The following is a 115,343-nucleotide window of genomic DNA, read 5'->3' on the forward strand; positions in this document are numbered from 1 at the left end:
TGTTTGGTATTGTTGGCCTGCTGCTGGCGCTGATCCCACTGCCGGCTATCCTGCCAATTCTTCTCTATATCGGCCTTCTGATCGGCTCCCAGGCGTTTCAGGTCTGCCCGGCCCGTCATGCACCGGCGATCATTCTGGCCTTTATTCCCAGTATTGCGGAGTGGTCCAAGACCATGATCGATTCAGCGCTGAACGCCGCAGGTACGAGTGCCGCTCAGCTGGGAACCGAGGCGCTGGCAGCCAGCAATGTGCTTTATGTGGGACTGGAGAGACTCGGTTCAGGTTCGATCTTATCCGGCATGCTGCTTTGCTCAATGGCCGTCTTTGCCATAGAAAAACAGTGTAAAAACGCCGCGGTCGCTGCCCTGCTGGCTGCGTTTTCCAGTGCCGTTGGCCTTATTCATGCCGGTACCCTGGCCATTCTGCCTAATATGGAAATCACGGTCGGATACGTGATGATGGCCGCAACCTTCCTCTGGTTCTCGCGCCAGGAAGAACCTGTGGCTCAGGCAGCCTCTCAGACACTGGAAGAGAGTGAACAAACCAGTTAAAAAAACAAAGGCCTGCCAAACGGCAGGCCATTATCAGCTTACGCTTTACTCAACAGCTTTTTGATCTCAGGAATCACCGCTTTGGTGGCCTGATAGCCCGCTTCAATGGCCGCATCGCGGGAATCAAAGCTGACGTCACTCTCCGGTTCAAACTCAGGGCGGATAAGCACATCGGCCCGCTGCAGCTCGGGCTCACTGATTATGCACGACTGCAGACGCTGCACCGCATAAAGTGATTCAATCGCTTTCTCTTTCGCCTGCTTTGGCTGATTAGCGCAGAAGATATCCACCCCAATCACCACCTGAGCACCCAGCGCATGAGCGGAGTCTACCGGCACCATACTCAGCACGCCGCCATCCACCAGCAGTTCTTCTTTGGCGTGAACCGGCACGAAGGTGCCCGGAATGCTGCACGATGCCTGCACCGACTCACCCGGATTGCCGGAAGTAAACACCACCAGCTGCTGGCTCGACATATTGGTTGCCGTCACCCCAACCGGAATGGTCATCTTCGCCAGGTCCTGCTGCGGCACCGCCTCATTCACCCACTGCGCCAGCTTGCGACCATTGATCACCCCGTAGCCGGACATCACCAGATCTGCGACTTCTGACGCCTCGACGGCCTTCGCCTGGCGCTCGATTTCGTCATACGACATACCCGACGCATACAGGGTCGCGGCGATTGAGCCTGCAGACGTCCCGGTCACCACATCGGCTTTAATCCCTTCCTCTTCCAGCGCCTTAATCACTCCAAGGTGCATAAAACCACGCACACCGCCGCCGCCAAAGGCGATCCCCAGCCGGGCCTCAGGCTGCGCATCAGAAGCAACATCACTCACCGATTTCATCTCAAGATCATCATACTTATTTGGGGTTGCACACCCTCCCAGCAACACTGCCAGTGCCGCAACACCCAGCCAACGTGACATCATATATTTCCCCATTAGAGTTATTACTCAAATAATACCTTTTCCACAGTAAAAAAGGAAAAGATCATCGCCGTTTTTGTGCCTGCTGAAAGGGAGGCGGAACAGCCCCTCAAACCACGCACCGAGAACCGCGCACCACCTACCCACACAACCAAAAAAAGCCGGGACATCCCGTCCCGGCTTTGATTATGTTTGTATTCGGTGCTCAGGGCACTATTCGAATCACGACGCTGCAGCTTGCTCCTGCAGTTTCTCCTGATGATGCTTACGCTCACCCAGGTGGGCGTAGAACAGGAACAGCACAGACAGAACACACGAGCCGGTCAGTACGATGAAGCCACCGTCCCAGCCAAAGTGGTCAACGGTGTAACCCAGGACCGCGTTCGCCGCTACTGCGCCACCCAGGTAACCGAACAGACCGGTCAGACCCGCAGCCGTACCCGCTGCTTTCTTCGGTGCCAGCTCAAGTGCATACAGGCCAATCAGCATTACCGGACCGTAAATCAGGAAGCCGATTGCCACCAGCGCAGCCATATCCACACCAGGGTTACCTGCCGGGTTAAACCAGTAAACCAGCACAGCCACTGTCACCAGCACCATGAACAGGATACCGGCAGGTGCACGGCGGCCCTTGAACAGACGGTCAGAAATCCAGCCACACAGCAGAGTACCAGGAATACCGGCCCACTCATACAGGAAGTAAGCCCACGAAGATTTATCTACCGTAAAGTGCTTGGCTTCTTTCAGGTATACCGGAGCCCAGTCCAGCACGCCGTAACGGATCAGGTATACGAATGCATTCGCGATCGCGATAGACCACAGCAGCTTGTTAGAGAACACATACTTGAAGAAAATGTCCTTCGCGGTCATCTCTTTCTCGTGCTCTTCTTTGTAGTCATCCGGGTAGTCGTCTTTGTACTCTTCGATAGAAGGCAGACCACAGGACTGAGGCGTATCACGCAGGGTAAACCAGATGAAGATTGCCACAATGGTAGCGCCGGCTGCCGGCACATAGAAAGCGGTACGCCAGTCATCGTTAAACATCCACAGACCGAACAGGAACAGAGGACCAATCAGACCACCACCCACGTTGTGCGCCACGTTCCACACGGAGACTATCTCACCGCGCTCTTTACGTGACCACCAGTGCACCATGGTTCGTCCACAGGCGGGCCAGCCCATACCCTGGAACCAGCCGTTCAGGAACAGCAGAATAAACATCGCGGTGATGCTGCCGGTTGCCCATGGCATAAAGCCAAAGCAGAACATCACCAGGGCAGACATCAGCAGACCCGCAGAAAGGAAGTAACGGGGATTAGAGCGGTCAGAAACGCTGCCCATTAAAAACTTGGATAAACCATAAGCGATAGAAACCGCGGCCAGGGCAACACCCAGGTCACCACGGCTGAAGCCCTGCTCAATAAGATAAGGCATCGCCAGACTGAAGTTTTTCCGCACCAGATAGTAGCCGGCATAACCGACAAAGATACTGATAAACAGCTGCCAGCGCAGTCGGGTATAAGTTGCACCTATCTGCCCTTCCGGCAGACGTTCGATATGGGGTTTGGGTTTGAAAATGCCAAACATAGCAGACCTCGTTATTGTGATGATTATGCCTGAATGCGATACAACCTGTCCGTGGTGCCAACCGCCGGCTTTATAAAGCGATTCTTCGTCGCCATTGGGTTTCGTTCGAAACATCTGGCACGTATTCTTGCTCGATAACGAAATAAATTCTGTGAGGAAATCGATGAAATATTAAAGTTTTATTACATATTTATGTTCGAATGCTTTCCTTTTCTGTTGAATATACGAGCAATGACGCACAAAGGGGTAAAAAGTGAGCGTTTTCGAAACCAGGCAAACGATGAACCACTTTTGCCTCCATGGACGTTCCTCATACATTTTGTTTTCAAAAAATAAACACTTATACGTTTAGCTGATGCAATCCGCTTCCGATATTGTTAAGGTAACGACATCATACTAATAAAATTCAGTGCTCAGCTTGCTATGGTGAATGCCATCAAATTCAAACAGGTCGACAAATGGTACGGCCGTTTCCAGGCCCTCAAACAGATAGACCTGGAAGTCAAAAAAGGGGAAATCGTGGTGGTGTGCGGCCCGTCCGGCTCCGGCAAATCCACCCTGATCCGTTGCGTTAACGGTCTGGAGCAGTTTACCTCCGGGGAGCTCAGCGTGCTGGGCGAAAAGGCCGGGAGCAAAGCCATTGCTCCCGGCGCGGTCGGCATGGTATTTCAGCACTTCCACCTGTTCCCGCACCTCACCGTGCTCGAAAACCTCACCCTGGCGCCAATGCGTACCCTGGGACTTTCCCGCCAGCAGGCCAACGCAGAGGCGCTTGAACTGCTGGAGCGGGTAAAAATCACCGACCAGGCAAACAAATACCCGGCAGCGCTTTCCGGCGGACAGCAGCAACGGGTCGCGATTGCCCGTTCACTGTGCATGAAACCGGAAGTCCTGCTGTTCGATGAACCGACTTCAGCGCTCGACCCGGAAATGATCAGCGAAGTGCTCGACGTCATGTCCGAGCTGGCAGAGGAAGGCATGACCATGATGTGCGTGACTCACGAAATGGGCTTTGCCCGCAAAGTTGCTGACCGGGTCATCTTTATGGATGAAGGACGAATCATCGAAAGCGCGCCTCCGCAAACCCTGTTTAACGCTCCCACTCATCCCAGGACCCGCCAGTTCCTGGAGCAGATCCTGAGTCACTGATGGTTTTCCGGATTATTAAACCCGCGCTGTCTGCCATTATCCAGATACTGGTACTGATGGCCGCGCTGGTGTGGCTGCTCGATACCGGCGCCCGGGCCATGGACTACCGCTGGCAGTGGGACCGGGTGTGGGACTATATCGCCTTTTTTGAGGACGGCCAGTGGTGGCCGGCAGAACTGCTTGAAGGTCTGGTGGTTACCCTGCAGATCTCAGCACTCAGCCTGATCCTGACCCTGGTGTTCGGTCTCACCACCGCACTGCTTCGCCTGTCGGATTCCGTCGTCGGCAGGGCACTGGCCCGCGGCTATATCGAACTTATCCGCAATACGCCGCTGCTGGTGCAGATCTATCTGCTCTACTTTATCTTCGGCCCCATGCTGGGGCTGGAGCGTTTTTCCACCACGGTACTGGCACTGGCACTGTTTCAGGGCGCCTATACCGCGGAAGTGTTTCGTGCCGGCCTTGCCGGGATCCCCAAAGGCCAGTTTGAAGCGGCGACCTCGCTCGGTCTGCCGGTTTTCTCAGTTTATAAAGATGTGATCCTGCCGCAGATGCTGCAGCGCATCCTTCCCCCACTGACCAACGAAGTGGTCTCGCTAATTAAAAACTCGTCTATAGTCAGTGTGATGGCGATTTTTGACCTGACCACTCAGGGACGAAACATTGTCTCTGAAACCGCTATGCCATTTGAAATCTGGTTTACCGTAGCAGCGATTTATCTGCTGCTTACCCTGTCACTTTCCGCACTGGCAGCCTGGCTGGAACGCCACCTGGGTGCCCGCTGGCGGACTGAGTAAAAAGGAGAGTTACTGTATGACGCTGTTTAAACGAGCCATCACCACCCTGCTCGGTGTGGCCCTTTCCCTGCCGGCTCTGGCTGAGAAAACTCCGGCTCTGGATAAAATCAACGAACGCGGCACCCTGCGGGTAGGGATGTCAACTTTTGTTCCCTGGGCCATGCGCAACAAACAGGGTGAGCTGATCGGCTTTGAAATTGATGTAGCCAAACGCCTTGCCGCCGATTCAGGCTGGAAAGTCGAATTTGTTCCCACCGCATGGGACGGCATTATCCCGGCCCTGCTGGCAAAAAAATTCGATGTGATCATCGGCGGAATGTCTGTCACACCGGAACGCTCCAAAAGCGTACTGTTCAGTGTGCCTTACTCACATTCCGGTGTGCAGATGGCTGCCAACAAACAACTGGCTGACGGTTTCAGCGAGTTCAGCGACTTTAACTCCCGCCGGGTGAAAATCGCCGCCCGCCGTGGTGCCTTTACAGTTCAGGTTGCGCGGGAAACCTTCCCCAAAGCGCGTATCCTGCAGTTTGACGATGACGCCCAGGCATTTCAGGAAGTCCTCAACGGCAACGCTCACGCGGTGATCGCTTCCAGCCCAAAACCTGAGCACGAGACCATTCGTCACAGCAACACCCTGTTTCTGCCGTTTGATGAGCGCCTCTCCAAAGGTAACGAGGCATTCGCCGTTCGCCTGGGTGAAACAGGCAAGAAAGCGTATTTTGACCAGTGGATTCAGGACAGAACCGAAGATGGCTGGCTGAAAGAGCGCTATGAGTACTGGTTTGCAACGCTGGACTGGCAGGAGCAGATTGCTTCAGGGCAGTAGACTCCCGGTACGCGGTTCGTGGTGGGCGGGCCGCGGGAAAGGGGTGCTGGGTGCTGGGTGCTGCAAGCAGGCTCACTATGCAGTTCTTACTGTCAAACCAAAGCCTTCACTTATAGCGCAACAGCCGCAGCGAACTCCCCCAGAACCCAGAACCCAGAACCCAGGACCTATAACCCCAGAACCCAATTAACAAAGAGAACAAACGTGGATTCATCAAAACTACTCACAACTCCCCCAACTACCAGGGTTCGGTGGCGGCTTAACCGGCTGGATTACGTCCTGCTGGTACTGCTTGCGCTGTCCGGAGTGTGGCTCTGGTCTCGTTTGTCGGTTGGAGTGCAGTATCACTGGAACTGGGCGAAAGCGATTGACCTCATTTTTACCCCACGCAGCGATGGCGGGCTGCCTTACTTCTTTGAAGGGTTGCTCTCTACACTGCGGCTGAGTGTGTGGGGCCTGCTGCTGGCAACTGTAACAGGTACCCTGCTCGGCCTGGCACGTTTCTCGTCACTGGCGGTGTTTCGCATGCCGGCCAATGCGTTTGTTCAGTTGGTGCGTAATATCCCGCCACTGGTATTCGTGTTTATCTTTTATTTCTTTATCTCCAATCAACTAATCCCCCTGCTCGGGCTGGAAACCCTGCTGCGCGACCATTCCGGTGACATCGCCACCTGGCAGCACTTTCTGTTTGGCCCGGCCAGCCTGTGGGAAAACCTGCTCTCCGGCGTGCTGTGCATCGGCCTGCTCTCTTCTGCTTATGTGGCAGAGGTGATCCGGGCCGGACTGGCGGGTATTCCTCAGGGACAATGGGAAGCCTCCGACGCGCTGGGGCTCGGCTGGTGGGATAAGTACCGCTGCGTGATTGCGCCTCAGGTACTGACCGCAGTCACCCCGGCACTGGCCGGTCAGGCGATTTCGCTGGTCAAAGACTCCTCGGTGGTCGCGCTGATCTCCATTCAGGAAATGACCTTTGTCGGCACTGAAATGGCTAACTCCTCCGGGCTTATATTTGAGATCTGGCTGATCGTCGGCCTGGTTTATCTTGTTCTGTGCCTTGGGCTGTCGCTGCTGTTCGGCTATCTGGAGAAAAGAGCCAACCGGCACAAAAACCTCAACGCTGACAGCTAACCGCCTTCCCAGCCTCATCAGGCAGTTGTTTTTTGGACTATATTTGAAATACTGACCCGTTTGACAGCAAGGAATGCCATGCCCCGTTCGATGCTGGCGCAAGCCCTGGCGAGCAACCCGGAACTGATGCATCTGGTGTTTGAGAGCATGCCGGAGCCTACCTTTATGCTCAACCGGGAAGGCATCTACGTCGAAGCCTGGGGTGGAACCGACACCAGGCGTCACCACAACCCCGCAACCATTATCGGACTTGACCAGTATCAGGTGTTGCCAGAGGACAAGGCCCGCTGGTTCACAAAGGTTATTCAGCAAGTGATCGATACCGGCAAGCCCACTGAACTCGAATACGAACTGGATCCAAAACAGCTGCCGGCCTTTAAGGGCATCGAAGGCCCGACGCAGCTCCAGTACTTCAGTGCGTTTGTTATCCCCCTCACCGGCCACCAGCTGGTACTCTGGACGGTTCGCAACATCACCGAATACAAAAATGCCCTCTCCAGGCTGGAAACCCAACAGAGCGAACTCGAGCGCCTGACTTATACCGACCACCTCACCCAACTGAATAACCGTTACGCGCTGGAGAGCATGCTGCCGCCAGCCATTTCAGTCGCCAAACATGCCCATAAAAGTGCCGCGCTGTTTATGATCGATATCGACCACTTCAAAGAACTCAACGATGAATATGGTCACCTCAAAGGCGACCAGGCACTGAAATCCATAGCAGAAGAAATCAGCCTGTGGTGCAAAGGCAGAGGCATTGCTTTTCGATATGGCGGGGATGAGTTTTTGGTGTTTATGCGCGAAGCCGGCAAACACAACTGCACAGAGATCGCAGCTGAGCTCTCAGAACGTATCCGTGCCCTGGCGATCCCCAATACCGGCTCTGAAGTAGCTGACGTGCTGACGGTAACCATAGGGATCAAAGTCTGCCAACTGGACAAAGAGCTGCGCCATATCGAGTACTACATCAACATGGCCGACAAAGCTCTGTTCAGTGCGAAAAAGCTCGAAAGAGGCAGCATTCACCTGCTTGAATGACGCGTGCACCCGTTCACGCCTGATCCGCTAATCCTGGCTGTTGCCTGCCCTGAACCTGGCCCCGTAATCCTCAATCGCCCTGCGCAATCTTTCCTGCTGCAGGGGCTTGGTCAAAACCAGATCAGCCCCTGCTTCGATAAAATCATCATGGGGCTGCTGGAGCACATCGGCGGTACAGCCAAAAATCACCGTATCCAGTCCCCGGTCCTGGCGGATCACCCGGGTTGTCTCAATCCCGCTCATTCCCGGCATGTGGTTATCCATCAGGATCATGTCAAAGTTTTCACCGTCAAGCCGCTCAAGGGCTTCAGCCCCCGACTCACACAGCTGCGCGTTATGGCCGATCTTTTCACACAGTTTCACCGCGACAAATCCATTTACCCGGTTGTCTTCTACCACCAGTACATTCAGCACCCGCTCACTGTCTTGCTCCTCCGCGTAGTCATCTTCGTGCGCCCGGGCTTTTTTCTCAGTCAGACGAACTCTTAACTGACAGGTAAATTCACTGCCAATACCAGGCACACTTTTCACGCTTACCCCGCCGCCCATTGCCTGCGAAAGCTTTTTCACGATTGCCAGTCCAAGCCCGGTACCACCAAACTGGCGGGTGGTGGACAGATCGGCCTGCTCAAACGGGTTAAAAATGCTGGCCCGGCGGCTTTCTTCTATGCCGACGCCACTGTCTTTCACCGTCATCGTCAGAACACCATCCTGACCGGATTGATCAAGTGATGCCTGAAGCTCAACATAGCCCTGATGAGTAAATTTGACGGCATTCCCAACCAAATTAAACAAGATCTGGCGAATACGGGCGCAGTCGCCGGTCATACTGATATCAGGCGGCACATTGTTGTTCAGGCTGATCACCAGTTTTTTTTCAGCCGCGGTCTGCATAAATGCACTCATAACCGGATCAATCACCTGGCCAATGGTAAATACCTTATCTTCAAGACGGATTTTGCCCTGTTCCGCTTTGGAGAAATCAAGAATGTCATTCAGCACTTCCAGCAGATGAGAACCGGACTCCAGGATGATATTGACATACTTTTTGTGATCCGGCTGAGTCACTTCCGACTCCAGCAACTGGGCTATGCCAAGCACACCGTTCATCGGGGTTCTCAGCTCATGGCTCATGGTCGCCAGAAACATAGATTTGGCCTCGCTGGCCTCTTCAGCCTGACGAACCAGATTGGTCAGTATTTCATTATTCTCACGCGAGTGACGCAGGCGAAGTTGCATCACGATGAACAGGATCACAAGCAACTCGACCAACAGCAGCGCCTGCCAGAATGAGGAGAGCGACGTCACTCCCTGAGCAACGGATTGCCATTGCTGACGGTTCATTTCAATAAAACGCACCTTCTCCTGAAGTACCTCCAGCGTGAGTTTATTTAGTTCTGAACTCAACCGGCGGTGCGACTCAATAAACTCCGGGATATCCGACAGCCCGTTTGCCGGGCCTTCTCCGCTGGCTGACAACACATTCGCCAGTAATGAAATCTCGGCAAATCCGGCGGGGTTATCCAGCTCCAGCCGCTCTTTGAAAAGACGCTGCACCGCCGAAGATGCATAATCGAGTGCCACATAATAGCGCACCATATCTTCCAGCGACTGAAGCAGTCCCAGCACCTGTTGATTAAACATCTGCTGAGTCTGCTCAATCTGACTGACCGGAATACCAAGCAACTCAAGGCCAGGTTCAAAGTGGGTACGGGCATACAACTCCTGCTCTGCCAGTTCGATATCCACCAGCCTGGCGGTGATCTCAAACGCCCGGACACGCTTACCCCGATTGAATGAAATAACCTGATCCCTGAGCGAAAGAGCCTGGTGCCCAAGCTCACTGTACTCAGTAGCGACGCGGCTGATCCGGCCGTACTGCTGGCTCAGAAACACCAGATACCCCACCTGCAAACCGAGGCAAACCAGCACCAGCCACCAAAACGGATTAACGCGCCTCATCAGCCAGCACCTCCAGAATGACCGGCGGAGGCGCAGTCAGTGACTCAAGAAACGCAACCAGATGCGCGGAAGTTTCCTCGTCCACCTGTATCCCCAACTGCAGCGTCGCCATCAAACGCATCACTTCATGAAGATCATTTACCTGGCCATCATGAAAGTAAGGAGCCGTTTTCGCCACATTGCGCAGTGCCGGTACCCGAAACACCAGATCATCCTGCTCCCGCCCGGTGATTTCATAACGACCACGATCCTGCGGCTGGTCACTCAATCTGCCGTAATACCCCACCCGCTGCATCAGCTGACCGCCGATATTGCGCCCCTGATGGCAATACACGCACCCCAGCTCCTGAAAAGCCTGCCAGCCTTTTTTGGCATCTTCAGAGATCGCCTGCTCATCCCCCAGCAGATAGCGGTCAAAAGGCGCGCCCGGGGTTTGCAGCTGAGACATGAAATAGACCAGCGCATACTTAATGGTATCGGTATTAATCGCTTTCAGGCCTGCACTGCGAAACATATCCGGATACAGAGCAGACGCACGCAGATAACTGCCCACTTTCTCCCAGTCCGTATTCATTTCATCAGGGTGATGTACCGGCCCGTCAACCTGACTCTTCAGCGAGTTCGCCCTGCCATCCCAAAAAAAACGGTAATTCAGGCTGGTATTAAACACGGTTGGGGAATTTCTCCTGCCTGCAGCCCCGCCCACACCATACGAAACCGGCGTTACATCCGCACCGTAAGAAGCAAACCGGTGACAGGAGTGACAACTGATAGTGCCGTCCGATGAAAGCCCGGGATCGTTAAACAACATCCAGCCCAGACGAGCCAGCGGCAGGTCCGGCTCCGGCAGCGGCTCAAGCGGCAGTACCAGCTTGTCCTGAGCAGAGACCGGAAGCACAAGACACACCATAATACAGACACCCGCCAGCAGGCGCGAAAACAGCATCCGTCAGACTCCTCAAAAACACTTTGTTATATAAAAGGTTTAGCAATGAAAGGTCTGTATCTCAACCCGCTGCACACTGCCACTCATGCCATCACACAGGGGGGAGCAGGGAGGAAAGATAATTCGTACTCTAATCAAATTAACCGGATAACATACACGAAAAATCTGTTTATCCCCTGCGCGCGTCAGGAAAATCAAAATCTAACAGCAAATTCCACCATAACTCTCAAATTTGATTTCCATGCCAATCATTAGTACCCTAAATAAAGGTTTGGACAAAAACCCATCAAACTGAGAAAGGATACTCTCAATGAAACTGAAAATGACTCTTGTCATGGCAGGCCTTGCCATGGCTTCATCAACCCACGCCAGCGAATGCGGCAGTGTCACTATCGCGGAAATGAACTGGAACTCTGCCAGCCTTATCGCCAATATCGACCAGTTTATTCTTGAACACGGCTACGGCTGTGATGCTGAACTGGTTCCCGGCGACACCATGCCAACCGGCACCTCAATGATTGAAAAAGGCCAGCCGGATATTGCTCCTGAGCTTTGGAGTAACAGCCTCAAAGACGCTCTGGACAAAGGTGTTGAAGAAGGCCGCCTGCGTTACGCGGGTAAGGCTTTGTCTGACGGCGGTGAAGAAGGCTTCTGGGTACCAAAGTATCTTGTCGCCAAATACCCGGAAATGGCCACCATCCAGGGCGTCGTAAAACACGCAGCCATGTTCAAACACCCGGAAGACCCGGATGTCTCTGCATTTTACTCCTGCCCGGCAGGCTGGAACTGTCAGATTTCGGCAGGCAACCTGTTTGAGGCGCTGGACCTGGAAGAGTCCGGTTTTGAAGTGGTCGACCCGGGTTCGGGCGCAGGCCTTGCCGGCTCCATCGCAAAAGCGTATGAACGTGAACAGCCATGGTTTGGTTACTACTGGGCACCAACGGCAATCCTGGGTAAATACGAGATGGTCAAAGTCGACTTTGGCAGCGGCGTGGATAAGCAGGAGTTCATCAGCTGTACCAGCAAGGCCGACTGTGACTCACCTAAAGTGACCATGTATCCGCCATCACCGGTACACACGGTGACCACCGAAAGCTTCGCCAAACGCTCACCGGAAGCATTCAAATACATCAGCAGCCGAAGCTTCACCAACGCGCAGCTCAACAAACTGCTGGCGTGGATGGAAGAAAACCAGGCTGATGGCGAAGAAACCATGCACTACTTCTTTGAAAGCCAAGCCGACGTCTGGAAAGGCTGGGTTTCTCCGGACGTAGCGAAAAAGGTACAAAGCGAGCTGTAACCCCAGCCCGCTTTTACCCGATAACCGGCAGCAGGACGCTGCCGGAATACTCCTGACAAATAAGCTGTAATAAGGACAAACCATGGCTGACTCTGGCTGGTTTAGCGAATTTCCCGAGATGGAACGCTCGGACTTACGCGCAATCCGTAAAACTCTCGATGGTGCCTACCGCGATTTTTCCCGCGAGTACGGTGACCTGATTGAATCCCTTTTTGATCCCCTGCTCTCTTTCCTGGTCTGGTTTGAGAAGCTGCTGCTCAGTACCCCCTGGATTATCACCCTCGCGGTGTGTACCGGTCTGGTCTGGCTTGCAAGCCGCTCCTGGAAACTGGCTCTGGGCTGTGTGGGCTCCCTGCTGCTGATCGGTTACTTCGGTATGTGGGAAGACACCATGCGTACCCTGAGCATTATTACCGTCTGTACCATGCTTGCTATTGTGCTCGGCATTCCTATCGGCATCGCAATGGCGCGCTCAAACCGGGTACAGTCCATCGTCACACCCATGCTCGATATCATGCAGACCATGCCTGCGTTTGTTTACCTGATCCCTGTGGTGATGCTGCTCGGTATCGGTAAGATCCCGGGACTGATTGCCGTTGTGATCTACGCTATCCCGCCGGTGATCCGCCTGACCAACCTGGGTATTCGCCTGGTTGATAAAGAAGTACTCGAAGCCGCTACCGCCTTTGGTGCCAGTAAGAAACAGCGCCTGTTTGGTGTGCAGCTGCCACTGGCAATGCCAACCATCATGGCCGGTATTAACCAGACCATTATGATGGCGCTGTCTATGGTGGTAATCGCGTCTATGATTGGTGTAAAAGGTCTGGGACAACCGGTGCTGAAATCCATCACCAACCAGTACTTTACCCTTGGCCTGCTCAACGGCTTTGCCATCGTTGCGCTGGCGATTCTGTTTGACCGCGCCTCACAGGCTTACGCCAAACGCACCCAGGCACACCTTGGAGATCTGAAGCATGACTGATTCCCCCCTGATTGAAATCAGCGGCCTGTATAAAATCTTTGGCCGCGATCCAAAGTCGGTACTGCCCAGGGTGCACGCCGGTGATGACAAGGACACCATTCTGGCCGAAACCGGCCATACCGTAGGCCTGAGCGACATCAACCTGAAGATCCACAAAGGTGAGATTTTCGTGATTATGGGCCTGTCCGGTTCGGGCAAATCCACCCTGATCCGTCACTTTAACCGCCTGATTGACCCAACCCAGGGCAAAATCATGGTCGAGGGCATCGACGTGATGAGCCTCAATACCCGCGAACTGGAAGAATTCCGCCGTCACAAAATGTCGATGGTATTCCAGCGCTTTGGCCTGCTGCCTCACCGCAACGTGCTTGATAACGTGGCTTACGGGCTGGAAATCCAGGGGATGGAAAAAGAAGCCCGCCACCAGAAAGCGAAAGAGTGGCTGGAAACCGTTGGCCTTCAGGGCTATGAAAAACAATACCCGGCACAGCTTTCCGGTGGTCAGCAACAAAGGGTTGGCCTTGCCCGCGCACTGTCAACCGATGCAGAAATTCTGCTGATGGATGAAGCTTTCTCTGCGCTGGATCCGCTGATCCGAAGCGAAATGCAGGATCAGTTGATCGAACTGCAGGAGAAGCTGCACAAGACCATCATCTTCATCACCCATGACCTGGACGAAGCGCTGCGCCTTGGTGACCGCATCGCGATCCTCAAAGACGGCCTGCTGGTACAGGAAGGTACCCCGGATGAGATCCTGCTCTCTCCTGCAGACGAGTATGTAGAAGCCTTCGTCAAAGACGTTAACCGTGCCCGTGCGCTGACAGTGGAAACCGTAATGCAGCCACCGGCATCACGGATCACCGCTCAGACCATCAGTGAAGCGCTGGCGCAGATGAAGAAACTCAAAAATGATTACGCATACCACGTTACCGAGGAAGGCTATCAGGGCGTACTGACTCAGGAAGGGCTGGAGGATGCCGCAGAGCAGTCCAAACAGACTAAAATCGGCGAGGAGCTGTATGAAGAAGTTCCGGCAGTCTCACCTGACAGCGCTATTGAAGAGGTGCTGACCGATACCATGTCCTGTGATTACTCCCTGCCGGTAGTCGATGAAGACGGTAACCTGAAAGGCGAACTGGAACGCAGCGTGGTGGCCGAAATCTTCAGCGATCCACAATCTGGTGATGAAAAGCCGGAGGACAATAAAGCAAAAAAGTCTGAAATGCTGGATAAGGTGAGCTGACCCACAGCTCACCGCTTCTTTGGTTCCCGCCAACCCACAGGCGGGAACCGGCCCCTGAACTACTCTCCTTCACCCAGCATGCTGATGACCCTCTCCAGCCGAAACTTAACTTCACTGGCGAGCACTGATATTTTAGGGTTATTGACCAGTTTAAGCATGGCCTCCGGATCCACAATAGCGACCGTAATCGAGCCGTCTTCTTCTTCTCTCACCACCACATTGCATGGCAAAAGCAGACCGATATCCGGCTCCATAGTGAGAACCTGATGCGCAAAAACCGGATTACAGGCCCCGAGAATTATGTAAGGCCGGGTGTCCACATCCAGCTTCTTTTTCAGCGTCGCTTTCACATCGATTTCTGTCAGAACACCAAAACCTTCTTTTGCAAGCGCTGAAGTCACCTTATCAATGGCCTGCTGATAACTGCCGTTAAACCGCGCAGATAGTCCGTACATAGCACTCTCCTCCTCCATTAATAATCTAACTATAGACCGCTATAAAAAATGGGCAGACCCGAAAGCCTGCCCTGAAAATTAAAGAGTGATGCTTTTCATCATCCCGGCTTCATAGTGACCCGGGAGATTACAGGAAAACTCCACTTTCTTTTCACCATGGAAGTGCCACATCAGTTGCCCGGCTTTACCCGGTTTGACCGTAACGCCACTGCCGCCGTTATGTGCTTGGCCCGGCATGGTTTTCATCATCTCCCGGTGAGCGGCCTGCTCTTTGGCCGAACCAATCACAAACTCATGGTCGACTTTGCCGGTATTAAGCACCACAAACTGAACCACATCATCCGGTTCAATGGTCACCTCACGCTTAAAGGTGACTTTCATATCATCACTCAGGATCACGTGTACCACTTTGTCCGGTTTGGCACCCGGTGCCGGCATCCCGACATCCGACATTCCCGGCATGGAGGCCATCATAGCGCTGTGGTCCATGTTCCCATGATCCATCTTACTGTGATCCATATTGGCGTGGTCCATACTGGAGTGATCCATTTTGGCCGGTTCGGCTTTACCGTGATGAGCAGGGTTTGCGTATACGCCAGAACTGACGGCCAGGGCGATGACGATTAGTGACTTTTTCATTAGATTTCCTTGTTTTTTTTCTGTGCTGCGCAGCACATCACCACGCAGCCTGATAGTTATTTCTGATAACGGATTGCTATTTCTGATGGCTGATTTCGCGGCTTTTCCACAGCTTAAATATCGCTGGCAGTACCAGCAGGGTAAGCAGCAGGGCTGAGGCCATACCGCCAATCATCGGTGCGGCAATGCGCTGCATCACCTCTGAGCCAGTCCCTTCGCCGTACATGATCGGAATAAGGCCGATGATGACCGTCAGCACCGTCATCATCACCGGGCGAACCCGCAGACCAGCCCCTTCCCGGATAGCACCGGTTAAGTCAGCCGCACTCAGCGCACGCTGCTGCTCACCGGCATCCAGTTTGACCCTGTGCCAGGCCTGGTTGAGGTAAACCAGCATGATGACCCCTATCTCAACTGCCACACCGGCGAGGGCAATAAAGCCCACCCCGACCGCAATAGAGAAGTTGTAGCCCAGGTAATGCATCAGCCACAGTCCGCCCACCATCGCCAGTGGCAGGGTAGCCATGATGATCATCACTTCACCGACACGGCGGAAGCTGAAGTAAAGCAGCAACATAATGATGGCGAGCGTAATCGGTACCACTACGCTGAGGCGCGCTTTAGCCCGCTCCATATATTCATACTGCCCGGACCAGCTCAGTGAGTACCCGGCCGGAAGCGCCAGCTGCTCAGCAACGCGCTGCTGCGCCTCTGCCACATACGAGCCCAAATCCCGCCCTTCGATATCCACAAACACCCAGCCGTTCGGACGCGCGTTTTCGGTCTTGATCATCGGCGGGCCGTCTTCGTAACGGATATCCGCCACATCCGCCAGCGCGATACGCGCACCACCCGGCGTCACCAGCGGCAAGTTCTGCAGCTTGACTACGGAGTCACGGTAGCTCTGCGGATAACGTACGTTGATCGGATAACGCTCCAGCCCCTCGATGGTCTCCCCGACATTCATGCCTCCGACTGCAGTCGACACCACCTGCTGAACATCTTTGATGCTCAGACCATAGCGGGCGGCGGCGCGGCGCTTAATGTCGATGGTGACGTAACGGCCACCGGCTACCCGCTCGGCGTACACTGATGCCGTACCTTCAACCCCGCCCAGAACCGGCTCCAGCTGCGCACCGATTTTCTCGATCTGTTTAAGGTCCGGGCCGGCTATCTTGATCCCAATCGGGGTCTTAATACCGGTTGCCAGCATGTCGATACGGGTTTTGATTGGCATCACCCAGGCGTTAGTCAGTCCCGGGAACTGCACCAGTTGATCAAACTCACGCCGCAGCGATTCGGTGGTCACCCCTTCACGCCACTCTGATTTGGGTTTGAGCTGAATCACCGTCTCCAGCATGGTCAGCGGAGCCGGGTCGGTCGCCGTCTCGGCGCGGCCAATCTTGCCCCATACGGTTTTTACCTCCGGTACGGTCTTGATCAGCTTGTTGGTCTGCTGAAGCAGCTCGCGGGCCTTACCGACCGAGATCCCCGGATAGGTGGTCGGCATATACATCAAATCCCCTTCATCGAGCGGCGGAATAAATTCGCTGCCCAGTTTGCTGGTCGGGTACCAGGCCGATGCCATCAGGGCCAGAGCCAGTACGATCATTGATTTCGGGTAGTTAAGGCTCAGGTTCAGCAGTGGACGATACAACCCAACCAGCCCCCGGTTTACCGGATTCTTGTGCTCAGGCAGCACCTTTCCGCGAATGAAGTAGCCCATCAAAACAGGCACCAGGGTGATCGCCAGACCTGCAGATGCCGCCATGGCGTAAGTCTTGGTAAAGGCCAGTGGTGAGAACATCCGGCCCTCCTGCCCTTCAAGTGCAAACACCGGCACAAAGCTCAGGGTGATGATCAGCAATGAGAAGAACAGCGGCGCACCGACCTCTTCTGCCGCCCGGGTGATCACCTGCCAGCGGTTTTTATCGGTGAGCGGGGTTCGCTCAATATGCTTGTGCACGTTCTCTATCATCACGATGGCCCCGTCCACCATGGCCCCGATGGCAATTGCGATACCACCGAGCGACATGATGTTGGCGTTGATCCCCTGCCAGTGCATAACGATAAACGCCGACAAGATCCCGACCGGAAGACTCAGCGCAATCACCAGTGATGAACGGATGTGGAACAGGAACAGGGCGCAGACGATCGCCACTACCACAAACTCTTCTGCCAGTTTGCTCCACAGGTTCTCGACTGCCGCGTTGATCAGCGTTGAACGGTCATAGGTCGGGACGATCTCCACCCCATCCGGCAGACTTCGCTGCAGCTCTTCCAGCCGGGTTTTGACTTTATCGATCACCTCACTGGCGTTTTCACCAAAGCGCATCACGATCACGCCGCCGACAGCTTCCCCTTCACCATTCAGCTCAGAGATCCCGCGGCGCATCTGAGGTCCCAGGTTGATATCAGCAATATCACCAAGCAGCAGCGGTGTGCCTTTGGCAGTCACCTTAAGCGGCAGCGAGCTAATATCTTCCACACTGCTGAGATAACCGGTCGTGCGCACCATGTGCTCGGCTTCGGCTACTTCCACTACCGATGCACCGGTTTCCTGATTACCGTTCTGAATTGCGGCATTGACCTGCTGCAGCGTCAGGTCATAAGCGCGCAGCTTGGCCGGATCGATCTGGATCTGGTACTGCTTGACCATACCGCCGACCGTGGCCACTTCAGACACCCCATCAACCGTCTGCAGTTCGTATTTCAGAAACCAGTCCTGCAGGCTGCGCAGCTGCGCCAGGTCATGCTGGCCGGTCTTATCCTGCAGCACGTAGCTGAACACCCAGCCCACACCGGTCGCATCCGGCCCAAGTGTTGGTTTAGCCTGTGGCGGCAGGTTCGGCGCCACCTGGCTCAGGTACTCCAGTACCCGGGAGCGTGCCCAGTACATATCGGTATCATCGTTGAAGATGATGTAAACGTAAGAGTCGCCGAAGAACGAAAAACCCCTTACCGTTTCCGCCCCCGGTACCGCCAGCATGGCGGTGGTAAGCGGATAAGTTACCTGGTCTTCGACCACCTGTGGCGCCTGGCCCGGATAGCTGGTCTTGATGATTACCTGAACGTCAGACAGGTCCGGCAGCGCGTCCACCGGGGTGTTTTTCACGCTGTAGAGCCCTGCCAGGGTCAGAAACAGGGTCGAGATCAGAACCAGAAAGCGGTTTTGTACCGACCAGCGAATAATGGCTGCGATCATTGGCCGCCTCCCTGCTGTTCAATACTTTTCAGTTCAAACTCTGAGCCATTTTTGGCGATCAGAAACCGGATTGTCTGCCCCTCTGCGAGCCCCTCCAGGCTGATATCGTCACCGGTGGTAAAATTCATCTCACCCACCGGCCAGTCCCACTCTTTCACTTTCTGGTGGCGCAGGGTGATCATATTGAAATCCGCCATCAGCATGGTGATCTCGCCCTCCACCCAGACTTCAGCAGCTACTACTGTGTCGTCTGCTTTAAAGTCGACCACCAGGTAACCACCATCGGCGGTTTTCTCCATCGCAAATTCAATCGCCTGACCTTTGGAAAGACCTGAAATATCCAGCTCAGGGGCGGCGGTGAAGTTCATGGTCATGCCCGGCCACTGCCACTCAGGTACCGGCTGATGATTGATGGTCAGCATGCCGTGTCCTGCCATCACATCGGTGATCTCCCCTTTGGCCCAAACCTGCTCAGCCGGTGGCTCAACGCCATTGATGCGTGAAAGGTCTGCACTCTGGCTCGACTCAGAATCAAGCATAAAGTGGGCAGAGGTCACGACCCGGTCTTTGTCTGTCAGCCCTTTGAGCACTTCAATACGCTCTCCGGCTTCACGGCCCGGCTCAATCCGCACTGAGCGGTATTTACCCTCACCTTCTGCCAGCACCACCCGCGCCATCCCGCCGGAGCGGATCACCGCACTGCGGGGCACGGTCACCACTGACTCGTCACTGACCGGCTGCAGGGCAATGTTGGCAAACATATTGGGTTTAAGCTCGCCGCCCGGATTGGGAAATTTAAGCCGCAACCGCAGGGTACGGGTAGCGGGGTCCAGAATCGGGTAGACATAATCCACCTCACCCCGCCAGGCTTTGCCAGGCAGCGCGTCCAGCGTCATGGTGGCATCGCTGCCTGCCTTCATCCACTGCGCCTGGCGCTCAAACACTTCCGCATCAACCCACACCTGATCGATAGGACCGCCGCTTATCACCGGTTGTGCCGGAGAGAGGTAGCCCCCTTCACGAATGTTCATGCTGGCAATAACACCGCCACCAAGTGCCTTAATTTCTATGGTGCGCGATGCTCTGCCCTGCTTAACCACAGCACGGATCTGCTCCCGGTCAACACCGAGCGATACCAGCCGCTCAGTCGCGCCTTTAACCAGCCCGCTGCGACCGGTTTTATGCGCGTTCAGCAACTCTTCCTGTGCTTTAACCAGCTCAGGAGAATAAAGGGTAAACAGCACCTGGCCTTTGCTAACCTGTTCGCCAACCGCGTTGATATAAAGTTTTTCCACCCAGCCGGAAACACGGACGTTGGTCTGCCACAGGCGACTTTCATCAAAGGCCACATAACCGACGGTTTCAATCCGCGGAGAGAGCGGCTCGATGCGTGCCAGCTCAGACTTAACCCCAAGATTGTTTTCTACCGCCGGGTCTATCTTCACCGTCCCCGCCTTGTCCTGACTGCCCGCCAGGTCCTCAGCATAAACAGGGATCAGGTCCATCCCCATCGGGGACTTGCCCGGCTTATCACGCTTGTAATTCGGGTCCATCGGCGCAACCCAGTACAGCGGCTCACCACTGCCTCCAGCGGAAACTGCCGCCATCGCGGTCATATCGTGCCCCGGCAGCCATGCCTTTACGCCAAATCCGATAACACCACCGACTACCAGTGCGATGGTGGCTGTTTTAAAACTGCTCATTATTGTTCTTCTCCTGCCAACTTATTGCTCACTAACTCCGGACGCTCTGCCCGGTATTCAAAACCACCCACCAGCGCGGCCAAACCGCTGTTAACCAGGTTGAGATCGGTCAACAGACGCTGACGCTCAAGCTCCAGAGCAAGCTCATCAGCTGCGGCTGCGATCACATCATTAAACTCACTGGTATTATTCTGATAGCCCCGCTCTACCGCGCGGGTACGCGCCCGGGCCTGTGACAACAGGCTGGACTGATAGCGATCAAGACGCTGCTCCAGGTTGGTTTTGTCGCTGAGTAATGCATTCAGCTGAGAGTTCAGCTGAACCAGAAGAAGGTCTTTCTGAGACCTGGCCGCCCCGACCTGATACTGAGCCGCGGCGTGGTTTTTATCCTGACGATTATCGGTAAACAGGGGAATATCGACCGTCAGGTAGGCGCTGACCAGATCGGAGGCCGGTTCACCCATCATATTGTTTGCCTGACGGTGAGCGTACATCACCTCGACACCCACCTGTGGCAAATAAGCCTGCTCTGCTATCTCTACCTGAGTCTGACTGGCAGAGATTGCGGTATCGGCCATCAGCACCATGGGATGATCGGCCAGCAGAGCGTAATGCTGGCTGCCCTTGCTGCCCGACAGCTTCTGCTCCAACACCGCCCAGGTAAGCTGGTTCTGCGCGGCCAGCTGACGGTTATCCGCCAGCCAGTCTGCTCCCAACCATTCCGACAACTGAGCGATAATGCGCTGCTGCATCTGCGCATTGGACTGAATTTTTTCATCCAGCTTGCTTATCTGCAGCTGGGCATTGAGCAGGTCCTGGGCCTGATTCTTACCAATGCTGTAATTGGTGCTTATGAAACTTTCAAGCTCTTTCAGTAGCTTACTGTTTTCATCCAAAACAGAAGCGGCCTGCTGCTGGTAACCCAGCTCCAGCCACAATCTGGTGATGGCATCTGCTACCTGGCGCTCGCGCACTTTGATCTGCAGCGCCATCCCATCAGCCTGCTGACCGGCCTTCTGAGCCTGAAGCTCCAGCGTTGAGCCACGCTCAAACTGCTGCATCAGGCCTAGCGAGATGTTGCTCATCGGGTCCTGGTCGAGGCGAAAACTGTCGGTCGGCACACCGCCGAATCCGACTTTTAGTTTAGGGTCCATCAGAGTAGAGCTGGCAATACCGCTCTCTCTTGTGGCACGGGACTGGGCAAAGAACTGCTTGCGGCTGGCGTCATCAGCCAGCGCCTGCTCGATGAGCAGGGTCAGGGTTGAGCGGTTAGCAACCGAATGGGCGGCTGAAGTTTCAGCCAGCGCCACTGGTGCGTGCACCACAACCCCGGCGCTGATACACAGCGCCAGAAAATGAGGCGTGATTTTCACGTAATAATCCTGTCTGAGTGCGCCAACGTCAGGCGCAATACACATCGCCACCAGACAATACTGGTGGCATAAAAATACAGATTCGGATTTACGCTATCGGGGGTCGATAAAGAGAGCGGGGACGGTCAACACCGGCAACCTGAAGCTCAAGGGGGATAAGCGCCAGGCGGGAGGCAACGCCACCGTCATTACGGTTATGGGGGACAAAAGCCATCACACTGACGCAGGCTGCGCCGCAGCAGCTTTGCTGGTTGTGATGTTCACGCTCGCACTCTGATACAGCTGCGTGACTGGCTGAGTGAGAAGTTTGCTGATGCTCACTTGCAGCGGAGCATTCCACCGTCATTGAGCTGTACGCAGAATGGTCAGTGACAGAAAAGGAGAATGTCTGCGAACCGGCAAACGCAAAGCTGCCTGCCAACAGCATAAAAATGCCGGGCAACAGGACTCTGAAAAAGCGTAAGCAACTGGAAGACATATCAATCCACTGACAATGAAAACCTGCCAAGAATAAACCTTTCCCCTGGGGGAAGGTCAAGCCCGCAGAACGATAAACAACAAAATACAGAAGGCTATCTATAATTTACTCAGGAACTGGCGCAACTCTCTCAGCGGAGCATTTCATGGCAATATCCCCGGATAAGGACAATAAGTTTAGCCACAATACCGGCAAAAATACCGGCAGTTTTATTCTTCGCTATAAGCTCATGATCTACGGTGGTCTTTTACTGGTCCTTCTTCTCATTACAGGTAACAGCCTCTACCTGAGCAGTCAATTCAGGTCGCAGTTACTCGGCGAAGAAAACCACCGCAGCCTGCAGACATTACTCACTCTCCGCCAAACAATCTCTGTTTCGCTCAACCATATCGGCAAGATGCAGTCTGCAGTGGTCACGGCCAGGAACTACCCACAACTCTCGCCTGAGAAAAGTGCTTACCAGTATCTTCTCGATAACTCTCCGGGGGCTCCTGAGGGTGCCCCCTTGGATAACCTTCGTTCCGACCTTAGGGAGAAAGCAGGCCAGCTGCTTATTCGCTCCGGCAGCCGTAACATAGAACCGGATGTCACTGCCCTGCTGAGTATGATGCCTGAAGTCGTCGCAACTCATCAGCAACATGCTGATTTTCAATGGAGCTACTACTACGATGCCGATCAGGTTTTAACTCAGGTATACCCCTGGGTCAGCGCCGAAGATCTGATGGCCGCCACCGGAACAACGACAATGGATGAGGCAATTGAGGTCATCTATCAGGCCGGAGGCACCTACCCGTTACAGCTGGTGGGCCCGCGGAGCAACCCTGACAGAGCCCGGGTCTGGACAACACCCTATATGGACGCTGGCGGGAAAGGCATGATGGTCTCACTGCTCTCCCCTGTCTATTATCAGCAGAAGTTTACCGGAGCGGTCGGCACGGACATCACACTGAAAGTACTGGATGCCATCCTTACTGAGAAGTATGGCGGGATTGCGAGGCTGGTGTTGGTTGATAAAAATGGTCTCGTTGTCGGAGACAGCGGCGGAGCCTTACAGGGTCAGACGGAGCCCGTTACTCACTTAAATGTGCTGTCGCAAATGGCGGTAGGTGCCACGCACACCGTCAGTCCGGGTGAGCTTCAGCAAAGCGACACCGGCTTCTGGTTGTCCCACCCTCTGGAAGGCACACCCTGGAATCTTGTCATGGAGATAAGCAACCAGCAAATCACTGATTACATCTGGCGGGCACTCACTCCCAACCTGATCATGGCCGGATTCTTTGCCACTCTGCTTGTTGTCGTGGTGCTTTATCAACACCACCAGTTCAGCCACCCGGCACTAAAGCTGGCCCGCTTTGTTGAGAGCCTGCCCGGCAGCGCAGCCCCTGCACTGCCATCTGTCCCGGAAAAATGGCAACACAGGTTTGAAAATGCACTTCAGGCAGAACGGGACCGGCGCGCTTATCTGGATACTATTGAGAAACAGACGCAGCAGTTGGAGATCCGGGTAGCAGAACGAACCCGGGAGCTTGAACAGGCACTGGAGACCCTCAAAACAGCACAGGATCAGCTCGTTCAGTCAGAAAAACTGGCCGCTCTGGGTTCCCTGGTCGCCGGTGTTGCTCATGAGCTTAATACCCCAATTGGTAATGCCCTGATGGTCGCGACATCGCTGAAAAGCATGAACAAGAACATGGCATCAACTATTGAAAAGGGCCTGCGCCGCTCAGACCTGGACAACTACATGACCAGGAATGACGAATCCGCCGACAGTATCGAAAAAAACCTGAACCGCGCCGCCGAATTGATCACCAGCTTCAAGCAGGTAGCGGTAGATCAGTCCAGCTACCGGCGAAGAGACTTTAATCTCAGTGAAACCCTGCATGAACTGGAAGTAACCATGGGACCACGACTGAGAAAAAACCAGATTAAACTCAGGCTCTCCTGTGACAGTTCAGTCATCATGAACAGCTTCCCGGGACCGCTTATCCAGGTGCTGATGAACCTGGTATCCAACTCGGCCACCCACGCCTTTCCCGACCAGGAAGACAGGCAGCTTCATATTGAGTGCCTTCCGGTTGATGACGACCACATCCGGATTGAAGTCAGGGACAACGGAACCGGCGTAGCAAAAGAGCACCTATCCCGTCTGTTTGAACCCTTTTTTACCACCCGGCTGGGACAGGGTGGCTCAGGGCTGGGGCTGCATATTGTGTACAACCTGGTTACCGGGATTCTGGGTGGAGAAGTTCAGGCCGGCAGCGAGGCGGGGGCAGGTACCAAAATCACCCTGACGCTGCCACTGGAAGCGCCCCCCACTGCCACTGCATAGTCAGGAGATATTAAGAAGCTGAAAACTGAGCACATTGCTGCCCGGATACTGTAGCAGCCACCATCATCCGGGCTTTGTATCTGCTGTGAAAGAACCACGCAACTCCGGCACTGGTTAACAGCGATACCGGCCCGATAATGAATGGGGAAACTCCGGACTCCCACAAAATAACGACAACTGCAACGTACATGGTGGCTCCGGCCATACTGCAAAACCAGAGTGCCCTTTTTTTATGCGTGAGGCCGCCATCCGCTCTGCCGGTCTTAATCATAAGCAGAATCCGCCAGGCCAGCATCATACCGGCAAATACGGCATAGACTCCCGGATCCGTCAGGTCCCCTATCTCCTTCCCGCTCAACAACGCAGCCAGCATATCCGTCAGCGATGCCGCCTGTCCGGCTTCGATATATACCGGAATTCCCGGCACAGAAAATAGAAAGTTCAGGCCAAATAGAACCAAAACCACAGTGCAAAAACCCAAAAACCAGGCAGCGATGTCTCTCATATTATCTCCGGTAAGGTGAGCGAATGACCAGGCAGCAAACTAACTGAAACTCTTATCATAAGTCCGTCATCGCAGCTCATTTCCCAGTCATCATCCGGCCAACCTTCACCTGATGCACCTTATTGAGGATTATTTGCCATTAATTACCAACAGGATTAGTTAAAATAATTCAGCTTCATTTAAAAACAAAAGGTTACACCACTTAAAACTGTTCACACCATGTCCCCACCGTCCATGGTCAAACAAGTACATCAAAAAAGCTAAATCACCTGACAACAGGAATGCCCCCGGCAAATCCTGAAATATTTGATAAAGTTAACGCTGTCAGCGTCTTTTTTGCCTTACGTTTACCTTAACAACCTCTGAATAAGGCAAACTGGCCGGTAGTTTTTCTCCGGTACCACTGGCATGACCATTACAATTAACGACCGCTACGAAGTCGATTTTGAAAACAACACCATTCTTTGCCTGAAAAACGGGCGGCAAAACGTACTCGGCGGTAACGAGTCGATGTTGCTGCAGCACTTCCTGCAGCACCCGGGTATCCCCCAGTCCCACCAGGCATTACTCGATGCAGTCTGGACCTCAAGAGGACTGATAGTCGATGAAGGCAGCCTCACCCAGGGGATATTCCAGTTAAGAAAAGCATTTGGAGACTCAGATAACACGCTGTTCAAAACTATAAGAGGGCGAGGTTATGTCTTCACCGGTCAAACCAGTAACCATCAGGCAAAACAAAAAATCACTGCGTTCAAATCTTGGCCGCTGGTGCTCTATCCGGTGTTCACAATGGTCATCGCAGCCCTGACCTGGGCCTTGCTGCAGTTTTTTAGTCCGGCAGTACTGCCTGCCGATTCCCACCTGATTGCCCGTCATTCACGCTGTACCGTAACAATGCCGGGTCAGTCTGAACCGGCAGTTCTGTCTGGTGTCGACCGATATCAGGCAAAAAACACCATTCTGCTGATAGCAGATGACGGAAAATCTGTCAGCTTCCCTCTGGACTACGAGGAGGCACACTGTGAGAACTAGTTTTCGACTTCTGCTCTGCGCAGGAACTGGGATTGTAATTGGCTGCGCACTGTTTTTTTCGGGAAGATATGCGCCTCTGTATGGTCACTGGCAGAGTCAGACCCGGCACATCTTTGCGCTACAGGATCAATATGACACTCTTGAGCTGCGTATCAACCTGGAACTGCGCAAGGACAATAAGTTCGACATAGAGATGATGGCCAGTCAGGATCTCGGCTACGCAGCACTCGGTAATTATGCGCTCATGAACAGTCGCTTTTCCCTGACGGTTGATCAACACCAGATCTTTGAACCGGACAGGCCATTAACTGTCGCCGAGAAGATGCTGACCAATATTGGCCGTTTTAATAATGACAGTCTTCTGCTGCTAAAGCGGAACGACAACCAGTTTCTGGTATTCAGTTACTACAGCGGCAGCCTGTATCAGGCCACAGATAAGCCCTGATCAAAGAAAGGGGCCTTTCGGCCCCGTTTTGGTATTACTGCAGATACGCATTCAGCATCCACATCAGTTTTTCCTGCTCACGGATGTAATCTCCCATCAGCGCTGCAGTACCCTCATCGCTGGCTTCACCCGCCTGCTCCAGGATAGCGCGCTGCTTTATCAGCAGCTCACCAAATCCGTCCACCAGCCCGGCAACACACTCTTTGCCTGCGTGGGCGTTTTGGTGCTCCGCAATACGGCTGACTTCCAGATAGCGGCTGAAAGAGTGGTCCGGCGTATGGCCAAGAGTCAGGATACGCTCTGCAATCTCATCGATTTTGGTCTGCAGGTCCGTGTAGATCTCTTCAAACTTGGCGTGCAGCTCAAAAAACTCAGCCCCTTTAATGTTCCAGTGGTAGCCGCGGGTGTTCATGTACAACACCTGATAGTGCGCCAGCAGGTCATTCAGCTCAGCCGAGATGGTTTGTGATTGGTTTGCGTCCAGTCCGATAAAATTGGTGTTCATAATCAGCCTCTTAAGTACTTTATTTAAGTTAATTCGTTTCGATGAGGCTATAGTAGCGCTGGACTTTTAAAAGGTATAAGCAGTTATAGCTATAAAAACAATAGGTATCAGCTATCAAACTTGATTTAAAAAAGGGCCTGAGTGATAACACCCAGACCCATACAGGTAAAACGGCGGCAACTCAGCCAGTCAGGCTTTTCAGCTTATCCCTTTGTTCCATAATCTGATTCATGGCATCGAGGTAGTGGTAGAGGCCCTCACCATTAATGTCTTCCAGGGTTAAAGATTCCCCCTGCTCCAGGTACATGCCTTTGACTCTCTCTTCCAGGCCTGTGGCCTGCAACAGTCGCATAAAATTTCCCTGATGACTGTTTTCAGTCTCAAGGATATGCTCCCGCAGCTGATCGTTGAGCTCATACAGCTCCGCTTCCTGCTCTGGCATTGATACCTGTGGAGAAAACTTATGATGCAGAATCAGACCCAGCAGATAAGAGAGCAATAAGCCCGCGACCGTCAGTACGGTTCCCAAATCAAACACCAGGCTGGCAATTATCACCAGCGCAGAGGTGCCGCCAACCCAGCCCAGCCGGTAGCCAATCTGCTTTATGCGCTGCTTTCGCTCAGCCTTTAGCAGTACCTGATTCAGCTCCAGAAGCCTGTCGCATCCGGGTTTAAGGTAACGGTCATATAGCTCGAAAACGGCATGGAGTTCATTGTGATTAAGGGAGAGGGCTGACTGCATAGGGTTACTTCCATAAGATCTGAGCACGTGAATCCGGTTAGCAGAGCGCTTCCCATGGAAAGTTTGGTACGCGATGGACAGAAGAGTCATGGGAAGCGGTTGTGTCACCCAATATAACCTTACAGGTGACGGGATTCTTCGCTCTGCAAACCAAAAACCCACGCTTCAAATAAACTAATTGGTGTAAATGGTTTTAATCCCGCCCAAAACTATCCTGCTCTCCCACCACGCTCAAATTACTTACTATGCACATAATGCATCTAATTCTTCAGTTTTTATCATTTGAGTCATAGACCGCCCGCCCGTAGACTTCGCGCTCGCTTAACTTTGGCTGCTCCGGCCACGCTTCTGACCGGTATCTGAGAGAACTTGTTATGTTTTCACAATCTGTCTTCGCTCAACTGGTTCGTATGCTGCTGGTTCTGATCCTGGCACTGGTTGCCCTGCATCAGTTTCCGTCGGTGTTCGAACTGTTCGCCTCTCAGGCGATGAGCTCTGGCTGTCATCAGCAAACCGAAGATGGTGCGCATAGCCACCATTCATCCCACCATCACCATTGAGATCAACATGAGTATTTTTCGTTTTCCTTTTGTAGTTTGGTCAGGCATAGGGATTATGCTGATTTGCCTTGGGATCAGGCAGTCGTTTGGTATTTTCATGGCTCCGGTCAGTGAGTTTTTTCACACCGGCCGCGAGTTCTTCAGCTTCGCAATTGCACTGCAAAACCTGCTGTTTGGCCTGTTCCAGCCCTTTGTTGGCATGGCGGCCGATAAATGGGGTCCCAAACGGATCATTGTATTGGGGGCTGTGAGCTACGGGCTGGGTCTGTACCTGACTTCCATCGCTGCTGCTCCGGGAATGCTTTACCTTTCCCTCGGCGTTCTGGTTGGACTGGGCCTGAGTGGTACCAGCTATGTGATTGTGCTCGGGGCGATTGCCAAAGTGGTCCCGGCCAAACACGCCGCCAAAGCCTTTGGCCTGACTTCTGCCATGGGCTCGTTTGGCATGTTCGCCATGATCCCCGGTGCGCAGTACCTGCTGAGCCATTATGACTGGCAGTACGCCATGCAGGTATTTGCCCTGATGTGCAGCCTGATGATCGCGTTTGCAGCCTTTATGAACACCAACAGCGATGCAGGTGATACCACCAGCCAACAGCAGCAGGAAAACCAGACGCTCAGCCAGGCACTGCAGGAGGCATTTCGCCACCGTGGCTACTGGCTGATCCATGCCGGCTTCTTTGTTTGTGGCTTTCATGTGATGTTTATTGCGACCCACCTGCCAAGTTACCTGGCAGATCAGCACCTGCCTGCTTCTGCTGGTGCGATGGCGCTGGCTTATGTCGGCATCTTCAATATCTTTGGTTCTTATTTCTGGGGAGTAATGGGTGACCGGTTCAACAAACGCCATGTGATGAGCGCACTCTACCTGTTCCGCACCATCACGATTGGCGCTTTTGTTACCCTGCCGATCACAGAGCACACGGCGGCGCTGTTTGGTGGTGCGATTGGATTTTGCTGGCTGGGTACCGTTCCGCTGACCTCAGGACTGGTGCGGCAGATTTTTGGCCCGCGTTACCTGTCTACCCTTTACGGGCTGGTATTTTTCACCCACCAGGTGGGCAGCTTCCTCGGTGCCTGGGCCGGTGGCCGTATCTACGACTACTACGGCAGTTATGAGCCAATCTGGTGGTCAACCGTGGCCATGGCCTTTATCGCGGCGATTCTGCACCTGCCGATTGACGACCGGCCAGTGCTGAGACTCAGACCGGCTTAGGAATCCGTCCCAGCTGGAGAAACAGAGATAGCGGGATAGCTCCCGCTATCAACTCTCTTGCTGGCTGTTACCGGTGATTTTTGCCATCACCAACAGTGATCCAGATCACATAAACGTGCAATTAATTCAGTCACCTTAGCCCCGTAAAAGTGATCCTGAGCAGGTATTTTGTTATCAAAACTCATGATGTGCCACCTGGATTGTTAAATCAATTCAACCCGCTTCTTACTCTGCCCTGATAGCATTTCAGACACTGATACCTGTTGAATTTTCAGCCATTCCCTCAGGTCTGTACATGACGCAAACGTTTTATATAGAATCTGCGCACCTTTTATATCGACTCGTTTTGGCCGCGATAAAGCCCGAATTTGTCGTCCAATTTCAGAAAGCAGACTATGAACCAACTAACCAAAGCCATGCTGGCGACCAGCATGGCCTTCGCTATGGCTGGCTGTAACAGCAGCAACGAAGAGTCGCAGGCTGACACCTCTGTTCGTGCGATTCAGGAATGTCAGACTTTTGTCTCAGCTCCGGACGTTATCGTTAAAGGTGACGCAAACGCAGAACTTGATGAACTGACCATTACCCTGGCAGCAACCGGTGATATGCACGGTCGTATTTTTTCTCACGACTACGCAACCAACAACACGGATAACAACGCGGGTTACACCAAGATTGCGTCAATCCTGAACAGCGAGCGTAAGAAAGATCCGAACCTGATCATGATTGACCTGGGTGATGCAGTTCAGGGTAACTCTGCTGAACTGTTCAACGACCTGCCGGTACACCCGGTGGTAGAAACGCTGAACAGCATGAACTACGACGTATGGGTACCGGGTAACCACGAGTTCGACTTCGAGCGCTCGTTCCTGGACCGTAACCTGACCAACTTCAACGGCTCTGTGATCTCTTCAAACATCATTTGGGATCAGAACTCAGACGCCTGTAAGACCAACGGCAAGGAAATCCCGTTCCTGCGTGGTTTCCAGATCTTTAACGTCAATGGTGCCAAAGTTGCAGTCGTTGGCCTGACTCCTTCAATGGTAACCAGCTGGCAGGCATCTTCTCCACAGAACTTCCGTAACCTGGGCTTCAAAGAAGAGATCAGCGCGGTACGTGATGCGGTGGATGCGGCCATTGAGAAATACCAGCCGGATGTTGTAATCGGTGCCCTTCACTATGGTCGTAAAGACTTTGGTAAAGGCGTTCACATGATCGCTGAGCAACTGGGTGACCGCTTCGACGTTATCTTCAACGGCCACGAGCACTCCAAACACATCGAGCGCGTTTACGCTGACCGTGTAGACAACATCTCCCTTGAAGCTCAAAACGAGCAGGAGACCACTGACCGTGAGTTCAACCCGGTTTACAACCACGAGAACCGCGCAGACAGCGTTAAAGTGATCGAACCAGGCAACTGGGGCTGGGCACTGGCTAAAGCGGAAATCAAACTGATCAAAAACGCTGCCGGTAAGTGGCAGATCCAGGATACTGCGCTCAGCAACCTTAAAGTGGCTGACGTTGAGCAGGATGAAAACCTGTCAGACAAGATGAAGTGGGCTCACGAAGCCGCTTACAATGCTGCAGAAAGCGAGATTGGTAAAGTTGAAGGTAACTTCACGCGCAACGGTGAAGACCGTGGTGAGCTGAACGGCGGCGCAGATACTGCAACAGCGGAAGACATCGTTCAGACTAAAGACGGTGGCCGTCTTTACACCACTATTCATATCGCGAAAACCGCCGATATGCCGGTCGTTAACCTGATCAACCAGATTCAGATCATGAATGTGGAAGAGAAAGCGGTGGACGAAAACAACCAGCCCCTGAACCTGAAAGTTGACGTTTCAGCGGCCGCTCTGTTTGCGAACCACTCTAACCTGAAAGATGGTGAGACCTACCGCAGCAAAGACAGTGCGAAGCTCTACAAGTACGACAACCAGCTGGTTGCGGTTAAGATCCGCGGTGACAAACTGAAAGAGTACATGGAGTGGTCATACTCCTACCTGAACCAGTGGAAAGAAGGCGATATCACTGTTTCCTTCAACACCAATGCGCGTTCATATAACTACGACCACTTTGCCGGCGACATTCAGTACTCGGTCGATATCTCCAAACCAGCAGGTGAGCGAATTGAGATTAAACAAATCTCAGGCAAACCGTTCGACCCGATGAAGAAGTACGTGGCCGCAGTCAACGACTACCGTTATGCCTCTACCCTTCTGCCAAACCACTGGGTACTGAAAGAAGACATGCTGTGGATCTCTGCCAACGAACAGATTTACGCGGTACGCGATATGCTGACCAGGTACGTTGCTGACAACAAGGTTCTGAAAGCCAAAGATTTCTACTCTTCAAACTGGTACATCAAGCAGGTCGGTAAGATGGACAAGTCTGGTCAGTGGACTGAAAAAGGCGACATTCTGAAGGCCCGTGAAGGCGAAGGTAAAGCACTCTGGACTGCCCTGCAGAACAAAGAAGTGTGTGTCGTACGTGGCGAGAACCGTGACAAGTCAATTGATCGCGCGGTGAACTACAAAGACCAGAGCAGTTACTTTGCCAACCCAACGCAAAGCTACGAAGGCTGTTCTTACGACAACCAGCGTAAATCGCTTTAATCGCAACCGGTAAATAAAAGGGCAGCTCTGACTGCCCTTTTCAATCTGAAACTATGAAACGATTTTTTTTCCCAGGCTTAGTGTTTGTTGTCTCTACAGCGATCTTTGTAATGTCTCCGGTTTGGTCGGAAAGCTTCCGCCCGGCTAAGGTATACAACCAGGAGTTCGTTGCAGCGACAGTGACTGACGTGCCTGTACAAAACGTTCGTCCGGATCCTAAAGTCCCGTCGATACAGACAGGTACTCAAACCGTTATCGCCACCATCGATGGTGAGCCTCTGCGTTCGGTACAGGTAGAAAACAGCCTCAGCCGCCTGCACAACACCCACCTGAAGCCTGGTGATGACTTTATCCTGCTGGTGAGGGACAGTGGCAAAGAACTGCTCTACTGGGTTTACAACCATGACCGGGCCCCGGCTATCTACCTGATGCTGGCATTGCTTATCGCACTGGTGGTCATCTTTGGCGGCGCTCAGGGGGTGAACTCTCTGATTTCACTCTATTTTACAGCAGCGCTGATCATTGGCGTGTTAATCCCCGGATTGTTTGCAGGCTGGAACCCGGTCATGCTGGCGCTGGGGTTAATTTCACTGAAAGTAATCGTCAGTTTTGCGCTGATCACCGGATGGAACAAGAAGTCGCTGGTCTCCATTTTGGGCACCATTCTGGGCCTTGTTGCTGCTGGTATCAGTGCCCAGCTGTTTGGTGAGATGGCACACCTGAACGGCTTATACCTGGACAAAGGGGAAGACCTGCTGTATCTCGGTGGCGCCCACCAGATTCAGGTACGCTGGCTGCTCTTTGTTGCGATTATGATTTCGGCGCTGGGCGCGGTGATGGACGTTGCGATCTCGATTGCTTCCTCTTATCAGGAGCTGATGGAAGCGAACCCGGAACAGTGCCCTCAGGAGCGAATGGTGGCAACCATGCGAATCGGCCGGGATATTCTGGGCACGATGACCAACACCCTTATCCTGGCCTTTGTCGGCTCTTCATTAACTACCATGATGATGATCTGGGGCTTTCAGATGCCGCATGAGCAGTTTATTAATATTCCTTCCATCGGCCTCGCTGTTATTCACGGGCTGGCAGGAAGCATCGGCCTCACCCTGACGATTCCGTTAACTGCCATATTGTGTAAATGGGTATACCGGCAGCAGCCTGAGTATGAGCTGTCTGTACAGTAATTACGGAATGAACATCAGTTAATGCGGCACATGCTTCTTTCGGCAGCATGTGCCTTTTTTATCCCCCCCCGGTTCGGCCTTATAAATCTCAACCCTCCGGTCAACTCTTTCCCGAACTCTCATCCCCCCTCCCTGGAAGCATATCAATTATTTGCTACTTTGCCCTGAGTCGAAAACTGGCACGAAAAGCGGCGGGACCTTATTTGTCGTGAATCAAAAAAATAATAACAACTTTATTAAATAAGCATTATTAACAACTTACTGTTACAGCATTTTCTTATATACAACCCGAACTACCGGCTGATTGTTTTTTAAACCAGAATCACACATTCACGGAATTTATAAATATCACAATAAAAACTGAGTTAGGATTGCCGCGTAAATTAACTCAAGAGGTTGATTTACATCTAATAATAAACAAAAGGATATAACATGAACAAAGTTGCGAGTTCATTCTTCGCCTTAAGTTTGCTGGCGGCGTCCGGTTCTGCGTGTTATGCGTCTGACCTTAATCAAACCGACCCTGTGGCGGATCTGTTCCAGTCCTCTACCCCCTGGTTCCAGCAGGAATGCCACCTGTACGGCCCGCAGGAAAACGTTCCTGCGAACTGTAATTACTACGTCTTAAACCTGGCTGAAATGAGCGCTGATGAGAGAAGAGCCTTCACTTCTGAGCTGTTAGGGCTTGGTGTGGACAGTAAGTATGTACTGGTTACAAAGCCTGGCGATATTGATAAACGGGGCATCTATCTTCTTGATACCCCTGATACTGAGTACCTCCTGTCGAGCCTGGAAACTGAGCTCAATAAGCGAAGCCGGAGCAAAAGGTCGGTCTCTCAGGACAGTGGCAATGTGATGGAATTTATCGTCCACAGACGCTTCAATGTCGAAAGGCAGGGGAAAGGCAATGTCACGCTGAAATACAAAATTCGTTATTACAGCAAGTCTCCTTTCTACGCCCGATCCGGCGACAAAGACAAGTATGTGGAAATCATTCTGGCAGAAGGTTCCGGTGTCGATATGGGACTGGCTGACAGTTGGTCAGATATTTACCGCCGCTGGAATCACAACAGCAACACCAACTATGTCTATAAAGAGTACCTGGACGCTATTGATGTCGGTATTAAAATTAACGACAGCGCCAAACTCGCTTCCGGCCAGATTTATTTAAATGACCTCTACCCGAGAATGCAGGACCAGGTGGAATCCAAAATCGAGAAAGAAACCACCACCAGCATTAAAGTCGGCCTGGGCTTTTCTCCCAAGATCCCAATCAAAGATATTGAATACTCATTCAGCGATAAATACAGCATCACCAATAAAAAGCAGTTTGGACTGGTCGCAAAAACCAATAAAGACGGCTACAACATCAAATACGTGAACAACAAATATGGTTCATCTGTCGACCCTGAACACGGCTTCTGTGATTTGGGTACCGCGGATGGCTGGTGCTGGGACTACGACGAGCGTCGCGGTAACCCGTGGAACTTCGATAAACTGAAGCAAAACAACTCGCTGGCAGTCAGCGGCCTGCGGCCTGACTTTGTCGCCAAAATAGCAGCAAAAGAGGGAACCAGTGGCTCTTCTGACATCGTGGTAAAAACCACAGTGGACAGCCTGGCGCTGTTTGGTCATAACCGCTGGATCATTGGCCGCCGTTACGCCTCCGGCAGCCAGTTGTGGAACGACTCCGGCAGCAACTCAAGCTGGAAAACCGGCCGTGACTTTGAAAAGCTGACTTACTCCGATCAGTTTACCGTAACCGTCGACTGGAACAGCCCATGGTTCCTGGGCGCTGATGCGGTAACCATCAAGTCAACTTACCTGAGCCAGGACAACGCACAGTGTCTGACGGTTGTCGGCAACAGCGGACTGCAGTTTAAAGACTGTGTCGATGGTTCCAAATCTCAGTCGTTTGTTTACGACCAGGAGAAAAGATACCGCAGCGTTGCCAATATCAACCAGTGTCTGGAAACTGCAAACGGTCAGCTGACGCTGAGCTCTGACTGCAGGGACGACTTTGCGCGCAATACCCAGATCTGGTACTGGCAGGAGCCAAATGGCTTTGCCAATGATGTGCTCTATACGGTGAACTACGACCGGACCATCAATGCGATAGACGCATCCACCTCAGTGCCTGGCGTGCTTGTTCTCGGTGATTCAGAAAACAAGCCGGACAGCGTGCTCTACACCAGCCGCTTTACGGACTTCAGTACCATCAAACCTTAAAGCCCGGCAGCCGCTCACTGACCGGTGAGCGGCTTCTCCTATCTTTCTTATCTCTCTTACCTGACGATGCTTAACCTGGCACAACCTGACGATTTTGTGACAAAGCCAGCCACGCAGGCTACAGAAATACTGTTAGGCTACAAAATCCATCACCAGCTGAGAACACGCTATGATTTTAATTACCGGCGCAGGCAGTGGCCTGGGCGCAGCCCTTGCAAAACAATATGATCAGGCAGGTCAGCCTTTGACCCTGCTCGGACGCAGTCAGAATAAACTGGATAAGGTGCAGGCAAGCCTTACTCAGCAAGCAACAACTGTCAGTGTCGATATGGCCGATGCAGAGCAGGTTTCGCGCGTGTTTGATGAACTGGAACAACCACCGGCAAAAGTGATCCATTGCGCAGGCAGTGGTCTGTTTGGTGCGTTCGAAGAGCAGGACCCGCAGGCGATTGAGCAGCTTATCCGGAACAACCTTTCCACCACGGTTAACCTTCTGCAGCAACTGGTGCGTCGCTACCAGGATCAGCCCGTCCAGGTTGCAATCGTAATGTCCACCGCCGCCCAGCAGGCCAAAGCCGGAGAGACTACCTATTGTGCGGTCAAATGGGCCGTTCGCGGACTGGTGGAATCACTGCGGCTGGAACTGAAAGGCAAACCGATGAAGCTGATTTCGGTCTGCCCCGGAGGAATGGCGACCGACTTCTGGCCAACCAGTGGCAAGGCGCTGGATACTTCAAGATTTATGACAGCAGATGAAGCAGCAGCCATGATGGTGAGCGCGCTGCAAAGCACTGAACACGGCTTTGTTTCGGATATCACGATTAATCGCGGCTGATGCTCAGTTAAAGACATTCCCGGCACCAGTGAAAGGGCTGGAACCATGACCCCTTCACTGCTCGCCAGAAACCGAAAACCGGTTTCTTACAAACTCCTCATAGCCGGGGATTCCCGCAGCGATAAACCGGTTAAACTCTTCGATGATCTCCGGGTGCTTTATGGTGGAGAGATGGTATGTGCCATTTACATGCGGATGCGCCGGGTCAAACACCGCCATTCCCGGCTGACTGATGACTACTGACTGATAGTAATCGGCAACAGCAGTATTGAAGTAAATACCATCAACCCGCCCCAGGCCAAGCATACTGAAAAGCTGCTTAAGTGAATTAAGCTCGACCCGTTTTGTCTTCCCGGACAGGAAGTCAGCATCATAATCGGTGGTAATGGTGAAACCACGAAGAGTACCGAGCTTTTCAAGCTTCCCCTGCCCGGCTTCCCCGGCCCTTACCATTACGCCGTTGGTATAGCACATCACCTCGACACTGTAAGTAATATCAAAATTCACCTTCTTATCTGTATCCCACTCAGGCGTGGCGGGAAACTTAAAGTCCAGATTGCCATCCAGAAACTCGAGAATCAGCCGCTTCACAGGATACGGCTTATAGACAAACGTATGGCCCGAATGCTCTTCAAAGCGATCCATCACGTATCTGGCGTAACCTTTGTAGTCACCATCTTCATAGAAGTAGAGCGGGTAATAATCGAGCTCTTCCACGCCAATGATGTATTCCTTGCTTTGGGCAGGAGAAGAAACAAAGAATGTGCATGCCGCAGCAAATGATAAAAAAGGGATGATTTTCATGGGCATGTTCGCTTATGGATGTATCTGTTAATAACAGAATAGACCATAGCAGACAGAACGGCTTTGTGGTGCTCTGCCAGGCAGAGCCTGAGTAAAAAGTCCTCAGAGTCAGCCAGAGTTTTTGAGCCATTTACATGCGGATGCGTCGGTTCAAACACAGCCATACCCGGCACACTAACAAATTCAGCTACTGATTTGAGCTAAAAAGTATGAAGAAGATCAATATTTCGCCTGATTCCATTGCATCCATAATTGGTTCGATGTAATACTAATCACCAAGTTGATCAGGTGTCGGTGTTAATCCGATATAAAAGCGCCTGATTAGTAATTTGCCCTTAATACACGGAATTATTGTTATGACACGTAAGCAGTTTTACGTAGAGTTGAATGACAACGTACTTGATAACCCATCTCGTCGTAGTTTCTTCAAAAAAGCTGGCGGCGCGGCTGCCCTGACGATGGCAGCGAGCCCAATCGCACAAGCGGTAGGGAACACAACCCCTGGTGATGCTCGTAACGTAAAAGGCAAACTCGTGCTTTACGTTAACGGTAAGGTTTACCAGGGCGATAAGGTCAGGCAAAGCTGGGCTGAAGCATTCGCTGTTAAAGGCGACAAGTTTGTACAGATCGGTACAACTGAAGAAATCCTGAAACTACGTCAGAAAGACACGCTCGTTGTTGACCTGCGTGGCCACACGGTTGTTCCGGGTCTGATCGATGACCACATGCACCCTGAGATGTGTGCAGAGCAGCACAGCAACGTAATCATCGATGAAACAGCGACAACTTACGAAGAATTCAAAGAAATTATCGCAAAAGAGCTGCGTGAGCACCCTGAGCGCGAGTGGGTATTTGGTGCAAACCTTGACTACTTGTGGGATGACGGCAGCAACATCAAGATGTTCGGCCAACCTTCTCACAAGAAGATCATCGATGCTCTGATTCCTGACAAACCCGCATTCTTCTGGGAAGCATCTGGTCACGCAGCACTAGTTAACTCCAAAGCTCTGGAGGTTTGCGGCATTACAAAAGACAGCCCGGATCCGGTGGGTGGTCATTACGTGAAAGATGAAAATGGCGAGCCTACCGGTGTTTTACGTGAGCTGGCGGCACACGTTGTATGGGAGAAGTTCCTGCTGACATTGCCTAAACCAGAAGTTCTGGCGAACGAGCAGCTAAAACCAATCTTTAGCTACATAAACAGCTACGGCCTGACCTCAGTCACCGAACCATGGTCTCGTGAAATGTACGGCCGCGCATACAAATACATGGACGACAACAACGACCTAACGGTACGCCTGACTACTTATGCAACCGACGTGGTGGACTTTGCTACTGAAGATCTGCAAAACCTTGCGAAGCATTACATCCACAACCACAAAGACTACTCTGGCAACATGGTTCAGCTTGTGGGTGTTAAGTATATCCTTGATGGGGCAGCAGCAGGTCAAACAGCGGTTGTTGTTGAACCATATGAAGGTACGAAAGACTACCACGGTCCCTGGCGGAATACTCCTGAGCAATACCGTGAAGGCCTGCACCGCTATGACGAAATGGGGCTGGTTGTACACGCACACTGCGCAGGTGATGGCGCAGCACGCATGGTTATCGACGCCGTTGAAGAGCTGCGTAAAAAACCTGGCAACAACGCTGACAAACTACAGCACCGTATTGCGCACACTGCAATGATCCACCCTGATGACATCCACAGAATCGCAGAAAACAACATCTGGGCTGAGTTCTCGCCAGTATTCTGGTACGACATGGCAGCAACCAAAATTGCTGCACAAGACCTTGGTGAGCACCGCATTCACAAGTACTTCTTCCCTGTTAAGCCTATCGTAGACACAGGTGCATCTGTCTCTATCGGTACTGACTGGGCGGTAACGCCGGTTAACCCATGGGTTGCACTGGAAACTATCGTCACACGTCGTGGCCCGGGCCTGACTGAAGGCCCAACGCTGAACGCAGAAGAGCACGCTATTCCGCTGGAAACTGCATTCTGGATGTACACTCAAGGTGGCGCAGACAGCCAGAAGCTTGGTGACAAGATCGGCTCAATCTCTGTTGGTAAGTTTGCAGACTTCGCAGTACTGGATCAGAACATCTTTGAAGTGCCAATCACTGAGGTTCATAAAACCAAAGCTCTGAGCACAGTAGTTGGCGGTCAGGACGTTTACCTGAGCTCACGAGTTGAAGAACTGATCGATATGAGCCAGCTGGAAGGTAAATACGCAAACCAGAAAATGACGTTTGCAACTAACGGTCGTAATATCTGCTAAATCTGGCTTAGATTGACCAAATTAGCCCCTCGCATTGTCAGAGAAAGATGCGAGGGGTTCGGTGTATTTAGGGCCAACCCATTACTAACTCTTTTTCAGATTGATGCCTTCTTAACATCGCATAAAGACTCCATTGACCTAGCCGTTACTCACATTGAGTCACATCAAATCCGTCTCGCTTCACGCGTTCGATGAGATTGAAAATATTGCCCATCCCCCACTGATTGGAAATAGCGATAACTTCACCCGACTCCAATTCGATTTGATGCTCTTCTTTGATGTGAAAACGCTTGTAGCGCTTTTCAGGAATGTCAGACACCAATGCAAATACAGACTTCCTCAACACCCCATTAAAAGCTTCCTGTAGCTGCTCTAGGCTCTGCGGGTTGTACTTCTCTATCCAATCACTTAACAGCGCGTAAGATAGGTGACGCTTGTTATAAGTGTTACCGTTGTAAGAATAGACCGAGTAATCTTTATCTACGTACTTACTACTGGCTTTTTGTTCAGCTCGTTTCTCGCGAAATTTTACCTGATACTCTTCAAGCTCCGGAACTGGAATGATTTGCTCAGCATTTATCAGCACGTCTTCTTTGTAGCGGTAAGGAGCTAAACGAACGCAACTGATGTCGATACCTTTATCGCGAAGCCAGAGCACTGATGTAGTAAGCTCTTTACCAAAGTCGGCAGATGCCAGAACGATACGAACGTCATTACCGAAGTCATCTAAGCTACTTTCATCAAGATCAACAAACTCCAGCAGGCTTTCACGGGCGTCAATATCTAAGCCTTCTTTATCTATGTAGCGTTCATAGTATTCACACGCTTTTTCAAACGTCATGGTAGAGATCATGGCTGCGTAACGCAGCGCTTGAAGTTCCATATGAGCACCCACCTCATCACGCTTTAGTTCAATAACAACCAAGTTCGCATTTTTGTCGATTGCTAACAGATCAATACGACGACGACTATCTTCCCAATCGGAGAACTCTTCAGAAATCACCAAACAGTCAAGGGCGATAGCATCAATGCAACCTTTGAGGGCTTCTTGCAAATCCTGACGCTCTTGCAAGCCTTCAGCTGCAAATGTTGTTGGCTTTAAAGCGGTGAGATTTTTGTTCGCTATGTTATATAAACTCATAAGGACTCCTCATTACTCAAGCTACACATTTAGCCGCGATCCAATCAAGCATCGGGCGAAATACTTCAAAGTTCTCTTTTGGTAAGTTAGGAACCACCGTTTTTGCAAACTCCACTTTCTTTGAATCGGAAATGAACTCGACAATTCTTCCCCCACCTTTGCAAGGTGATTCTTTGAAGTACCCTTGGGTATCCTCGCCAAACAACAAGTGCTCAATTTCACATAGTGACTCACCACCATAGTGTTCTTTAGTCGCCTCATCTGAAATAACTTGGGCTCTAATAGCAGGAATATTAGGAACAGGGAGCATTACTGCATAGGAGTTCCCGCTTTCCCACTTTTTAACAATGCCAGTATCGATATCACCGTGTACAACATCACCTTTGAGACCATCCCATGATAAGTAAGCTTTATCAAAATCAAACAATGAAAATACAGGCTTACCCTGCATCTCTTCCTGAATCCTAAGGTCAGTAATCAGTTGCTTCATGTAGGTGCAGCTAAAAGCATAGAAAGGGATGAATGGCATGTCTTGCCCATCATACAATTTGTGCCACGCCTCTTTGATAATAATTGGGTCTGTATTTCCCTCTGTAAATAAGACCGGCTTGTTTTCAATTTCTATCGCATTCAAGATACTCAATAGCTGTTCTTCTTCAGCATAACGAATGACGTTAGAACACAATCGTTCTACTGCAATACGTTTAGGCAAAGCGTAAACATTGGCTTTTCCATTTCTTAAATCGAAATACTTAACTCGTGTATGAGGTGAGTTAATTAAGGTAACTGCACTGTGAGTCGTCATGACTACATGATTACTGGCTGCTGCTTCTGCAGATAAAGCTTGTACTTGCTCAGAACACTCAGCTTGCCACTCAGGGTGTAGGAATGAATCTGGTTCATCCATGATAGTAATGCAATTTGAATCCTTAAATATCTCACTAATCGCAAATAGGTATATTGCTTGAAACTGACCATCACTGAACATATTCGACGTAATTTCATGACCGTCGGAGGTTTTGAGCGTCAACGTAATTGATTCAAGCATCCCAAGAGTTTTTAAGTTGTCGAAAACCCTGAAATAGTCATGAGCAGAGTAGTCGGGAAAGTGCTCTCGTATCTTATTAAGTGAAAAGTATAACTGGTAGGTGTCAGAATCTGAGAGGTAGCCTTCCGTTCGAATACGACCTGTAGGCTCGGGATCTGAGAAACAATTTTCCAATGCACCTAAAAAAGCCAATGATGTTCCAGCCAATCTCCAATATTTCGTTGAGTCATCGCCCACTTGAACATCATATTGAGAACTTGTCGTTTTCTGAGCATACAACGGGCGCTTCAAATTCACCTTAAAATCATTCACTATTTCTTCGATACCAAGCTTGTCAGTAACGTATTGCCTTGCATTTGACGTATCGGGTAGCAAAGAAACTACGGCTAACAACAGATCATTGTATGCACTTGAGATACCGATAAAAGGGCGACTTTCATCGTGATCAGCCCTAATGATTCTTCTAGAAAACTTTTCTTCGAATGAACTCAACAACGCGCTAACAGCCGGATTATGCCCAGCATAATAGGTCAAAATATTATTGGGTTTAGGCGTTGCACCAACTGTCGCTCTGTCAATTCCGTTGACCTTTAGTTGCTCTGTAGCAAAATCAAATTCAATCTTGATCTCTTGATCATTAATTTCATAAATCAGCTCGTATGAGAAGAATAGTTCATGCCTATTATCACCCCAGTCATACTGATACATATGACGAAGAACTTCTAACAGTGCTTCAATAAAATTTGACTTTCCTGAACCGTTCTTACCAACAAACACTTCCAAAAAATGCTCTTCGGAAAACTCAAGCCTAAAGTCTTTTAAATTCTTGTATTCGCTAATGTAGATAGATTTTAAGCGCATAGTTACACCGCCTGCTCAACGATAGCATCAGTGAGATGTAACTGAGTTCCCTTAGATTCTGTTAGCCGCTCTTTGAGTTTCTCGCACACTACTAAAATCTCATTTACTTTAAGAACGATGCGCTTTTGTTCATTATTTGGAGGCAATGTAATCGCGATCGAGCTTACCTGCCCTTGGTTGATAGATGCTTGACCAATTGCTTCCTTAGCAAAAGAAGAAATAGCTTGCTGTGCAAGTGCTGTCATCATAAACAAGTTAAGGTACTCAGCAGATACGTAGTCACTAAACGGTTTAGCTCTCATATTCATACTTTCATATACAAGTGGCTCGTCAAATTCAGGAATTATGGCAGTTTTTCCAACTAGCTCTTTACTATTAACCCTGTTGATCAATAAATCGCCCTTTTCAAGCAAAAATTGATCTAATTCATGAGGTTCAACCTCAACTCGTTTAGCACCTTCAAAATCAATGTTTCCGCTTTGAATATTGTACATTCTCAAGGATATAACTCCTGAATCAGTATAAAACTTAGCTGGCTTGTACAACCCATTTGAAAATGATTTAAACAAGGCTCCGAAGCGACACCACTCCCATCCCAGTGGCAGTTCAAACGGCTTTTCATCATCAGCAATCGGCGGCAGCGCTTTCTGCTTTTTGATTTTCTTCTCTTTGATTAATTGCGCTTTTTCTTCCGCAATACGCTCAAGTAGCTTTGCAGCAGGCTCATCATTTGAATCTTGTGGGACAAGCTTACCCATTACCGCCAGTTGCAGGATGGTTTGTTTTAACTGGTCGATGGAATCGATTGTGGTGAACAGAGTATCGAAATGTTCCGCAACCATTTGCCAGTTTTGCATCAGCTCTTCTGCGTTTGCAGAGTTGGTCAGCGTATCTAACAGCGTTGTTACCAATACTTGATGTGCCGCAATGCTGGCTTCGGTTTGTTGCTCTAGTTGATCGCATAGTGTCATTAGTTCATCGACTTTAGCGACAATGCGAGCCTGCTCTTTTTCAGGCGGAAGCATAACTAAAATTGAATTCATCTTCGCCTGATTCATTTTGGGCTGAGCCATACCTGTAATGTACGGCAACAGCGAAATTGAATTAATATATAGACTCAAATAAATAAGAAATTCTTCACTAATACCATCAATTACATGAGCATGGTTATTAACCCAATACTTACCTCTAGCGATAAAAGCTATTGGAGTACTCCGATTGACCAAGTTTGCTCCATCTTCACCAATTAAAAGCAGTGGTTTGTCAAACAAGTAATCGTCTATCGAATCAATTACACCTGATGCACCATAATAATCATACTCCCCTTGTCGCCCTTTTCGTTCATTCACCGAAAGGGGAACTCTGATTGCATCAAGGTTAAAAGTTATGTCACCAAAATCAATTGCTTTCCATCCACTAGGCAAGTTGTTACCAGAGATAATTGCATCGTGAACTTTTGCTTTTTTTGTCTTTTTTAACTCACCGGAATCTAAAAGTTGTTGTTTTCTTATTGTAATTCTTTCAATAAGATCAGTTGCAGGCTCATCACTTGGATCTTGAGGTACTAACTTACCCCGCACAGCCAACTCCAAAATCAGCTCACGCAGTTTCTTAACGCCATACAGTTCCAGCTTTTTGCTGCTGCCACGCCCTGTGGTTGCTTTGGTCTTCACCGTTGAAGTCCAAACGTTGATATTTTCGGTAATCAGTTGTTCCAGGCTCATGCTTAACCCTCACCAACTGAAGATTTCAGGGCATCACCCAGAATGCCTTTCAACTTGTTACGCAGCTCCGTAATTTCCTGTTGCTGCTGCTCATAATTTGCCAGCAGCTCTTGCGGGTCATGGCTGACCACTTCTTCCTGATATGGGTTCTTGATATCCAGGTTGAAATTGCGCCCGATGATCTCCTCAATCGAGACTTTCCAGGCGTGCTTGTTCTCTTCACGAGACGCAAAACCATCTTCTTCACTGCCCCACCAATCCTGCTCCTGTTTGAACTCTTCAAACTTCATTGGCTTGGTTTTACTGTAGTTCTTCACGCCCTCCGGGTATGGGTGTTCATAGAACCATACTTCTTTGGTTGGCTTGCCTTTGGTAAAGAACAGGATGTTGGTTTTGATGCCCGTGTATGGGTTGAACACACCATTAGGCAGGCGAACGATGGTGTGCAGGTTACACTCCTCACACAGCATCTTTTTGATTTTGGTTTTTACGCCTTCACCAAACAGTGTGCCATCTGGCAGTACCACACCTGCCCGACCGTTGTTTTCATCCAGAACTTCGATAATCAGTTGTAAAAACAGATCTGCCGTTTCACGGGTCTGCATTTCTGCCGGGAAGTTTTTCTCAATGCCGTCTTCTTCCGTGCCACCAAACGGAGGGTTGGTCGCTATCACGTTGATGTTGCTGTCCCAGCTTGAAAGTGGCTTGTTCAGCGTGTTGCCGTGCTTAATCTGTACTGGTACTTCAATACCGTGCAGCATCATGTTGGTGATACACAGCAGGTGCGGAAGCTGCTTCTTCTCAACACCGTGGATCTGCTTTTGCAGCGTTTGATGATCAGAGGCTGTCTTCACATAGTTGTTTTTTACGTGATCGAATGAACAGGCAAGGAAGCCGCCCGTACCCGTTGCCGGGTCCATAATTGACTCACCCAGTTTTGGATCCAGGCGGTCAACAATAAAGCGGGTTACTGCACGCGGGGTATAGAACTCACCAGCGTTACCTGCACTTTGCAGGTCTTTAAGGATCTGCTCGTAGATATCACCGAACAGGTGGCGCTCATTCGAATCGGTGAAATCAATTTCGTTGAGTTTATTGATCACCTGGCGCAGCAGAGTGCCGTTTTTCATGTAGTTAAACGCATCGCTGAACGCTTCTTTCACCACAAAGCCGCGAGGGTTCTTATCAATTGGCGCTGTGTAGTTTTTCAGCGCCGGGAACAGGTCATCATTTACAAACTCAAGCAGCTCTTCACCGGTCATACCTTCTGCGTCCGCCGCCCAGTTACGCCACAGGTACTGCTCTGGAATCGGCTCCCGGTAATCATCCAGTTCAAGCTCCAGCTCTTCTTCCTGCGCATCGAAAACTTTAAGGAATAACAGCCATGACATCTGGCCAAGGCGCTGGGCATCACCGTCAACACCTGCGTCTTTACGCATGATGTCCTGAATGGATTTGATTACTGAACTGACAGACATAATTCACTACTTTTTAGAACCAAAATTGGACGCGATTATACCAGAACTCAATTCGAAAAACTGGAGTCAGGGCTATGAAATCATTAGCAATCCTGCAATAGATTTGTGTACTATTAACCGGCGAAATAATAAGCAAAACAAATATCTGAAACGTCATTGGCTATAACCAGAGATAATATGAAAATTGAATGCCCTCACTGCGAGACAGACAACAAAATCGAGTTCGCAGAAAACATCACCTGTAAAAAATGTGAAAAGAGCTTTAAAGGATTTAAGTTCAGCAAACGACGGCTGGTTTCAGCCTCTTCCGCATTACTTGTTGGAGTGGTTGGTGGTTACGCGGTGAATGACAAATTTGACGAAGCCAGATACCCACTGGAAGTTGAGTACGCCATTATGGATACCTGTATCAATGGTTCTCAAAATACCGTTTCGGTTAGCTGGTATGAAGACAAGCGGGAAGCCTGTCTGTGCACCCTGGCGAAGACTGAAAAAGACGTCTCTTACACTGAGTACAAGTCAGACCCCACTGCGTTTATTGAACACTTTCAGTTCAATGCTGAGGGTTGCAGCTAAAGAAAAGGCAGCTTTCGCTGCCCTTAACTGGTGATACTAACGTTTTGGTGTATTTCCGCGGCGAGGGCCAGATGGATTACCGGTCTTGCTTGGGTAGTTTGGATTTTGCTTACTCATGGCTGCTCCCTTACTTGTTTGAGTTCGAGTTTTTGGCCGCAGCACTTTCAGCCCGTGCAGGAAATGAGCCTTTCTCTGTTTTTCCATTTCCGTTTTTGGCATTACTGGATTTAATACGAGCAGCGGCTTCTGGTGTCATTGGTGTTTTTGATTTAGTCATAATTTTTTCCTTTAAATTTAATAAGTAATGTGTCTTCGCTAAGACAGGATAATCATAACTAACGGGGTTGGGACAAATGGGGACACCGGAAAAACAAAAGCAAATTCAACGCGCTCTACACGCTTTGGGCTGGAGCCACAAAAAATTTGCCGGCATTCTCTACGACGAGTTGGATACTGATGGATGCGGTGATTTTAAAGAAACAGACAGCGATGAAATTCGAAAGCTTGCAGGAAAAATCAAAAAACAACTGCAGCGCGAGTCAACGCCAGAGGAACGGCTTGATACTTACCTTCGGATACTGACGGAGCACCCCGACTATCAGGCGCTCAATCTGGGTACGGTGCTGCCCGGATACGTTGCCCATAAATGCCTGCCCAGTGAGCTGTCTGAACAATTGGCCCGGCTATCGTCTGATTTGGACCGGCTTGATGGTTAGCAGCAGGTCGAAATCATCACGACCTGCCTGCTCTCATAAAAGATCCAAATTCTACGCAGACTGGTAAATCGCGGCTTCCAGATCCTGCACAGCATCGAGATACTGAGGCTTACCGCCAAACCCTTTCTTAATGATCTCTAATGGCCGGCCCATTTCATCAAAGGGTTTTACTTTCAGTACATGGATGTTCTCGATTTCCTGAACGCCCTCATCAGCGTACTTATCCAACAGGTTATTGAGTACTTGTTGCGCTGTTTCACCATACTTAGTGAAGTAGTTACGCTTTTTCACGTTGTCAGCCCGTTCTTTACGGGTCAGTGGCGGTTGGTCATAGACGACATGACAAATCATATCGAATGGGTCCAGGTCTTTACCCACTTCGTCTTCCAGTGCCTCCCACAGGATACCTTCACGGGCCAGCTCTTCAATAATGGCTTCTTTACGATCAGCTTCATTCCAGCGTTTGGTGAACTCATCCAGAGACGCGAACTGCTTAGCCATGGTCTTGCGGGTATAATCTTTGAACGACTCCGTAACGAGTTTGCCATCAGAGTCGTAGTACTGAACACGCTCAGCGAGTGTTTTCACGGGTACGCCATTCACATGGAACTTACGAACTTTGTTCTCATCATCCCAGTCTTCTCCACCAGCGGATCTGCCACTGTCAGAGCTGCCATTTTTGTACGTTGTTTCTGGTTCCTGAACAGAGCCCGGATCAATATCATCGTCTGCAAATGGGTTGTCTGTATCGGCGTCATCGATACCATCAATGATATCTTCTAAGCTTCCTTCATCTTCAAACTCTTCCGGCTTAGTGACTTTCACCCGCTCAGGCGTACCATCGAAACGCTCATCAGCAAACAACTCTGTCGCTTTCTTAAAGTCCAGGATGGTGAACCACAGTTTGCCGTAACGATCATCAATTCGGGTACCACGGCCAATGATCTGCTTGAACTTGGTCATGGATTGAATGCTTTGATCCAGCACCACCAGCTTACAGGTTTTGGCATCTACACCGGTTGTCATCAGTTCTGACGTTGTAGCAATAACAGGATATTTCTTCTTAGGGTTGATGAAATTATCCAGCTGAGCTTTACCTATCTCGTCATCACCGGTAATTTTCATCACGTACTTGTCATTCTTTTTGACCTGATCCGGGTTGAGATTAACCAGAGCCCTGCGCATACGTTCTGCATGATCGATGTCGTTACAAAACACGATGGTTTTAGCCATTGGGTCGGTACGTTTCAGGTAGTTTGTCACGGTTTGAGCAACCAGTTCTGTTCGCTCATCGATGACCAAATTCCGATCGTAATCTTTCTGATTGTAGATGCGGTCTTCTATCACTTCTCCGTGTTTATCGACCTGCCCCTTGGTTGGCCGCCACCCCTGCACATCAACGTCAATATCGACACGCACGACTTTGTATGGGGCTAAGAAGCCATCCTCTATACCCTCTTTCAATGAATAGGTATAAACGGGATCACCGAAATACTCGATATTAGAAACCACATCGGTCTCTTTTGGTGTCGCAGTTAAACCAACCTGCGTTGCAGAGCTGAAATACTCCAGGATCTCACGCCAGGCACTGTCTTCTGCTGCACTGCCACGATGACACTCATCAATAATGATCAAGTCGAAGAAATCAGGGTCAACCTGCTTATAAGCTTTTTGTGCTTCCTCCGGACCAGTCAGAGCCTGATATAAGGCCAGATGGACTTCATAAGCCGGGTCCACATTACGGCCTGTTATTTTGGTCATTGCTGAGCCAAAAGGCTGAAAGTCATTGGTTTTGGTTTGATCGACAAGGATATTTCGGTCGGCCAGAAAAAGAATGCGCTTCCTGGCTTTCGCTTTCCACAGACGCCAAATGATCTGGAATGCGGTATAGGTTTTCCCTGTGCCTGTCGCCATCACAAGTAAGATGCGGTCTTGTCCGGAGGCTACCGCTTCTACCGTTTTGTTAATCGCCTGCAGCTGATAATAACGAGGTGACTTGCCACTGCCGTCATCGTAATAATCTTGTGTAATGATTGGTAAGTGTTCTTCTTTATAACCCTTCCAAACACAGTATTTATGCCAAAGCTGCTCAGGAGACGGGAAATCCTCCAGGTTAATTTCTGATTCCAGTTGGGCGGGATTGGTTAAATCTCTGAAGATAAAACCATCACCATTCGAAGCAAATACAAACGGAACTTCAAGCAACCCGGCATACTCCATACCTTGTTGCATGCCCTTGCCCACTTCATGTTTGTTCGCTTTCGCTTCGACAACCGCAAGCGGCATACCTGGCTTATGGTAAAGCACGATGTCAGCAGATTTCACCTTCTTACGGGCAGCAGCCTGGCCACGCACAATCACCTTTCCATCCCGAAGTTTCACTTCCTGGCGAATTTGGGTCATATCATTCCAGCCTGCATCTTTAATGGCTGGCAGAATAAACTTTGAGATAATGTCGGCTTCGGAGAGCTGCGATTTGGAGAAGGTGGTAACCATACGACTTTTCATTCCGTTCTGAACTTAGGCGATTATATAACAAAGTTCATACCAATGAAGAGGTTTGACTTGAAAACTGTGTGGTTATTATTGAATCAGTCCCAGTTTAGGGCTGATTTCATTGAAAAGATTTGCGCTATGAGTACATGCAGCATCTGTGAAGTGAAAAAGTACCGCGTTCGCAAGCTCAAGATAGCAAAAAGCCGCTAATGAAAGCGGCTTTTTTAATGGGCGGAGACCCCAGCCACATCCCGGCACACAAGTCACTCGCTGCGGCTGCTTCCTTCCGGACCTGACCGAGTTCACGAGCTATTGTTGCGGGAGGACCAGGGCCCCCATCGATTTGATTTCTGTTGGCTTGTCGCCAAAGAGTGAAAAGGATTATCAGGTATCGCCCCCGCGAATGCAAGGGCATTACCGGGATTTTTCAGTGATCCCGGTTTAAGTGCCTAACTATTATGCAGTTTGCGGGTATTCCCGGCAGATTGGGTTATCTGTCCTGCTCTTCTTCCTCATTGGCGCGCAGGATGTAATCTGTAGCCCAGGCGGTGCCGAGCAGGAAGATCCACACCACGAATACCGGGTTCGGCACTTCGGTATCGCCGGAAGCGACCACGGCAGCAAAGGCGACGGTTGGCAGGGTCCAGGTGAGCAGCGAACTCCACTTCATGCCGTTGCCGATTTTTGGCAGGGTTTCAGCAGAAGCGATAATGCCGACAATACACAGTGCAATGACTGCGGCGTGTGTCCAGCCCGCTATCCAGAGTGCCAGGATCAGCGTCAGGGTCCACCAGCTGTGTTTTGGTGATGGCCGCCAGTGACGGGCGGCAAACCAGGTGCTCATGACGGCGAGGGTTTGAACCAGGGTGACTTCCCAGTCACCGGGGATTTTTCCTTCTGCCTGGGTAACCATAATACCCAGCTGCATGGTGACGATAATCGCAGCGCTGGAGATCACCACGTACATGCTGGAACGGCGTGAGAAAGTCACCATCAGAAGCGGCCACAGGATCCATACCGCAAGGGACATGGCAATGGGCGCAGCAGGTAAGGTGAAGCCGTAGACGCCGAGTGAGACAAGCAGCAGCAGACCGGCCGCCCCGCCCTGAGGCAAAAGCCACAGCGCCGGGATAATGATCGCCAGCACCGGAATTTCCCCGCCACTCATGCTGAGTGCCCGGGCACATACAACGGCCAGAACTGCCGTTACGGAAAACTGTATCGCAGACAATACCATCGCTCTCTCCTTCGTCTTCCCTGGATGAGCTGGGGTACCAACAATCCATCACAATATTCGTTAAAAGCAGATTGCACCCGCCTGACGTTCCTGTAGGCTGGAGTACAACATTAACGGTACCCGACACTTTCAGTATGGACCAATTTCTTGCACAGATCTTTGCTGTAATTCACCAAATACCCAATGGAAAAGTAGTAACTTACGGCGAAGTCGCCAAAATGGCGGGTTATCCGGGGTATGCACGTCAGGTTGGCCGGGCGCTGGGCAATCTGCCTGAAGGCTCAGCCCTGCCCTGGTTTAGGGTGATCAATGCGAAGGGAGAGATTTCCCTGAAAGGAGAAGATCTGCAGCGGCAGAGACAACTTCTGTTAAAAGAAGGCGTGGATGTCTCCGCCGCAGGAAAGGTGTCGTTAAAGCGCTATCGCTGGCAGCCTTAGCCTCTGCCACCGACCCCGATAAGGCGCAGGTTCACCTGGTCGGTTTCATTACGGTCGGTGATCACCTGATAAACGGTATCGGTGATAAACCGCAGTTTACCGCCGACTTCAATCCGCGCACTGACAGAATAGGTGTGGCCATCGACAATCTGAGCCGGGTCATAATCAAGCTGGAACGCAAACGGCGACTGAAAGCCCTGCGATTCAAACTCAGTACGGGCAATTTCCACCGATGGTGCATCAGCCAGTGAGATGTCCTGCAGCGTAACGGTGATCTGCGCGTCATCCGGCAGTGCGATACGCTCGCGGTAAGATACCGTGCCAATAATGGTCGCCACGGCCATCTCTTCCTGGTATTGCGATGTCTGCTCTGTGGTCTGACACCCGGTCAGCGCCAGTGTTGAGGCGACAAACATTCCCAGCAGTAATTTTTTCATTCTGTTTTTACCTTGCGATGAATACCAATTAATGCCGAGTATATCGGCCGCTTGTGTTTTGTCTCCGTTCAGGCTATTTATTTGACAGAACTTTTACGGAGGTACGATGAGTCAACCACTAAACGAACTGCTGGATTTGCTGCAGCTGGAACAACTGGAACAGGGCCTTTTTCGCGGCCAGAGTGAGAACCTTGGCCTGCCTCAGGTTTATGGTGGTCAGGTGATTGGTCAGGCGCTGTCTGCATCCCGCTATACCGTGGAAAGTGACCGTGTGGTGCACTCGTTTCACAGTTACTTCCTTTACCCGGGGGATCCGGAAAAACCGATTATTTATGATGTAGAAAACCTGCGCGATGGCCGCAGTCTCTCTACCCGCCGGGTAAAGGCGATTCAGAACGGACGGCCGATTTTCTACCTCACCGCCTCTTATCATGGTGAGCAGCCTGGCTTTGAGCATCAGAACACGATGCCGGAAGTACCAGGGCCTGAAAATTACGCTTCGGAATCTGAGCTGGCCAGCCAGATAGCAGAGTTTCTGCCGGAGAAGATCCGCCAAATGTTCTGCGGAGAAAAACCGATTGAAGTGCGCCCGGTCACGGTAGTCAATCCACTGAAACCAAAAGTGGCCGAGCCAAAACAGTATCTGTGGATCAAAGCCAACGGTGAAATGCCGCAAAATCAGCTGATCCATCAGTACCTGCTGGCGTATGCCTCGGACTGGGGTTTTCTGGTAACCGCGCTGCACCCACACCAGGTGACGCTGATGACGCCAAAATTCCAGGTGGCGACCATTGACCACTCCATGTGGTTCCACCGCCCGTTTAAAATGGATGAGTGGCTGCTGTATGCGATTGAGAGCCCAACGGCGAGCAATACCCGTGGTCTGGTGCGCGGTGAGATTTTTGATAAGCAGGGCAATATGGTGGCTTCTGCGATTCAGGAAGGGATCATGCGGTTTGTTCAATAAAAGAAACAGGCGATCAAAAGATCGCCTGTTTTTACTGTTATTGGCTGATTTCGAAATTCAGCACACCCCACTCATAAAACTGGGAAGCATCCGGGGATGTATTACTGTACTCCCCACCATCCGCTGTCTGAACAAACTTACCGGTTCCATAGCGGGCAACGGTCACCGGATGAACAGACGTCCACTTACCACCCATGCCTGCCAAAATGTCGTTCTCCGGCAGGTTATAAATGGTCACAGAGCGCGTGGTTGTACCATTGTCACACAAGCCACCAGCATTCAACTCAATCGCTGATGGTGAATCACCACAGCCATCGTTACGGGTAACATAGAACACAGCAGTCGAAGCCAGACCCGGTTTATCACTGTTGTCATCATACCAGTTCATACTCACCATCAGGCGGGTACCTGGGCCATAGTTTTTCAGATCGGTTTCAGTCGGCTCAATCACTTTTGCCCCCATAAAACCAAGACGGCTTTCTTTCAGGTTTGAAGCATTACTGCCGAGCCTGCTGAGCACGACTGCTTTTTCGTCACGCTCATAGACTTTCACGTCTTCACTGAAGTCCGCTTCTGAGGCCAGTGGTGGCTTCACCTTTACATAGTAAAGCTGCGAAGCCCCGAGATAGTTCTCACTTTCTGCCTCGTATACCATGGCCGAATCAGTGGTATCCCGCATGTCCGGCGAAGCATAACGTGCAGCAGAAAAGTCTCCTGTACTGGTGTCAAATCCGCGCAGCACCTTGTATGTAACCGGCACAAAACGTCGCTCGCCATGCGCTTGTGAAACAACTGGCGTAGAGTACCTCTTGCGGGGATTATAGTGCACGACGACTTCAGAAGCTGAACCCACCTGAATCCCCGGATGTGGCGCTTTATTTATCTTTCCACTCACTGAAAAGTGCTGCGGATTATAGTTAGCTGACTCAGCTGTCACATTGAGTGTAAAGTCACCCGCCTTCTTAATCGCCACCTCACCTGTTGCCGCATTCACCATGGACACGATACTCTGGTATTGCTCCGGAATCTCAAAACGAAGAGATACCTGGTCAGGATCCCGGGTCGTCACAGGGATATCTACCGTTGGGATCATCTTTCCGTTTGGCTGATAGGTTGCATCTGCATAGTTCGCCGTCAGGCTTAGCTCACCTTTGTTTACGATAACATCGTAGCTGATACTTCCGCCCTCAAAACTGTCCGCGCCTGAGTCAGTTGCAGTTACACGGGTCTTACCCGCTTTCAGCATCTCCATCATACCTGTCGCTGTATCCAGCTCAACTACACCGGTATCATGTCCGTCAGCAATCTTATAACTGAGCGTGCCTTTCACACCGCTGATGTTCAAAGGGTTAATATGGCGCTTTACGGAATCGCCCCATTGACCTACAGCGCTTTGCGTATCAGAGGAGAACGACAAGTCGCTTGCTGCGGGTGCAATGTAAAGCATCAGCGAACGTGGCTCTGATGGCTGGAAGTTGTCATCTCCCTGCATACGGACAGAAACACTGGTTTGTCCTGCTTTAAGAACTAACAGCTTAAGAGCCGTAGCATGAAGCGCTACCGTTTTGTCTCCCACTGACAACACTTCAAGAGGACGCTCTGACGCTGGCAGGGTCTCACTTAAGTCCACAACCAGTTCTTTCGCGTATACAGCATTGACACTGGCAAACTCAGGCAATGGTGCAGGAACAGCTTTGGCAACATGAACGCTGAAGTCTTTTCTGAAAGGCCGGTAGTTGTTACCTCCGTCATCGTGAGCAGTAAGGCTGTATGAACCGGCCCGGGTAAAGTGAAACTCACTTTTGCTTTCATCCCAGTCAGCACCAGACTCAGAAGACGAAGTCAGTTTCCCCTGCAGCCCCTCAGGCTTCAGGGTGTACTTCAGATCCTTCTTATAAGTCAGATAAGCGGTTGGAATAGTCAGACCGGGGTGATCAGCCTGTCTTACAATCATATCGATTGTGCGGGTCCATGGCTTGTAATTATCACTTTCCGGGATTATCAGGTTCAGCTTCGTACTGCCCGCATTTTCAATCTTCAGTAACCCGGTTGCCTGATCAACCGAAACAATATTTTGTCCCTCTGGCACTGAGTATTGCATCCCGCCAAGATTCGCCCCGGACAAACCAGGTCTGAATACCAGGCCTGGCTCATAGATTACTTCTTCACTGCTGTCCGCCAGGAGTGCCGGATTATCTGCCTTGTTGACTGTTACCGTAAACGTTACTTTCTCATCAGCTTTACTGAATCCATCCGGGTATGTAACGGTCACGTCAACTTTGGCTTCACCGGCTTTAAGCACGGTAATAAAGCCCGTTGCCTTATTAACCTCGATCACATCCTGGGCACTGTCCGGGTTAAGAGCATAAGTTGCAGATTCGAGCTCACTACCACTGACTTTGTAAGCCTGCATGGTAAGCGTAGTGGTATAAGTTCTTTCCAGGTTGGCGTACGAAAGCGTATCCGGATCCACTGCACTGATGGTCACAGGTACTTCAATGCTTTTTTCTGCGTAACGATCATTTCCACTGTCAGTCACGCGAATTTTTGCATTACCTGCAGTTCCTTTCGATTTGACCGTCCCAAACGCATCAACCGCTATCAGTTGTTCATATCCGGCTACGACTTCAACACGGGTATCACCTTTCGCACCACGAATTACGGGACGCTTTTCAGTGGTGTAACCTCTGGTTGTAAGAAACAGACTATCAACTGACAGATCCTGATTTTGACCTTTTTTGATCGTCAGCGTAAAGGTATCTTTCGCGGTTTCATATCCGTACTTGATATCCTTAACGGTAACAGTGACAACGCCAGATTGCGTGATCAGCAAACCGTTATTTTGGGCATCACTCGCGACAGATGGAGCGTCAACGTCAAATCTGAGGTCACCGATTTGTCCATCAACACGTGGATAGTAGTACTGACCATAGCCGGTAAACACTATCTCTGCATCGTGAGCGGTAATTGGTCCGCGCTGGATAGGACCAGAAGGTGCAGGAGGCGTCACAGAAGAAGAAAGCGAAGATGAATCACCACCGCCTCCACCACCACAGGCAACAAGGGCGGCACTAACGGCAAGCAACACCCCGGAACGAACAACAGTTTGCATTAACATAGATTAATAACTCTTACATTTTGAAACAGATTGGCAGGATCGGCCGCAAGCTATCACAGCCCCGGACAGGTAAACATGCAAAGATCCCGCGAAAATGTGCCACAAATAGAGTAAACAACCTGGAGCTCTGGAATGGAGTACGGTTTGATGAGTAAAAGCTGACGCAGGCGATCCCTGTCGTCACAGGGCTGGCGGTGTGCCGGGCAAAATATCAGCGAAATGCGGGCAGCGAAGGAAAACAAATAAAGGCAGATCAGTCAGAGAGGCCGTAAGGTGAAAACCGCCTCTCCGTATCACTATTGAGACAATTGTCACTCAAGCGGCAGCACTGTACTGGACTTGAGCGACTCCATTGCAAAAGTCGAGGTAACGTTAGTCAGTCCGGCCACCCGGTTTACCAGGTGTTTATAGAAGTTATCGAACGCTTTCATGTCTTCGACCTGAACGCGCATCATATAATCGTACTCCCCTGCCATACGGTAGAAATCCATCACTTCCGGCATCTCTACCACAGCGGCGACAAAGCTTTCATACCAGCCATAAGAATGGTCACTGGTCTTCACCTGAACAAACGCGGTAAAACTCAGGCCCAGCTTTTCCGGGTCAAGCAGTGCAACCCGTTTGGTGATCACTCCTTCTTCTTCAAGACGTTTAAGGCGCTTCCAGCAGGGAGTGGTGGTCAGATTGACCGCCTCTGCCAGATCATTAAGCGACAGGGTCGCATCGCGCTGGAGCATGGTCAGTAACTGGCGGTCGGTTTTGTCGAGTTTAGCTCGCTCTTCCATCGTTTTTCCTGATAGCAATTTCTATAGCGCCGCTAGTTTGCCAAATAATTACCCAAAAGCCGCGCCATATGGAGAAATAATGTGAAGTTGATCTGCATTCTATAGGAGATATTTACCTTAACACCACTTACATTGAGTTTAAAAATGTGATCAACACCATAAACAGCCTATTTGATGACAAAATAAGAGAAAAAAATGCTACAAAACCATGACCGCAAAGAAATAATGGCAAAGAATTTCTTTTAATGATGCTTTACGATCTCTCATAAGTAAGCGGTATAGCCGCAACGCAAAATAACAGAAGGTGAGCAGAAAAATGAACAAGCATCTTTGGCCGGCATTTATTGACGTAGTTAAACGTGACGTGGTTCCGGCACTGGGTTGTACCGAGCCGGTATCTGTGGCTCTGGCAACAGCAATGGCAGTAGAGCGACTGGGTGTACAAGACAACGCACAAAACGTGACTATCTGCGCTTCTGTCTCACCAAATCTGATGAAAAATGGCATGGGCGTCGGCATTCCGGGAACAGGTATGGTCGGCTTGCCCGTTGCCGCTGCAATCGGTGCAGTGGCTGGTGACCCGCGCGCAGAGCTGGAAGTGCTGAAAAACGTCACCAAAGAAGATGTAGCGGTTGCTAAAACCATGCTGGATAACCAGCAGGTAACCGTGGGCGTGGCTGATGTCAGCCATATCCTGTATGCCAAAGCCACCGTGTTTGCTGGTGAGCGCAGCGTTTCGGTAACCATTGCAGACAGCCACACTCAGGTTGTTTCAATTGAAGAGAACGGCATGACGGTCTATCAGGCAGAAGCCAAAGACGATGCGGGCCAGACGCAAAGCACCAACCCATTTGACGGTGCGACCAGCCGCGATGTGTATGATTTCGCCACTCAGGCGCCACTTGAAGACATCCGCTTTATTGATCAGGCATCTGAGCTCAACCGCGCCCTGTCTGAAGAGGGCCTGACCGGAAAATATGGCCTGCGAATCGGTGCTACTTTCCAGCGCAATGAAGAACGCGGCCTGCTGTCCGGCGGTCTGCTTACCGAAGTACTCAAACGTACTTCAGCCGCATCTGATGCCCGTATGGACGGTGCAATGAAGCCGGCGATGAGTAACTCCGGTTCCGGTAACCAGGGCATTGCCGCTACGATGCCGGTGGTTGCGACAGCAGATTTCCTTGGTGCCAGCGAAGAAAAAACCATCCGTGCCCTGATGCTGTCACATCTGATGGCTATCTACATTAAGAGTCACCAGAACAAGCTGTCTGCCCTGTGTGGCGCAACCACAGCGGCAATGGGCTCGGCCGCGGGGATCACGTATCTTCTGGGAGGTGACTGCGAACAGGTCGGCGATGCGATTTGCAGCATGATCGGCGATGTGGCCGGGATGATCTGTGATGGCGCAAAAACTGCGTGTGCAATGAAGGTGTCCTCCTCTGCCAGTGCGGCGGTAAAAGCAGCACTTATGGCACTCGATGGTATCCGGGTAACCGGCAACGAAGGTATTGTGGCCAATGATGCCGATCAGTCGATTGCCAACCTGTCTGCACTGGCGAATGGCGCCATGACTCAGACCGATGTACAGATCCTGGACATCATGGTTAACAAATAACGTTCTTTTTCAGCGGCGGAGATCCCTTCCTCCCCTTCCGCCGCTGATTGTTTGACCTTCTGCATCCCCCGGCCAGAAGCCAAAATCATTCTACATCACACCAAGTGTTTTTTCTGTGACTGATTTTCGGTCATTTCTGCGTGTTACTGATCCTCCCACGCAACCCATTCCTTCAACCAGTTCACTAATTTACAAAAGTGTGAATTAGGCTGCACTTTTCATTCATCACACCACGCCAAACTTATTTCCTATAACATGAAGCCGATCAAATATATTTGCAGTTGCAAAGATATTTGAATTGATTTATATCAAGACAAAGAAACCACCACGCACTTTTATTAATTTGATAGCAAATTCTACTCCAAACATCGTTTTCAGAAGAAAACATTAAAAACATTTTCTCCCAAAACGCATATATGCTCCATATCAAACCTAAGCCGGAATACAAAAAAAGTTGCAGCATAACAGCAACAACAGCCGGTACGGATTAACAGATTTTTTAAAACTCTTACTCGATTTTGATGGATTAAATTATGACTGAAGCAATTAATACCACCCTGCCAAAAGGCCGCAGTACAGCGCCTTTACATGAGCAGGCAAACATGACCCTGCAGGAGTGGAAAAAGGCGATCAAGTTCGACAGCGTTGATATGGGCTGGATCGTAATGAGCATCGGTATGGCGATCGGTGCCGGTATCGTATTCCTGCCGGTTCAGGTGGGTGTGATGGGGCTGTGGGTGTTCCTGCTTTCCTCCATTATCGGTTACCCGGCGATGTATCTTTTCCAGAAACTTTTTATCAATACCCTGGCTGAATCGAAAAAATGTACTGATTACCCTGGCGTGATCGAAGGCTACCTTGGCAAAAACTGGGGCGTGGCACTCGGCGTGCTCTACTTCCTGATGCTGGTTATCTGGGTACTAGTTTACTCACTGGCCGTAACTAATGACAGCGCATCTTACCTGCACTCCTTTGGCATCACAGAAGGTCACCTGAACGAGAACGTCTTCTACGGTCTGGGGCTTATCTGTGTGCTGGCCTTTATCGGCTCAAAAGGCGAGAAACTGCTGTTCAAACTGTCTGGCTTTATGGCGGTCACCGTTCTGTCTCTGGTTGCGGTTATGGCGGTTCTGCTGATTGCCCGCTGGGATATGGCGAACATTCCGGCCATCGGTGATTTCGGCTCAATGCTGAAAGATGCCATCATCACCCTGCCGTTTACCCTGACCTCAATTCTGTTTATCCAGTCTCTGAGCCCAATGGTTATCTCTTACCGCTCTCACGAGAAATCTATCGAAGTTGCCCGCTACAAAGCCGAGCGCGCAATGAAAATCGCTTTCTCTATTCTGTTTGTGATTGTGTTCTTCTTCGCAGTATCGTTCACCTTCGCTATCAGCCAGGAGCAGGCAACCGAAGCGATGAACAAAAACATCTCGGCACTGGCTATTATCGCTCACTACTTCCCGGGCAGCTGGGCAACTGTTGCAGGTATCGTGATTAACATCTTCGCAGTAGTGACCTCTTTCTTCGGCGTATTCCTGGCGTTCCAGGAAGCGTGTCGCGGCCTGGCAATGAACGTGCTGCTGCGTAAGTTCAAAGAGTCTCAAATCAACAAGCCACTGGTAGACAAACTGGTTACCGTGTTCATCATCCTGCTGGCCTGGTCTGCAATTGCCCTGAACGCGCCTATCCTGTCGTTCACTTCAATCTGCAGCCCTATCTTCGGCATGGTTGGCTGTCTGATCCCGGCTTACCTGGTACACAAGGTGCCACACCTGCATAAGTACAAAGGCATGGCGACCAACCTGATCATCATCACCGGTATCCTGCTGTGTATCTCGCCTCTGCTGGCATTTATGTAATTCAATACGAATTATAAAACTTTATTAAGCAGCTCATGGTGAGCTGCTTTTTTTATCTTTCAAAACCCTTTATTGACAAGACTCACACTAAGAGGCCCGAGCAGTTTTTTTTACTTCAACCTTCCCTGATATAGCTACACTCTATGTATCACTGCGGCCTGATTGACCGCTTGCATGCCATGTATAAAGCAGGGACTAAGTATGAAACAGAAACAGTTGGTGATAGCCCTCGGCCTGACTTCCTCGGTAGGATTAGTCGGATGTTTTGGGGGAGGCGACGGTTCATCCGGCGGCTCATCACCTACCCCAACAACCTCGTACAGCGTTAAAGCCATCGATGGATACCTCAACGGTGCCGTTGTCTGGCTGGATATCGACAAAGACTTCGTAAAAGACCCGAATGAACCGAGCACCATTTCCACCGCTGGTGGTAACGCCGTGCTCGATGTAACCGGGATAACCAACCCAGATCAATACCCGGTGATAGTACGGGCAATCAAAGGCAAGACCATAGACGAAGATAATAATAAACCGGTCATTGCCGATTACGTCATGTCTGCGCCTGCGGGCCAGACCAATATCACGCCACTCTCCACTCTTGTTCACGTCGAGCTTGAGCGCGGGGACAGTGCTGATGAAGCAGAAGCAACCCAGAAAATTGCCACTCAGCTGGGTATCCAGGCCGATGAGGTACTGGGCGATTATATCGAAGATGATAACGATGAAGCCGCAGTCGGCGCCAAAGCACTGGTAACCTCTGGCACACTCCCTTCTACCAGTGAAGAGCTCAAAGACCAGGCAGACACCACCGATGATGGCGGACTGCAGGGCGATGCGGACAATCTGCTTGCCGATGCCGCAACCATTAACGATACAGTAAAAACTGAGATTGAAAGCATTCAGGGCCAGTCCGGCGAGGATGCTGACCTGTCCGGCATCGTTGTAAGCAGCGAAGGTGCCATTGCCACCGACTCCGATGGAGATGGCGTTGCCGACAGTGACGAAGACCCGGATATGGTCGGCGATCCTGACGAATGGTTCGATACTGACAACGATGGTACCGGTGATAACGCCGATACCGATGATGACGGTGACGGCGTTCTGGATGAGGACGACGCCTTCCCGCTCGACAAAGACGAAAGTGCCGATTACGACCTCGATGGTAAAGGTGATAACGCCGATACCGATGATGACAACGATGGCGTACAGGATGACGCTGACGATCTTCCAAACAACAGCGATGAATGGCTCGATACCGATAAAGACGGCATCGGGAACAACGCCGATACAGACGATGATGGCGATGACTACCCCGACAGTGAGGACGCCTTCCCTCTTGATGAGTCCGAATGGCTCGACAGTGACGGCGATAAAATCGGGAACAACGCCGACTCAGATGACGACAATGACGGCGTGCTGGACACCGATGATGCCTTCCCGCTCGATGACAGCGAAACCAAAGACACCGATGGTGATGGTACCGGTGACGTAGCCGATACCGATGATGACGGTGACGGCGTAGCCGATGATAATGACCTGGATCCTTATGATCCGAACATTGGCCTGTCCCAGATTGGCGAACTGATCCAGTTCATGCGCGACAGCACAACCCTGTACGTTGGCTGGACCGATGAAGAGAACGGCGTTATACGCGCAGAAATGGAAGAGTTTACCCTCAACGGGGACATCGCAACCATTACCGCCCGTTACACCATCAATAATGATGGCACCCTGACCCAGACGTACCCGGCCTCTCCGACTGCGGAAACGGGCGATTTCGACCGCCTGATCCTGACTGCAAACGGCTGGACCGCCGCCAGTGATAACTTCGAACTCAGGCTGGGCACCGATGAGATCACCGTTTATCCGTCTGATACCCCTGACTACACCTATCAGGTAGTTGGTACGGTGCAGGATCTCAATGGTCTGTCCATTGCCGACAATGCCGGTGAGCTGGAAGACATTATTGCTTCCGGCGCAAACTATCCTGAAGGTGCTAAAGCCGGGATTGTGTCACTGGGCAGTACAGATGATAAATACGAGCTCTACAGCCATAAACCGTGGTTTTTGCATGGCACCGGCGATCACACCGTTGACGGCCATAATGCCACCAGCCTGACCGAAATCCTGAGCGCACAATCTGCGGGCAGCAATCCGGTCACCACCTCAATCAAGGGCCTGTCTATCGGCTATGATGCAGCGGTGGAATTTGTCGGCGCAGCGGATGCCACCAGTGGTACAACCAACTTCTACCTGCTGAACTGGCACTCTTCTTCCGTGGCCGCCACCACTGACCCAACCTCAACCCTGGTTGGCAGTGGCAGCTGGACTAAAGTAACGGTCAACAATACCGAAATCCTCAAGTTCAGCATTCCGGATGCGGTTGAAAATGAGTGGGGTGACCGTTACGACGGCCCGGATAGTCCGGTACTCTCGGTTTATAACGGTTATGTCTATTTCGGCAGCTTTATGGCAGCCGGTACCGACGATAAGGACCATTCTGCCTTCCTGATGAACACCACTGCCAAAGATGCCCTGCTGGGCAGCGTCAGCACTGGTGACTGGAAAGATACCGATAAAGATGGCATCAGTAACATTAATGATACCGATGACGACAATGACGGCGTACTCGATGGTGACGACGCCTTCCCTGAAGATCCGAACGAGTACCTGGATACCGACGGCGATGGCATCGGCAACAATGCCGATAAAGACGACGACGGTGACGGCGTTCTGGATGACAAAGATGCCTTCCCTCTGGATAAAGACGAAACTCTGGATACAGACAACGATGGCATAGGTAACAACGCAGATACTGATGACGATGGTGATGGCGTTCTGGATGTGGATGACCTTGATCCGACCGATCCGAATATCGGCCAGTCCCAGACAGCAGCTCTTATCGAATTCATGCGCAGTGAAACCAACCTGTACATTGGCTGGGCTCATGAAGACAACGGTAAAATGAGAGCAGAGCTGCAGCGTTACACCTTAAATGGTGATATCGCGACAGTCACGGCAAGCTATCTCATCAATAAAGATGGCACGCTGACTGAACAAACCCAGCCTATGGCTGAGGGAGAGTTCAACCATATGATCCTGACCGCGAGCGGCTGGACTGCTTTCAATGAAAACTACGTCCTGAGTATCAATGGAGAGGTTCTGACGCTCTACCCTACCGATCATCCTGACTACGTGTTTAAGGTCAATGGATTCGCCAAGTCTCTCGATGGCCTGTATATCCACGACCACTCCGGTGACCTGGATGATATCGTCAGCAAGACTGCCAAATACACGGCAGGCTCTGACGCGGGTATCGTTTCACGCACCACAGATACAGATAAGTACGAACTGTACGGACATCAGCCATGGTACCTGCACGGCACCGGTGATCACACCGTTGACGGTCAGAATGCCACTAACCTGACCGAGTTCCTCGTCAGCCAGTCTGTGGGCGAAAATCCGGTCACCAGTACCATCAAAGGTCTGTCTATGGGTAAAGACACTGCGATGGAATTTGTTGATGACGGTACGGTCAACTTCTACAAAATGAACTGGGATGTCGCCACTGCACAAACCGGCAGCGAACCAACCTCTTATCTGATCGGCAGCGGCAGCTGGCAGACCGTTACGGTAAACGGCGTGGAAATCATGCGCATCTCGATCCCAGAGTCAGTCTTTGATGGCTGGGGTGAGCACTACGACGGTGAGGAAAATCCAATCCTGTCTGTATACAACGGTTTGGTATATGTAGGTGAATACCTGCCTGCTAACTGGACCGATGTAGAAGACTCGGCATACCTGCTGGATGAAACGGCGAAAACTGCGCTGCTGGCCGCAGTCGACTTCCCGCTGGTGGTTTGCTACCAGGGAGAGAAAAGCGATCCGAACCTGACCCTGACCGACTTTACCAACGCAGTGAACAATGATTGTGGCGGTATCGTCAGTGCCATTACCAGCGAAATGGTCAGTGGTAAGAACTTCCAGCGCGTGAACAGCCAGGGTGAAACCCGTGATTACACCTTCAACGCTGATGGCAGCGTGGATGTGTATAAAAACGGCAGCAGCACCGTCTCCTACAGCAACAGCTGGGTGATTGAAGGCAGTTACGTCAAACTGTTCAACAGCGACTCAAGCGAAGTCTGGTACTGGGCTATCACAGACAGCAAAGATAAAACTTGGGCACTGCTGACCTTTGAGATGAATGCCACTGAAAACTATGTGGGCTTCTGGGCGACCAAAGTCACCGAACAGGAACGCGGAACGACACCACCTTCTCCTGGCTGTAACATCACCGAAGTAGAGACAGGTGCGACCTATCAGGATTACCTGACTCAACTGAACGCCTGTACCGGTTTGCCGGACATGCTGGTCGATGAGCAGGTGAATGTCTACCGGATCAACAGCAGCTATGAAACCCGCGCCTACATCATGGCACCTGGCGGTAACATGCTTCGCTTCCGCAATGGTCAGCCGTATGAGCACAACTGGGCTATCAACAATGATGGCGTCATGGAGTGGAAATCCGGCGACACCATCGACAGTTATGTAAGACTGATTGATGATCAGCAGGAAGGCGGTAAAGTTGCTTTCTATGAACCGGATCCTGGTGCTATCTGGGTCACCACCCTGAAGGATATGACACCAATTGGTGGTGTTCAGGCCTGTACCACAGGTGATTCACAGTGGGATGAAGCGAATGACCGTCCGGTCGCGTTTACAACCTATTCTGAGTTCATCACAGCCCTGGATGGTTGTGTCAGCACTGCGGGAACGGCAAAGTTCAGTGAAGCCGATTTCTTTGACCGTCAGATTGTCATGGCTATCTCTGATGAACGCGTGACGTTCAACACCGATAAGACCGGTTTACTGGAAGAGCTGAATGAGTCTACCGGCGTAGTGGAAGGCAGCTTTAACTTTACCTGGAGCATCTCTGATGCAACCCGCGGTATCGTGAAGATTGTCGCCACTTACACCGATGACAACAGTGTGACTCAGACAGTCGAGCAGTTCATGGCCATTACCAGCACCAATGGTGTGGAGTTTGCGGTGAAGGCCTTCTGGACTAACACAGCATGGCAGGCTGAGTCTGACTTCATTACTGGTGGCGGCGAGATCTTCTCTGACGTCTACCGCCACCCGAATGCAGAAACGCTGATCAGCGGTCTGTAACCGGCACCAGAAAAATCAAAGCCAGCACCAAGGGTGCTGGCTTTTTTTATCATTCGACCTCCCGCAGGAACGGTTAAAAACCTCCTGCGTTCCCGCTATCCTCTGCAGGCGAGATCTCCCCGTGTGAACGCCGTCCCCGTGTGTCGTGCGACAGTTCCTCATTCAGCTGCGCTTCGGTGTAACCCGGAGAGTGAGTCGCCACTGAAATCAGGCGATACATCGCCGGAATAACAAACAGGGTTACCAGGGTAGCAAAAGCCATTCCGAAGAAGATCACCGTACCCACCGCTACCCGGCTCTCATAACCCGCACCAGTGGAAAGGATAAGCGGCACTGAACCGGCCAGAGTGGTAAAGGCCGTCATCAGGATTGGGCGCAGACGCCTTGCTGCCGCATCCACAATCGCCTGTTCAAACGCTACACCACGGTCACGCAGCTGGTTGGCAAATTCAACGATCAATATGCCATTTTTGGTTACCATGCCGATCAGCATGATCATGCCGATCTGACTGTAGATATTGAGCCCCTGGCCCATGATAACCAGGCCAAGAAAGCCCCCCATTACCCCCATTGGAACAGTAAACATCACCACCAGCGGGTTTACAAAGCTTTCAAACTGAGCGGCCAGCACCAGATACGCGACCAGCAGTGCCAGGCCAAACACAATCGCCACGCTGGACTGATTCTCCTTATAGTCTTTCGACTCGCCGGAGTAACTGACGGAAATATCCCCCGGCAGCTTTTCAATCGCAACTGAATCCAGATAATCCAGCGCCTCGCCGAGGGTGTAGCCCTCATTCAGGTTCGCCGTTACCGTCACCGCTTTCTTCTTGTTGTAGTGTGAAAGACGGATAGATGAGGCGACTTCTTCGATTTTAGTTACCGCATCCAGGGTCACCAGCTCACCACTGCTGGTACGCATGTAGATCTGGCTGAGATCCTGAGCATTGTTAAACTGGTTTTCATCCCCGCGCAGGTAGACGTCATACTCCTCGCCACGCTCAACAAAAGTGGTCTCGGTTTTACCGCCGAGCATCACCTCAAGGGTGGTGGAGATATCCGTCACCTTAATGCCCAGCTCTGCCGCGCGCGCTTTATCCACGCTGACCACCAGCTCAGGGGTTTTCTCAGAATAGTTGATCTCCGCACCGTTCATAAACGGGCTGTTATTGGCTTCCTGTTTAAGCAGCTCACCCCACTTTTTCAGCTCCTGGTAGTCAGAACCACCGATAACGAACTGCACCGGCTCGCTGGAGCCGCCCCGGAAGCCCGGCATCATAGGGAACACCCGCGCATCCGGAATATCCACCAGCGCCTTACGGATCATACCAAGCGCCTGCTGGGCTGAAACGCTGCGGTCTGCCCAGTCTTCCAGGATCATGATCACAAAACCGGTCTGATCCCCCGCCTGACCACCAAACGCCGGTGACTGTACACTGAATGATTTCAGAACGCCTTTGCCGAGCAGGGGCATCAGCCTGTCTTCGACGATATCGATATTGGCGTTCATCCGGTTATAACTGGTGCCATCCGCACCACGGACAAACGCAAACAGCACGCCACGGTCTTCCTGCGGTGCCAGCTGGGACGGAACCTGCTTCATCAACACATAACTGCCACCAATACAGGCAACAATAATAACCGGTGCCAGCAGGCGCCAGGCCATAGCTTTGCCCAGCAGACGGCGATAACCGCGCTCAAGTGCGCCGAACATTCTTTCAATGAAACGGTTAAATCGCCCCGGCTTAACATTGGCTTTGAGGATCTTGCTGCCCAGAACCGGCGTCAGAGTCAGCGCCACCAACGAGGAGAAGATCACCGCCATCGCCAGCAGTACCGAAAACTCGGTAAACAGAAGGCCGACCATGCCATCCATAAAGGAGATCGGCAGAAACACCATCACCAGAACCAAAGTCGTCGCCACTACGGCAAAGCCTACTTCTCTTGCCCCTTTATAAGCGGCCACCAGCGGCGACTCACCGCGTTCGACATGGTGGAAAATATTCTCGACCACCACGATGGCATCATCCACCACCAGCCCGATGGACAGGATCAGCGCCATCAGGGTAATAAGGTTGATGGAAAAACCGAAGTAATAAGCGGCAATAAAGGCGGAGATCAGCGAGACAGGCACCGTCACTGCCGGGATCAGGGTCGCCCTTGCCTGACCAATGAAAATATACAGCACCAGGATCACCAGCGCGCCGGTGATCATCAGGGTACTGTAGACCTCCGAAATAGAGCGGTCGATAAACACAGTGGAGTCATAATCGATGGCAAGTCGCGTCCCTTCCGGCAGGAACTGCTGAACCTGCTCTACTTCAGCACGCACCAGTCTGGCCACCTGCAGCGGGTTAGCATCCGACTGAGGCACAATCCCAAGGCTGACGTTCACCACACCATCACTCTTAAAAGTAGAGTTCTCGTTCTGCGCACCGATATACACATCCGCGACATCTTTCAGATACACAGGTGTACCGTCAGAGGCATATTTGATCACCAGATAGTCGAAGTCTTCCGGGGTCTGGTAAAGACGTGCAGTACGCACCGACATTACCATGGTGTCATTACGCACTTCACCGCCCGGGTTTTCCACGTTCTCACTGCGAAGCGCACTGGTAATATCAGTAGTGGTGATACCTCGCCCGGCCATCAGGGTCGGATCCAGTTTTACATACATCACCTTATACAGGCCGCCGGAAATCTGTACCGAACTGACTCCGGAAAGCAATGAGAAACGGTCAACCAGAACGCGCTCGGTGTAATCAGTCAACTGAGTACGGTCCATTTCAGACGAGCTGAGATTGATATAGACAGACGCCTCACCACTGCCGTTATCTTTGTACACCAGCGGCTCATCGGCTTCATCCGGCAACCGGCGCTGAGCACGGGCTACGGCGTCACGCACGTCACTGGCCCCCACATTCAGGTCGTAGCCCAGCTCAAAGGTGATCTTGATACGGGAAGAGCCGTTACGGGTGGTGGAAGTAATTTCATCGATGCCGCTTATACCGGAAAGCTGATCTTCAATCACCGAGGTGATCTGACTTTCGATAATAGAAGCAGAGGCACCATCATAACGGGTGCTGACCGACACCACCGGGCTTTCGATGTCCGGCATCTCCCGCACCGCCAGTTTGGAAAAAGAGACCAGGCCAAACACACACAGCAACAGGCTGAGTACAATCGCGACGATCGGCCTTTTTACCGATATATCTGATAACAACATCTTACTGCCCTTCTTCCAGCACTCTCACTTTGGCACCATCGCGCATATTCACCACGCCCTGCACCACTATCTGCTGGCCGATATCAAGGCCACTCTCTACTACTACCTCATTACCAATCCGGGCACCCAGAATGATTTCGGTACGGGTCACCTTGTTGTCTTCATTGATCACGTACACGTAACGTTTGGTTCCGGAGTATTCCAGCGCCTGAACCGGAATGACCGGCGCGCTGAACGGAGTAAAGGCTACTTCGGCTGCCATCAGCATACCAGGCTTGAGCTTTCGCTGTGGGTTATCAAAGTGAACCCGGACACGAACGTTGAGGGTTTCACGGTTAATACGTGAGTCGATACCAACAATCTCCCCGGAAAAGCGCTCCCCTTTCCACGCCTGACTGGTCGCGGTCACTTTCATGCCTCTGCTCAGCTGAGACAGGTAGCTTTCCGGCACCTGAAGGTCCAGCTCCATCAGTGAAAGGTCATCCAGGGTCAGCAGCTCTGCTCCAACGCTGACCAGCTTACCGCGGCTGAAATCGACAAAACCTATAGTGCCGGCAAATGGCGCGCGCAGGTGATGATCCATCAGGTCAGATTTGGCAGCGTCCAGCCTTGCAGCAGCAATATCAACCGAGGTTTTCTGGCCGTCGATCTCTGTCTGGGTAATCGCGCCACGTTTAAGCAGTTTTTCAAACTCTCTTAAGATGCGCTGCTGGTCCTGCAGGTAAGCCTGCGCTTCTGCCACTGCGGCTTTGGCCTTGGCATCATCAAGCTGAAGCAGCGACTGATCTTTTTTGACGTCCTGATTGGACTTCACCGCAATCCTTTCTACTTTGCCGGCAATTTCCGAAGCAATAACCACCGAGCGGCTGGCTTCGAGCTTTCCGACCAGGGATAAGTTCTGCGAAATTTGGTGAGTACCGACGGATTCTGCGACAACCGCTACATCGCGGCCTGCAGAAGCTGCCTGTCGTTTGGCATAACCAGGAGCTGAGGTGCCAACAACGGCGAGTAAAAAGACAAAGGAAAATGCGCGTTTATACATAGGTGCCACTCATGAAAAAGAGAAACTGTGGTTATTTTGATATTCTACCAACGAACGAACGCCGTAGCGTAAAGGAATGTAAAGGTAGGAAAATATTCTGAAATATGCGCCGGATAAGTCACAATTTATCCAAAGAAGCGGCTTTTTAGCCACCTCTGCCGAAAAAGCCAGCATTCAAACCAAAATTCACAGAAATCGCTTTACAGCTTTTCCGAGTTTGTTATTATGCGCTCCGCACTTGGTTACTGCGTTGGGAAAACAGCAGCTAAGTATAAAAACACCCTGGAGGGGTTCCCGAGTGGCCAAAGGGAGCAGACTGTAAATCTGCCGGCTCCGCCTTCGATGGTTCGAATCCGTCCCCCTCCACCATATTCTTCTCTGTAAAGAGAAAACGCTTGGTTGTTCGTGCTGGGAAAACAGCAGCTAAGGATAAAATACCCTGGAGGGGTTCCCGAGTGGCCAAAGGGAGCAGACTGTAAATCTGCCGGCTCCGCCTTCGATGGTTCGAATCCGTCCCCCTCCACCATATTCTCTCTGTAAAGAGAAGACGCTTGGTTGTTCGTGTTGGGAAAACAACAACTAAGGATAAAAATACCCTGGAGGGGTTCCCGAGTGGCCAAAGGGAGCAGACTGTAAATCTGCCGGCTCCGCCTTCGATGGTTCGAATCCGTCCCCCTCCACCATATTCTCTCTGTAAAGAGAAAACGCTTAGTTGTTCGTGTTGGGAAAACAACAGCTAAGGATAAAAACACCCTGGAGGGGTTCCCGAGTGGCCAAAGGGAGCAGACTGTAAATCTGCCGGCTCCGCCTTCGATGGTTCGAATCCGTCCCCCTCCACCATATTTAAAAAGCCAGCTCGTTGAGCTGGCTTTTTTGGTTTTGGGGTACTGGGTACTGGGTACTGGGTACTGGGTACTGGGTACTGGGTACTGGGTACTAAAAGCTACCAATTCATCCTGCCAGGTAAAGAGCTTTATCTCTTCTCATCGCTTATATCGTATCTCTGGCATGGGCTGATTCCAGATCCAGTTCCGGGCCTGTCGGTATTATCTGGGTTGGGTTAATACCGGTGTGGCTGAAGTAGTAGTGGCGTTTGATGTGGTAAAAATCTACCGTCTGCGCGACTCCCCTGACCTGGTACAGCTCTCTGAGATAGCCCTGAAGATTAGGATAGTCTGCAATTCGCTGCTTATTACACTTAAAGTGCCCCACATAGACCGCGTCAAAACGCACCAGGGTAGTGAACAGGCGCCAGTCTGCTTCGGTGATTCTCTCCCCGGCCAGGTAGCGGCTGGTCGCCAAATGCGCATCCAGCTTATCCAGTGCGTCAAACAGTTGATGATACGCCTCTTCGTAGGCTTCCTGTGTAGTGGCAAAGCCACAACGGTAGACGCCATTGTTTACGTTTGGGTAAACAAACCCGTTCCAGTGTTCGATCTCACTGCGAAGATCTGCCGGGTAGTAATCATCATGATTGCCGGTCAGACTGTTAAAAGCGCAGTTAAACATTCGGATGATCTCAGAGGACTCATTGCTGACGATGGTCTGCGTTTTCTTGTCCCACAGCACCGGAACCGTTACACGCCCGGTGTAGTCCGGTTTGGCTTTGGTGTAGAGCTGATGCATGAACTTCAGCCCATAGAGAGATTCTGGCTGCTCAAACTCCCAACCCTGCGAGAGCATATCCGGGCTCACTACGGTTACGCCGATATGTTCACTCAGTCCTTTCAACTCCCGGAAAATCAGCGTCCTGTGCGCCCACGGACAGGCCAGGGAAACATACAAATGGTAACGGCCAGACTCAGGCGCAAACTCCGCACCGGGCACATCTTTCACCCATTTACGAAATCCTGCGTCTTCTCTTACAAACTTGCCATCACTCGCTTTTGTGTCATACCAGACATCATGCCACTTGCCGCTGATCAGTTTGCCCATTATCGCCCCCTTATACCGCCGCTGCTTTCTGGTTGCTAGTCTCTAGTCTCTAGTCTCTAGTCTCTAGTCTCTAGTCTCTAGTCTCTAGTCTCTGAAGCCAGCTTAACCCTATGCAAAACCAGTTACCGCCCCTCCCTTTCGTTCAACTCATTCAAATATTACGAACATAAAAAAAGCGCGGTCCTTTTTGGCACCGCGCTTAAGCCTGTCACAGGCTGAATAGTGTATTAATCGACCATCAGACACGACACCGCGTGGTGGTCGTCACCTTTGATCTGAGGTTTGTGTTTGGCACACGCCTCTGTTGCGATTGGGCAGCGGGTACGGAACACACAGCCTGATGGCGGGTTCATCGGTGACGGCAGGTCACCTTCCAGCATTTCAATCTTCTTGTTGCGCTCCAGTTCCGGATCCGGGATTGGCACCGCAGACATCAGGGCGCGGGTGTACGGGTGTTTAGGGTCAGCAAAAATCGCTTCAGACTCACCCAGCTCTACCGCATTACCCAGGTACATCACCAGAACGCGGTCTGAAATGTGTTTAACCACCGACAGGTCGTGAGCGATGAACACCAGGCTCAGGCCCAGCTCTTTCTGCAATTCTTTCAGCAGGTTAACTACCTGTGCCTGAATCGATACGTCCAGCGCCGATACCGGCTCATCACAGATGATCATCTTAGGGCGCAGGATCAGGGCACGGGCGATACCGATACGCTGACACTGACCACCAGAGAACTCGTGCGGGTAACGGTTGATAACGTTAGGCAGCAGGCCTACTTTCATCATCATCTCTTTTACCCGGTCTTTCACTTCCTGCTTTGACAGCTCAGGGTAGAAAGTTTCCAGAGGCTCAGCGATGATGTCACCCACAGTCATACGCGGGTTAAGCGAAGCCAGTGGATCCTGGAAAATCATCTGGATCTCTTTACGCGTTTCGCGGCGCTTCACCTCATTCATGCGGGTCAGGTCCTGGCCCAGCCATACCACTTCGCCATCGGTCGCTTCAACCAGGCCGATCACGGCACGGGCAAAGGTCGATTTACCACAACCAGACTCACCTACCACACCCAGGGTTTCGCCTTCGTAAAGACGGATGTCTACCCCATCAACCGCTTTCAGCGGGATTGGCTTGCTCCATGGCCAGCCTGACTTAGGCGCAATGTTGAAGTGAACTTTCAGGTTCTTTACATCAAGCAGCAGATTCTTTTCGTTGATCATTTTTCCCATGCCTCCCAGTCAGAAAAACAAGCGCGCTTACGGCCCTGACCGAAGTCCAGCAGCTGTGGCGTTTGTGATTTACAGTGATCCATCACGCGATGACAACGTTCCTGATAAGGACAGCCCGGAGGCAGACGCAGCAGGTTTGGCGGGTTACCCGGGATAGTAGGCAGGATCTCGCCTTCGGTATCCAGACGCGGAATGGCTTTCAGTAGGCCTTCAGCGTAAGGATGGCTTGGGTTATAGAAAATTTCATTAACAGTACCGTACTCCATGGTACGGCCCGCGTACATCACCAGAACCTTATCACAGGAACCGGCAACCACACCCAGGTCGTGGGTGATCATAATGATAGCGGTATTAAACTCATGCTTCAGCTCGTTCAGCAGGTCCATGATCTGCGCCTGAACGGTTACGTCCAGAGCGGTCGTTGGCTCATCAGCAATCAGCAGTTTCGGACGACACAGCAGCGCCATAGCGATCATTACACGCTGACGCATACCGCCGGAAAACTCGTGCGGATACATGGTAATACGCTTACGTGCTTCCGGGATTTTTACCGCTTCCAGCATGCGTACTGACTCTTCAAACGCTTCGGCTTTACCCATGCCTTTGTGCAGCATCAGTACTTCCATCAGCTGATCGCTTACCTTCATGTAAGGGTTAAGCGAGGTCATAGGATCCTGGAAGATCATCGCGATTTGCTCGGCACGAACTTTGTTCAGCTCTTTCTCCGGCAGGTTGAGGATCTCTTTGCCCTCAAACTTAGCACTGCCTGAAATAATACCGTTCTTCGCCAGCAGACCCATCAGGGCAAATACAGTCTGAGATTTACCTGAACCAGACTCACCTACGATACCCAGGGTTTCACCCGGCTTAAGCGAGAAGTTCAGGTCGTTCACTGCGGTAACAATACCGTCCTGCGTAGTGAACTCAACACGCAGGTCTTTTACATCTAATAAACTCATGGTGCTTTCCTTCTCGTTATCTGTCTTTTGGATCCAGCGCGTCACGCAGACCGTCACCAACGTAGTTAAAGCAGAACAGGGTGATTACCATGAAGACGGCCGGGAATGCCAGCTGCCAGATAGCCACTTCCATTGTCTGCGAACCTTCCTGAAGCAGTGCGCCCCAGCTGGTCATTGGTTCCTGAACACCCAGGCCAAGGAACGAAAGGAAAGACTCAATCAGAATCATTGACGGGATCAGCAGGGTTGAGTAAACCGCTACGATACCCAGAACGTTTGGTACGATATGGCGGGTAATGATCTTCCACTTACTCACACCACACACATACGCCGCTTCGATAAACTCTTTGCTGCGCAGGCTCAGGGTCTGACCACGTACGATACGTGCCATATCCAGCCAGGCGATGGCACCGATGGCCACAAAGATAAGTACGATATTACGGCCGAAGAAGGTTACCAGTACGATAACCAGGAACATAAATGGTACAGCGTACAGAATTTCCAGAATACGCATCATGATACGGTCGGTACGGCCACCGATAAAACCAGACGCCGCGCCATAAAGGGTACCGATAATTACCGCTACCAGTGCGCCCATCACACCTACCATCAGCGAGATACGACCGCCGATCAGGGTACGAACGTACAGGTCACGGCCAAGGGAGTCGGTACCAAACCAGTGGTCTGCATTCGGACCAACGTGCATCGCACCCCAGTCTGTATCATCGTAGGCGTACTCTGCCAGCATCGGCAGGAAAATCACCGCCAGGGTCAGTACGGTCAGGATTGCCAGACTCACCATCGCCGCTTTGTTACGCATAAAGCGGATACGGGCATCCTGCCAAAGACTACGGCCTTCGATCTCCAGGTTCTTTGAGAAGTTCTCAACCGCTTCAAGGTTCTCTTTTTTCGTTAACATCTTTTCGTCCCCTTAGTAGCGAATCTTAGGATCAATAACTGCCAACAGGATATCGACGACAGCGTTGAACAGAATGAACAGGAAACCGATCAGGATGGTCACACCCATAACCAGTGAGTAGTCACGGTTAAAGGCGGCGTTAACGAACAGCTTACCGATACCCGGCAGGCCGAAAATGGTTTCGATAACCACAGAACCAGTAATGATGCCGACAAACGCCGGACCCATGTAAGAAACTACCGGCAGCATAGCAGGACGCAGTGCGTGCTTGATGATGATGTAGCGGTAGCTCAGGCCTTTGGCGCGGGCAGTACGGATAAAGTTACTGTTCAGGGTTTCGATCATAGAGCCACGGGTGATACGGGCAAAGGTCGCAACATACAGCAGCGACATACCGATCACCGGCAGGATCATGTATTGCCATGCACCACCATACCAGCCACCGGCCGGCAGCCAGTCAAGTTTGATAGCGAAGAAGTACAGCAATGCCGGCGCCAGTACGAACGACGGCAATACCACACCAATCATGGCGGTGGACATAATTAAGTAGTCTACCCAGGTGTTCTGCCTCAGCGCGGCAATGGTACCGACCGAGACCCCCATTATCACGGTGAAGATAAACGCAACTGCGCCCACCTGAGCCGATACAGGCAGAGCAACGCTTACCAGTTCGTTTACCGTGTAATCCTGGTATTTAAAGGAAGGACCAAAATCACCATGCAGGATGTTGGTCAGATAAGTGGTGTATTGCTCAAACACAGGCTTATCCAGGCCGTATTTGGCCTCGATGTTTGCCATCACTTCCGGTGGCAAAGGACGCTCGCTTGAGAATGGGTTACCTGGTGCGAAACGCATCAGGAAAAAAGATATAGTGATCAACACCAACATGGTTGGTATCGCCTCGAATATCCGTTTCATAATGAATTTAAACATAAACTCACTCTTCCAGTCTGTGACAAATAAAAGGGGCGCAAAGACACTGCATGTGAATCTCACATACAGTGTCTGTAGTTTTTTATAGTTTTATCGCGTCAGTAAATTACTGAGCTTTGATGTATAGATCTTTGGTGTAAATCTTGTCTTCTGCGTTGTTCACAGGGAAACCACCTACACGAGGGTTAACCAGACGCGATTTAACATATTGATAGATAGGCGCAATCGGCATGTCTTTGGCAAGCTGAGCTTCAGCGTCCAGGTACAGCTGACTACGTTCTTCTTCAGAGGTAGAGTGCAGTGCTTTATCGATGATTGCATCGTAAGCAGCGCTGTCGTAGTGGATACCACCAGTGGTGTTGTTGCTCACCATCAGAGTCAGGAACGAAGATGCTTCGTTGTAGTCACCACACCAGCCGGCACGTGCCACTTCGAAATCACCCTGATCTTTGGTGTCCAGGTAAGTTTTCCACTCCTGGTTTTCAAGAGTAACTTCCAGACCCAGAGTCTTCTTCCACATAGAACCCAGTGCTACTGCGATCTTCTTGTGGTTTTCTGACGTGTTGTACAGAAGAGTAAACTTCAGTGGGTTGTCGCTGCCAAAACCCGCTTCTTCCAGCAGACGTTTCGCTTCTGCATCACGCTCTGCCTGAGTCATCTTGCCGTAAGCAGGTGCTTCCGGGTTGAAGCCGGCAGTGATTTCCGGAGTCAGGAAGTAAGCTGGTTTCTGGCCCTGGCCAAGAATCGCGTCAGTCACGATGTTACGGTCGATAGCGTAAGATACCGCTTTACGAACTCGCACGTCGTCAAAAGGCTTCTTCTTGGTGTTGAAGATGTAGTAGTAAGTACACAGGTTACCCTGGATAGATACTGATTCAGGGTTCTCTTTCTTCAGACGCTTGAAGTGCTCAGTTGGCAGTTCGTTCGTGAAGTCGATTTCACCTGACAGGAAGCGGTTCATTTCCGTTACCTGGTTTTCGATCGGCAGGAAGGTTACTTTGTCGATCTTGGTGTTCGCATTATCCCAGTAGCTTGGGCTGCGCTTCAGTACCAGACGCTCGTTCACAACCCAGGTATCAGGCACGTATGCACCGTTACCTACGAAGTGATCAGGTTTGGTCCACTGGTCACCGTATTTTTCTACGGTTGCTTTGTGAACAGGCTTCACAGTGGTGTGGCCCATCATCATCACAAAGTAAGGAACTGCTGTTTCAAGCTCAACCTGCAGCGTGTTGGCATCGATCGCCTTCACACCCAGCTCGCTCTTGTCTTTCTTGCCCGCAACGATCGCTTTGGCATTCTTCATCTTGGTGTATTCCATGTACCAGGAATAAGGAGATGCAGTTGCAGGATCGACCGCACGCTGGAAACTGTATACGAAATCGTCAGCGGTAACAGGATCGCCGTTTGACCACTTAGCGTCTTTACGCAGGTGGAAAACGAAGGTCTGGTTGTCAGTGGTTTCCCAGCTCTCGGCTACACCAGGGATGGTCTTACCGTTCTCGTCCTGGTTTACCAGGCCTTCAAGCAGGTCGCGGATTACGTGAGACTCAGGCACACCCTGAGATTTATGCGGGTCGATTGTAGCGACTTCAGTACCGTTACCACGAACCAGTTCCTGAACGTCAGCCAGTTTAGTTTCTGTAGAGGAAGGTTGTGCTGCCGGTTTTTGAGCGGCTTGTTCTTCAGGCTTATCACCACAGCCTACTAAAGCAAGTGACAGGCCCGTGCCTACCAATAGCGCACGAGTGATTTTATTTTTATACATGCAGATAAACTCCAAGTTTTCTTTGATTGCATCCATGACTTCTTCATAACCATCTGAACGGACGATGCTTTTAGAAAATTTTTGTACATAATTAGTACAGCATTCACTAAAAAATAATGAAGATTGCGCAACACACTACCAATCATTGAAGCAATTTGCCATAAAAATGTAGCAAAAAGTCGGATAATTTTTCGTTATACGTCATTATTTAGCGAATAACTCTGAATATCCCGCCATTGTCTGGTTGATGTGCGATTGCAGAGAGTAGAGGCAAACAATTACTCTTTTTTGTTCTAAATCTGAACAAAAAAATGATAAATAATCCTGCCAAAAATGAATTAGTTAACATTTGATCCACTTATTACTCCCGCTCCAAACAACAATACACCATTCGTTACCTGAATAAACGTGATGAAAATCACTCTTTTTTTGCGTAGCACAAAATCTCCCCAACTCCAGTCGGGTTTTACGGCCTGTGTTGATTTTCCGAGTCACTGTCACTTTTTTTGCAACACGAATAAGGTGAGCCATCTGTTTTTATTAACTGCTTGCAAAAGCCAGAAGTCAGGTTTGTAAGCGGTTGTTTTGTGACCAACACTATTCATACAGCGCTGTAACTCAAACTGTCCTGCTTATCTGCTGTTGCAGTCTGGCAGGGGAAATTATTTGGCTGCAACCATGCAGCCTGATTCAAGGAATGAGAATAAAACAATGAAACCAATAGCATTATGTGCGTTGGCGACCAGCGTTGCCGCGGCTATGCCCGCGCTCGCCCTGCCAAGTGCACCCAGCATTGACGTGTACGGGTCCAATAACCTTCAATTCTCCAAAATCGAACTGGCGATGGAAACCACAGCTGGCTATGACCAGATGGTGACCTATCATGACCTGGCGACCGTTTCGGTGAAGTTTAACCAGTGGAGCGGCACTACCGGAGATACCTACAAAGTCTACCTGGATGGTGTTGAAGTGGCGACCGGCCCAATTACCGGAGCTCAGACGACCGCAACATTCCAGCACGCCAAAGGCGGTAAATACCAGCTTGAAATCGCAGCGTGTGATGCCAGCGGCTGTTCCAAAAGTGCACCGGCGGAAATGATCATCGCTGACACCGACGGCAGCCACCTTGATCCGCTGACCATGAACATCGACCCGAACAATAAGACTTTCAACACAGATCCAAACACTGTAGTTGGTACATACTTTGTTGAATGGGGCATCTATGGCCGCGGCTATACGGTTGACAATATGCCGGCGGACAACCTGACCCACATTCTGTATGGCTTTATCCCTATTTGTGGACCAAATGAGTCACTGAAGTCGGTAGGTGGTAACAGTTATAACGCCCTGCAAACCGCCTGTCAGGGTATGCAGGACTTTGAAGTGGTTATCCATGATCCATGGGCCGCTTATCAGAAGAGCTTCTCTCAGGCCGGTCACGCATTCAGTTCTCCTATCAAGGGTAACTACGCTATGCTGATGGCGCTTAAGCAGCGCAATCCAGATCTGAAAATCATTCCTTCCATCGGTGGCTGGACCCTATCTGATCCTTTCTTCAGCTTCACTACTAAAGCCAACCGTGACGTGTTCGTCGCCTCGGTCAAGCGCTTCCTGAAAACCTGGAAGTTCTACGACGGTGTAGATATTGACTGGGAATTCCCGGGCGGTGGCGGCCAGGCTGCAGACCTTGGTGATCCGGTAAACGATGGCCCGGCATACATTGCGCTGATGCAGGAACTGCGCGCCATGCTGGATGAACTGGAAGCAGAAACCGGCCGTACTTACGAGCTGACTTCTGCAATCGGCGTAGGCCATGACAAGCTGGAAGATGTGGATTACGCAGCAGCCGTTGCGCACATGGACTACATCTTCGCCATGACCTATGACTTCTACGGCGGCTGGAACAACGTTCCTGGCCACCAGACAGCACTGTACTGTGGCACCTTTATGCGTCCTGGCCAGTGTGATGGTACAGGCGTGGATGAAAACGGCGTACCATACAAAGGTCCGGCTTACACCTCAGACAACGCGATCCAGCTGCTGCTGGCTCAGGGCGTTCCTGCCAGCAAACTGGTTCTGGGTGCAGCGATGTACGGCCGGGGCTGGGATGGCGTAATGCCTTCTTCACTGACCGATCCTAACGATCCTATGACCGGTACCGGCAGTGGCAAACTGACCGGCACCACTGCGCAGGGCGTATGGGAAGCGGGTGTTATCGACTATAAAGGCATTAAAGCCCACATGTTGGGTGATGCAGGAACCGGCATCAACGGCTTTGAGTATGGCTATGATGAGCAGGCGGAAGCACCATGGGTATGGAACCGCTCCAACGGTAAACTGATCACCTTTGATAACCCGCGCTCAGTAAAAGCTAAAGGCGCTTACGCACGTGGTCTGGGTCTGGCTGGTCTGTTCTCCTGGGAGATCGATGCGGATAACGGCGATATCCTGAATGCGATGCACGAAGGTCTGGCAGGTGGCACACCGGTCAACCGCGCTCCGACAGCCGCTGCGGGTGCCGATCAGGCAGTAACCGGTCCGGCACTGGTGGCCCTTGACGGCAGCAAGTCTAAAGACAGCGATGGCTCCATCACTGCCTACCTGTGGGAGCAGGTTTCCGGCCCGACAGTCGCGCTAAGTGGTGCTGATACTGCTTCAGCCAGCTTTGACGCTCCTGAAGTAACCGCAGCCACCCAGTTCAGCTTTAAGCTGACCGTGACCGACAACGAAGCCGCAACCGGCAGTGACGTTGTGGTTGTAACCGTCAATCCGGCAGGTCAGCCTCCGGTGAACAATCCACCGGTAGCCGCGGTTACTGCTCCTGCACAGGTGGAAGCGGGCGTAACTGTGGTTGTTGATGCAGCAACATCGAGCGACCCGGATAACGACAACCTGACATTCAGCTGGAATGTCCCTGCGGGCATCAACGCAACAGTACAGGGTGACAAAGTTACGTTTGTTGCGGCTGAATACACTCAGAACACTACCCTGAACTTCAGCGTCACAGTCAGCGATGGCGAATACACAGATGTGGCAAGCGTTGCTGTTGTGGTTAATAAGAAGACTTCAGGCGGTGATCTTTGTACCAACCTGTGGGATTCCTCTGCCGTCTACAACGGTGGCGACATTGTGACCTGGGCTGGTAAAGAGTGGAAAGCCAAATGGTGGACCCAGGGCCAGGATCCAAGTCAGTCTGGTGAGTGGGGTGTCTGGGCAGAAGTTGGTCCGGCAAACTGTGCAACCAACTAATCTTTAGAAGCAAACGAATAAGGGATGGCAAATGCCATCCCTTTCTTTATATATATGCGGGTTACTTTTCCCAACGGGCCGCCGCTTTAGCATCGGAATCGCGGGAATCTACCCAGCGCACATCATCCGTTGTCCGCTCTTTTTTCCAGAACGGCGCTTTGGTCTTGAGAAAATCCATCACGAACTCACAGGCCTCAAATGATGCATGACGGTGGGCACTCGAAACGCCAACAAACACGATCTGGTCGCCGATATCCAGCTCCCCTACCCGGTGAATAACCCGGATCTTCTCGACTGGCCAGCGCGACTCCGCTTCGGTCACGATTTCCAGCAGGGCTTTCTCAGTCATGCCCGGATAATGCTCAAGTGCCAGGCCAACCACGTTATCGCCCTGGTTCATATCGCGCACTTTGCCGATAAAGGTCACCACTGCACCGGCGCTGCTGCCTTCAGACAAGTATGCGTACTCGTCGGCTACCGAGAAATCTTCAAACTGAACGCTGACTTTGTCCATGCTCAGCCCCCGGTGACCGGCGGGAAAAATGCCACTTCATCGCCCGGCTGAATATCGCTCTCCAGTGGCACCAGAGTCTGATTGACTGCAACCAGGGTACGGCCAGCTTCAAGCGCCAGCGCCCACTTGTCACCTTTTTCACTCAGGTGATGGCGCAGCGCTTCTGCGGTAGCGAAGTGCTCACTTACTTCAATGCTGTCTGCACCCACCAGCTCGCGGGTCTGGGCAAAAAACAGTACTTTGATCATGACTCCACCTTAAAATGTCCGGATTTACCGCCGGTTTTCTCTAACAACCGGGTCTGGCTGATCACCATATCTTTCTGCACCGCTTTACACATATCGTAGATGGTCAGGGCGGCCACAGAGGCAGCGGTCAGCGCTTCCATCTCTACGCCGGTTTTGCCCGCCAGTTTACACAGTGACTCAATACGCACCGCGTTTTGCTCAGGCAGCGCTTCCAGCTGCACTTCGACTTTCGACAAAAGCAGAGGATGACACAGCGGGATCAGTTCCCAGGTACGTTTTGCAGCCTGGATACCGGCGATACGCGCGGTAGCAAACACATCCCCTTTATGATGCTGACCAGATACGATCAGCTCCAGGGTTTCCGGCGCCATGTGCACGAAAGCTTCGGCACGCGCTTCACGGACCGTATCCGCCTTAGCAGACACATCGACCATGTTGGCTTCGCCACTGGCGTTAATATGGGTAAAACTGCTCATGGTTACTTGCTCAGGTGTGGCATGAAGTTACACGGGCGGTGAGACGCATCAAGCTGCTGCTTAATGATTTTCGTCCACGCAGTACGGCAGGCACCGGTTGAGCCTGGCATGGCAAAAATCACAGTATGGTTGGCGAAACCGGCAATCGCACGCGACTGAATCGTCGAAGTACCGATCTCTTCATAGGAAACCGTGCGGAACAGTTCACCAAAACCTTCTACCTGCTTATCAAACAAAGGAACCAGCGCTTCCGGGGTGCTGTCACGGGAAGTAAAGCCAGTGCCACCAGTGATCATGATCGCCTGAACAGACTCGTCGGCGATCCATTTGGATACGATGGCACGGATCTGATACATATCGTCAATCACAATCGCCTTATCTGCCAGATTGTGCCCGGCTTCCTGCAACTGCTCAGCCAGGTAACCACCGGAGGTATCGTTCTCTTCGGTACGGGTATCAGATACGGTCAGAACGGCGATATTAGCCGCAACAAATTTACTTTCGGCGTGACCCATTATTTTCACCTTTATATTGTCAGTTATACAGTTGGGGGTTACCCACCAATAGACGCCAGGTGTGGCGTCATTCCCGAATTTCCGTCGTGCAGGAAGTGGCTGACCGCTTTGGTCTGCAGGTGTTCGTTGATACGGCTGATCAGGGCGTCCTGCTGCTCTTCCTGTTGCAGCAGGTCACGCAGTTCCACGCCCTGCTCGCCAAACAGACACAGGTGCAGCTTACCCAGCGCCGATACGCGCAGGCGGTTACAGCTTTGGCAGAAGTCTTTCTCATACGGCATGATAAGACCGATCTCACCCTGATAATCCGGGTGAGTATAGACCTCCGCAGGACCGTCATTGATGGCTCTTGGCTTAAGCAACCAGCCGTTTGCGATCAGAACATTGCGAATACTGACCCCGGACTGATGGTGCTTTTGAAACAGCTGATCCATCTCGCCGGTCTGCATCAGCTCAATAAACCTGAGCTGGATTGGACGGTGCTTAATCCAGTTTAAAAAAGCCGGAAGCTGGGTGCTGTTAAGATCTTTAAGCAGGACTGCGTTAACTTTCACCTGTTTAAAACCGGCTTCAAACGCCCGGTCGATACCGGCCATCACCTCTGAAAACTTATTCTCACCGGTGATCTGGTAAAACTGACGCGGGTCCAGGCTGTCAACGCTGACATTCACATCGGTCAGGCCGGCATCACGCCACTCTGCAATGTGTTTTGCCATCCGGTAGCCATTGGTCGTGGTGGCGACTTTGGTGATCCCTTCCGTCCCCGCAATGGTTTCAATAATGCGGGTGAAATCTTTGCGCAGGCTGGGTTCGCCGCCGGTAATGCGGACCTTACTGGTGCCGCACGCAGCAAAAGCGTTGACCACCCGCTTGATCTCATCGAGGGATAAAAAAGACGAGTTTTTCCGCCCCGATGGATCATATCCATCAGGCAGACAATATGTGCATTTGAAGTTACAGACATCTGTAACCGACAGGCGCAGGTAATAAAACTTACGCCGGAAACTATCTTCGAATTGTTGCGCCACGGAACACCTTTCCAAACACGGGAGGCTTATCCATTTCCAGATAAACCCTTGTGACAACCTGTCACTGGCTTCCATCACCTATCCTGCGACTCTAATCCCGGGACTTAGTGAATGAAGCTCGGAGCTATGGCAAGCGAAACCGGCATGATCCGGTTCCGATGCTTTAGGGTAAAAATACTCAATAATCGCGTCTGGCGCCACCGCAAAATGCAAAAATGCCTGTTCAGATGGCTTTTTTGCTGATTATTTGCTCATCACGGAGGCAGGGGGAAGGCTCTTTGTCCTCAGAAGTGGCCGGGCACACATCCGGTGGATATAAATGCGCCAACCTGCCCCGCCCTTCGCCATTAAGGTCACTATCCGGGATATTTCTGCTCGCAGATCCGGCCTGCATGGGTTACTTTTCGATGTAACACAATAATTTCACAACAATGACTATGAAAGAGATCTATCAGAGCCGTAAAGTCGTTGCCATTGGCGGCGGACACGGGCTTGGGCGAATGTTGGCTGCCCTTAAAGATTTTGGCAATAACGCGACCGGCATTGTCGCGACCACAGACAATGGCGGCTCTACCGGGCGAATCCGTCACTGCCAGGGCGGTATTGCCTGGGGCGATACCCGGAACTGCATTAACCAACTGATCACCGAGCCTTCCATCGGCTCTATGCTGTTTGAATACCGCTTCAAAGGTGCCGGAGAGCTGAACAACCACAACCTGGGTAACCTGATGCTGACGGCGCTGGATAACCTGTCTGTACGCCCGCTTGAAGCGATCAACCTCATCCGGGACATGCTCAAGGTTGAAGTAAATATCGTGCCTATGTCAGAGCACCCGGCGGATCTGACCGCCCTGTCGGTCGACGGTGACTGGGTTCGCGGAGAAACCAGCGTCGATGAAATGGAGCAGGATCTGCAGCGTCTGTATGTTGAACCGGAAGTTCCGGCGACACGGGAGGCCCTGGAAGCGCTGGCTCAGGCCGATGCAATTGTCCTCGGCCCGGGCAGTTTCCTGACCAGTATCATGCCGCCTCTGCTGCTGCCTGAAATTGGCAAGGCGATTGCAGATAATCAGCACGCCAAACTGATCTTCGTCAACAACCTCTCTCCGGAGTTTGGTCCGGCAGGCCGAATGTCGCTGGCCGAAAAACTGCAATGGTGTGAGCGCGCCTGTCAGGGACGCCAGATTGATGTACTACTGAGTAATGATGACCACAGGGATCTGCCTGAACATATCCATGTGGTCACAGACTCACTGGCCTCTGCCAACCATGACTGGCGACACGACCGTGAGAAGCTGCAGCAGGCGGTGATCAGCCTACTGGGCTAGCTTAAGATATTCTTCGCGGGTGGTGTTGAGGAAGTTGATCATAGTCTGACGATTTTCCGGGGTACTGATGGTATCGCCAGACTTAAACTGTGAATCCAGACTGGTGGCAAACTCACACAACTGCTCAGCACCAAAACTGGCCGCGCTGCTTTTCAGCGAATGGCTGATGGATTTCAGCTGCTCTTCAGCGCGGTAGTCTTCTCTCGGTACATCGGCCAGTGCCTCAGCGTAATCGATCAGCTCACCGATAAAAATATTAAACAACATGGGCAGGTTCTCTTCCCCGATATCCCGGGCCAGCTCATCTATCTTTTCGGTATTGACGATTCTTGTCATTCTTCTTATTTCCTGTGTTTCCGTATTCTGGCTCAAACGACGGAAGGCAAAGGCCTTCCTGAAAAAATTACTTCACAGTCTCCGGTCCGGTCTCTTTCCATGTCTGGAGTTTTCGATACAGAGTTGAGGGGCTGACTTCAAGATAACCTGCTGCTTTAGGGATGTTCCCTTCACAGGCGTCTATCGCGCTTTCGATGGCCAGCTTCTCCGTCATCCACAGCGGTTTGATCTGTTCTGCATCAAGTATAGTCAGGGTCTCAGGGGTTGCTGCCAGCGGCAGCTCCGCTTTGAGAGGTGCATTCAGCGGCGGTGGTAACATCTCCAGTGAGATCTCACTCCCCTGATTGAGCACCACCACGTTACGCAGTACGTTCTGCAACTGACGAACGTTACCCGGCCACTCATAATCAACAAAACGCCGGATCACTTCCGGAGAGAAACGCACAAAGCCCTTGCCCTCTTCATTGGACATAAAGCCGAGCAGTGAGTAAGCGATTTCCACCACGTCCTCATCCCGCTCACGCAGTGGCGGCAGATGCAGTGGGATAACGTACAGACGGTAGTAAAGGTCTTCACGGAAGCGGCCTTCCTGGACTTCTGTCCACGGATCACGGTTGGTCGCACAGACAAAACGCACGTCCACGCTCTTCATTTTTGAAGAACCAACTTTCTGGAAAGTACCGGTCTGGATAAAACGCAGCAGCTTGGTCTGCAGCTCCAGGTCCATTTCACACAGTTCATCGAGGAACAGAGTACCGCCGTCGGCCAGCTCTGCCGCACCCTGGCGGTCGGTTGACGCACCGGTAAACGCGCCTTTTACGTGGCCAAACAGCTCACTTTCGATCAGATCTTTGGGGATAGCCGCACAGTTAATCGCAATAAATGGCTTATCGCCGCGCTTACTTGCCGCGTGGATCGCTTCCGCACATACTTCTTTACCGGTACCACTTTCGCCGGTGATAAAAACGGAGGCCTTACTTGGGGCTGCGGAGTCAATGGTGCGGTACACCGCCTGCATAGTCTGACTACTTCCGATAAAACCCTGATAGTTATTGTTACCTGGCTCATCCGGACGGTCTTTCAGCTTACCCGCTTTACGGATAGCATTGTTCACCGTTACACGGAGGCGGTCTGCTTCACACGGCTTGATCAGGAAATCCTGAGCGCCTTTCCGCATCGCTTCTACCGCAGTATCGATAGAGCCATGAGCGGTCATAAAGATCACCGGTACATCCGGATACTTACGTTTTACGGATTCGAGTACGTCCATACCCGTCATATCTGGCAGACGTAAATCGAGCAGGATCAAATCAGGAATACGTTCGTCGAGGCTGGTGATGGCATCGGCACCGGTGCCGACGATGGTGATATCAATCCCCAATGGCATCAGGTATGAGCGGTACAGTGCCGCCACCGATGCGGTATCTTCCACCATCAGGAGATATTTGGTTTTTGGTGATAAACTACTGTTTTGCATAACCCGGCCAATTGCAGTTTGATAATTTCATTGCATTATGATTTGCATTTTGCAATTAATGATAGCCAATATCCGCAAAAAAGCAATCTGATTCACATTTTCAGCCTGTTTTTTTTGGCACGATACCTGCAACTATGTAATTGACCCTAACGGGTCACCTAGCCAACTGACGTTGTTAGTGAACATAGTATTCACAAAATGAAGCCAACAAGCTCAATTACTTGTTGGCTATTTTTTTGCCTGAAATTCACCGCCTCAGCTGTTGGCGATAAACTGGCCGCGCAGTTTTTCTATCTCATCACGCTTCTGAGCCGCCTGTTCAAATTCCAGATTCTGGGCGTGCTGATACATCTCATTTTCCAGCTTGCTGATCAGTTTATCCAGTGCCAGCGGGCTCATGACTTCATAACTGTTCGACTCTTCGGCTACTTTGGACAACGGCACCTGCTTATTGCTCTGGCGCTTCGATTTAGCTTTGGCGATATCGCCCAGCTCCATGATGTCTTTCACGCTGGTTTGCAGCGCCTGTGGTGTCAGGCCATTCTCCTCGTTGTAAGCCTGCTGTTTTTCCCGGCGGCGGTTGGTCTCGTCCATCGCCTTTTTCATCGAGCGGGTAATGCTGTCCGCATACAGAATCGCTTTACCACTCAGGTTACGCGCGGCGCGGCCAATGGTCTGAATAAGCGAGCGCTCTGAGCGCAGGAAGCCCTCTTTATCCGCATCCAGTATCGCCACCAGCGATACTTCCGGCATATCCAGGCCCTCACGCAACAGGTTGATCCCCACCAGCACGTCGAACTCTCCAAGACGCAGATCACGAATGATTTCCACCCGTTCCACCGTATCGATATCCGAGTGCAGGTAACGCACTTTTACCCCGTGCTCGTGCAGGTATTCGGTCAGGTCTTCGGCCATACGCTTGGTCAGGGTCGTTACCAGCACGCGCTCATTTTTAGCACTGCGCAGACGCACTTCAGACAGAAGATCATCCACCTGAGTCGCCACCGGACGCACTTCCAGCTCAGGATCAAGCAGACCGGTCGGACGCACCACCTGATCTGCCACATCACCGTCGGATTTGGTCAGCTCATACTCACCCGGTGTCGCGGAGACAAAGATCGTCTGCGGCGCAAGGGATTCAAACTCATCGAACTTCAGCGGGCGGTTATCCAGCGCTGATGGCAGGCGAAAGCCGTATTCCACCAGGGTTTCCTTACGCGAGCGGTCCCCTTTAAACATGGCCCCGATCTGCGGCACGGTAACGTGCGACTCATCAATCACCAGCAGGCCATCATGCGGCAGGTAGTCAAACAACGTCGGAGGCGGCTCACCCTCGGCGCGGCCACTTAAGTAACGGGAATAGTTTTCGATCCCCGAACAGAAACCGAGTTCGGTCATCATCTCTACGTCATACTGAGTACGCTGGGAAATGCGCTGCTCTTCCAGCAGTTTGTTGTTCTCCAGCAGATACTTTTTGCGCGTTTCAAGCTCAGCTTTAATCTTCTCGATCGCATCCAGGATCCTTTCCCTTGGCGTCACATAGTGAGTTTTCGGATAGACGGTATAGCGAGGCAAATCACGCTGTTTGATGGCCCCGGTCAGGGGGTCAAAGACGGAAATGCACTCCACCTCATCGTCAAACATTTCAATCCGCACTGCATCCTGATCCGATTCCGCCGGGAAGATATCGATCACTTCCCCGCGCACCCGGAACTGGCCGCGCTCAAACCCAACGTCATTACGGGTATATTGCAGCTCTGCAAGACGGCGCAGGATGGCACGCTGGTCCACCATATCGCCCCGGCAAACGTGAAGCATCATCTGCAGGTACGCATCAGGGTCACCCAGACCGTAAATCGCCGACACCGAAGCAACGATGATCGCATCTTTACGCTCCAGCAATGCTTTGGTTGCAGACAGACGCATCTGCTCAATATGCGCGTTGACCGATGCATCTTTGTCTATAAAGGTATCGGTAGAAGGAACGTAGGCTTCCGGCTGGTAGTAGTCGTAGTAAGAGACGAAATACTCAACCGCGTTGTTCGGGAAGAAGGCCTTCATCTCGCCGTAAAGCTGCGCTGCAAGGGTTTTGTTTGGTGCCAGCAGAATGGTAGGCCGCTGCGCCTGGGCAATCACATTGGCTAAGGTGAAGGTTTTGCCTGAGCCGGTTACCCCGAGCAGGGTCTGATGCGCCAGTCCGGATTCCAGTCCGTCGAGCAGTTTGGCAATGGCTCCCGGCTGATCCCCGGAAGGCTGGTATTTGGACACAAGGTCAAAGGTCTTAGCCATCGTGATTACCTGTATATTCATTCAGGGTGTCATTGTCTCTGTACCCTGCTTCCGGGTCAACTGTTGCCCGAAAAGTAGTTGGTGTTTTTTCGCATTCCATGATGATTTATGTAGATCAATGCTGCGAAATTTGCTATTGTTCCCACCCCTCATCCGGGTTACCTCCGGAAAATTGATAAATTTCATCCACGCCTTTTCCCCAGAATGTCGGTTCAATGCGGCAGACTGACTGTTTTCAATTCAAACCATCTTTTCAGGGTTCCAGAGCTTAAGCCAGTAATATCAATGCTTTAAGCATAATTTTCCATATCCGCCTGTTTTCTGTTTTTGACTGATTTTTTCTTGTTAAGATCTAATTAACACACTTATCCACAATTTTAGTGGATAACTAATGACAGCCTTTTAACGGCGGGCGCTGGCAGAAAGTAAAGAAATATTTTTTGAATATTTAGCGAAAAAAACCAGCCCAGATTGTTGACAAGCCAGGCCGGTTTTCTTACCATGCGCAGCACTTAGCTATTCCCCCTTAGTTCAGTTGGTAGAACGGCGGACTGTTAATCCGTATGTCGCAGGTTCGAGTCCCGCAGGGGGAGCCAATTTCAGAAAAAAGCCATGTCGAAAGACGTGGCTTTTTTCGTTTTAACTGCGACTTGTTTCTGCAAAACAATGTCTCAGACCTGGGCGGCCCCGTTCGCCTCCCGCAGGGGGAGCCTAATTTCAAAAAAGCCGCAGCACTCGCTGCGGCTTTTTTCGTTTTAACTGTCTGCTTTACAGTCTGCCATTTATCAATCCATCAATTATCCGAAGGGTCTCAAAGTAATGCACTTTGGTTGCTGCTACTGTAGCCCGGATAATCAGAATAAACCGGTGGTTGTAAATGAAGTTAACCCAGCTGAATGCCTTTAAAGCCGTTGTTGAATGTCAGACCGTAACTGCGGCTGCAGAGTGTCTTAACCTCAGTCAGCCGGCAGTCAGTCGGTTATTGTCCGGCCTGGAGCAGAACATTGGATTCCGGCTGTTTATTCGCAAAGGAAACCGCCTCGAACTCAGTGACGAAGGCCAGGCCTTCTATCTCGAAGTGGCCAAAGTTTTCGACGCGGTTTCCGGTTTATCACAATCGGCCAGCTCAATACGTTCCCGTCATTTCGGCAGCCTGAACATTGCTGCTATGCCCCTGCTGTCCAATGCTTTTCTGCCACGGATCCTGGCCGCTTTTCTCAGTCATTCTGGAAAAACCAGGATCAGTTTTAAAACTTATCGCTCAGAGGAAGTGATTCACCGCGTGCAGAGCCAGACAACCGACATCGGGTTTGCGTTTGTCAGTGAACATCTGGCCGGGGTTAAAGCTCAGCGGGTTACGTGTGAATGTGTATGTCTGATACCAAAGGCATCACCATTGGCTCAAAAGCCTGTCATTGATGTTACCGATCTGGCCGGTCAGGTGCTGATCCGCCATGAACGGGACAGCATTCAGCAATATATCGACACCCTGCTGCGGCGCTATGACCTGTCAGCAATCGAACAGGTTGAAGTTTCCCTCGCCAGCACCGCTGCGGCCCTGGTTCACGAAGGCGTGGGGATTGCTGTAACAGATCCGTTTACTGCCCATATAGAATGCGAGCGCTCTGATGTCGTTATGCGGCCATTTGTGTTCAGCTGTCCTTTTGAGTTCGACATTCTTTATCCCGCCCTGAAACCCATACACCGGCATGCAGAACAGTTTATTGAGCAGTTTATGTTGCTGGCCGATCAAATGGATATCTGCCTCCGGATTGGTCCAATGCGGGATCTTCATGAGTACGCTCCGGAGCTTTCTCACACTTAAGCGTTGAACTTACGCACCGGAAAATCAAAAGATATTTTCTGAAAATACAAATGGTTACAAATCATTAAAAAGCCATCTATAACAAACTTGCATACTCCCCTGCACCTTTGTCATTGGCACCGGATGACTGCCCTTCCTTAGTCTGAACAAAACAAAAACCATAAGGAAGATAAACATGAAACCTCGTGTCTCAGTCATAGGTTCAGGCAATGCAGGCCTGACCGCCGCTTACCATTTTACCCGTGAGGGGGCTGACGTCTGTCTCTACGGCGCGCCAGGGTTTGATCAGCCACTGGATGATATTGAAACAAAAGGCGGAATCGAAGCTCTCAGCACCTTCAATGATACTGAGCTGGCTTATGCCGGCTTTGAACCCTGCCACACCATCAGCCGGAGCCTTGAAGAAACCATCAGCTACTCTGACCTTCTGGTACTTCCGGTGCCCTCTTTCGCCCAGGAGCCTCTTTTCACACAGATGCTGCCTTACCTGCGCGACGGTCAGATCATCATGCTGATGCCGGGCAACTATGGGTCACTTGTCCTCAACCGAATCAAAAATGAAAAGGGATACCGAAACCTGGACCTGACCTTTGTCGATGCGATATCTATTCCCTGGGCAACGAGGATTGTCGGCCCTGCAGAAATCGCCATTCTGGGAATGAAACAGTTCCTGCCTGTCGCGGCGTTCCCGGCCAGCCGGACCCGTCAGGCCATTGAAGCATTACAAACGGTCATGCCCCTGCCGCTTAAACCGTTGAAAAACGTAATTGAAGCTGGTCTTGAGAACATTAACTTTGGCGGACACCCGCTGCTTACAACCCTGAACATGGGATTGCTGGAAAACTTTGACGGCCAGTTTAACTACTACAAAGACTGCTGCTCGGTATCCACAGCCAAAGCCGCCGCAGCGATGGAAAAGGAACGGCAAAAAATCGGGGAAGCACTGGGGCTTGAACTTCAGCCGGAGCTGAACGCCATGAACGCCCTGTATGACATGAACTGTGAAAGCGTCTACGAAGTTAACCGGACATCCGAAACTCACGGAAAACTCAACAGCGCACCAAACTCCGCCAGCAACCGGTACATCACCGAAGATGCCGCCTACCTGCTGGTGCCCTGTTACGAGTTTGCCCGGTTACTTGGTATCGAAACACCCATCATCACGTCGTGTCTGCATATCGACAATGCTTATAACGATACGAACTACTTCGAAAATGGCAGAACCCTGCAGCTCATGGGGTTAGAAAACATGTCTGCCACTGAAATTATGGAATCAGTGAGCTAAGCAGAGAGCCAGCTATGATGCCCTTTCTTGATGCGGGGCATCAGCCAATAAGAATAAAAGGATGACCCTATGACCAAAATTAAATTTCCTTCTGCTTACACTATCCTGATGCTGCTGACGGTACTGATGGCCGTACTGACCTGGGCAATACCAGCCGGTCAGTATCAGATGGAGACAAACGAAACCCTGGGCAGAATGGTGCCTGTTGTCGGTACCTACCACACCGTTGAAGCCAATCCTCAGGGTATTGTCGACATACTCATGGCACCTATTCAGGGATTCTACAATCCTGAGAGTTATGCCGCGCGCGCCGTTGATGTCGCCTTGTTTGTTCTGGTGATCGGCGGATTTCTGTCTGTCGTCACTCAAACCGGTGCCATTGATGCCGGAATTGCAGGCACCATGAAGCACCTGACCGGACGTGAAAAGTGGATGATCCCGATACTGATGGGACTGTTTGCTCTTGGCGGCACCGTATATGGCATGGCAGAAGAGACCATTCCCTTCTATGCCCTGCTCATCCCCGTGATGATCGCCGCAGGTTATGACAGCGTAACAGGCGTCGCCATCATCATGATAGGCGCCGGGATCGGCTGCCTGGGCTCGACTATCAACCCATTTGCGACGGTTATTGCCTCAAATGCCGCCGAAATCAACTTTATGGAAGGCTTTGCCCTGCGTGCCACCATCCTTGTCCTGGGCTGGATTGCCTGTGTAACTTACGTGATGCGATATGCGGAAAAAGTCCGGAAAAATCCAGAACTGTCCATTGTCGCTCACCAGCGCGAATCTAACCTGAATCACTTTCTCCATGGCAGGCAACAACAGGCTCCCGAGCTGAATCCAACCCGCAAAGCCGTACTGGCCGTATTTGGGATTACGTTTGCGATTATGATGTGGGGCGTATCAGCAGCAGGATGGTGGATGGCAGAGCTGTCCGCCCTGTTTATCGCCTCATCTATCGTAGTCGGATTCATTGCCAAAATGCCCGAAACGGAACTGGTTGACAGCTTTGTCCAGGGCGCACGGGATTTACTTGGTGTTGCGCTGATCATCGCTATCGCAAGGGGCCTGGTTGTGGTGATGGATAATGGCAACATTACCCACACTATCCTTAACTATGCCGAAGGCCTGCTGGGAGGCCTGCATGAGGTGGCGTTCATCAATGCCATCTACTGGATAGAAGCGGTCATGTGCCTGGTTGTCCCTTCATCCTCCGGCCTGGCAGTACTGTCCATGCCGATCCTGGCACCATTGTCTGACTTTGCCGGTGTAAGCCGTGAACTGGTCGTTACTGCCTATCAGTCAGCCTCCGGCCTGCCTAACCTGGTGACACCAACATCCGGTGTTGTTATGGGCGGGCTTGCCATCGGACGCATCGCCTACCCGACATGGCTGCGCTTCATCGGTCCTCTTCTGGGCATACTGACAGTGATGGTTATGGCTCTGCTCAGCTTAGGTGTGCTGGTCAGCTAATTAGCCAGCCATCTGACCCCACCCTTGTTCATGGATGCCGTATCACCGGATATGGCATCCATAATTACAGACCAATCGTTTCCGCTTCGTGGGGTTGTCAAACTACTGCACACTGAAATCTCTTTTTTCACATTAATCGTCTAATAAATCACCAATTCCACAAAAAACCTTTCCCCCTGTCGGTTGTTAAAATCCTCTCAAACAAGGATAATATTGGGATCTGTTTCGAAACTATTGTGATGCTATGACAGAGTATCTGTTACTGCTGGTTGGGACCGTGCTGGTCAACAACTTTGTTCTTGTAAAATTTTTAGGCTTGTGTCCGTTTATGGGGGTTTCCAAAAAGCTGGAGACCGCTATTGGCATGGGCCTGGCGACCACGTTTGTGCTGACTTTGGCATCCGTCTGCGCCTACCTGGTTGAAAACTATATTCTGATGCCGTTGGGGATCAGCTACCTGCGTACTATGGCCTTTATCCTGGTGATTGCCGTCGTGGTGCAGTTCACCGAAATGGTAGTGCATAAAACCAGCCCGACGCTCTATCGTCTGCTGGGTATCTTCCTGCCGCTGATCACCACCAACTGTGCGGTACTGGGTGTGGCGCTGCTGAACATTAATGAGAACCACAACTTCATTCAGTCGATTGTATATGGCTTCGGCGCTGCAGTGGGCTTCTCACTGGTACTGATCCTGTTTGCCTCCATGCGCGAACGTATTGCCGCAGCCAACGTTCCTGCGCCATTTAAGGGAGCATCCATCGCCATGATCACCGCAGGCCTGATGTCACTGGCCTTTATGGGCTTTACCGGGTTGGTGAAATAATCATGAGTGGAATTTTAATCGCCGTTATCGCTCTGGCTGCGCTCGCCGCTCTGTTTGGCGCAGTTCTTGGCTTTGCTTCCATCCGTTTTAAAGTTGAAGCCGACCCAATCGTTGACCAGATTGACGAGATCCTGCCCCAGACCCAGTGCGGTCAGTGTGGCTACCCAGGCTGTCGCCCATACGCAGAAGCCATCGCCAATGGCGATGCGATCAACAAGTGTCCTCCGGGCGGCCAGGCTACCATTGAAAAGCTCGCAGATCTGATGGGCGTGGAAGCGGAAGCGTCTGCCCACGATCCGGAAAAAAGCATCAAAAAAGTCGCGTTTATCCATGAAGACATGTGCATCGGCTGTACCAAATGCATCCAGGCGTGTCCGGTTGACGCGATCGTGGGGGGCACCAAAGCCCTGCACACCGTAATTAAGGACGAATGTACCGGCTGTGATCTGTGTGTGGCTCCCTGCCCGACAGACTGCATCGAGATGATCCCGGTAAAAGAGACCACAGAAACCTGGAAGTGGCAGTTGAACTCAATACCTGTGGTAAATGTGACCGAATCTCAACCACAAAACGAAAACAATAAGGATTGAGCATGTTGTCATTGATTGAAAAAATTCGTTCCGGTTACCTGTGGGACTTCCACGGCGGGATTCATCCGCCGGAAAACAAGCAGCAGTCAACCCGCGTCGCACTTGAGCACGCCCCGATTCCTGACGAACTGGTGCTGCCGGTAAAACAGCACATTGGCAAACCAGGCGATATCTGCGTAAAACCAGGCGATCAGGTACTTCGCGGCCAGGCGCTGACCGAGTGTCCGCTGAGCTTTATGCTGCCTGTTCATGCCCCGACGTCCGGTACTGTCGTCGCGATTGAACCAAGAACCGCCGCTCACCCGTCCGGCCTTGAAGAACTGAGTGTGGTTATCCGCCCGGATGGTGAAGACCGCTGGGCTGAAAAGAACCCGGTCGCCGATTTCCGTAATGAAACACCGGATTATCTGATTGAAGTGATCCGCCTGGCCGGTATCTCAGGTATGGGTGGTGCAGGCTTCCCGGTTGCCAAGAAAATCCAGTCCGGCATGGCCAAAACCAAAATCCTGATCATTAACGCCGCCGAGTGTGAGCCTTACATCACCGCTGATGACATGCTGATGCGCGAGCACGCGGATGAAATCATAGAAGGCATTGAGATCATTCAGGAAATTCTAAAACCCGAGCTGACTATTATCGCGGTTGAAGACAACAAACCCGAAGCTATCCGGGCTCTGGAACTGGCTGCAACCCGGAAAGATCTGGTGATCCGGGTGATCCCGACCAAATACCCGTCAGGTGGCGAGAAACAACTTATCCGCATCCTGACCAACATGGAAGTGCCGAAAAACGGTATTCCTGCCGACATCGGTGTACTGGTTCAGAACGTAGGTTCAGTGCAGGCCGTTAAGCGGGCCGTTATCGACGGCGAACCACTCACTGAGCGCATCGTTACCCTGACCGGCGACCGCTTCGGTCAGCCGCGTAACGTCTGGGCACGCATTGGTACCCCGGTTCAGTCGTTGCTGGACAACTACGGTTACAAAGCTGAACGCAGGCAACCGCGTCTTATCATGGGCGGCCCTATGATGGGCTTTACCCTACCTGACGCCCGTGTCCCGCTGACCAAAACCAGCAACTGTATTCTGGCACCAGCCCGCAGGGAACTGCCGTCTCAGCGTTATGAGATGGACTGTATCCGCTGCAGCCAATGTGCAGAAGCCTGTCCGGCCTCCCTGCTTCCGCAGCAACTTCAGTGGTACGCCAAAGATGGTGACTACGAAAAGTGCGAAGAGCTGAACCTCAAAGACTGCATTGAATGTGGTGCCTGTGCATTTGTCTGCCCAAGTGAAATCCCACTGGTTGAGTACTACCGCAAAGCCAAAGCGGAAATCCGTACCCGCCAGCAGGAGAGCGAAGCGGCAGAACGGGCAAAAGCACGTTTTGAAGAGAAGAAAGCCCGCCTTGAGCGCGATAAAGCCGAGCGGGAAAACCGCTTTAAGAAAGCCGCTGACCAGCGCCGTCAGGAAATGGCTTCCTCAGGTGATGGTGATGCCGTCGCCGCGGCGATTCAGCGCGTTAAAGCAATGAAAGCCGACAAAGACAGCGGGCCAAAACCTGCCGTTGCCGCTGCTATCGCCCGCGCCAAAGCCAAACAGGCTGAAGCCGCTAAAGACAACAGCGCCGTGCCGGATAACAGCGAAATGGCCAAACTTCGCGAACAGCGCAAAGAAGAAGCACGCCGCCGTAAGGCAGAGCGCGCTGAACAAGCAGGTAACGCTGAAGAGAGTGCTGACGATAAAAAAGCAGCTGTCTCCGCTGCAATCGAGCGTGCAAAAGCGCGTAAAGCCGCGCAACAGCAAACGACTTCTGACTCAGACAACAGCGAACAGCCTGAAGAGAAGAAAGCAGCGGTTGCTGCGGCCATTGCCCGCGCCAAAGCGCGCAAAGCCGCTCAACAGCAATCTGAACCTGAACCAGAAGCACCTGCTGAAGCAGCAGATACACCAGAGGACGGTAAGAAAGCCGCCGTCGCAGCTGCAATAGCCCGCGCCAAAGCACGCAAGGCCGCTCAGCAACAGGCTGACTCTGAACCAGAAGCTCCTGCTGAAGCTACAGATGCGCCTGAAGACGGTAAGAAAGCCGCCGTTGCCGCTGCAATAGCCCGCGCCAAAGCGCGCAAAGCCGCTCAGCAGCCGGCTGACTCTGAACCAGAAGCACCTGCTGAAGCAGCAGATGCGCCTGAAGACGGCAAGAAAGCCGCCGTTGCCGCTGCAGTTGCCCGTGCCAAAGCACGCAAAGCTGCTCAGCAGCAGGCTGACTCTGAACCAGAAGCTCCTGCTGAAGCTACAGATGCGCCTGAAGACGGTAAGAAAGCCGCCGTTGCCGCTGCAATAGCCCGCGCCAAAGCGCGCAAAGCCGCTCAGCAGCCGGCTGACTCTGAACCAGAAGCACCTGCTGAAGCAGCAGATGCGCCTGAAGACGGCAAGAAAGCCGCCGTTGCCGCTGCAATTGCCCGCGCCAAAGCGCGCAAAGCCGCTCAGCAACAGGCTGACTCTGAACCTGAAGCACCAGCTGAAGCTGCAGATGCGCCTGAAGACGGTAAGAAAGCCGCCGTTGCCGCTGCAATTGCCCGCGCCAAAGCGCGTAAAGCCGCTCAGCAACAGGCTGACTCTGAACCTGAAGCACCAGCTGAAACACAAAGCGCGCCGCAGGACGACAAGAAAGCTGCGGTCGCAGCAGCTGTAGCCCGTGCCAAGGCGCGCAAGGCCGCTCAGCAGCAGGCGAAATCTGAGCCTGTACCTGAGTCAGAATCAACACCAGAACAACAAAACGAGCCGCAGGCCGCAGCGCAGGATGATAAAAAAGCCGCCGTCGCTGCCGCCATTGCCCGCGCCAAGGCGCGTAAAGCCGCTCAACAACAGAAACAATCGAAGGAGAACGAGTAGTGTCTTTCTTTATTGCCAGCTCTCCGCACGCCCACAGCCGTAAAAGTACACCGGATCTGATGCGCTGGGTGGCCCTGTGTGCCATCCCGGGTCTGATCGCCCAGTGCTGGTTCTTTGGCTGGGGAACCCTGATCCAGCTGATTTTTGCCCTGCTGCTTGCCGCTGTTATGGAAGCGGCGGTCATGCTGCTCAGAAAACGTAATCCAATTGGCGCCCTGCGCGATAACAGCGCCATGGTCACCGCCTGGCTGCTGGCGGTGGCGATCCCGCCGATGTCCCCATGGTGGCTGATGGTGATCGGCATGTTCTTTGCCATCGTTATCGCCAAACACCTGTACGGCGGACTGGGCCAGAACCTGTTCAATCCGGCTATGGTGGCGTACGTGGTCCTGCTGATCTCCTTCCCTGTTCAGATGACCAGCTGGATAGCTCCAGCTGAGCTGGCTCCTTCTCAGGGCAGCTTCAGCGATGCCTTTGGCCTTATCTTTACCGGCTTCAGCAGTGAAGGTTTTTCGCTGCAACAATTCCGCAGCGGTATTGACGGCGTAACCATGGCCACCCCGCTGGACACGGTAAAAACCTCGCTTCATTCAGGCAAAACCCTGTCGGAGACCATGGCTCTGCCTCAGTTCTCAGGTATCGCAGGTCTTGGCTGGGAGTGGGTCAACCTCGCTTACCTGATCGGTGGTCTGGTAATGATCAAACTGCGCATTATCCGGTGGCATATCCCGGTAGCATTTTTGGGCAGCCTGGTCTTCTGTGCCCTGCTCTTTACCCTGCTGATGCCAGGTGAAACCGCAGGCCCGCTGCTGCACCTGTTCTCCGGCGCAACCATGCTGGGCGCTTTCTTTATCGCAACCGACCCGGTTTCCGCTTCAACCACGGTGAAAGGCCGTCTGGTGTTTGGCGCGATGATCGGTGTGATCGTATTTATCATCCGCTCGTTCGGTGGTTTTCCGGATGGGGTGGCCTTCGCTGTCCTGCTGGCAAACATGTGTGTCCCGCTTATCGACCACTACACCAAACCAAGAACTTACGGTCACTAACGGGAGCCCGGAATGATTAACGCAATTAAGAAAAACGGCGCGGTACTGGCCCTGTTTGCCCTGATCTCAACCGGTGTGGTGGCGATTACCCACACCCTGACCAAAGACACCATCAAAGAGCAGCAGCAGAAGAACCTGCTGCGGGTGCTCAATGAAGTGATCCCGCCATCGACGCACGACAACAATCTGTTTGAGTACTGCACCCTGGTCACCAACAAACAGTACCTTGGCAGTAATGAAGCCATGCCGGTATATATGGCGCGCAAGAAAGGCTATCAGACCGGAATGGCGATCGAAGCAGTCGCACCGGATGGCTACAACGGCGCGATCCGGTTTATCGTTGGCTTTAACAACTGGGGCACCATTACCGGTGTGCGTATTCTGGAACACGCCGAGACTCCGGGTCTTGGCGACAAGATTGATATCAAAGTCTCAGACTGGATCGAGAGCTTCACCGGCAAGCGTCTGGAAATCACCAGTAACAGCGGCAACTCCGACGGCATGAGCGGCGCGACTTCCAAACCTGCCAATATCGATCTTAAGAGTCTGAGCATGAAGCAATGGGCAGTGCGTAAAGATGGCGGTGAGTTTGACCAGTTTACCGGTGCGACCATTACCCCGCGCGCAGTAGTTAAAGCAACGAAGAATGTGTCCCTTTACTATCAGCAGTATGCCCGGCAGATCACCAATCAGCCACTGAACTGTGGAGCGAACAGCAATGACAACTAATAAAGAACTGTTAAAAAACGGCCTGTGGGACAACAACCCGGCGCTGGTTCAGTTGCTGGGTCTCTGCCCGCTGCTGGCGGTCTCATCAACCGTGACCAACGCGCTCGGGCTGGGTATCGCTACCCTGCTGGTACTGGTTGGCTCTAACGTCACCGTCTCACTGGTTCGTGACTACGTGCCAAAAGAAGTTCGGATACCCGTGTTTGTGATGATCATCGCCGCGCTGGTAACCTGCGTGCAGCTGCTGATGAACGCCTACGCTTATGGCCTCTACCTGTCACTGGGCATCTTCATCCCGCTGATCGTGACCAACTGTATTATTATCGGCCGGGCAGAAGCGTTTGCTTCCAAAAATCCGGTAGGACCGGCAGCGCTCGACGGCCTGTGGATGGGGCTGGGTATGACCCTGGCACTAGTCGCCCTGGGGGCCCTGCGTGAGATCCTCGGTAACGGTACCCTCTTTGATGGGGCTAACCTGCTGCTTGGTGACTGGGCGTCGGTACTGCGTATCGAAGTAATGCAGCTCGACAGCAAGTTCCTGCTGGCTCTGCTGCCACCGGGCGCATTTATTGGTGTCGGCTTTATGATCGCTGCCAAAAACGTTATCGATAAACAGCTGACCACCCGTCAGCCAGAACAAAAGAAAGACGCCATTGAGCGGGCACGGGTAACCAGCTGATTTCAGTAAGTCAAAGCCTCAAAACAGATAAGAAAACAGCCTCAACATGAACAATACCAAACGCAAAGAGATCCTTGAGCGGCTGAGGGAAGACAATCCCAATCCGCAAACCGAACTCAACTGGAGCAGCCCGTTCGAACTGCTGATTGCAGTCCTGCTGTCCGCCCAGGCCACTGACGTCAGCGTCAACAAGGCGACGGATAAGCTCTACCCGGTCGCCAACACCCCACAGGCAATGCTTGATCTGAGTGTTGACGGCGTGAAGGAGTATATCAAGACCATCGGCCTGTTTAACTCCAAATCAGAGAACGTCATCAAGACGTGTAAGATCCTGCTGGAGAAACACGGCGGAGAAGTCCCGGAAAACCGGGAAGCGCTGGAGGCCCTGCCGGGCGTCGGGCGGAAAACCGCCAACGTGGTACTGAATACTGCTTTTGGCTGGCCAACCATTGCTGTCGATACCCATATATTCCGGGTTTCGAACCGCACCAAATTTGCCATGGGTAAAAATGTGGATGAGGTGGAGGCGAAACTGCTTAAAGTGGTTCCCAAAGAGTTCAAACTCGACGTCCACCACTGGCTTATACTGCACGGACGTTACACCTGTGTGGCCAGAAAACCGCGCTGTGGCAGCTGCATTATTGAAGACCTGTGTGAATTTAAAGATAAAACAGAAACTTAAGGAGACAAGGCAATGTCAAACGGACGCATTCTGCACACCATGCTTCGCGTGGGTGACCTGGACCGCTCAATTGAGTTCTACACCAAAGTGCTGGGCATGGATCTGCTGCGTACTAACGTCAACGAAGAGTACAAATATACCCTGGCGTTCCTGGGCTATGGGGATGAATCTCAGGGCGCTGTAATCGAACTGACCCACAACTGGGGAACCTCTGAATACGAACTGGGCAATGCATTTGGCCATATCGCACTGGGCTTTGACGACATCTACGTGACCTGCGAAACCATTCGCGCAGCCGGTGGCAACATCACCCGTGAACCAGGACCGGTTAAAGGTGGCTCCACCCATATCGCGTTTGTAAAAGACCCTGATGGCTACATGGTCGAGCTTATCCAGAACAAATCGGCTTCTGCCGGACTGGAAGGTTAATCCGGATTCAGAACTTAAGCGGGCTACGGCCCGCTTTTTTTGTGCCACTTGTGATACCAATCTACATAAGTATCAGGTCGCCCTTGCTGGTTAAATTCGCCGTTTTCCGCGTTGGAGATTTTGTAATTAGCGCCACTAGTTACTGCAATCTCCGCCTTGAAAACAACGAATTTTCCTGCGCAATGACTGACCAGATACTTATCCAGATTGGTATGAGTTCCCGCCCTGAAAGCTGCTCCGGTTTATAAACCCGGCACTTTACATGATAACGATTATCAATTAGATTGAGTTTGTCGATAGTTGTTGATTGTATGGAGGAAAAAATCGTGAGTATTCAGGAGTGGGAAAAACATACCCTGCTGGCCGACAGCGCTTTGGCTAACCAGGACTATCTGCGTTGCATCCTTCACTATCAGCAGGCACTGGCAATCTCCGACGGGCTTGAACCCGCTGAAGTGTCCGATCCCGATGATCTGCTGACCATCAAAGTCATCTCCTGCCATAATCTGGCAAACTTCTGGCGTGTTAACGGGGATGAAGAGTATGAGCTGAAGTATCTGCAGCTGGCGTCTGAGCGATTGCTGACTCTGGTACCACAATGCGGCAATAAAACCTGTGATTCGTACCTGGAGTCTCTGGGCTGTTGCCAAAAAGCCCTGACAGACTTTATGAAACGTCACCCCAACCCACAGGTAGCAAAACTGGTGCAACACATTGACAGCGCGACCAGCTGCAACCTGATCGCGCAGTTTAAGCTCAATTAAACCTGGGTACGTCCCAGAGAGATCACTACCCGGCGGTTCTTGTCTTTACCAATTGGAGAGCGGTTATCTGCCACAGGGCGGCGTTCGCCGTAACCCTGGATCTGAATACGATCTGCAGGCAGGCCCAGCGATTCAAAATAGTCACGCAGTACCAGTGCCCTTCTCTCCGACAGACTCTGGTTGCCTTTCTTACCACCACTGGAATCGGTGTAAGTGGCCACCAGCACAAGGTCAATGTCCTTGTTGTGCTTCACATACTCAGCGATCTTAGCCAGACGTTTCTGTGATGCCTTGTTGAGCTGATCACTGTTACGGTCATAATGCAGAATGGTAAAGGCGATGTCTTCAAAGCTGTAAGGCAAAAGCTGGCTGATGCACAAACTGAACGCACTGTATGGCTGCTGGAACAACACTGAAGAGAGCGCCACTTCTACCCGCTTATCCCTGCTCTGCCAGTCAGCATAGCTGAATGTCGGATAACGGCCTTTTTCCAGCTCAGACAAAATACCCCACGCCAGCTGGCCACCGATATAACCATCAAACTGCTTAAAAAACTTCAGGGTCGAAATACGCTCAGCATTTTCACCCGGACGCCACGCCGGCGGCATGGAGATCAGTGACACGTTGCGCGTATCCCCCATCGGACGACGCATTTTCAGCTCAAAATCCAGATTGATCTTCTTGCTGGCACGGGATGTGAATTCCGCAACACCATAGTTGGGAATGGGATGAACCAGCCGGCACTCAAGGGGCGAGTTCACCGCCATCGTCCAGGTTGACTGCTCCGGAGAGGCCGCATAACGGGTCTGCACCGAAGCCTGTGCCGCAGTAGCGGCCAGTGTCATTGCCAGGGCTGTAATTACTGCATTTTTTTTCATCGTGTCGTCCGGCTGTGCTTGCCTGATAGGCGGTAATCCCTTGCCACTTTCGCCTCAGGCAGAAAGAGATCAAAGAGTTACCACGCCATGAATTCGTCTCTGCTGTTATGGATGCAAGAATAACGCCAGAAAGCCTGAAGAAAAGCATAAATTTGCATCTGGTTACGGTTTAGCTCCTGTCCATAATCTGCAATAATGCCAGGCTTGTCACACGGATTAGAGTAACTATGACTGTAGAAAATGAAGCATTGACCCTGAAAAAACGTTTCAGAGGCTATTTTCCTGTCGTCATCGATGTGGAAACCGCCGGGTTCAATGCCCAAACCGACGCCCTTTTGGAAATTTGCGCCGTGACGCTGAAAATGGATGAAAACGGGGATTTACACCCGGCCACAACCCTTCATTTTCACGTCGAGCCGTTCGAAGGTGCCAATCTCGAAAAAGAAGCGCTGGAATTCAACGGTATCCGTGACCCCTTCAGCCCGCTGCGAGGCGCGGTTCCTGAGTCTGAAGCACTGAAAGAAATCTATAAACTGGTGCGAAAAGAGCAGAAAGCCGCCAACTGCAGCCGTGCGATTATGGTTGCCCACAATGCGACATTCGATCACAACTTTGTGATGGCAGCCAGTGAGCGCAGCAAGCTAAAACGGGTTCCGTTTCACCCGTTTGCCACCTTTGATACCGCCGCTTTGAGCGGTCTGGCATACGGACAAACGGTACTGGCCAAAGCCTGCCGCGCTGCAGGGATGGAGTTTGACAACAAGGAAGCCCATTCTGCCCTGTACGACACCGAAAAAACCGCTGAGCTGTTTTGCGGTATCGTCAACAAGTGGAAAGCCCTGGGGGGCTGGCCGCTGGCAGAAGAGCCGTCGTCACCCTCAGACCTTTAAGGCTGAGGACAAACACAACACAACGAGAAAAATATGAATCCGGTAGTCATTTCTGTATGTATTATGCTGATTCTTGCGCTTATGCGGGTCAACGTAGTCGTTGCCCTGACATTCAGTGCCATCATTGGTGGCCTGGTCGCAGGAATGGATCTTAATGATACTATCGCCGCTTTTGAAAGCGGTTTAGGTGGCGGTGCCACCATCGCACTCAGCTACGCCATGCTGGGTACCTTTGCTGTTGCGATTTCCAAATCGGGTATCACCGATCTGCTGGCCAACAAGGTCATCAAACACATTAACGACAAAAACCACCACCACGGCTCAACCGGGGTGAAGTACGCGATCCTTATCGCACTGGTACTGGTGACCATGTCGTCGCAAAACGTTATCCCGGTACACATTGCGTTTATCCCTATTCTTATCCCGCCTCTGCTGAGCGTTTTCGCCCGCCTGAAGCTGGACCGCCGTCTTATCGCCTGTGTGCTTACCTTTGGCCTGATCACACCGTACATGGTACTGCCAATTGGTTTTGGCGGGATTTTCCTGAATAACATCCTGCTGGAAAACCTGCGTAACAACGGTCTGGAAGTGAGCGCTGCTCAGGTTCCAACCGCAATGATCCTGCCGGCAGCCGGTATGATCGTCGGCCTGCTGACCGCGATTTTTGTTACTTACCGCAAGCCACGCGATTACGCAGAAACTGAAATGACCGAAGTGCATGATGAAAAAACCATCAACCCGCGTCATATCTGGGTGGCACTGGCTGGTATCGTTGCCGCGCTGACCGTACAGCTGGCCACCGGCTCAATGATCGTTGGTGCCCTGGCGGGTTTCATGGTGTTCACTTTCGGCGGCGTGATCGCATGGAAAGAGACCCACGACGTGTTCACCAAAGGCGTACACATGATGGCAATGATCGGCTTTATCATGATTTCAGCGGCGGGTTTTGCCGCGGTGATGAAACAAACCGGCGGCGTTGAGTCTCTGGTTGAAGCCCTGTCAACCAGCATTGGTGACAACAAACCACTGGCAGCACTGCTGATGCTGGTTGTTGGCCTGCTGGTGACCATGGGTATCGGTTCGTCGTTCTCGACCATTCCGATTATCGCAACCATCTATGTTCCGCTGTCACTGGCATTTGGCTTCTCCCCTATGGCAACCATCGCCCTGGTGGGTACCGCTGCTGCACTGGGTGATGCCGGCTCACCGGCTTCGGATTCAACCCTGGGTCCGACATCCGGCCTGAACGCCGATGGTCAGCACGAACACATCTGGGAAACCGTGGTTCCGACCTTTATCCACTACAACCTGCCGCTGATCGCCTTTGGCTGGATTGCGGCCATGGTGCTGTAAGCGTGATCCTGTAAACGATACACTCTTTTCAAAGCGGCCTGCATGGCCGCTTTTTTATTGTCTGTAGTTCCGGGCAGGCGTATGCTAATTCCAGTTATTTCCCGTTATTCCGGTATGTTATGAGCCTGAAAATTATTGGCCACCGCGGCGTGGCCGGGCATTACCCTGAAAACACACTTGCCAGCTTCCGGGCAGCGATTGAAATGGAAGTGAGCTGGATCGAATTTGATGTGCAGCCAAGCCAGGACGGCCACCTTGTCGTCTGCCATGACCCGACGCTGGAACGATGCAGCAACGGCCAGGGCCGGATTGATCAGCTCTCTCTGGCAGAGCTGAAGAAGCTCGATTTTGGCAGCTGGTTCAGTGAGCGTTTTGCTGATGAGAAAATCTTAACGCTGAGCGAAGTGCTCCGCCTGGCCGAAGCACACAGTATTGGCGTCAACATCGAAGTCAAAATAGACCAGCATGACCCGATCCTGGTTGCAAAACTCCTCAGAACTGAACTGGATAACTGCCGGCTCAGGCAGGATCAAATACTGCTCTCTTCATTCAGCCACGACATGCTGGAACAACTTGCCGAACAGTGCCCGGGCTATCGCCTTGCTGTACTCAGTGATGAACTCTGTGAACAGGACTGGCACTGGCTGAAAACGCTCTCCGCGTTTAGCTGTAACCTGTCTGTCGACCACATCAGTCAGGCTGATATCGATGCGCTTCATCAGCACGGCTACCAGGTATGGTGCTTTACCGTCAATCAGCCTTCACAGCTCGAACACCTCTCTGAGCTTGACGCCATCTTCAGTGACTACCCGGAGCGCTTTACCGGGCTCTGAAACGCAAAAAGCCTGGCTGTTGCCAGGCTTTTTTAACAGTCGACGCGATTACTCTGCGTCTGCAGAGCGTACTGCCGCTTCTTTGATCATTGGCTGAAGTTCGCCTTTCTGGAACATCTCGACAATGATGTCACAGCCACCGATCAGCTCGCCTTCAATCCACAGCTGCGGGAAAGTCGGCCACTGAGCGTATTTTGGCAACTCTGCACGGATATCCGGGTTTTGCAGGATATCAACGTAAGCAAACTTCTCACCACAAGCCATCAGCGCCTGAGCAGCCTGCGAAGAAAAGCCACAGCTTGGCAGCTTAGGTGAGCCTTTCATGTAAAGCAGAATTGAGTTGTCAGCAATCTGCTGTTTGATTTTGTCGATGGTTTCCATTGCTTCCTCTTAAGGGACACTTGACTGATTAAGGTTCATTTTACTGTTTTAATCGAGAATAAAAACCACAATCAGTAAAAGGTTTCTGCTTTCCTGCTACAAAAGCCAAACCATTACATATGCAACGTGCCACAGCGCGCACCTAACTCATTGTTTTTAAGGGGTATACAAAAATGACTCAAAATTTTTAATGCCATCGCTTTTAATAAAGTAAAAACTTGCTAAAATAGATTTCAGGTTGATGAGTTGTTCGTGATTCCCTCTGATTTCGAAGACCTGATCAACTTAGAAGAAAGCAAGTCAGCCGGACAGACGCTCAACACATGCTGTACCGGAATAACAAAAAACACTGGAAACCACAGAAAGGCGCCATGCGCACTTTCTTACCAACGGAGAATCGAGTAATGGCATTTGAACTACCAGCTCTTCCTTACGCAAAAGACGCACTGGAACCACACATCTCAGCTGAAACCCTGGATTTTCACCACGGTAAACACCACAACACTTACGTGGTTAAGCTGAACGGCCTGATCCCGGGCACTGAGTTCGAAGGCAAGTCTCTGGAAGAGATCATCAAAACTTCAACCGGCGGTATCTTCAACAACGCAGCTCAGATCTGGAACCACACTTTCTACTGGCACTGCCTGGCGCCAAACGCAGGCGGCGAACCAACAGGTGCGGTTGCTGACGCGATCAACGCAGCATTCGGCTCATTTGAAGAGTTCAAAGCGAAGTTCACTGACGCAGCAATCAACAACTTCGGTTCATCATGGACCTGGCTGGTGAAAAAAGCTGACGGCTCACTGGATATCGTAAACACGTCTAACGCGGCAACTCCGCTGACGGAAGAAGGCGTAACGCCTCTGCTGACTGTTGACCTGTGGGAACACGCATACTACATCGACTACCGTAACGTTCGTCCTGACTACATGAATGGTTTCTGGGCGCTGGTTAACTGGGACTTCGTTGCAGAGAACCTTGCCAAGTAAGAATAAGACTTCGCATCCCCTATACGCGATTTTCAAAAACCACGCTCCAGCGTGGTTTTTTTATTAAAGCTTTTCAGCACCCTGCCGTTAAATTCAATAACCAGCGGGGAGCATCATGCAAGTACATACATTAGACAAAGCGGGACTGATTAACGAACTCACCCTTGGCGGTGGGATTGTTAATGCCGTCAATCAGGGACGTCGTGCCGACTTCGCCCTGCTGGTGTCTATGTTCTCCAACGATGTGCGCGATAATACGCCGGTTGAGCAAATCGATGAAATTGAGGTTTCCAACCAGATCCTGCGCCGTCAGTTTGACCTGCCAGAGCCTCAGACCCTGCGTTCTGATGAAGAAAGCTACCACCGCTCAGCACGTCAGGCTGAGCTGTTTCACAACGGTTCCATCACCGGCTCAAAACTGGCTCATGGCCTGAGCCCGGACGCACTTTGCTACATGCCGGCTGATACTCACGACCTGCCGGAGGAGGTATATCACAACCTGTCCGGTCATGAACGCCGCCTGCTTGAGCAAAAAACAACCAATCCGGTTATTCCACAGGATATTTACAAGCAGATGGCCGAAGCGCGCCTGAACAATCAGATCCAGCTCCAGGCATGAAAACTAGTGTAACCAACTGAATTCTATCCCTATAAGTGAGACATCTCTCCAAAGTCTCACCTCTCAGAACTGAGATCCCCCATCGCGTTTCCTGCTCAATTTGTGAACAGCCGCAAAGATCCCGATCTTGACTATTTCGATCATTTCAAACAGTGATGATTTTCACATACGCGCCACAGATTTCCTCCATACTTGTTATTCACAGCTTACGAATTATTTACCCACTGGTTACTCATAAAAAGCTGTGAACAGAATGCAATTGATAAAAATCATAAAGATAGCATGAGGTATCCGATGGATATACGGAACTCAGTCGTATTAGTAACATCAGCAGGGACAGCTCTGGGCTGTACACTGGCTACGCATTTTTTATCACTCGGCGCACAGGTCGTTGTCGCCGATACAGACTCTCACGCACTGCTTGAAACCATCCGGCGGTGCCGTAACCTGGTGGACAAGGTGAACTACTTTCACCTCTCCAGCCATTCAGTCAGCAGCATCAACGCGCTGTTTGATTATATTGAAGAGAATTTCCGCCAGAGCCCGGATGTGCTGGTCAACTACTGGCCTTCGCAGCCGCTGCCTGCCCTGTTCTGCGAAAAAACCGGCAGTGATGAGTTTGCCAATGGTCTGGCGACCTTTGCCTCACCTCTGTACAGCTTTGGTCAGGTAAGTGCCCAGCGTATGCGCCGTCACGGCACCCAGGGCGTGATTGTCAATCTGTCGAACAGTAAAAGCGATGACACCACTGATGGACTGGAGAATGTTCACGGACTGATCACCGGTATGACCCAGAGCTGGGCCAAAGAGCTGGGGCCATTTCGAATCCGGGTTGGCGGGGTGATCCCGGTGCATTTTCATGAGCCGGATAGTGACCATGGCCACTGGGCACAGCTGCAGGATGAGCTGATCCGCAATACCGAATACATCATCACTAACGACTACTTCAACGGCCGCGTGGTTTCAGCGGAAGTCTGAACCGGCCGAAAAAACCACTTTGAAACACCTTTGCTTGCTTAAACAAAAACCCCGCCAGATGGCGGGGTTTTTTATTAATTGCTAGCGAATTCTTTTAACGAACTCTTACTTTTTCTTAGCTGGTTTCTGGTCTTCTTTCTTCTTGATTACAGTAGTACCTTCGAAAGTTTCACCTTCAACGAAAGCTTTACCGTAGTAAGAAGCAAGCAGAACTTCTTTCAGCTCAGAGATCAGTGGGTAACGTGGGTTCGCACCAGTACACTGGTCATCGAACGCGTCAACAGACAGCTCATCAACCTGTGCAAGGAAGTCAGCTTCGTTTACACCCGCTTCCTGGATAGACAGAGGAATGTCCAGGTTACCTTTCAGTTCTTCCAGCCATGCCAGCAGACGCTCAATCTTCTGAGCAGTGCGGTCGCCAGCCTGAGACAGACCCAGGTGGTCAGCAACTTCAGCGTAACGACGACGTGCCTGTGGACGGTCGTACTGAGAGAATGCAGTTTGCTTGGTTGGGTTGTCGTTCGCGTTGTAACGTACAACGTTAGAAATCAGCAGTGCGTTCGCCAGACCGTGAGGCAGGTGGAATGCATTACCAATTTTGTGAGCCATTGAGTGACACACACCCAGGAATGCGTTCGCAAATGCCACACCAGCGATAGTTGCTGCGTTGTGTACTTTCTCACGAGCGATTGGGTCGTTTGCGCCGTTCGCGTAGCTTGAAGGCAGGTATTCTTTCAGCATCTTAAGTGCCTGCAGAGCCTGACCGTCAGAGTATTCGTTCGCCAGAACAGAAACGTAAGCTTCCAGTGCGTGAGTTACTGCATCGTAACCACCAAACGCAGTCAGAGACTTAGGCATGTTCATAACCAGGTTAGCATCTACGATAGCCATGTTTGGAGTCAGCTCGTAGTCAGCCAGCGGGTATTTCGCGCCAGTCTTGTCGTCAGTTACAACTGCAAATGGAGTAACTTCAGAACCAGTACCTGAAGTGGTAGTGATACATACCAGCTCAGCTTTCTCACCCATTTTAGGGAACTTGTAGATACGCTTACGGATATCCATAAAGCGCATTGCCAGCTCTTCGAACGCTGTTTCAGGGTGCTCGTACATAACCCACATGATCTTAGCAGCATCCATTGGAGAACCACCGCCCAGAGCCAGGATTACGTCAGGCTGGAAGCTCTTCATCGCTTCTGCACCTTTCTCAACAACAGACAGAGTTGGATCCGCTTCTACGTCGAAGAAAGTCTGAACTTCCATGCCCTGTGCTTTCAGCAGGCTAACTACTTCATCAGCGTAACCATTGTTGAACAGGAAGCGGTCAGTAACCAGGAATGCACGCTTCTTACCTTCCAGGTCGCCCAGAGCAACTGGCAGGCTGCCACGACGGAAGTAGATAGATTTAGGTAGTTTATGCCACAACATGTTTTCAGCTCGCTTAGCAACAGTTTTCTTGTTGATCAGGTGCTTAGGACCTACGTTCTCAGAGATTGAGTTACCGCCCCAAGAGCCACAACCCAGAGTCAGAGACGGTGCAACGTTGAAGTTGTACAGGTCACCGATACCACCGTGAGTGGTTGGAATGTTTACAAGAATACGTGCAGTTTTCAGCTTGTCACCGAAGTAACGGATGCGGTCTGCATTTACGTCCTGGTTAGTGTACAGGCCAGATGTGTGACCGATACCACCGATTTCAACCATAGTTACTGCCTGAGCAACTGCGTCTTCGAAGTTGTCAGCGCGGAACAGACCCAGAGTCGGAGACAGTTTCTCGTGAGCGAATGCGTCGTCGTAAGATACTTTACCCAGACCTTCACCAACCAGAACTTTAGTGTCTGCAGGAACTTTAACACCAGCCATTTCTGCGATTGCAGGAGCTGGCTGACCAACGATTTTCGCGTTCAGTGCGCCGTCGATAAGAAGTACTTTACGCACTTTATCTGCTTCAGCTTTAGTCAGAACGTAAGCTTTGTGAGTTGCGAAACGCTCTTTCACTTCGTCGTATACTGCGTCAACTACGATTGCAGCCTGCTCAGAAGCACACACTACGCCGTTATCGAAAGTCTTAGACATCAGGATAGAAGCTACTGCACGCTTAACGTCAGCAGTTTCATCGATAACTACAGGAACGTTACCTGCACCTACACCGATTGCTGGCTTACCAGAAGAGTAAGCAGCTTTAACCATGCCTGGGCCACCAGTTGCAAGGATAAGTGCGATGTCATCGTGCTTCATCAGAGCGTTAGACAGCTCAACAGAAGGCTGGTCGATCCAACCGATGATGTCTTTTGGGGCGCCTGCTGCTACTGCTGCGTCCAGAACCAGTTTAGCTGCATCGTTGGTTGAGTTTTTAGCACGTGGGTGTGGCGAGAAGATGATGCCGTTACGTGTTTTCAGAGAGATCAGAGATTTGAAGATCGCTGTTGAAGTTGGGTTAGTGGTTGGTACGATGCCACAGATGATACCTACAGGCTCAGCGATAGTCATGGTGCCCATGCTGTCGTCTTCTTCAAGAATGCCACAGGTTTTCTCATCTTTGTACTTGTTGTAGATGTACTCAGATGCAAAGTGGTTCTTGATTACCTTATCTTCCACGATACCCATGCCAGATTCTGCTACCGCTTGTTGCGCCAGAGGAATACGGGCTTGGTTAGCAGCCAGAGATGCTGCGCGGAAAATTTTGTCAACTTGCTCCTGAGAGTAAGTTGCGAACTCCGCTTGTGCCGCTTTAACGCGAGCAACCATTGCATCCAGTTCAGCCACATTTGTTACAGGCATAATGAATCTCCTAAAGATTTACAGAATATTTAAAAACCATTTATTAAGTCGACCGTTTCTGCTCTTTAGCCTTTGATAACTAAGGCCCGGCGTGAATGACACACTTAGTAAATTGCTTTCAAAACTGAGTATAATCTTTCAAAGTTGTAAAAAAATTGACTCAGATCAGTTCTGGAAAATTAATTCCAGTGACGTATTTGACAGAATTATTAAAAGCAACATAACCAGCTGATATTAAAGGACATTCCCTTTATTTCACGAACTGAACAAAAAAACATCCATTAGACCAATCTAATGAAATAGTCCTTGGTCAACCTGTAAAAAAGTTTCATTTTTAACCAAAACTACAAACGCACCTTCATATAAGCACGTGCTACACAGCAGTATATACGGTGTGACACACATCACCACAACAAGGAGGCGATTTTGTTAAAAATGTGCATTTGTTAACAGAATCAACAGCAAAACTTGATCTGCCTGACTTAGCTTGTTGTTTTCCAACAAATAAGACGCAGTGAAACCCGTTTGATCACATTTATCCTTCCTCATCTGTTTAATAAATGCGTGAACCGCAAGACAGTATCTGCAGAGCAGTGAGAATTTACTCGTATTTCCCCGGCAGTTCCCTTACATTTGACCAGTTCCCCGTTCCATTCTTGCTATTGAGATGTTCCTGTCATGCAAACTATTGAAATTGCGATTTATCTACAGTTCTTTCTGGGACTGGTTGCGGCAGTAAACCCGGTTGGCATCATGCCGATCTTTGTGTCACTCACCAGCCATATGTCTCCCGAAGAGAAAATCAAAACCGCCACTACCGCCAATATCGGCGTTGCGGTAATCCTTATCGTCTCTCTGCTGGCCGGTCAGGCGCTGCTGGATATGTTCAGTATCTCGCTGGACTCATTCCGGATTGCCGGTGGTCTGCTGCTGATGAGCATCGCGTTTTCGATGATGAGCGGTAAGCTGGGTGAAGATAAGCAGAACAAACAGGAGAAATCGGAATACATCAGCCGTGAGCAGATCGGTATTGTACCGCTGGCAATGCCATTGATGGCCGGCCCGGGCGCAATCAGCTCCACTATTGTATTCGGATCGCGCTATCCGACCTTAATTGATACTGTTGCAATCGCGATTACAGTGATGGCTTTCGCGTTCTGCAGCTGGCTGCTGTTTCGCTCAGCGCCTTATATCGTGCGCTTCCTGGGGCAAACCGGCATCAACGTGATCACCCGTATCATGGGCCTGATCCTGGCGGCACTGGGTATCGAGTTTATTGCTAACGGCGTGCGTAATCTGTTCCCGGGGCTGGCCTAACTCTCTAATTTAGTTACAATGTTGCTCAGTCCGGTATTGAGATTGAGCAACATTTATGGCCAAGAAACACCCCTTCAAACATCATCTGTATGTGATCATTTTTGGCACCCACACCCCGGGTGGGCGCCGCTTTGATATTGTTCTGATTGCCGCTATCCTTGCCTCACTGACCACGCTGATCCTGGACTCAATCCCCTCGGTCAATCAGGCATACGGCACCTGGCTGCGCTACGCTGAGTATGGCTTTACCCTGCTGTTTACCATTGAGTACCTCGCCCGGATTTACTGCTCCCCCAAACCCCTGGCCTATGCCCGCAGTTTTTATGGCATCGTAGATGTGCTGGCAATCCTGCCGACTTACCTGGCATTCCTGTTCCCGGGGGCTACCTATATGGCGGTGATCCGTCTGCTGAGGGTGATGCGAATTTTCCGGATCCTGAAACTGGTTCGCTTCCTTCAGGACTCTAACCTTCTGTTACGCTCGCTGCTTATGTCACGACGCAAGGTGTTTGTCTTCTTCAGTACCGTCGCCATTCTGGTAACTATCATTGGCGCACTGATGTATGTGGTTGAGGGGCCGGAAAATGGCTTTACCAGTATTCCGCAAAGCATTTATTGGGGCATTGTCACCATCACCACCGTCGGTTACGGCGACATCGTTCCCCAGACAGTACTGGGTAAAGGCCTTGCCGCACTGACCATGTTGCTCGGTTACTCCATCCTGGCCGTCCCGACCGGTATCATCACCGCAGAACTCAGCCAGGAAATCGCCGCCCACCGCGCACTGGTCAAATGCCCAAACTGCTCCCAGAGCGGACACGAAACAGATGCGATGTACTGTAAGCATTGTGGCGGGGAACTGGCGACACCGGGGGAACGGGTGGTACCGGTGAAGCGGAGGTAGGTGCTGGGTGCTGGGTGCTGGGTGCTGGGTGCTGGGTGCTGGGTGCTGGGTGCTGGGTGCTGGGTGCTGGGTGCTGGGTGCTGGGTGCTGGGTGCTGGGTGCTGGGTGCTGCAAGATGTTTTCACTGCCCCTTAATGAAATCAATCACTGAAAATAAATTTCTCACATAACATTCAACGATCTCCCCCAGGGCCTAGAGCCCAGAACCTTAAAACAAAAACGCACCACCCTCCCAGGCAGTGCGTTTTCCAAATTCAGCTGCATAAACGAAGCGTGAGCCCCGCTTACTTCTCCGCCAAAATAATCCGCAGCGTACGGCGCAGTGGTTCGGCAGCGCCCCACAACAGCTGGTCGCCAACGGTGAAAGCATTGAGGAAGTCGTCACCCATCGACATCTTGCGCAGGCGGCCTACCGGGATGGACAGAGTGCCGGTTACTTTAGCCGGGGTCAGCTCCTGAGCGGTGATGTCGCGCTCGTTCGGGATCACTTTTACCCACTCATTGTGGGTCGCGATCATCTCTTCGATCTCATCCATTGGCACATTTTGCTTCAGTTTGATGGTCAATGCCTGAGCGTGACAGCGCATCGCACCGATACGTACACAGGTACCGTCGATTGGCACAGGTGAATCCTGAAGGCCAAGGATCTTGTTCGCTTCCACACCCGCTTTCCACTCTTCCTTGCTCTGGCCGTTGTCGCGCTTCACGTCGATCCATGGGATCAGTGAGCCCGCCAGCGGAACGCCGAACTGGTCAACAGGGAATGAAGAGGAGCGCAGGGTATCGGCCACTTTCTTGTCGATATCCAGGATAGAGCTTGAAGGATCTGCCAACTCAGAGCTGACACAATCGTTCACGACACCCATCTGAGAGATAAGCTCGCGCATATTTTTGGCACCAGCGCCGGAAGCTGCCTGATAGGTCATGGCACTCATCCACTCAACCAGACCTTTTTCATACAGGCCGCCCAGTGCCATCAACATCAGGGAAACGGTACAGTTACCGCCTACAAAAGTGTTAGTGCCAGAATGGATGCCCTGTTGGATCTGAGCAAGGTTAACCGGGTCCAGCGTAATGATGGAGTCTTCTTTCATCCGCAGGGTAGAAGCGGCGTCAATCCAGTAACCTTTCCAGCCTGCGGCGCGCAGTGCCGGGTAAACTTTTTCCGTATAGCCACCACCCTGACAGGTGATTACCGCGTCGAGCTGTTTCAGGCTGTCAATATCAAAAGCATCCTGGAGCAGACCGGCATCTTTACCATAGTTTGGTGCATCAATGCCCACCTGCGAAGTACTGTAAAATACCGGCTCAATCAGGTCGAAATCCCGCTCTTCAACCATTCGCTGCATTAGTACGGAGCCTACCATACCACGCCAGCCGACCAGACCTACTCTCATCATTCTTACGCTCCTTGTGTATAAAACAGATATCCTCCATCTATAAAAGGTTACGCGAATGAAAACAACCTTTTTCAGCGAAAAAGTGTAAA

The 115,343-nt window shown here is 51.4% G+C and carries 92 protein-coding genes, 5 tRNA genes, 1 other RNA gene and 1 riboswitch (1 of these 99 cut by a window edge); of the genes, 53 read left to right on the top strand and 45 right to left on the bottom strand.

Translation table 11 applies throughout. From position 1 onward, the window contains the following. Nucleotides 1-551, top strand: partial view of a hypothetical protein gene (locus tag ACVB80_RS05240; protein WP_481080216.1) — the 3' portion only. The gene continues 1,015 nt to the left of window position 1, outside the view; only the last 551 of its 1,566 coding nucleotides appear in the window; its start codon lies beyond the left edge, outside the window; its stop codon occupies nt 549-551. A gap of 38 nt (nt 552-589) precedes the next feature. Here ACVB80_RS05240 and ACVB80_RS05245 read toward each other — a convergent pair whose 3' ends face one another. Both ACVB80_RS05245 and glpT read right to left on the bottom strand, forming a co-directional pair. Continuing rightward, nucleotides 590-1,483: a patatin-like phospholipase family protein gene (locus ACVB80_RS05245; protein WP_481080217.1), complete on the bottom strand. Its 894-nt coding sequence runs from the start codon at nt 1,481-1,483 to the stop codon at nt 590-592. Nucleotides 1,484-1,702: 219 nt separating this feature from the next. Further along, nucleotides 1,703-3,067: a glycerol-3-phosphate transporter gene (gene glpT / locus ACVB80_RS05250; protein ID WP_481080218.1), complete on the bottom strand. Its 1,365-nt coding sequence runs from the start codon at nt 3,065-3,067 to the stop codon at nt 1,703-1,705. A 423-nt stretch (nt 3,068-3,490) separates the two neighbouring features. Here glpT and ACVB80_RS05255 point away from each other — a divergent pair, with 423 nt between their 5' ends. From ACVB80_RS05255 to ACVB80_RS05275, 5 genes are all read left to right on the top strand, one after another. After that, nucleotides 3,491-4,216 carry an amino acid ABC transporter ATP-binding protein gene (locus ACVB80_RS05255; RefSeq protein ID WP_481080219.1) on the top strand — a complete coding sequence of 242 codons (726 nt, stop codon included), beginning with the start codon at nt 3,491-3,493 and terminating at the stop codon, nt 4,214-4,216. Next, a complete protein-coding gene (locus tag ACVB80_RS05260; protein WP_481080220.1) occupies nt 4,216-5,013 on the top strand; it encodes an amino acid ABC transporter permease in 798 nt (265 codons plus the stop codon). The genes ACVB80_RS05255 and ACVB80_RS05260 overlap by 1 nt, the downstream gene beginning before the upstream one ends. A gap of 16 nt (nt 5,014-5,029) precedes the next feature. Continuing rightward, nucleotides 5,030-5,839, top strand: coding sequence for a transporter substrate-binding domain-containing protein (locus ACVB80_RS05265; protein WP_481080221.1), 810 nt, complete (start codon nt 5,030-5,032; stop codon nt 5,837-5,839). A 204-nt stretch (nt 5,840-6,043) separates the two neighbouring features. After that, on the top strand, nt 6,044-6,967 hold the full coding sequence (locus ACVB80_RS05270) for an amino acid ABC transporter permease (protein ID WP_481080222.1): 924 nt from the start codon (nt 6,044-6,046) through the stop codon (nt 6,965-6,967). A gap of 78 nt (nt 6,968-7,045) precedes the next feature. Beyond that, a complete protein-coding gene (locus ACVB80_RS05275; RefSeq protein WP_481080223.1) occupies nt 7,046-8,005 on the top strand; it encodes a sensor domain-containing diguanylate cyclase in 960 nt (319 codons plus the stop codon). Nucleotides 8,006-8,032: 27 nt separating this feature from the next. Here the strand turns inward: ACVB80_RS05275 and ACVB80_RS05280 are convergent, their stop codons facing one another. Together ACVB80_RS05280 and ACVB80_RS05285 are read right to left on the bottom strand one after the other, a co-directional pair. Then, on the bottom strand, nt 8,033-9,967 hold the full coding sequence (locus tag ACVB80_RS05280) for an ATP-binding protein (RefSeq protein WP_481080224.1): 1,935 nt from the start codon (nt 9,965-9,967) through the stop codon (nt 8,033-8,035). Next, nucleotides 9,954-10,913 carry a cytochrome-c peroxidase gene (locus ACVB80_RS05285; RefSeq protein ID WP_481080225.1) on the bottom strand — a complete coding sequence of 320 codons (960 nt, stop codon included), beginning with the start codon at nt 10,911-10,913 and terminating at the stop codon, nt 9,954-9,956. The genes ACVB80_RS05280 and ACVB80_RS05285 overlap by 14 nt, the downstream gene beginning before the upstream one ends. 310 nt (nt 10,914-11,223) lie before the next feature. Here ACVB80_RS05285 and ACVB80_RS05290 point away from each other — a divergent pair, with 310 nt between their 5' ends. The 3 genes from ACVB80_RS05290 to ACVB80_RS05300 all read left to right on the top strand — a co-directional run bounded on the left by ACVB80_RS05290 (nt 11,224) and on the right by ACVB80_RS05300 (nt 14,438). Then, complete coding sequence (locus ACVB80_RS05290; RefSeq protein WP_481080226.1) at nt 11,224-12,213, top strand: ABC transporter substrate-binding protein; 990 nt, start codon at nt 11,224-11,226, stop codon at nt 12,211-12,213. Nucleotides 12,214-12,295: 82 nt separating this feature from the next. Continuing rightward, nucleotides 12,296-13,195 carry an ABC transporter permease gene (locus ACVB80_RS05295; RefSeq protein WP_481080227.1) on the top strand — a complete coding sequence of 300 codons (900 nt, stop codon included), beginning with the start codon at nt 12,296-12,298 and terminating at the stop codon, nt 13,193-13,195. After that, nucleotides 13,188-14,438, top strand: a complete 1,251-nt coding sequence (locus ACVB80_RS05300) for a quaternary amine ABC transporter ATP-binding protein (RefSeq protein ID WP_481080228.1) — start codon at nt 13,188-13,190, stop codon at nt 14,436-14,438. The genes ACVB80_RS05295 and ACVB80_RS05300 overlap by 8 nt, the downstream gene beginning before the upstream one ends. Before the next feature lie 59 nt (nt 14,439-14,497). On the opposite strand, the gene ACVB80_RS05305 is transcribed toward ACVB80_RS05300, so the two are convergent. The 6 genes from ACVB80_RS05305 to ACVB80_RS05330 all read right to left on the bottom strand — a co-directional run bounded on the left by ACVB80_RS05305 (nt 14,498) and on the right by ACVB80_RS05330 (nt 22,240). After that, entirely contained in the window at nt 14,498-14,893 is a 396-nt protein-coding gene (locus ACVB80_RS05305; RefSeq protein WP_481080229.1) for a DUF302 domain-containing protein, read from the bottom strand. 78 nt (nt 14,894-14,971) lie between these two features. Beyond that, nucleotides 14,972-15,532 carry a copper-resistant cuproprotein CopI gene (gene copI, locus ACVB80_RS05310; protein WP_481080230.1) on the bottom strand — a complete coding sequence of 187 codons (561 nt, stop codon included), beginning with the start codon at nt 15,530-15,532 and terminating at the stop codon, nt 14,972-14,974. A 76-nt stretch (nt 15,533-15,608) separates the two neighbouring features. After that, complete coding sequence (locus ACVB80_RS05315; protein ID WP_481080231.1) at nt 15,609-18,737, bottom strand: efflux RND transporter permease subunit; 3,129 nt, start codon at nt 18,735-18,737, stop codon at nt 15,609-15,611. Next, nucleotides 18,734-20,440 carry a copper-binding protein gene (locus ACVB80_RS05320; protein ID WP_481080232.1) on the bottom strand — a complete coding sequence of 569 codons (1,707 nt, stop codon included), beginning with the start codon at nt 20,438-20,440 and terminating at the stop codon, nt 18,734-18,736. Before ACVB80_RS05320 ends, ACVB80_RS05315 begins: the two co-directional genes overlap by 4 nt. Further along, nucleotides 20,440-21,858, bottom strand: coding sequence for a TolC family protein (locus ACVB80_RS05325; RefSeq protein ID WP_481080377.1), 1,419 nt, complete (start codon nt 21,856-21,858; stop codon nt 20,440-20,442). Before ACVB80_RS05325 ends, ACVB80_RS05320 begins: the two co-directional genes overlap by 1 nt. 43 nt (nt 21,859-21,901) lie before the next feature. After that, complete coding sequence (locus ACVB80_RS05330; RefSeq protein WP_481080233.1) at nt 21,902-22,240, bottom strand: hypothetical protein; 339 nt, start codon at nt 22,238-22,240, stop codon at nt 21,902-21,904. 196 nt (nt 22,241-22,436) lie between these two features. Here ACVB80_RS05330 and ACVB80_RS05335 point away from each other — a divergent pair, with 196 nt between their 5' ends. Then, nucleotides 22,437-24,620 carry a sensor histidine kinase gene (locus ACVB80_RS05335; RefSeq protein WP_481080234.1) on the top strand — a complete coding sequence of 728 codons (2,184 nt, stop codon included), beginning with the start codon at nt 22,437-22,439 and terminating at the stop codon, nt 24,618-24,620. A 10-nt stretch (nt 24,621-24,630) separates the two neighbouring features. On the opposite strand, the gene ACVB80_RS05340 is transcribed toward ACVB80_RS05335, so the two are convergent. Then, the gene (locus ACVB80_RS05340) at nt 24,631-25,125 is read right to left on the bottom strand and encodes a hypothetical protein (protein ID WP_481080235.1); all 495 of its coding nucleotides are present in this window, start codon (nt 25,123-25,125) and stop codon (nt 24,631-24,633) included. 408 nt (nt 25,126-25,533) lie between these two features. On the opposite strand from ACVB80_RS05340, the gene ACVB80_RS05345 reads away from it, so the two are divergent. Together ACVB80_RS05345 and ACVB80_RS05350 are read left to right on the top strand one after the other, a co-directional pair. Next, a complete protein-coding gene (locus tag ACVB80_RS05345) occupies nt 25,534-26,157 on the top strand; it encodes a winged helix-turn-helix domain-containing protein (RefSeq protein ID WP_481080236.1) in 624 nt (207 codons plus the stop codon). Beyond that, nucleotides 26,147-26,602 carry a hypothetical protein gene (locus ACVB80_RS05350; protein WP_481080237.1) on the top strand — a complete coding sequence of 152 codons (456 nt, stop codon included), beginning with the start codon at nt 26,147-26,149 and terminating at the stop codon, nt 26,600-26,602. The genes ACVB80_RS05345 and ACVB80_RS05350 overlap by 11 nt, the downstream gene beginning before the upstream one ends. A 34-nt stretch (nt 26,603-26,636) precedes the next feature. Here the strand turns inward: ACVB80_RS05350 and ACVB80_RS05355 are convergent, their stop codons facing one another. After that, a complete protein-coding gene (locus ACVB80_RS05355; protein ID WP_481080238.1) occupies nt 26,637-27,107 on the bottom strand; it encodes a Dps family protein in 471 nt (156 codons plus the stop codon). A 181-nt stretch (nt 27,108-27,288) separates the two neighbouring features. Then, on the bottom strand, nt 27,289-27,849 hold the full coding sequence (locus tag ACVB80_RS05360) for a hypothetical protein (protein WP_481080239.1): 561 nt from the start codon (nt 27,847-27,849) through the stop codon (nt 27,289-27,291). Between the two features lie 374 nt (nt 27,850-28,223). On the opposite strand from ACVB80_RS05360, the gene ACVB80_RS05365 reads away from it, so the two are divergent. The 6 genes from ACVB80_RS05365 (at nt 28,224) to ACVB80_RS05390 (ending at nt 36,491) form a co-directional block, all read left to right on the top strand. Further along, nucleotides 28,224-28,409 carry a hypothetical protein gene (locus ACVB80_RS05365; protein WP_481080240.1) on the top strand — a complete coding sequence of 62 codons (186 nt, stop codon included), beginning with the start codon at nt 28,224-28,226 and terminating at the stop codon, nt 28,407-28,409. Nucleotides 28,410-28,416: 7 nt separating this feature from the next. Then, on the top strand, nt 28,417-29,625 hold the full coding sequence (locus ACVB80_RS05370; protein ID WP_481080241.1) for an MFS transporter: 1,209 nt from the start codon (nt 28,417-28,419) through the stop codon (nt 29,623-29,625). Between the two features lie 395 nt (nt 29,626-30,020). Next, nucleotides 30,021-32,240, top strand: coding sequence for a bifunctional metallophosphatase/5'-nucleotidase (locus ACVB80_RS05375; RefSeq protein WP_481080242.1), 2,220 nt, complete (start codon nt 30,021-30,023; stop codon nt 32,238-32,240). Between the two features lie 110 nt (nt 32,241-32,350). Further along, a complete protein-coding gene (locus tag ACVB80_RS05380) occupies nt 32,351-33,427 on the top strand; it encodes a YibE/F family protein (RefSeq protein WP_481080243.1) in 1,077 nt (358 codons plus the stop codon). A gap of 432 nt (nt 33,428-33,859) precedes the next feature. Further along, nucleotides 33,860-35,656, top strand: coding sequence for a hypothetical protein (locus ACVB80_RS05385; RefSeq protein WP_481080244.1), 1,797 nt, complete (start codon nt 33,860-33,862; stop codon nt 35,654-35,656). Between the two features lie 169 nt (nt 35,657-35,825). Continuing rightward, nucleotides 35,826-36,491: an SDR family NAD(P)-dependent oxidoreductase gene (locus ACVB80_RS05390; protein WP_481080245.1), complete on the top strand. Its 666-nt coding sequence runs from the start codon at nt 35,826-35,828 to the stop codon at nt 36,489-36,491. 54 nt (nt 36,492-36,545) lie between these two features. Here the strand turns inward: ACVB80_RS05390 and ACVB80_RS05395 are convergent, their stop codons facing one another. Further along, nucleotides 36,546-37,295 (bottom strand): substrate-binding periplasmic protein, encoded by a 750-nt coding sequence (locus tag ACVB80_RS05395; RefSeq protein WP_481080246.1) that lies wholly within the window; start codon nt 37,293-37,295, stop codon nt 36,546-36,548. Between the two features lie 356 nt (nt 37,296-37,651). Here ACVB80_RS05395 and ACVB80_RS05400 point away from each other — a divergent pair, with 356 nt between their 5' ends. Then, nucleotides 37,652-39,577, top strand: a complete 1,926-nt coding sequence (locus ACVB80_RS05400) for an amidohydrolase (RefSeq protein ID WP_481080247.1) — start codon at nt 37,652-37,654, stop codon at nt 39,575-39,577. A 145-nt stretch (nt 39,578-39,722) separates the two neighbouring features. Here the strand turns inward: ACVB80_RS05400 and ACVB80_RS05405 are convergent, their stop codons facing one another. The 4 genes from ACVB80_RS05405 to ACVB80_RS05420 are packed head-to-tail and all read right to left on the bottom strand — an operon-like array spanning nt 39,723 to nt 45,829. Continuing rightward, a complete protein-coding gene (locus tag ACVB80_RS05405; protein ID WP_481080248.1) occupies nt 39,723-40,718 on the bottom strand; it encodes a hypothetical protein in 996 nt (331 codons plus the stop codon). A gap of 16 nt (nt 40,719-40,734) precedes the next feature. After that, nucleotides 40,735-42,627, bottom strand: coding sequence for an ATP-dependent nuclease (locus ACVB80_RS05410; RefSeq protein ID WP_481080249.1), 1,893 nt, complete (start codon nt 42,625-42,627; stop codon nt 40,735-40,737). Nucleotides 42,628-42,629: 2 nt separating this feature from the next. After that, entirely contained in the window at nt 42,630-44,351 is a 1,722-nt protein-coding gene (locus ACVB80_RS05415; protein ID WP_481080250.1) for a restriction endonuclease subunit S, read from the bottom strand. A 2-nt stretch (nt 44,352-44,353) separates the two neighbouring features. Then, nucleotides 44,354-45,829, bottom strand: coding sequence for an N-6 DNA methylase (locus ACVB80_RS05420; protein WP_481080251.1), 1,476 nt, complete (start codon nt 45,827-45,829; stop codon nt 44,354-44,356). Between the two features lie 177 nt (nt 45,830-46,006). Here ACVB80_RS05420 and ACVB80_RS05425 point away from each other — a divergent pair, with 177 nt between their 5' ends. Next, entirely contained in the window at nt 46,007-46,405 is a 399-nt protein-coding gene (locus tag ACVB80_RS05425; protein WP_481080252.1) for a hypothetical protein, read from the top strand. 127 nt (nt 46,406-46,532) lie between these two features. Here ACVB80_RS05425 and ACVB80_RS05430 read toward each other — a convergent pair whose 3' ends face one another. Beyond that, nucleotides 46,533-46,682, bottom strand: coding sequence for a hypothetical protein (locus ACVB80_RS05430; RefSeq protein WP_481080253.1), 150 nt, complete (start codon nt 46,680-46,682; stop codon nt 46,533-46,535). Nucleotides 46,683-46,758: 76 nt separating this feature from the next. On the opposite strand from ACVB80_RS05430, the gene ACVB80_RS05435 reads away from it, so the two are divergent. Then, complete coding sequence (locus ACVB80_RS05435; protein WP_481080254.1) at nt 46,759-47,121, top strand: elongation factor Ts; 363 nt, start codon at nt 46,759-46,761, stop codon at nt 47,119-47,121. A gap of 51 nt (nt 47,122-47,172) precedes the next feature. On the opposite strand, the gene hsdR is transcribed toward ACVB80_RS05435, so the two are convergent. From hsdR to ACVB80_RS05450, 3 genes are all read right to left on the bottom strand, one after another. Then, nucleotides 47,173-49,617, bottom strand: a complete 2,445-nt coding sequence (gene hsdR, locus ACVB80_RS05440) for an EcoAI/FtnUII family type I restriction enzme subunit R (RefSeq protein ID WP_481080378.1) — start codon at nt 49,615-49,617, stop codon at nt 47,173-47,175. A 235-nt stretch (nt 49,618-49,852) separates the two neighbouring features. Further along, an RNA gene (ffs, locus tag ACVB80_RS05445) (signal recognition particle sRNA small type) lies at nt 49,853-49,949 on the bottom strand. 158 nt (nt 49,950-50,107) lie between these two features. Beyond that, nucleotides 50,108-50,854, bottom strand: coding sequence for a VP0952 family biofilm-associated protein (locus ACVB80_RS05450; RefSeq protein WP_481080255.1), 747 nt, complete (start codon nt 50,852-50,854; stop codon nt 50,108-50,110). Nucleotides 50,855-50,988: 134 nt separating this feature from the next. Between ACVB80_RS05450 and ACVB80_RS05455 the strand changes: the two genes are divergently transcribed. Then, nucleotides 50,989-51,291: an MGMT family protein gene (locus ACVB80_RS05455; protein WP_481080256.1), complete on the top strand. Its 303-nt coding sequence runs from the start codon at nt 50,989-50,991 to the stop codon at nt 51,289-51,291. Here ACVB80_RS05455 and ACVB80_RS05460 read toward each other — a convergent pair. Next, nucleotides 51,288-51,728: a YbaY family lipoprotein gene (locus ACVB80_RS05460; RefSeq protein ID WP_481080257.1), complete on the bottom strand. Its 441-nt coding sequence runs from the start codon at nt 51,726-51,728 to the stop codon at nt 51,288-51,290. The two genes, ACVB80_RS05455 and ACVB80_RS05460, sit on opposite strands and share 4 nt — an antisense overlap. Nucleotides 51,729-51,834: 106 nt before the next feature. On the opposite strand from ACVB80_RS05460, the gene tesB reads away from it, so the two are divergent. Beyond that, a complete protein-coding gene (gene tesB / locus ACVB80_RS05465) occupies nt 51,835-52,695 on the top strand; it encodes an acyl-CoA thioesterase II (RefSeq protein ID WP_481080258.1) in 861 nt (286 codons plus the stop codon). Between the two features lie 37 nt (nt 52,696-52,732). Here the strand turns inward: tesB and ACVB80_RS05470 are convergent, their stop codons facing one another. Beyond that, a complete protein-coding gene (locus tag ACVB80_RS05470; RefSeq protein ID WP_481080259.1) occupies nt 52,733-55,813 on the bottom strand; it encodes a hypothetical protein in 3,081 nt (1,026 codons plus the stop codon). Between the two features lie 311 nt (nt 55,814-56,124). Further along, nucleotides 56,125-56,598: an Lrp/AsnC family transcriptional regulator gene (locus ACVB80_RS05475; protein ID WP_481080260.1), complete on the bottom strand. Its 474-nt coding sequence runs from the start codon at nt 56,596-56,598 to the stop codon at nt 56,125-56,127. 316 nt (nt 56,599-56,914) lie between these two features. Between ACVB80_RS05475 and ACVB80_RS05480 the strand changes: the two genes are divergently transcribed. The 3 genes from ACVB80_RS05480 (at nt 56,915) to ACVB80_RS05490 (ending at nt 65,247) form a co-directional block, all read left to right on the top strand. Beyond that, nucleotides 56,915-58,213 carry an L-cysteine desulfidase family protein gene (locus ACVB80_RS05480; RefSeq protein WP_481080261.1) on the top strand — a complete coding sequence of 433 codons (1,299 nt, stop codon included), beginning with the start codon at nt 56,915-56,917 and terminating at the stop codon, nt 58,211-58,213. A gap of 602 nt (nt 58,214-58,815) precedes the next feature. Then, nucleotides 58,816-60,075 (top strand): SLC5/6 family protein, encoded by a 1,260-nt coding sequence (locus ACVB80_RS05485; RefSeq protein WP_481080379.1) that lies wholly within the window; start codon nt 58,816-58,818, stop codon nt 60,073-60,075. A gap of 201 nt (nt 60,076-60,276) precedes the next feature. Next, nucleotides 60,277-65,247 carry a hypothetical protein gene (locus ACVB80_RS05490; RefSeq protein ID WP_481080262.1) on the top strand — a complete coding sequence of 1,657 codons (4,971 nt, stop codon included), beginning with the start codon at nt 60,277-60,279 and terminating at the stop codon, nt 65,245-65,247. Between the two features lie 73 nt (nt 65,248-65,320). Here the strand turns inward: ACVB80_RS05490 and ACVB80_RS05495 are convergent, their stop codons facing one another. Beyond that, entirely contained in the window at nt 65,321-68,476 is a 3,156-nt protein-coding gene (locus ACVB80_RS05495) for a multidrug efflux RND transporter permease subunit (protein WP_481080263.1), read from the bottom strand. Between the two features lies 1 nt (nt 68,477). Then, nucleotides 68,478-69,518 carry an efflux RND transporter periplasmic adaptor subunit gene (locus tag ACVB80_RS05500; protein WP_481080264.1) on the bottom strand — a complete coding sequence of 347 codons (1,041 nt, stop codon included), beginning with the start codon at nt 69,516-69,518 and terminating at the stop codon, nt 68,478-68,480. Nucleotides 69,519-69,802: 284 nt separating this feature from the next. Between ACVB80_RS05500 and ACVB80_RS05505 the strand changes: the two genes are divergently transcribed. The 4 genes from ACVB80_RS05505 to ACVB80_RS05520 all read left to right on the top strand — a co-directional run bounded on the left by ACVB80_RS05505 (nt 69,803) and on the right by ACVB80_RS05520 (nt 70,358). Then, nucleotides 69,803-69,887: transfer RNA gene (locus tag ACVB80_RS05505), tRNA-Tyr, on the top strand. Nucleotides 69,888-69,959: 72 nt separating this feature from the next. Then, nucleotides 69,960-70,044 (top strand) — tRNA-Tyr (locus ACVB80_RS05510). A gap of 72 nt (nt 70,045-70,116) precedes the next feature. Beyond that, nucleotides 70,117-70,201 (top strand) — tRNA-Tyr (locus tag ACVB80_RS05515). A 72-nt stretch (nt 70,202-70,273) separates the two neighbouring features. Continuing rightward, a tRNA-Tyr gene (locus tag ACVB80_RS05520) sits at nt 70,274-70,358 on the top strand. A 150-nt stretch (nt 70,359-70,508) separates the two neighbouring features. Here the strand turns inward: ACVB80_RS05520 and ACVB80_RS05525 are convergent. From ACVB80_RS05525 to ACVB80_RS05550, 6 genes are all read right to left on the bottom strand, one after another. After that, entirely contained in the window at nt 70,509-71,453 is a 945-nt protein-coding gene (locus ACVB80_RS05525; RefSeq protein ID WP_481080265.1) for a glutathione S-transferase family protein, read from the bottom strand. Between the two features lie 227 nt (nt 71,454-71,680). Continuing rightward, the gene (oppF, locus tag ACVB80_RS05530) at nt 71,681-72,670 is read right to left on the bottom strand and encodes a murein tripeptide/oligopeptide ABC transporter ATP binding protein OppF (protein ID WP_481080266.1); all 990 of its coding nucleotides are present in this window, start codon (nt 72,668-72,670) and stop codon (nt 71,681-71,683) included. After that, nucleotides 72,667-73,638, bottom strand: a complete 972-nt coding sequence (gene oppD, locus ACVB80_RS05535; RefSeq protein ID WP_481080267.1) for an oligopeptide ABC transporter ATP-binding protein OppD — start codon at nt 73,636-73,638, stop codon at nt 72,667-72,669. Before oppD ends, oppF begins: the two co-directional genes overlap by 4 nt. A gap of 16 nt (nt 73,639-73,654) precedes the next feature. Beyond that, nucleotides 73,655-74,557 carry an oligopeptide ABC transporter permease OppC gene (gene oppC, locus ACVB80_RS05540; RefSeq protein WP_481080268.1) on the bottom strand — a complete coding sequence of 301 codons (903 nt, stop codon included), beginning with the start codon at nt 74,555-74,557 and terminating at the stop codon, nt 73,655-73,657. Nucleotides 74,558-74,569: 12 nt separating this feature from the next. Next, complete coding sequence (gene oppB / locus ACVB80_RS05545; RefSeq protein ID WP_481080269.1) at nt 74,570-75,490, bottom strand: oligopeptide ABC transporter permease OppB; 921 nt, start codon at nt 75,488-75,490, stop codon at nt 74,570-74,572. A 106-nt stretch (nt 75,491-75,596) separates the two neighbouring features. Beyond that, nucleotides 75,597-77,258 (bottom strand): ABC transporter substrate-binding protein, encoded by a 1,662-nt coding sequence (locus ACVB80_RS05550; protein ID WP_481080270.1) that lies wholly within the window; start codon nt 77,256-77,258, stop codon nt 75,597-75,599. A 711-nt stretch (nt 77,259-77,969) separates the two neighbouring features. Here ACVB80_RS05550 and ACVB80_RS05555 point away from each other — a divergent pair. Beyond that, nucleotides 77,970-80,507, top strand: a complete 2,538-nt coding sequence (locus ACVB80_RS05555) for a glycosyl hydrolase family 18 protein (RefSeq protein WP_481080271.1) — start codon at nt 77,970-77,972, stop codon at nt 80,505-80,507. 61 nt (nt 80,508-80,568) lie between these two features. Here the strand turns inward: ACVB80_RS05555 and moaE are convergent, their stop codons facing one another. The 5 genes from moaE to moaA form a co-directional block, all read right to left on the bottom strand. Beyond that, on the bottom strand, nt 80,569-81,021 hold the full coding sequence (gene moaE / locus ACVB80_RS05560; RefSeq protein WP_481080272.1) for a molybdopterin synthase catalytic subunit MoaE: 453 nt from the start codon (nt 81,019-81,021) through the stop codon (nt 80,569-80,571). Nucleotides 81,022-81,023: 2 nt separating this feature from the next. Further along, nucleotides 81,024-81,269, bottom strand: coding sequence for a molybdopterin synthase sulfur carrier subunit (gene moaD, locus ACVB80_RS05565; protein WP_481080273.1), 246 nt, complete (start codon nt 81,267-81,269; stop codon nt 81,024-81,026). Continuing rightward, the gene (moaC, locus tag ACVB80_RS05570) at nt 81,266-81,745 is read right to left on the bottom strand and encodes a cyclic pyranopterin monophosphate synthase MoaC (protein WP_481080274.1); all 480 of its coding nucleotides are present in this window, start codon (nt 81,743-81,745) and stop codon (nt 81,266-81,268) included. Before moaC ends, moaD begins: the two co-directional genes overlap by 4 nt. A 2-nt stretch (nt 81,746-81,747) precedes the next feature. Further along, complete coding sequence (gene moaB / locus ACVB80_RS05575; protein WP_481080275.1) at nt 81,748-82,260, bottom strand: molybdenum cofactor biosynthesis protein B; 513 nt, start codon at nt 82,258-82,260, stop codon at nt 81,748-81,750. Nucleotides 82,261-82,298: 38 nt separating this feature from the next. Beyond that, a complete protein-coding gene (gene moaA, locus ACVB80_RS05580) occupies nt 82,299-83,288 on the bottom strand; it encodes a GTP 3',8-cyclase MoaA (protein ID WP_481080276.1) in 990 nt (329 codons plus the stop codon). Then, nucleotides 83,277-83,424, bottom strand: a riboswitch (molybdenum cofactor riboswitch). Its footprint overlaps the gene before it by 12 nt. A 301-nt stretch (nt 83,425-83,725) precedes the next feature. On the opposite strand from moaA, the gene yvcK reads away from it, so the two are divergent. Next, nucleotides 83,726-84,616 carry a uridine diphosphate-N-acetylglucosamine-binding protein YvcK gene (gene yvcK / locus ACVB80_RS05585; protein WP_481080277.1) on the top strand — a complete coding sequence of 297 codons (891 nt, stop codon included), beginning with the start codon at nt 83,726-83,728 and terminating at the stop codon, nt 84,614-84,616. On the opposite strand, the gene ACVB80_RS05590 is transcribed toward yvcK, so the two are convergent. The 3 genes from ACVB80_RS05590 to uvrB form a co-directional block, all read right to left on the bottom strand. Then, on the bottom strand, nt 84,605-84,952 hold the full coding sequence (locus ACVB80_RS05590) for an Hpt domain-containing protein (protein ID WP_481080278.1): 348 nt from the start codon (nt 84,950-84,952) through the stop codon (nt 84,605-84,607). The genes yvcK and ACVB80_RS05590 overlap by 12 nt on opposite strands. A gap of 67 nt (nt 84,953-85,019) precedes the next feature. Beyond that, nucleotides 85,020-86,429, bottom strand: a complete 1,410-nt coding sequence (gene luxO, locus ACVB80_RS05595; RefSeq protein WP_481080279.1) for a quorum-sensing sigma-54 dependent transcriptional regulator LuxO — start codon at nt 86,427-86,429, stop codon at nt 85,020-85,022. Nucleotides 86,430-86,684: 255 nt separating this feature from the next. Then, a complete protein-coding gene (gene uvrB / locus ACVB80_RS05600) occupies nt 86,685-88,718 on the bottom strand; it encodes an excinuclease ABC subunit UvrB (RefSeq protein WP_481080280.1) in 2,034 nt (677 codons plus the stop codon). 520 nt (nt 88,719-89,238) lie between these two features. Between uvrB and ACVB80_RS05605 the strand changes: the two genes are divergently transcribed. From ACVB80_RS05605 to ACVB80_RS05665, 13 genes are all read left to right on the top strand, one after another. After that, nucleotides 89,239-89,314: transfer RNA gene (locus ACVB80_RS05605), tRNA-Asn, on the top strand. 281 nt (nt 89,315-89,595) lie between these two features. Then, complete coding sequence (locus ACVB80_RS05610; protein WP_481080281.1) at nt 89,596-90,543, top strand: LysR family transcriptional regulator; 948 nt, start codon at nt 89,596-89,598, stop codon at nt 90,541-90,543. 175 nt (nt 90,544-90,718) lie between these two features. Next, nucleotides 90,719-91,828 carry an NAD/NADP octopine/nopaline dehydrogenase family protein gene (locus tag ACVB80_RS05615; protein WP_481080282.1) on the top strand — a complete coding sequence of 370 codons (1,110 nt, stop codon included), beginning with the start codon at nt 90,719-90,721 and terminating at the stop codon, nt 91,826-91,828. A gap of 69 nt (nt 91,829-91,897) precedes the next feature. Continuing rightward, a complete protein-coding gene (locus ACVB80_RS05620; RefSeq protein WP_481080283.1) occupies nt 91,898-93,304 on the top strand; it encodes a YfcC family protein in 1,407 nt (468 codons plus the stop codon). 244 nt (nt 93,305-93,548) lie between these two features. Beyond that, entirely contained in the window at nt 93,549-94,127 is a 579-nt protein-coding gene (rsxA, locus tag ACVB80_RS05625) for an electron transport complex subunit RsxA (RefSeq protein ID WP_481080284.1), read from the top strand. 2 nt (nt 94,128-94,129) lie between these two features. Beyond that, nucleotides 94,130-94,717 carry an electron transport complex subunit RsxB gene (gene rsxB, locus ACVB80_RS05630; RefSeq protein WP_481080285.1) on the top strand — a complete coding sequence of 196 codons (588 nt, stop codon included), beginning with the start codon at nt 94,130-94,132 and terminating at the stop codon, nt 94,715-94,717. Nucleotides 94,718-94,719: 2 nt separating this feature from the next. After that, nucleotides 94,720-97,605: an electron transport complex subunit RsxC gene (gene rsxC, locus ACVB80_RS05635; protein WP_481080286.1), complete on the top strand. Its 2,886-nt coding sequence runs from the start codon at nt 94,720-94,722 to the stop codon at nt 97,603-97,605. Then, entirely contained in the window at nt 97,605-98,651 is a 1,047-nt protein-coding gene (gene rsxD / locus ACVB80_RS05640) for an electron transport complex subunit RsxD (protein ID WP_481080287.1), read from the top strand. Before rsxC ends, rsxD begins: the two co-directional genes overlap by 1 nt. A gap of 12 nt (nt 98,652-98,663) precedes the next feature. Next, nucleotides 98,664-99,380 (top strand): electron transport complex subunit RsxG, encoded by a 717-nt coding sequence (gene rsxG, locus ACVB80_RS05645; protein WP_481080288.1) that lies wholly within the window; start codon nt 98,664-98,666, stop codon nt 99,378-99,380. Then, entirely contained in the window at nt 99,370-100,059 is a 690-nt protein-coding gene (locus tag ACVB80_RS05650; protein WP_481080289.1) for an electron transport complex subunit E, read from the top strand. Before rsxG ends, ACVB80_RS05650 begins: the two co-directional genes overlap by 11 nt. A 46-nt stretch (nt 100,060-100,105) precedes the next feature. Continuing rightward, nucleotides 100,106-100,741 carry an endonuclease III gene (nth, locus tag ACVB80_RS05655; RefSeq protein WP_481080290.1) on the top strand — a complete coding sequence of 212 codons (636 nt, stop codon included), beginning with the start codon at nt 100,106-100,108 and terminating at the stop codon, nt 100,739-100,741. 12 nt (nt 100,742-100,753) lie between these two features. After that, entirely contained in the window at nt 100,754-101,170 is a 417-nt protein-coding gene (gloA, locus tag ACVB80_RS05660; protein ID WP_481080291.1) for a lactoylglutathione lyase, read from the top strand. 326 nt (nt 101,171-101,496) lie between these two features. Continuing rightward, nucleotides 101,497-101,934 (top strand): DUF2753 family protein, encoded by a 438-nt coding sequence (locus ACVB80_RS05665; protein ID WP_481080292.1) that lies wholly within the window; start codon nt 101,497-101,499, stop codon nt 101,932-101,934. Here the strand turns inward: ACVB80_RS05665 and motY are convergent. After that, nucleotides 101,931-102,779, bottom strand: coding sequence for a flagellar protein MotY (motY, locus tag ACVB80_RS05670; protein WP_481080380.1), 849 nt, complete (start codon nt 102,777-102,779; stop codon nt 101,931-101,933). The genes ACVB80_RS05665 and motY overlap by 4 nt on opposite strands. Nucleotides 102,780-103,039: 260 nt before the next feature. Between motY and rnt the strand changes: the two genes are divergently transcribed. The 3 genes from rnt to ACVB80_RS05685 all read left to right on the top strand — a co-directional run bounded on the left by rnt (nt 103,040) and on the right by ACVB80_RS05685 (nt 105,888). After that, nucleotides 103,040-103,702 (top strand): ribonuclease T, encoded by a 663-nt coding sequence (gene rnt, locus ACVB80_RS05675; RefSeq protein WP_481080293.1) that lies wholly within the window; start codon nt 103,040-103,042, stop codon nt 103,700-103,702. A gap of 33 nt (nt 103,703-103,735) precedes the next feature. Continuing rightward, the gene (locus ACVB80_RS05680) at nt 103,736-105,055 is read left to right on the top strand and encodes a Na+/H+ antiporter family protein (RefSeq protein ID WP_481080294.1); all 1,320 of its coding nucleotides are present in this window, start codon (nt 103,736-103,738) and stop codon (nt 105,053-105,055) included. Between the two features lie 119 nt (nt 105,056-105,174). Then, nucleotides 105,175-105,888 carry a glycerophosphodiester phosphodiesterase family protein gene (locus ACVB80_RS05685; RefSeq protein WP_481080295.1) on the top strand — a complete coding sequence of 238 codons (714 nt, stop codon included), beginning with the start codon at nt 105,175-105,177 and terminating at the stop codon, nt 105,886-105,888. 48 nt (nt 105,889-105,936) lie between these two features. Here ACVB80_RS05685 and ACVB80_RS05690 read toward each other — a convergent pair whose 3' ends face one another. Continuing rightward, complete coding sequence (locus tag ACVB80_RS05690) at nt 105,937-106,269, bottom strand: Grx4 family monothiol glutaredoxin (RefSeq protein WP_481080296.1); 333 nt, start codon at nt 106,267-106,269, stop codon at nt 105,937-105,939. 404 nt (nt 106,270-106,673) lie between these two features. Here ACVB80_RS05690 and sodB point away from each other — a divergent pair, with 404 nt between their 5' ends. The 3 genes from sodB (at nt 106,674) to ACVB80_RS05705 (ending at nt 108,855) form a co-directional block, all read left to right on the top strand. Beyond that, nucleotides 106,674-107,258 (top strand): superoxide dismutase [Fe], encoded by a 585-nt coding sequence (gene sodB, locus ACVB80_RS05695; protein WP_481080297.1) that lies wholly within the window; start codon nt 106,674-106,676, stop codon nt 107,256-107,258. A gap of 115 nt (nt 107,259-107,373) precedes the next feature. Next, a complete protein-coding gene (locus ACVB80_RS05700) occupies nt 107,374-107,877 on the top strand; it encodes a VC2046/SO_2500 family protein (RefSeq protein WP_481080298.1) in 504 nt (167 codons plus the stop codon). Nucleotides 107,878-108,171: 294 nt separating this feature from the next. Beyond that, complete coding sequence (locus ACVB80_RS05705) at nt 108,172-108,855, top strand: SDR family oxidoreductase (protein ID WP_481080299.1); 684 nt, start codon at nt 108,172-108,174, stop codon at nt 108,853-108,855. 105 nt (nt 108,856-108,960) lie between these two features. On the opposite strand, the gene adhE is transcribed toward ACVB80_RS05705, so the two are convergent. Beyond that, complete coding sequence (gene adhE / locus ACVB80_RS05710) at nt 108,961-111,633, bottom strand: bifunctional acetaldehyde-CoA/alcohol dehydrogenase (RefSeq protein WP_481080300.1); 2,673 nt, start codon at nt 111,631-111,633, stop codon at nt 108,961-108,963. 678 nt (nt 111,634-112,311) lie between these two features. Between adhE and ACVB80_RS05715 the strand changes: the two genes are divergently transcribed. Further along, a complete protein-coding gene (locus ACVB80_RS05715; protein ID WP_481080301.1) occupies nt 112,312-112,950 on the top strand; it encodes a YchE family NAAT transporter in 639 nt (212 codons plus the stop codon). Between the two features lie 55 nt (nt 112,951-113,005). Next, entirely contained in the window at nt 113,006-113,854 is an 849-nt protein-coding gene (locus ACVB80_RS05720; RefSeq protein ID WP_481080302.1) for an ion transporter, read from the top strand. A 284-nt stretch (nt 113,855-114,138) separates the two neighbouring features. Here the strand turns inward: ACVB80_RS05720 and asd are convergent, their stop codons facing one another. Next, nucleotides 114,139-115,251 (bottom strand): aspartate-semialdehyde dehydrogenase, encoded by a 1,113-nt coding sequence (gene asd / locus ACVB80_RS05725; protein WP_481080381.1) that lies wholly within the window; start codon nt 115,249-115,251, stop codon nt 114,139-114,141. Nucleotides 115,252-115,343 lie beyond the last annotated feature (92 nt).

It is taken from the genome of Vibrio sp. 9-16B-A1, assembly GCF_056726165.1.

Bases quoted from the DNA above. Each gene is read 5' to 3' on its own strand.
- ACVB80_RS05420 (WP_481080251.1), bottom strand. From the start codon at position 45,829: ATGTCTGTCAGTTCAGTAATCAAATCCATTCAGGACATCATGCGTAAA.
- rsxB (WP_481080285.1), top strand. From the start codon at position 94,130: ATGAGTGGAATTTTAATCGCCGTTATCGCTCTGGCTGCGCTCGCCGCT.
- ACVB80_RS05705 (WP_481080299.1), top strand. From the start codon at position 108,172: ATGGATATACGGAACTCAGTCGTATTAGTAACATCAGCAGGGACAGCT.
- asd (WP_481080381.1), bottom strand. From the start codon at position 115,251: ATGAGAGTAGGTCTGGTCGGCTGGCGTGGTATGGTAGGCTCCGTACTA.
- ACVB80_RS05260 (WP_481080220.1), top strand. From the start codon at position 4,216: ATGGTTTTCCGGATTATTAAACCCGCGCTGTCTGCCATTATCCAGATA.
- ACVB80_RS05380 (WP_481080243.1), top strand. From the start codon at position 32,351: ATGTCTCCGGTTTGGTCGGAAAGCTTCCGCCCGGCTAAGGTATACAAC.
- ACVB80_RS05375 (WP_481080242.1), top strand. From the start codon at position 30,021: ATGAACCAACTAACCAAAGCCATGCTGGCGACCAGCATGGCCTTCGCT.
- ACVB80_RS05525 (WP_481080265.1), bottom strand. From the start codon at position 71,453: ATGGGCAAACTGATCAGCGGCAAGTGGCATGATGTCTGGTATGACACA.
- ACVB80_RS05340 (WP_481080235.1), bottom strand. From the start codon at position 25,125: ATGAGAGACATCGCTGCCTGGTTTTTGGGTTTTTGCACTGTGGTTTTG.
- ACVB80_RS05475 (WP_481080260.1), bottom strand. From the start codon at position 56,598: ATGGAAGAGCGAGCTAAACTCGACAAAACCGACCGCCAGTTACTGACC.
- ACVB80_RS05700 (WP_481080298.1), top strand. From the start codon at position 107,374: ATGCAAGTACATACATTAGACAAAGCGGGACTGATTAACGAACTCACC.
- rnt (WP_481080293.1), top strand. From the start codon at position 103,040: ATGACTGTAGAAAATGAAGCATTGACCCTGAAAAAACGTTTCAGAGGC.
- ACVB80_RS05610 (WP_481080281.1), top strand. From the start codon at position 89,596: ATGAAGTTAACCCAGCTGAATGCCTTTAAAGCCGTTGTTGAATGTCAG.
- ACVB80_RS05405 (WP_481080248.1), bottom strand. From the start codon at position 40,718: ATGAGTTTATATAACATAGCGAACAAAAATCTCACCGCTTTAAAGCCA.
- ACVB80_RS05715 (WP_481080301.1), top strand. From the start codon at position 112,312: ATGCAAACTATTGAAATTGCGATTTATCTACAGTTCTTTCTGGGACTG.
- ACVB80_RS05455 (WP_481080256.1), top strand. From the start codon at position 50,989: ATGGACCAATTTCTTGCACAGATCTTTGCTGTAATTCACCAAATACCC.
- ACVB80_RS05720 (WP_481080302.1), top strand. From the start codon at position 113,006: ATGGCCAAGAAACACCCCTTCAAACATCATCTGTATGTGATCATTTTT.
- ACVB80_RS05365 (WP_481080240.1), top strand. From the start codon at position 28,224: ATGTTTTCACAATCTGTCTTCGCTCAACTGGTTCGTATGCTGCTGGTT.
- ACVB80_RS05395 (WP_481080246.1), bottom strand. From the start codon at position 37,295: ATGAAAATCATCCCTTTTTTATCATTTGCTGCGGCATGCACATTCTTT.
- nth (WP_481080290.1), top strand. From the start codon at position 100,106: ATGAACAATACCAAACGCAAAGAGATCCTTGAGCGGCTGAGGGAAGAC.
- rsxC (WP_481080286.1), top strand. From the start codon at position 94,720: ATGTTGTCATTGATTGAAAAAATTCGTTCCGGTTACCTGTGGGACTTC.
- yvcK (WP_481080277.1), top strand. From the start codon at position 83,726: ATGAAAGAGATCTATCAGAGCCGTAAAGTCGTTGCCATTGGCGGCGGA.
- ACVB80_RS05385 (WP_481080244.1), top strand. From the start codon at position 33,860: ATGAACAAAGTTGCGAGTTCATTCTTCGCCTTAAGTTTGCTGGCGGCG.
- ACVB80_RS05425 (WP_481080252.1), top strand. From the start codon at position 46,007: ATGAAAATTGAATGCCCTCACTGCGAGACAGACAACAAAATCGAGTTC.
- moaC (WP_481080274.1), bottom strand. From the start codon at position 81,745: ATGAGCAGTTTTACCCATATTAACGCCAGTGGCGAAGCCAACATGGTC.
- ACVB80_RS05490 (WP_481080262.1), top strand. From the start codon at position 60,277: ATGAAACAGAAACAGTTGGTGATAGCCCTCGGCCTGACTTCCTCGGTA.
- ACVB80_RS05500 (WP_481080264.1), bottom strand. From the start codon at position 69,518: ATGTATAAACGCGCATTTTCCTTTGTCTTTTTACTCGCCGTTGTTGGC.
- ACVB80_RS05470 (WP_481080259.1), bottom strand. From the start codon at position 55,813: ATGTTAATGCAAACTGTTGTTCGTTCCGGGGTGTTGCTTGCCGTTAGT.
- copI (WP_481080230.1), bottom strand. From the start codon at position 15,532: ATGAAAAAGTCACTAATCGTCATCGCCCTGGCCGTCAGTTCTGGCGTA.
- moaE (WP_481080272.1), bottom strand. From the start codon at position 81,021: ATGGACAAAGTCAGCGTTCAGTTTGAAGATTTCTCGGTAGCCGACGAG.
- ACVB80_RS05435 (WP_481080254.1), top strand. From the start codon at position 46,759: ATGGGGACACCGGAAAAACAAAAGCAAATTCAACGCGCTCTACACGCT.
- ACVB80_RS05285 (WP_481080225.1), bottom strand. From the start codon at position 10,913: ATGCTGTTTTCGCGCCTGCTGGCGGGTGTCTGTATTATGGTGTGTCTT.
- ACVB80_RS05460 (WP_481080257.1), bottom strand. From the start codon at position 51,728: ATGAAAAAATTACTGCTGGGAATGTTTGTCGCCTCAACACTGGCGCTG.
- ACVB80_RS05300 (WP_481080228.1), top strand. From the start codon at position 13,188: ATGACTGATTCCCCCCTGATTGAAATCAGCGGCCTGTATAAAATCTTT.
- gloA (WP_481080291.1), top strand. From the start codon at position 100,754: ATGTCAAACGGACGCATTCTGCACACCATGCTTCGCGTGGGTGACCTG.
- ACVB80_RS05255 (WP_481080219.1), top strand. From the start codon at position 3,491: ATGGTGAATGCCATCAAATTCAAACAGGTCGACAAATGGTACGGCCGT.
- sodB (WP_481080297.1), top strand. From the start codon at position 106,674: ATGGCATTTGAACTACCAGCTCTTCCTTACGCAAAAGACGCACTGGAA.
- luxO (WP_481080279.1), bottom strand. From the start codon at position 86,429: ATGCAAAACAGTAGTTTATCACCAAAAACCAAATATCTCCTGATGGTG.
- ACVB80_RS05450 (WP_481080255.1), bottom strand. From the start codon at position 50,854: ATGGTATTGTCTGCGATACAGTTTTCCGTAACGGCAGTTCTGGCCGTT.
- ACVB80_RS05620 (WP_481080283.1), top strand. From the start codon at position 91,898: ATGACCAAAATTAAATTTCCTTCTGCTTACACTATCCTGATGCTGCTG.
- ACVB80_RS05615 (WP_481080282.1), top strand. From the start codon at position 90,719: ATGAAACCTCGTGTCTCAGTCATAGGTTCAGGCAATGCAGGCCTGACC.
- ACVB80_RS05400 (WP_481080247.1), top strand. From the start codon at position 37,652: ATGACACGTAAGCAGTTTTACGTAGAGTTGAATGACAACGTACTTGAT.
- ACVB80_RS05325 (WP_481080377.1), bottom strand. From the start codon at position 21,858: ATGTGTATTGCGCCTGACGTTGGCGCACTCAGACAGGATTATTACGTG.
- ACVB80_RS05590 (WP_481080278.1), bottom strand. From the start codon at position 84,952: ATGACAAGAATCGTCAATACCGAAAAGATAGATGAGCTGGCCCGGGAT.
- oppD (WP_481080267.1), bottom strand. From the start codon at position 73,638: ATGAGTTTATTAGATGTAAAAGACCTGCGTGTTGAGTTCACTACGCAG.
- ACVB80_RS05430 (WP_481080253.1), bottom strand. From the start codon at position 46,682: ATGACTAAATCAAAAACACCAATGACACCAGAAGCCGCTGCTCGTATT.
- ACVB80_RS05555 (WP_481080271.1), top strand. From the start codon at position 77,970: ATGAAACCAATAGCATTATGTGCGTTGGCGACCAGCGTTGCCGCGGCT.
- ACVB80_RS05335 (WP_481080234.1), top strand. From the start codon at position 22,437: ATGGCAATATCCCCGGATAAGGACAATAAGTTTAGCCACAATACCGGC.
- ACVB80_RS05345 (WP_481080236.1), top strand. From the start codon at position 25,534: ATGACCATTACAATTAACGACCGCTACGAAGTCGATTTTGAAAACAAC.
- rsxG (WP_481080288.1), top strand. From the start codon at position 98,664: ATGATTAACGCAATTAAGAAAAACGGCGCGGTACTGGCCCTGTTTGCC.
- hsdR (WP_481080378.1), bottom strand. From the start codon at position 49,617: ATGGTTACCACCTTCTCCAAATCGCAGCTCTCCGAAGCCGACATTATC.
- ACVB80_RS05390 (WP_481080245.1), top strand. From the start codon at position 35,826: ATGATTTTAATTACCGGCGCAGGCAGTGGCCTGGGCGCAGCCCTTGCA.
- ACVB80_RS05320 (WP_481080232.1), bottom strand. From the start codon at position 20,440: ATGAGCAGTTTTAAAACAGCCACCATCGCACTGGTAGTCGGTGGTGTT.
- ACVB80_RS05410 (WP_481080249.1), bottom strand. From the start codon at position 42,627: ATGCGCTTAAAATCTATCTACATTAGCGAATACAAGAATTTAAAAGAC.
- ACVB80_RS05295 (WP_481080227.1), top strand. From the start codon at position 12,296: ATGGCTGACTCTGGCTGGTTTAGCGAATTTCCCGAGATGGAACGCTCG.
- ACVB80_RS05355 (WP_481080238.1), bottom strand. From the start codon at position 27,107: ATGAACACCAATTTTATCGGACTGGACGCAAACCAATCACAAACCATC.
- ACVB80_RS05495 (WP_481080263.1), bottom strand. From the start codon at position 68,476: ATGTTGTTATCAGATATATCGGTAAAAAGGCCGATCGTCGCGATTGTA.
- adhE (WP_481080300.1), bottom strand. From the start codon at position 111,633: ATGCCTGTAACAAATGTGGCTGAACTGGATGCAATGGTTGCTCGCGTT.
- ACVB80_RS05360 (WP_481080239.1), bottom strand. From the start codon at position 27,849: ATGCAGTCAGCCCTCTCCCTTAATCACAATGAACTCCATGCCGTTTTC.
- glpT (WP_481080218.1), bottom strand. From the start codon at position 3,067: ATGTTTGGCATTTTCAAACCCAAACCCCATATCGAACGTCTGCCGGAA.
- ACVB80_RS05370 (WP_481080241.1), top strand. From the start codon at position 28,417: ATGAGTATTTTTCGTTTTCCTTTTGTAGTTTGGTCAGGCATAGGGATT.
- ACVB80_RS05245 (WP_481080217.1), bottom strand. From the start codon at position 1,483: ATGATGTCACGTTGGCTGGGTGTTGCGGCACTGGCAGTGTTGCTGGGA.
- motY (WP_481080380.1), bottom strand. From the start codon at position 102,779: ATGACACTGGCCGCTACTGCGGCACAGGCTTCGGTGCAGACCCGTTAT.
- ACVB80_RS05315 (WP_481080231.1), bottom strand. From the start codon at position 18,737: ATGATCGCAGCCATTATTCGCTGGTCGGTACAAAACCGCTTTCTGGTT.
- rsxA (WP_481080284.1), top strand. From the start codon at position 93,549: ATGACAGAGTATCTGTTACTGCTGGTTGGGACCGTGCTGGTCAACAAC.
- ACVB80_RS05330 (WP_481080233.1), bottom strand. From the start codon at position 22,240: ATGCTGTTGGCAGGCAGCTTTGCGTTTGCCGGTTCGCAGACATTCTCC.
- ACVB80_RS05280 (WP_481080224.1), bottom strand. From the start codon at position 9,967: ATGAGGCGCGTTAATCCGTTTTGGTGGCTGGTGCTGGTTTGCCTCGGT.
- ACVB80_RS05685 (WP_481080295.1), top strand. From the start codon at position 105,175: ATGAGCCTGAAAATTATTGGCCACCGCGGCGTGGCCGGGCATTACCCT.
- oppC (WP_481080268.1), bottom strand. From the start codon at position 74,557: ATGTTAACGAAAAAAGAGAACCTTGAAGCGGTTGAGAACTTCTCAAAG.
- oppB (WP_481080269.1), bottom strand. From the start codon at position 75,490: ATGTTTAAATTCATTATGAAACGGATATTCGAGGCGATACCAACCATG.
- ACVB80_RS05485 (WP_481080379.1), top strand. From the start codon at position 58,816: ATGACCCTGCAGGAGTGGAAAAAGGCGATCAAGTTCGACAGCGTTGAT.
- ACVB80_RS05305 (WP_481080229.1), bottom strand. From the start codon at position 14,893: ATGTACGGACTATCTGCGCGGTTTAACGGCAGTTATCAGCAGGCCATT.
- ACVB80_RS05275 (WP_481080223.1), top strand. From the start codon at position 7,046: ATGCCCCGTTCGATGCTGGCGCAAGCCCTGGCGAGCAACCCGGAACTG.
- ACVB80_RS05265 (WP_481080221.1), top strand. From the start codon at position 5,030: ATGACGCTGTTTAAACGAGCCATCACCACCCTGCTCGGTGTGGCCCTT.
- tesB (WP_481080258.1), top strand. From the start codon at position 51,835: ATGAGTCAACCACTAAACGAACTGCTGGATTTGCTGCAGCTGGAACAA.
- uvrB (WP_481080280.1), bottom strand. From the start codon at position 88,718: ATGGCTAAGACCTTTGACCTTGTGTCCAAATACCAGCCTTCCGGGGAT.
- ACVB80_RS05650 (WP_481080289.1), top strand. From the start codon at position 99,370: ATGACAACTAATAAAGAACTGTTAAAAAACGGCCTGTGGGACAACAAC.
- ACVB80_RS05480 (WP_481080261.1), top strand. From the start codon at position 56,915: ATGAACAAGCATCTTTGGCCGGCATTTATTGACGTAGTTAAACGTGAC.
- ACVB80_RS05415 (WP_481080250.1), bottom strand. From the start codon at position 44,351: ATGAGCCTGGAACAACTGATTACCGAAAATATCAACGTTTGGACTTCA.
- ACVB80_RS05680 (WP_481080294.1), top strand. From the start codon at position 103,736: ATGAATCCGGTAGTCATTTCTGTATGTATTATGCTGATTCTTGCGCTT.
- moaD (WP_481080273.1), bottom strand. From the start codon at position 81,269: ATGATCAAAGTACTGTTTTTTGCCCAGACCCGCGAGCTGGTGGGTGCA.
- ACVB80_RS05550 (WP_481080270.1), bottom strand. From the start codon at position 77,258: ATGTATAAAAATAAAATCACTCGTGCGCTATTGGTAGGCACGGGCCTG.
- oppF (WP_481080266.1), bottom strand. From the start codon at position 72,670: ATGATCAACGAAAAGAATCTGCTGCTTGATGTAAAGAACCTGAAAGTT.
- ACVB80_RS05690 (WP_481080296.1), bottom strand. From the start codon at position 106,269: ATGGAAACCATCGACAAAATCAAACAGCAGATTGCTGACAACTCAATT.
- ACVB80_RS05290 (WP_481080226.1), top strand. From the start codon at position 11,224: ATGAAACTGAAAATGACTCTTGTCATGGCAGGCCTTGCCATGGCTTCA.
- moaB (WP_481080275.1), bottom strand. From the start codon at position 82,260: ATGGGTCACGCCGAAAGTAAATTTGTTGCGGCTAATATCGCCGTTCTG.